At 72.0% G+C, this 112,945-nt stretch carries 103 protein-coding genes, 1 tRNA gene and 2 pseudogenes (2 of these 106 cut by a window edge); 46 read left to right on the top strand and 60 right to left on the bottom strand.

Annotation, left to right across the window (positions count from 1 at the left end; genetic code table 11):
• Both OG509_RS10730 and OG509_RS10735 read right to left on the bottom strand, forming a co-directional pair.
• A protein-coding gene (locus tag OG509_RS10730) for a DUF3068 domain-containing protein (RefSeq protein WP_406182009.1) crosses the window boundary here: on the bottom strand, positions 1-210 show its 5' portion. Its footprint begins 792 nt before the window's first position; 210 of the gene's 1,002 nt are visible here — the first part of the coding sequence; it begins with the start codon at positions 208-210; its stop codon lies off the left edge, out of view.
• A 13-nt stretch (positions 211-223) separates the two neighbouring features.
• Positions 224-364 (bottom strand): SPW_0924 family protein, encoded by a 141-nt coding sequence (locus tag OG509_RS10735; RefSeq protein ID WP_406182011.1) that lies wholly within the window; start codon positions 362-364, stop codon positions 224-226.
• A gap of 222 nt (positions 365-586) precedes the next feature.
• Between OG509_RS10735 and OG509_RS10740 the strand changes: the two genes are divergently transcribed.
• On the top strand, positions 587-1,432 hold the full coding sequence (locus OG509_RS10740) for a C1q-like domain-containing protein (protein ID WP_406182013.1): 846 nt from the start codon (positions 587-589) through the stop codon (positions 1,430-1,432).
• Positions 1,433-1,507: 75 nt separating this feature from the next.
• On the opposite strand, the gene OG509_RS10745 is transcribed toward OG509_RS10740, so the two are convergent.
• Complete coding sequence (locus OG509_RS10745; RefSeq protein ID WP_406182015.1) at positions 1,508-2,689, bottom strand: lytic transglycosylase domain-containing protein; 1,182 nt, start codon at positions 2,687-2,689, stop codon at positions 1,508-1,510.
• A 165-nt stretch (positions 2,690-2,854) separates the two neighbouring features.
• Between OG509_RS10745 and OG509_RS10750 the strand changes: the two genes are divergently transcribed.
• Positions 2,855-3,715, top strand: a complete 861-nt coding sequence (locus OG509_RS10750; protein ID WP_406182016.1) for a DUF4184 family protein — start codon at positions 2,855-2,857, stop codon at positions 3,713-3,715.
• 51 nt (positions 3,716-3,766) lie between these two features.
• Here the strand turns inward: OG509_RS10750 and polA are convergent, their stop codons facing one another.
• Complete coding sequence (polA, locus tag OG509_RS10755; RefSeq protein ID WP_406182019.1) at positions 3,767-6,487, bottom strand: DNA polymerase I; 2,721 nt, start codon at positions 6,485-6,487, stop codon at positions 3,767-3,769.
• Positions 6,488-6,620: 133 nt separating this feature from the next.
• Here polA and OG509_RS10760 point away from each other — a divergent pair, with 133 nt between their 5' ends.
• The 8 genes from OG509_RS10760 (at position 6,621) to OG509_RS10795 (ending at position 16,395) form a co-directional block, all read left to right on the top strand.
• The gene (locus tag OG509_RS10760) at positions 6,621-8,891 is read left to right on the top strand and encodes an FdhF/YdeP family oxidoreductase (RefSeq protein WP_406182021.1); all 2,271 of its coding nucleotides are present in this window, start codon (positions 6,621-6,623) and stop codon (positions 8,889-8,891) included.
• Positions 8,892-8,949: 58 nt separating this feature from the next.
• On the top strand, positions 8,950-9,420 hold the full coding sequence (locus OG509_RS10765; protein ID WP_403734582.1) for a hotdog fold thioesterase: 471 nt from the start codon (positions 8,950-8,952) through the stop codon (positions 9,418-9,420).
• A 207-nt stretch (positions 9,421-9,627) separates the two neighbouring features.
• Positions 9,628-10,038 (top strand): hypothetical protein, encoded by a 411-nt coding sequence (locus OG509_RS10770; protein ID WP_406182023.1) that lies wholly within the window; start codon positions 9,628-9,630, stop codon positions 10,036-10,038.
• Positions 10,039-10,570: 532 nt separating this feature from the next.
• Positions 10,571-11,809 (top strand): branched-chain amino acid ABC transporter substrate-binding protein, encoded by a 1,239-nt coding sequence (locus OG509_RS10775; RefSeq protein ID WP_406182025.1) that lies wholly within the window; start codon positions 10,571-10,573, stop codon positions 11,807-11,809.
• A 110-nt stretch (positions 11,810-11,919) separates the two neighbouring features.
• On the top strand, positions 11,920-12,852 hold the full coding sequence (locus OG509_RS10780) for a branched-chain amino acid ABC transporter permease (RefSeq protein WP_030155821.1): 933 nt from the start codon (positions 11,920-11,922) through the stop codon (positions 12,850-12,852).
• Positions 12,853-12,857: 5 nt separating this feature from the next.
• Positions 12,858-14,591: a branched-chain amino acid ABC transporter permease gene (locus tag OG509_RS10785; protein WP_406182028.1), complete on the top strand. Its 1,734-nt coding sequence runs from the start codon at positions 12,858-12,860 to the stop codon at positions 14,589-14,591.
• 5 nt (positions 14,592-14,596) lie between these two features.
• On the top strand, positions 14,597-15,682 hold the full coding sequence (locus OG509_RS10790; protein WP_406182030.1) for an ABC transporter ATP-binding protein: 1,086 nt from the start codon (positions 14,597-14,599) through the stop codon (positions 15,680-15,682).
• Positions 15,679-16,395, top strand: a complete 717-nt coding sequence (locus OG509_RS10795; RefSeq protein WP_385589118.1) for an ABC transporter ATP-binding protein — start codon at positions 15,679-15,681, stop codon at positions 16,393-16,395. The genes OG509_RS10790 and OG509_RS10795 overlap by 4 nt, the downstream gene beginning before the upstream one ends.
• 65 nt (positions 16,396-16,460) lie before the next feature.
• Here the strand turns inward: OG509_RS10795 and OG509_RS10800 are convergent, their stop codons facing one another.
• Positions 16,461-17,135, bottom strand: a complete 675-nt coding sequence (locus tag OG509_RS10800; RefSeq protein WP_051696134.1) for an ANTAR domain-containing response regulator — start codon at positions 17,133-17,135, stop codon at positions 16,461-16,463.
• 75 nt (positions 17,136-17,210) lie between these two features.
• Between OG509_RS10800 and OG509_RS10805 the strand changes: the two genes are divergently transcribed.
• Together OG509_RS10805 and OG509_RS10810 are read left to right on the top strand one after the other, a co-directional pair.
• Positions 17,211-17,285 (top strand) — tRNA-Leu (locus tag OG509_RS10805).
• 110 nt (positions 17,286-17,395) lie between these two features.
• Complete coding sequence (locus tag OG509_RS10810; protein WP_406182033.1) at positions 17,396-18,145, top strand: transcriptional regulator; 750 nt, start codon at positions 17,396-17,398, stop codon at positions 18,143-18,145.
• A gap of 65 nt (positions 18,146-18,210) precedes the next feature.
• Here the strand turns inward: OG509_RS10810 and pyk are convergent, their stop codons facing one another.
• From pyk to OG509_RS10830, 4 genes are all read right to left on the bottom strand, one after another.
• Positions 18,211-19,638 carry a pyruvate kinase gene (gene pyk / locus OG509_RS10815; protein ID WP_406182034.1) on the bottom strand — a complete coding sequence of 476 codons (1,428 nt, stop codon included), beginning with the start codon at positions 19,636-19,638 and terminating at the stop codon, positions 18,211-18,213.
• A gap of 150 nt (positions 19,639-19,788) precedes the next feature.
• Positions 19,789-20,304, bottom strand: coding sequence for a GNAT family N-acetyltransferase (locus OG509_RS10820; RefSeq protein WP_406182036.1), 516 nt, complete (start codon positions 20,302-20,304; stop codon positions 19,789-19,791).
• Entirely contained in the window at positions 20,301-21,005 is a 705-nt protein-coding gene (locus OG509_RS10825) for an SIMPL domain-containing protein (RefSeq protein ID WP_406182038.1), read from the bottom strand. The genes OG509_RS10820 and OG509_RS10825 overlap by 4 nt, the downstream gene beginning before the upstream one ends.
• Positions 21,002-23,797, bottom strand: coding sequence for an AAA family ATPase (locus OG509_RS10830; protein ID WP_406182039.1), 2,796 nt, complete (start codon positions 23,795-23,797; stop codon positions 21,002-21,004). The genes OG509_RS10825 and OG509_RS10830 overlap by 4 nt, the downstream gene beginning before the upstream one ends.
• A 146-nt stretch (positions 23,798-23,943) precedes the next feature.
• Here OG509_RS10830 and OG509_RS10835 point away from each other — a divergent pair, with 146 nt between their 5' ends.
• Complete coding sequence (locus OG509_RS10835; protein ID WP_406182041.1) at positions 23,944-24,636, top strand: alpha/beta fold hydrolase; 693 nt, start codon at positions 23,944-23,946, stop codon at positions 24,634-24,636.
• A gap of 62 nt (positions 24,637-24,698) precedes the next feature.
• Here the strand turns inward: OG509_RS10835 and OG509_RS10840 are convergent, their stop codons facing one another.
• Positions 24,699-25,952, bottom strand: coding sequence for a ricin-type beta-trefoil lectin domain protein (locus OG509_RS10840; protein WP_406187532.1), 1,254 nt, complete (start codon positions 25,950-25,952; stop codon positions 24,699-24,701).
• 179 nt (positions 25,953-26,131) lie between these two features.
• Between OG509_RS10840 and OG509_RS10845 the strand changes: the two genes are divergently transcribed.
• Positions 26,132-27,940 (top strand): 5'-nucleotidase C-terminal domain-containing protein, encoded by a 1,809-nt coding sequence (locus OG509_RS10845; RefSeq protein WP_406182042.1) that lies wholly within the window; start codon positions 26,132-26,134, stop codon positions 27,938-27,940.
• Positions 27,941-27,964: 24 nt separating this feature from the next.
• Here OG509_RS10845 and OG509_RS10850 read toward each other — a convergent pair whose 3' ends face one another.
• The 7 genes from OG509_RS10850 to OG509_RS10880 form a co-directional block, all read right to left on the bottom strand.
• Positions 27,965-29,374, bottom strand: a complete 1,410-nt coding sequence (locus OG509_RS10850) for a lysine N(6)-hydroxylase/L-ornithine N(5)-oxygenase family protein (protein WP_406182044.1) — start codon at positions 29,372-29,374, stop codon at positions 27,965-27,967.
• Positions 29,371-30,783 carry a pyridoxal phosphate-dependent decarboxylase family protein gene (locus OG509_RS10855; protein WP_406182045.1) on the bottom strand — a complete coding sequence of 471 codons (1,413 nt, stop codon included), beginning with the start codon at positions 30,781-30,783 and terminating at the stop codon, positions 29,371-29,373. Before OG509_RS10855 ends, OG509_RS10850 begins: the two co-directional genes overlap by 4 nt.
• A 252-nt stretch (positions 30,784-31,035) precedes the next feature.
• Positions 31,036-33,549, bottom strand: a complete 2,514-nt coding sequence (gene pepN / locus OG509_RS10860; protein WP_406182047.1) for an aminopeptidase N — start codon at positions 33,547-33,549, stop codon at positions 31,036-31,038.
• Positions 33,550-33,595: 46 nt separating this feature from the next.
• On the bottom strand, positions 33,596-33,943 hold the full coding sequence (locus OG509_RS10865) for a chorismate mutase (RefSeq protein ID WP_406182049.1): 348 nt from the start codon (positions 33,941-33,943) through the stop codon (positions 33,596-33,598).
• 70 nt (positions 33,944-34,013) lie between these two features.
• Positions 34,014-35,180, bottom strand: coding sequence for a sensor histidine kinase (locus OG509_RS10870; RefSeq protein WP_406182051.1), 1,167 nt, complete (start codon positions 35,178-35,180; stop codon positions 34,014-34,016).
• Positions 35,177-35,833, bottom strand: coding sequence for a response regulator (locus tag OG509_RS10875; RefSeq protein ID WP_406182053.1), 657 nt, complete (start codon positions 35,831-35,833; stop codon positions 35,177-35,179). Before OG509_RS10875 ends, OG509_RS10870 begins: the two co-directional genes overlap by 4 nt.
• Positions 35,834-36,065: 232 nt before the next feature.
• Positions 36,066-36,839, bottom strand: coding sequence for a serine protease (locus tag OG509_RS10880; RefSeq protein WP_406182055.1), 774 nt, complete (start codon positions 36,837-36,839; stop codon positions 36,066-36,068).
• Between the two features lie 131 nt (positions 36,840-36,970).
• Here OG509_RS10880 and OG509_RS10885 point away from each other — a divergent pair, with 131 nt between their 5' ends.
• Complete coding sequence (locus OG509_RS10885; protein ID WP_406182057.1) at positions 36,971-37,864, top strand: hypothetical protein; 894 nt, start codon at positions 36,971-36,973, stop codon at positions 37,862-37,864.
• Between the two features lie 197 nt (positions 37,865-38,061).
• Here OG509_RS10885 and OG509_RS10890 read toward each other — a convergent pair whose 3' ends face one another.
• Complete coding sequence (locus OG509_RS10890) at positions 38,062-39,498, bottom strand: MFS transporter (protein ID WP_406182059.1); 1,437 nt, start codon at positions 39,496-39,498, stop codon at positions 38,062-38,064.
• Between the two features lie 110 nt (positions 39,499-39,608).
• On the opposite strand from OG509_RS10890, the gene OG509_RS10895 reads away from it, so the two are divergent.
• A complete protein-coding gene (locus OG509_RS10895) occupies positions 39,609-40,091 on the top strand; it encodes a MarR family winged helix-turn-helix transcriptional regulator (protein WP_406182061.1) in 483 nt (160 codons plus the stop codon).
• A 76-nt stretch (positions 40,092-40,167) separates the two neighbouring features.
• Here the strand turns inward: OG509_RS10895 and OG509_RS10900 are convergent, their stop codons facing one another.
• Positions 40,168-41,076, bottom strand: coding sequence for an SDR family oxidoreductase (locus OG509_RS10900; RefSeq protein WP_406182063.1), 909 nt, complete (start codon positions 41,074-41,076; stop codon positions 40,168-40,170).
• Between the two features lies 1 nt (position 41,077).
• Entirely contained in the window at positions 41,078-41,842 is a 765-nt protein-coding gene (locus OG509_RS10905) for an SDR family oxidoreductase (protein WP_406182065.1), read from the bottom strand.
• Between the two features lie 56 nt (positions 41,843-41,898).
• Here OG509_RS10905 and OG509_RS10910 point away from each other — a divergent pair, with 56 nt between their 5' ends.
• From OG509_RS10910 to OG509_RS10930, 5 genes are read left to right on the top strand one after another with little or no spacing between them, the layout of a single operon-like run.
• Positions 41,899-42,672: an enoyl-CoA hydratase family protein gene (locus OG509_RS10910; protein ID WP_385590029.1), complete on the top strand. Its 774-nt coding sequence runs from the start codon at positions 41,899-41,901 to the stop codon at positions 42,670-42,672.
• Complete coding sequence (locus OG509_RS10915; protein WP_406182067.1) at positions 42,669-43,520, top strand: CoA transferase subunit A; 852 nt, start codon at positions 42,669-42,671, stop codon at positions 43,518-43,520. Before OG509_RS10910 ends, OG509_RS10915 begins: the two co-directional genes overlap by 4 nt.
• 5 nt (positions 43,521-43,525) lie before the next feature.
• Positions 43,526-44,281, top strand: a complete 756-nt coding sequence (locus OG509_RS10920) for a CoA-transferase subunit beta (RefSeq protein ID WP_406187533.1) — start codon at positions 43,526-43,528, stop codon at positions 44,279-44,281.
• Positions 44,282-44,303: 22 nt separating this feature from the next.
• Positions 44,304-45,371: an NAD(P)H-dependent flavin oxidoreductase gene (locus OG509_RS10925; protein WP_406187534.1), complete on the top strand. Its 1,068-nt coding sequence runs from the start codon at positions 44,304-44,306 to the stop codon at positions 45,369-45,371.
• A gap of 29 nt (positions 45,372-45,400) precedes the next feature.
• A complete protein-coding gene (locus tag OG509_RS10930) occupies positions 45,401-46,342 on the top strand; it encodes a tyrosine-protein phosphatase (RefSeq protein ID WP_406182068.1) in 942 nt (313 codons plus the stop codon).
• 104 nt (positions 46,343-46,446) lie between these two features.
• Here OG509_RS10930 and OG509_RS10935 read toward each other — a convergent pair whose 3' ends face one another.
• The 5 genes from OG509_RS10935 to OG509_RS10955 all read right to left on the bottom strand — a co-directional run bounded on the left by OG509_RS10935 (position 46,447) and on the right by OG509_RS10955 (position 51,462).
• Positions 46,447-48,099, bottom strand: a complete 1,653-nt coding sequence (locus tag OG509_RS10935; protein ID WP_385590021.1) for a DEAD/DEAH box helicase — start codon at positions 48,097-48,099, stop codon at positions 46,447-46,449.
• Positions 48,100-48,201: 102 nt separating this feature from the next.
• The gene (locus tag OG509_RS10940; RefSeq protein ID WP_030707191.1) at positions 48,202-48,408 is read right to left on the bottom strand and encodes a cold-shock protein; all 207 of its coding nucleotides are present in this window, start codon (positions 48,406-48,408) and stop codon (positions 48,202-48,204) included.
• Positions 48,409-48,633: 225 nt separating this feature from the next.
• The gene (locus OG509_RS10945) at positions 48,634-49,791 is read right to left on the bottom strand and encodes an acetyl-CoA C-acetyltransferase (RefSeq protein ID WP_385590019.1); all 1,158 of its coding nucleotides are present in this window, start codon (positions 49,789-49,791) and stop codon (positions 48,634-48,636) included.
• A gap of 20 nt (positions 49,792-49,811) precedes the next feature.
• Positions 49,812-50,399, bottom strand: a complete 588-nt coding sequence (locus OG509_RS10950) for a TetR/AcrR family transcriptional regulator (RefSeq protein ID WP_406182071.1) — start codon at positions 50,397-50,399, stop codon at positions 49,812-49,814.
• Between the two features lie 280 nt (positions 50,400-50,679).
• The gene (locus OG509_RS10955; protein WP_387284204.1) at positions 50,680-51,462 is read right to left on the bottom strand and encodes an SDR family oxidoreductase; all 783 of its coding nucleotides are present in this window, start codon (positions 51,460-51,462) and stop codon (positions 50,680-50,682) included.
• Positions 51,463-51,589: 127 nt separating this feature from the next.
• On the opposite strand from OG509_RS10955, the gene OG509_RS10960 reads away from it, so the two are divergent.
• Complete coding sequence (locus tag OG509_RS10960) at positions 51,590-52,735, top strand: acyl-CoA dehydrogenase family protein (RefSeq protein WP_406182073.1); 1,146 nt, start codon at positions 51,590-51,592, stop codon at positions 52,733-52,735.
• Positions 52,735-53,838 carry an acyl-CoA dehydrogenase family protein gene (locus OG509_RS10965; protein ID WP_406182075.1) on the top strand — a complete coding sequence of 368 codons (1,104 nt, stop codon included), beginning with the start codon at positions 52,735-52,737 and terminating at the stop codon, positions 53,836-53,838. The genes OG509_RS10960 and OG509_RS10965 overlap by 1 nt, the downstream gene beginning before the upstream one ends.
• Here OG509_RS10965 and OG509_RS10970 read toward each other — a convergent pair.
• The 3 genes from OG509_RS10970 to OG509_RS10980 all read right to left on the bottom strand — a co-directional run bounded on the left by OG509_RS10970 (position 53,820) and on the right by OG509_RS10980 (position 55,308).
• On the bottom strand, positions 53,820-54,182 hold the full coding sequence (locus OG509_RS10970) for a DUF2568 domain-containing protein (protein ID WP_406182076.1): 363 nt from the start codon (positions 54,180-54,182) through the stop codon (positions 53,820-53,822). The genes OG509_RS10965 and OG509_RS10970 overlap by 19 nt on opposite strands.
• Positions 54,179-54,913 (bottom strand): class I SAM-dependent methyltransferase, encoded by a 735-nt coding sequence (locus tag OG509_RS10975; RefSeq protein WP_406182078.1) that lies wholly within the window; start codon positions 54,911-54,913, stop codon positions 54,179-54,181. Before OG509_RS10975 ends, OG509_RS10970 begins: the two co-directional genes overlap by 4 nt.
• A 62-nt stretch (positions 54,914-54,975) precedes the next feature.
• Positions 54,976-55,308 carry a hypothetical protein gene (locus OG509_RS10980; protein WP_406182079.1) on the bottom strand — a complete coding sequence of 111 codons (333 nt, stop codon included), beginning with the start codon at positions 55,306-55,308 and terminating at the stop codon, positions 54,976-54,978.
• Between the two features lie 109 nt (positions 55,309-55,417).
• On the opposite strand from OG509_RS10980, the gene OG509_RS10985 reads away from it, so the two are divergent.
• A complete protein-coding gene (locus tag OG509_RS10985) occupies positions 55,418-55,879 on the top strand; it encodes a nuclear transport factor 2 family protein (RefSeq protein ID WP_406182081.1) in 462 nt (153 codons plus the stop codon).
• On the top strand, positions 55,879-56,760 hold the full coding sequence (locus OG509_RS10990; RefSeq protein WP_406182082.1) for an NAD(P)H-binding protein: 882 nt from the start codon (positions 55,879-55,881) through the stop codon (positions 56,758-56,760). The genes OG509_RS10985 and OG509_RS10990 overlap by 1 nt, the downstream gene beginning before the upstream one ends.
• Before the next feature lie 30 nt (positions 56,761-56,790).
• Here OG509_RS10990 and OG509_RS10995 read toward each other — a convergent pair whose 3' ends face one another.
• Positions 56,791-57,741 (bottom strand): alpha/beta hydrolase, encoded by a 951-nt coding sequence (locus OG509_RS10995; RefSeq protein ID WP_406182084.1) that lies wholly within the window; start codon positions 57,739-57,741, stop codon positions 56,791-56,793.
• Positions 57,738-58,463, bottom strand: a complete 726-nt coding sequence (locus OG509_RS11000) for an SDR family NAD(P)-dependent oxidoreductase (protein ID WP_406182086.1) — start codon at positions 58,461-58,463, stop codon at positions 57,738-57,740. The genes OG509_RS10995 and OG509_RS11000 overlap by 4 nt, the downstream gene beginning before the upstream one ends.
• Positions 58,464-58,561: 98 nt before the next feature.
• Here OG509_RS11000 and OG509_RS11005 point away from each other — a divergent pair, with 98 nt between their 5' ends.
• From OG509_RS11005 to OG509_RS11015, 3 genes are read left to right on the top strand one after another with little or no spacing between them, the layout of a single operon-like run.
• Positions 58,562-59,140 (top strand): PadR family transcriptional regulator, encoded by a 579-nt coding sequence (locus OG509_RS11005; RefSeq protein WP_406182088.1) that lies wholly within the window; start codon positions 58,562-58,564, stop codon positions 59,138-59,140.
• A gap of 14 nt (positions 59,141-59,154) precedes the next feature.
• Positions 59,155-59,883 carry a VWA domain-containing protein gene (locus OG509_RS11010; protein ID WP_406182089.1) on the top strand — a complete coding sequence of 243 codons (729 nt, stop codon included), beginning with the start codon at positions 59,155-59,157 and terminating at the stop codon, positions 59,881-59,883.
• Positions 59,884-59,919: 36 nt separating this feature from the next.
• On the top strand, positions 59,920-60,432 hold the full coding sequence (locus OG509_RS11015; RefSeq protein ID WP_406182091.1) for a pyridoxamine 5'-phosphate oxidase family protein: 513 nt from the start codon (positions 59,920-59,922) through the stop codon (positions 60,430-60,432).
• Here the strand turns inward: OG509_RS11015 and OG509_RS11020 are convergent.
• The 4 genes from OG509_RS11020 to OG509_RS11035 all read right to left on the bottom strand — a co-directional run bounded on the left by OG509_RS11020 (position 60,425) and on the right by OG509_RS11035 (position 69,234).
• Positions 60,425-61,705: a DUF1906 domain-containing protein gene (locus OG509_RS11020; protein WP_406182093.1), complete on the bottom strand. Its 1,281-nt coding sequence runs from the start codon at positions 61,703-61,705 to the stop codon at positions 60,425-60,427. The two genes, OG509_RS11015 and OG509_RS11020, sit on opposite strands and share 8 nt — an antisense overlap.
• Before the next feature lie 462 nt (positions 61,706-62,167).
• Positions 62,168-63,628 (bottom strand): glutamate synthase subunit beta, encoded by a 1,461-nt coding sequence (locus tag OG509_RS11025; protein WP_385589989.1) that lies wholly within the window; start codon positions 63,626-63,628, stop codon positions 62,168-62,170.
• Positions 63,621-68,159 (bottom strand): glutamate synthase large subunit, encoded by a 4,539-nt coding sequence (gene gltB, locus OG509_RS11030; RefSeq protein ID WP_406187535.1) that lies wholly within the window; start codon positions 68,157-68,159, stop codon positions 63,621-63,623. The genes OG509_RS11025 and gltB overlap by 8 nt, the downstream gene beginning before the upstream one ends.
• A 343-nt stretch (positions 68,160-68,502) precedes the next feature.
• Positions 68,503-69,234: a VIT1/CCC1 transporter family protein gene (locus OG509_RS11035; protein ID WP_406182095.1), complete on the bottom strand. Its 732-nt coding sequence runs from the start codon at positions 69,232-69,234 to the stop codon at positions 68,503-68,505.
• 280 nt (positions 69,235-69,514) lie between these two features.
• Here OG509_RS11035 and OG509_RS11040 point away from each other — a divergent pair, with 280 nt between their 5' ends.
• Genes OG509_RS11040 through OG509_RS11070 form a run of 7 tightly spaced genes read left to right on the top strand, consistent with a single transcriptional unit; the run spans position 69,515 to position 77,184 of the window.
• Complete coding sequence (locus OG509_RS11040) at positions 69,515-70,492, top strand: ADP-ribosylglycohydrolase family protein (protein ID WP_406182096.1); 978 nt, start codon at positions 69,515-69,517, stop codon at positions 70,490-70,492.
• On the top strand, positions 70,489-71,649 hold the full coding sequence (locus tag OG509_RS11045) for an ADP-ribosylglycohydrolase family protein (protein ID WP_406182098.1): 1,161 nt from the start codon (positions 70,489-70,491) through the stop codon (positions 71,647-71,649). Before OG509_RS11040 ends, OG509_RS11045 begins: the two co-directional genes overlap by 4 nt.
• A gap of 7 nt (positions 71,650-71,656) precedes the next feature.
• The gene (locus tag OG509_RS11050; protein ID WP_406182100.1) at positions 71,657-72,802 is read left to right on the top strand and encodes an ADP-ribosylglycohydrolase family protein; all 1,146 of its coding nucleotides are present in this window, start codon (positions 71,657-71,659) and stop codon (positions 72,800-72,802) included.
• Between the two features lie 11 nt (positions 72,803-72,813).
• Positions 72,814-74,253 carry an ADP-ribosylglycohydrolase family protein gene (locus OG509_RS11055; RefSeq protein ID WP_406182102.1) on the top strand — a complete coding sequence of 480 codons (1,440 nt, stop codon included), beginning with the start codon at positions 72,814-72,816 and terminating at the stop codon, positions 74,251-74,253.
• Entirely contained in the window at positions 74,250-75,173 is a 924-nt protein-coding gene (gene rbsK / locus OG509_RS11060) for a ribokinase (protein WP_406182103.1), read from the top strand. The genes OG509_RS11055 and rbsK overlap by 4 nt, the downstream gene beginning before the upstream one ends.
• A complete protein-coding gene (locus OG509_RS11065) occupies positions 75,170-76,366 on the top strand; it encodes a CaiB/BaiF CoA transferase family protein (protein ID WP_406182104.1) in 1,197 nt (398 codons plus the stop codon). Before rbsK ends, OG509_RS11065 begins: the two co-directional genes overlap by 4 nt.
• Positions 76,363-77,184: an HpcH/HpaI aldolase/citrate lyase family protein gene (locus OG509_RS11070; protein ID WP_406182106.1), complete on the top strand. Its 822-nt coding sequence runs from the start codon at positions 76,363-76,365 to the stop codon at positions 77,182-77,184. Before OG509_RS11065 ends, OG509_RS11070 begins: the two co-directional genes overlap by 4 nt.
• Before the next feature lie 73 nt (positions 77,185-77,257).
• On the opposite strand, the gene lgt is transcribed toward OG509_RS11070, so the two are convergent.
• The 11 genes and pseudogenes from lgt to hisI form a co-directional block, all read right to left on the bottom strand.
• Positions 77,258-78,274, bottom strand: a complete 1,017-nt coding sequence (gene lgt / locus OG509_RS11075) for a prolipoprotein diacylglyceryl transferase (protein WP_406182108.1) — start codon at positions 78,272-78,274, stop codon at positions 77,258-77,260.
• Positions 78,275-78,574: 300 nt separating this feature from the next.
• A pseudogene (locus OG509_RS11080) lies at positions 78,575-79,366 on the bottom strand (thioredoxin domain-containing protein); the annotation flags it as partial.
• A 134-nt stretch (positions 79,367-79,500) separates the two neighbouring features.
• The gene (gene trpA, locus OG509_RS11085) at positions 79,501-80,313 is read right to left on the bottom strand and encodes a tryptophan synthase subunit alpha (RefSeq protein WP_406182110.1); all 813 of its coding nucleotides are present in this window, start codon (positions 80,311-80,313) and stop codon (positions 79,501-79,503) included.
• Positions 80,310-81,563, bottom strand: a complete 1,254-nt coding sequence (gene trpB / locus OG509_RS11090) for a tryptophan synthase subunit beta (RefSeq protein WP_385591312.1) — start codon at positions 81,561-81,563, stop codon at positions 80,310-80,312. Before trpB ends, trpA begins: the two co-directional genes overlap by 4 nt.
• 223 nt (positions 81,564-81,786) lie before the next feature.
• Entirely contained in the window at positions 81,787-82,011 is a 225-nt protein-coding gene (gene trpM / locus OG509_RS11095) for a tryptophan biosynthesis modulator TrpM (RefSeq protein ID WP_389024028.1), read from the bottom strand.
• 8 nt (positions 82,012-82,019) lie between these two features.
• Positions 82,020-82,829 carry an indole-3-glycerol phosphate synthase TrpC gene (trpC, locus tag OG509_RS11100; RefSeq protein WP_134075034.1) on the bottom strand — a complete coding sequence of 270 codons (810 nt, stop codon included), beginning with the start codon at positions 82,827-82,829 and terminating at the stop codon, positions 82,020-82,022.
• Between the two features lie 172 nt (positions 82,830-83,001).
• Positions 83,002-83,502 carry a DUF2752 domain-containing protein gene (locus OG509_RS11105; protein ID WP_406182112.1) on the bottom strand — a complete coding sequence of 167 codons (501 nt, stop codon included), beginning with the start codon at positions 83,500-83,502 and terminating at the stop codon, positions 83,002-83,004.
• A 61-nt stretch (positions 83,503-83,563) separates the two neighbouring features.
• Entirely contained in the window at positions 83,564-83,815 is a 252-nt protein-coding gene (locus OG509_RS11110) for an HGxxPAAW family protein (protein WP_406182114.1), read from the bottom strand.
• Positions 83,816-83,913: 98 nt separating this feature from the next.
• Complete coding sequence (locus OG509_RS11115) at positions 83,914-84,561, bottom strand: TIGR02234 family membrane protein (RefSeq protein WP_406182116.1); 648 nt, start codon at positions 84,559-84,561, stop codon at positions 83,914-83,916.
• Between the two features lie 22 nt (positions 84,562-84,583).
• Entirely contained in the window at positions 84,584-86,074 is a 1,491-nt protein-coding gene (locus OG509_RS11120; RefSeq protein ID WP_406182118.1) for an anthranilate synthase component I, read from the bottom strand.
• 19 nt (positions 86,075-86,093) lie between these two features.
• Positions 86,094-86,456 (bottom strand): phosphoribosyl-AMP cyclohydrolase, encoded by a 363-nt coding sequence (hisI, locus tag OG509_RS11125; RefSeq protein ID WP_030155922.1) that lies wholly within the window; start codon positions 86,454-86,456, stop codon positions 86,094-86,096.
• An 84-nt stretch (positions 86,457-86,540) separates the two neighbouring features.
• On the opposite strand from hisI, the gene OG509_RS11130 reads away from it, so the two are divergent.
• Positions 86,541-87,173 (top strand): TIGR03085 family metal-binding protein, encoded by a 633-nt coding sequence (locus tag OG509_RS11130; RefSeq protein ID WP_406182120.1) that lies wholly within the window; start codon positions 86,541-86,543, stop codon positions 87,171-87,173.
• A 166-nt stretch (positions 87,174-87,339) separates the two neighbouring features.
• On the opposite strand, the gene hisF is transcribed toward OG509_RS11130, so the two are convergent.
• The 8 genes from hisF to hisD are packed head-to-tail and all read right to left on the bottom strand — an operon-like array spanning position 87,340 to position 93,050.
• Complete coding sequence (gene hisF, locus OG509_RS11135) at positions 87,340-88,095, bottom strand: imidazole glycerol phosphate synthase subunit HisF (RefSeq protein WP_406182122.1); 756 nt, start codon at positions 88,093-88,095, stop codon at positions 87,340-87,342.
• Positions 88,092-88,490, bottom strand: a complete 399-nt coding sequence (locus OG509_RS11140; protein WP_385591331.1) for a RidA family protein — start codon at positions 88,488-88,490, stop codon at positions 88,092-88,094. The genes hisF and OG509_RS11140 overlap by 4 nt, the downstream gene beginning before the upstream one ends.
• The gene (gene priA, locus OG509_RS11145) at positions 88,487-89,218 is read right to left on the bottom strand and encodes a bifunctional 1-(5-phosphoribosyl)-5-((5-phosphoribosylamino)methylideneamino)imidazole-4-carboxamide isomerase/phosphoribosylanthranilate isomerase PriA (protein WP_134075042.1); all 732 of its coding nucleotides are present in this window, start codon (positions 89,216-89,218) and stop codon (positions 88,487-88,489) included. Before priA ends, OG509_RS11140 begins: the two co-directional genes overlap by 4 nt.
• Positions 89,218-89,868: an imidazole glycerol phosphate synthase subunit HisH gene (gene hisH / locus OG509_RS11150; protein ID WP_406182124.1), complete on the bottom strand. Its 651-nt coding sequence runs from the start codon at positions 89,866-89,868 to the stop codon at positions 89,218-89,220. The genes priA and hisH overlap by 1 nt, the downstream gene beginning before the upstream one ends.
• Positions 89,865-90,032, bottom strand: coding sequence for a hypothetical protein (locus OG509_RS11155; RefSeq protein ID WP_030155934.1), 168 nt, complete (start codon positions 90,030-90,032; stop codon positions 89,865-89,867). The genes hisH and OG509_RS11155 overlap by 4 nt, the downstream gene beginning before the upstream one ends.
• A gap of 2 nt (positions 90,033-90,034) precedes the next feature.
• Positions 90,035-90,628, bottom strand: coding sequence for an imidazoleglycerol-phosphate dehydratase HisB (gene hisB / locus OG509_RS11160; protein ID WP_048480319.1), 594 nt, complete (start codon positions 90,626-90,628; stop codon positions 90,035-90,037).
• Positions 90,625-91,731: a histidinol-phosphate transaminase gene (locus tag OG509_RS11165; RefSeq protein ID WP_406182127.1), complete on the bottom strand. Its 1,107-nt coding sequence runs from the start codon at positions 91,729-91,731 to the stop codon at positions 90,625-90,627. The genes hisB and OG509_RS11165 overlap by 4 nt, the downstream gene beginning before the upstream one ends.
• Positions 91,728-93,050, bottom strand: a complete 1,323-nt coding sequence (gene hisD, locus OG509_RS11170) for a histidinol dehydrogenase (RefSeq protein WP_406182129.1) — start codon at positions 93,048-93,050, stop codon at positions 91,728-91,730. The genes OG509_RS11165 and hisD overlap by 4 nt, the downstream gene beginning before the upstream one ends.
• Before the next feature lie 124 nt (positions 93,051-93,174).
• On the opposite strand from hisD, the gene OG509_RS11175 reads away from it, so the two are divergent.
• The 3 genes from OG509_RS11175 to ybaK all read left to right on the top strand — a co-directional run bounded on the left by OG509_RS11175 (position 93,175) and on the right by ybaK (position 96,084).
• Positions 93,175-94,776, top strand: coding sequence for an oxidoreductase (locus OG509_RS11175; protein WP_406182131.1), 1,602 nt, complete (start codon positions 93,175-93,177; stop codon positions 94,774-94,776).
• Positions 94,777-94,838: 62 nt separating this feature from the next.
• Positions 94,839-95,579 carry an LON peptidase substrate-binding domain-containing protein gene (locus tag OG509_RS11180; protein WP_406182133.1) on the top strand — a complete coding sequence of 247 codons (741 nt, stop codon included), beginning with the start codon at positions 94,839-94,841 and terminating at the stop codon, positions 95,577-95,579.
• 13 nt (positions 95,580-95,592) lie between these two features.
• The gene (gene ybaK / locus OG509_RS11185; protein ID WP_406182135.1) at positions 95,593-96,084 is read left to right on the top strand and encodes a Cys-tRNA(Pro) deacylase; all 492 of its coding nucleotides are present in this window, start codon (positions 95,593-95,595) and stop codon (positions 96,082-96,084) included.
• On the opposite strand, the gene OG509_RS11190 is transcribed toward ybaK, so the two are convergent.
• From OG509_RS11190 to OG509_RS11205, 4 genes and pseudogenes are all read right to left on the bottom strand, one after another.
• The gene (locus OG509_RS11190; RefSeq protein WP_406182137.1) at positions 96,081-96,743 is read right to left on the bottom strand and encodes a DUF2567 domain-containing protein; all 663 of its coding nucleotides are present in this window, start codon (positions 96,741-96,743) and stop codon (positions 96,081-96,083) included. The genes ybaK and OG509_RS11190 overlap by 4 nt on opposite strands.
• A gap of 81 nt (positions 96,744-96,824) precedes the next feature.
• Positions 96,825-97,637 carry an ABC transporter permease gene (locus OG509_RS11195; RefSeq protein ID WP_406182139.1) on the bottom strand — a complete coding sequence of 271 codons (813 nt, stop codon included), beginning with the start codon at positions 97,635-97,637 and terminating at the stop codon, positions 96,825-96,827.
• Positions 97,634-98,635 carry an ABC transporter ATP-binding protein gene (locus OG509_RS11200; RefSeq protein WP_406187537.1) on the bottom strand — a complete coding sequence of 334 codons (1,002 nt, stop codon included), beginning with the start codon at positions 98,633-98,635 and terminating at the stop codon, positions 97,634-97,636. Before OG509_RS11200 ends, OG509_RS11195 begins: the two co-directional genes overlap by 4 nt.
• A 153-nt stretch (positions 98,636-98,788) precedes the next feature.
• Positions 98,789-100,092, bottom strand: a pseudogene (locus OG509_RS11205) (NYN domain-containing protein).
• Between the two features lie 223 nt (positions 100,093-100,315).
• Between OG509_RS11205 and OG509_RS11210 the strand changes: the two are divergent.
• Complete coding sequence (locus OG509_RS11210) at positions 100,316-100,483, top strand: hypothetical protein (protein WP_385584298.1); 168 nt, start codon at positions 100,316-100,318, stop codon at positions 100,481-100,483.
• Between the two features lie 106 nt (positions 100,484-100,589).
• Here OG509_RS11210 and dnaE read toward each other — a convergent pair whose 3' ends face one another.
• Positions 100,590-104,132, bottom strand: a complete 3,543-nt coding sequence (gene dnaE / locus OG509_RS11215) for a DNA polymerase III subunit alpha (RefSeq protein ID WP_406182141.1) — start codon at positions 104,130-104,132, stop codon at positions 100,590-100,592.
• Between the two features lie 170 nt (positions 104,133-104,302).
• On the opposite strand from dnaE, the gene OG509_RS11220 reads away from it, so the two are divergent.
• The 5 genes from OG509_RS11220 to OG509_RS11240 all read left to right on the top strand — a co-directional run bounded on the left by OG509_RS11220 (position 104,303) and on the right by OG509_RS11240 (position 110,232).
• Complete coding sequence (locus OG509_RS11220; protein WP_385581666.1) at positions 104,303-105,628, top strand: DUF2252 domain-containing protein; 1,326 nt, start codon at positions 104,303-104,305, stop codon at positions 105,626-105,628.
• A 95-nt stretch (positions 105,629-105,723) separates the two neighbouring features.
• Positions 105,724-106,413 (top strand): hypothetical protein, encoded by a 690-nt coding sequence (locus tag OG509_RS11225; protein WP_406182143.1) that lies wholly within the window; start codon positions 105,724-105,726, stop codon positions 106,411-106,413.
• 57 nt (positions 106,414-106,470) lie between these two features.
• Positions 106,471-107,265: a thioredoxin domain-containing protein gene (locus OG509_RS11230; protein ID WP_406182145.1), complete on the top strand. Its 795-nt coding sequence runs from the start codon at positions 106,471-106,473 to the stop codon at positions 107,263-107,265.
• 118 nt (positions 107,266-107,383) lie between these two features.
• Positions 107,384-109,048: an alkaline phosphatase D family protein gene (locus OG509_RS11235; protein ID WP_406182147.1), complete on the top strand. Its 1,665-nt coding sequence runs from the start codon at positions 107,384-107,386 to the stop codon at positions 109,046-109,048.
• Positions 109,049-109,281: 233 nt separating this feature from the next.
• Complete coding sequence (locus OG509_RS11240) at positions 109,282-110,232, top strand: zinc metalloprotease (protein ID WP_406187538.1); 951 nt, start codon at positions 109,282-109,284, stop codon at positions 110,230-110,232.
• Between the two features lie 67 nt (positions 110,233-110,299).
• Here the strand turns inward: OG509_RS11240 and OG509_RS11245 are convergent, their stop codons facing one another.
• Positions 110,300-110,869: a dienelactone hydrolase family protein gene (locus OG509_RS11245; protein WP_406182149.1), complete on the bottom strand. Its 570-nt coding sequence runs from the start codon at positions 110,867-110,869 to the stop codon at positions 110,300-110,302.
• Between the two features lie 50 nt (positions 110,870-110,919).
• On the opposite strand from OG509_RS11245, the gene OG509_RS11250 reads away from it, so the two are divergent.
• Positions 110,920-111,969, top strand: a complete 1,050-nt coding sequence (locus tag OG509_RS11250; protein ID WP_406182151.1) for a mechanosensitive ion channel family protein — start codon at positions 110,920-110,922, stop codon at positions 111,967-111,969.
• Positions 111,970-112,013: 44 nt separating this feature from the next.
• On the opposite strand, the gene OG509_RS11255 is transcribed toward OG509_RS11250, so the two are convergent.
• Positions 112,014-112,945 carry the 3' portion of a sensor histidine kinase gene (locus OG509_RS11255; protein ID WP_406182153.1) on the bottom strand. The gene runs 496 nt beyond the window's last position, so the window shows 932 of its 1,428 coding nt (coding positions 497-1,428); its start codon lies beyond the right edge, outside the window; its stop codon occupies positions 112,014-112,016.

The raw sequence follows: 112,945 nt of genomic DNA on the forward strand, positions 1-112,945 counted from the left end.
CTGGACGATGGTGACCTTGTCGACCTTCTTGGGCTGCATGCCGGCGGTGTAGTCGAGGAGGGTCGCGTCCTTCGCCTCCAGGACCATCTCCTGGTACTGGCTCGGCGGGATCTTGGCGAGCCTGGGGTACGCGTACCAGCGCAGCAGCGGTGCGAGGGCGGCGAGGAACACGGCGAAGGCGAGCAGGACGAGGCTGGCGGTACGTCTCAAGGCCGGGCCTCCTCTACTGTCCGGGCGCGCTGGGCGCGGTGGTGAGCAGGGGCTTGGGCGAGGTCTTGCCTTCGGGCGCCCCGAACGCCGTGATGGCGAACACGAGGGCCAGCGCGGCGGCAAGCCCGATGGCGGCGGCGACGAGTGCACGCATGCCGGGGCCTCCGGAATCTGATGGAACGTCAGGGCGGAGCCCGCACCGTAGCAACGCGGGGCGCAGATGAGAACCGTCTGGGCCCCGGATCGCAGGGCACCATTGGTCCGAATTACCTATGGTCAGGCGTGTTGTGACGTAACGTCACGTCTTCCGGGACCCCAAGGGTCAAGCTCCTCCTGGCATCTCAGTGGAGTTCCCCCGGAGTCGAGGAGCACGCAGATGAGTACCGAGAAGACGACGGGGGCGCGGCCGGATCCGCGCACCCGTCGCACCCGATGGATGGCCGGCGGCGCGGTCGCCTCGCTCGCGCTGCTCCTGGCGGCCGGGCTGACCGTACCGAACGCGCTGGCGGCCCAGGACGCGGGCGGGCGGGTGAGCGCGTACGGCCCCGCCGGCGGCGGAGAGTGCGGGAAGGACCCCCGTACCGGCAAGGAGCGGGCGGACTGCCGGAAGGACCCGCGGCAGGACCCGCGGGGCGGCCCGAAGGGTCCCCCCGGCCCCAGCGGCCCGCCCGGCGAACCCGGCGACCCCGGCCCGCCCGGCCTTCCGGGACCCAGTGGCCCGCCAGGACAACCGGGTGCGGTCGGCCCCAGCGGTCCGCCCGGCCCCACGATCGACGTCGGCGCGAGCATCCAGAGCAACAGCAATCAGACCATCCCGGACGACACCATCACGCGGATCCAGTTCAATAGCGCCGTCTACAACACCGGCATGACGTTCGACGCGATGAACTCGGCCCTGGTGGTCAACACAGCGGGGCGCTACCTGGTCACGGGACAGATCCTCCTGGGGTACACCCCTAATCCGACGGGGACTCGGGCCCTGACACTCGACGTCAACGACGTCGGACGCGCGCTCGACGAGCAGGACACTGCGGACCTCCCGGGCACCGGACACGCCTCGCAGTCCGCGTCCGCGATCCTGCAGTTGGCCGTGGGCGACCGAATCTCGCTCAGCGTCCGCCAAACCACCGGCAACCCAGCCACCTCACGGGTCGAGTTCGGAGCCCTGAGCACGGCCGTGGCTCCGCGACTCACGGCGGAGTTGCTCGTCCCGGCGCCGTAACCGGCGCCGACCGCCCACGCCCGACGGCCCGACGGTTCTCCGTCGGGCCGCTGGGCCGCTGGGTGAGCACCCTGGCTACGGAGCCTTGGTCCCGGTGGGGGACGGGGACGCGGAAGGGGAAGCGGACGGGGACGCCTTGCGCGTGGCCGTGGGGCTCGGGGTGGGCGTCGGGGTCGGCCGCGCGCTCGCCGTCGGCGTGGGAGTCGGCGTGGGCGTGGGCGTCGGCGTCGGGCTCGGCGTCGGTGTGGGCTTCGGAGTCGGAGTCGGGGTGGGCTTCGGGTCCGGGGTGGGCTTCGGGTCCGGGGTGGGCGTCGGCGTCGGCGTGGGCACCGGGGTCGGCGTCGGGCTCGGGGACGGCTTCGGGGTCGGCGTCGGCTTGGGCGTCGGCTTCGGCGACGCCGGGGGCTGGTCCGCGCCCGCGTTCGGGACCTCGTGCGTGCCCTGGAGGTAGTACGTGAACCAGGACTTCACCGTGCGCAGGTACTCCGCGGACTGGTTGTACGAGAGCACCGCGCGGTCCAGATCGGCGGGTACGCGCAGGTCGCGGGTGCCCGCGCAGAGGTAGCGGCCGGCCGCCAGGGCGGCGTCGTACACGTTGTTCGGGTTGCGGCGGCCGTCGCCGTCCGCGTCCTGGCCCCAGGCCGCCCAGGTGGACGGGATGAACTGCATCGGGCCGACCGCCCGGTCGTGGGAGGCGTCCCCGTCGTACTGCCCGCCGTCCGTGTCCCGGATGTTCGCGAAGCCGTTGCCGTCGAGTACGGGGCCCAGGATCGGCCGCAGCGTGGTGCCGGCGCTGTCCACGCGGCCGCCGCGGGCCTGCCCGGACTCGACCTTGCCGATCGCCGCGAGGAGTTGCCAGCGCAGTCCGCAGCCGGGGTCGCTCTCCCCCACCCTCTTCTCCGCCAGCCGGTACGCCGCCAGGACCGTCGCCGGGATTCCCTGTGCGCCCTCCCCGCCGCCCATGGCCACGGGTTCGTTGTGCGGCGCCACCGCCTCGGTGACCGGCTGGGACGGCTGCGCGACCGGGACCTGCTGCGGCGGCTCGGCGGCCAGGGGCGGGAGTTCGGTGAGGTAGTCGGAGTCCCCGCCGGAATCGGAGGGCCGAGGCGGCTGTACGGGCGGGGCGTTCTCGGTGTCCGCCGCGGATATTCGCTCCTCAGCGGGGCCTTGGGATGCCGTGAGCGCCGCTGCGACGAGTGCGCAGACCACGACCGCGGCCCCTCCCCTGCGCAGCCTGCTTCCGATCCGAGCCGACATGAGCCGGGTCCCCTCCCCCTCGACGTCGGCGTGACCTTACGTCAACTCCCTTCATCCTGCACCGATCGATGCCCGGAATTCACCACTTCCCCACCTGCCGGGCAGCTCGCGCATACTGACCCGGACCGTTCGGGGCGCATTGGCCCGAAGTAAGGAAGAGATGTCATGCCGTTCACCCTCAGCCATGCCGCCGCCGTCCTGCCGGCCGTCCGCCGGACGGGCCGCGCCCGCGGACCGCTGGTCGCGTCGGCGCTCGTCCTCGGGTCGTTCGCGCCCGACACGTTCTACTTCGCGGACGCCGTCGTCCCGGGCGTCTGGCCGTACGGCGCGTTCGCGCACTCGCTGCCCGGGGTGTTCACCGCGGACGCCGTGCTGACGGCCGCGCTCACGGCCTGCTGGCTCCTGCTGCGCGAACCGCTGATCGCGCTCCTGCCGCTCCGCCGCCAGGGCCGGATACACGCCTTCGTACGCGGCGATGACTGGCGGGGCGGCGGCCGCGGGCGGCCCGCGCTCGCGCTCTGGTTCTACCTCTCGGCGGCCGCCGGCTCGCTCACGCACGTGGTCTGGGACAGCTTCACGCATCCGCACCGGTGGGGGACGGACGCGCTGCCCGTGCTCGGCGAGCCGTTCGCGAACGGGCTCCCCCTCTATACGTACGTGCAGTACGGGACTTCGGCGGTCGCCGCCTGCGCCCTGCTCTGGTTCACGGTGACCGCCGTGCGCCGCCTGCCCGACCGCGCCACCCCCGCAGCCGTGCCGGTGCTCGGCCGGGCTGAACTGCTGGGCGCGGTCGCGCTGGTCGCGGTGTGCGTGGCCGTCGGGGTGACGATGCGCGTGCTGCGCTTCTTCACGTTCTTCGACCGGATCCGCACCCCGCTCGACATCATCCCGACCGTCTGCTTCGGCGCGGGCGGCGGGCTCGCCGTGGGCCTGCTGCTGTACGGGGTCCTCGTACGGCTCCTCCCCCATCGGCGCGAGCCGTCCCGTACGGACGAGGACGCGCGGACGCCCGTCCCCACCGCATAGCGGCCTGCGGGGACGGGCGTCCGGCGAACGTGCTCTCAGTACCTCAGTGCCTCAGTGCGCCGCCGACTCCCAGTCGGCGCCGACGCCCACCGACACGTCCAGCGGGGCGCGGAGCTCCACGGCGGCGCCCATTTCGCGGCGCACCAGCTCCTCCACCTTCTTCCGCTCGCCCGGGGCGATCTCCAGCACGATTTCGTCGTGGACCTGGAGCAGCATCCGCGACTTCAGGCCGGCCTCGGTGATCGCCTTGTCCACGCGCAGCATGGCGACCTTGACGATGTCGGCCGCGGTGCCCTGGATCGGGGCGTTCAGCGCCATCCGCTCGGCGGCCTCACGGCGCTGGCGGTTGTCGCTGTTGAGGTCGGGCAGGTAGCGGCGGCGGCCGAAGACCGTTGCCGTGTACCCGGTGGCCCGGGCCTCCTCGACCACGCGGCCCAGGTAGTCCCGCACGCCGCCGAACCGCTCGAAGAACGTCTCCATCAGGCCGCGCGCCTCGGCCGGCTCGATGTTCAGCTGCTGGGCCAGACCGAAGGCGGAGAGCCCGTACGCGAGCCCGTACGACATCGCCTTGATCTTGCGCCGCATCTCGGCGTCGACCTCGGAGCGCTCCACTCCGAACACCTGGGAGGCGACGGTGGTGTGCAGGTCCTCGCCGGACAGGAACGCCTCGATCAGGCCCTCGTCCTCGGAGAGGTGCGCCATGACGCGCAGCTCGATCTGGCTGTAGTCGGCGGTCATGAGGGATTCGAAGCCCTCGCCGACGACGAAGCCGCGGCGGATGGCCCGGCCCTCGTCGGTGCGCACCGGCACGTTCTGCAGGTTGGGGTCGGTGGAGGACAGGCGTCCGGTCGCGGCGACGGTCTGGCTGAAGCTGGTGTGCACCCGGCCGTCGGCGGCGATCGTCTTGACGAGGCCCTCGACGGTGACGCGCAGCTTGGCCTGCTCCCGGTGGCGCAGCATGATCACCGGCAGTTCGTGGTCGGTCTGCGTGGCCAGCCAGGCCAGCGCGTCCGCGTCCGTGGTGTAGCCGGTCTTGGTCTTCTTCGTCTTCGGCAGGTCCAGCTCGCCGAAGAACACCTCCTGGAGCTGCTTGGGCGAGCCGAGGTTGAACTCGTGCCCGACCGCCGCGTGCGCCTCCTTCACCGCCTGCTGCACGGCTCCGGCGAACTGCTGCTCCATGGCCTCCAGGTGGTCGCGGTCGGCGGCGATGCCCGCCCGCTCCATCCGGGCCAGCAGCTCCGAGGTGGGCAGCTCCATGTCGTGGAGCAGCTCGGCGGCGCCGACCTCGGCGAGCTTGCCGGTGAAGGCCTCGCCGAGGTCGAGGACGGCGCGGGCCTGCGCCATCAGCGCCTCCGCCTCGGCGGTCTCGTCGGCGCCGAAGGCGAGCTGGCCGTCGGCCGCGGCGGGCTGGAGCTCGCGGTGCAGGTATTCGTTGGACAGCACGTCCAGCGCGAAGGAGCGGCGGCCCGGCTTGACCAGGTACGCGGCGAGCGCGGTGTCCATGGTGACGCCGGCCAGGCTCCAGCCGTGCTCGGGGAAGACCCGCATCAGGCCCTTGGCGTTGTGCACCACCTTGGGGCGCGCCGGGTCGGCGGCCCAGGCCGCGAAGGCCTGCTCGTCGGCCTCGTCCAGCGCGGACGGCTCGAACCAGGCGGCGGCCCCGCCGGCCGCGGCCAGCGCGATCTCGCTGACATTGCCCTGGCCCAGCGCCCAGCTGTCCACGGTGGAGATGCCGAGCGGCTCGCCCCCGCGGGCCGCCAGCCACGGCGCCAGCTCACCCGCGCCCAGCACGCTCGCGTCCAGCTCCACACCGGCGGCCGGAGCCGGGGCCGGCTCCTCGGCGGCGCCCGGGTCCACCGCCAGCAGCCGCTCGCGCAGCGAGGCGTTGCGGATCTCCAGAACGTCCAGCACGCCCGTGACGGCGGAGCGGTCGTACGGCAGGCGGGCCAGATCGCCCGCGGCCTTGGGCAGCTCGACGTCCTTGACCATCTCGGTCAGGATCCGGTTGAGCTTCACGGCCTCCAGGTGGTCCCGGAAGTTCTGCCCGGCCTTGCCCTTGACCTCCTCGGCGCGCTCGACCAGCTCCGCGAACGACCCGAACTGGGTGATCCACTTGGCGGCGGTCTTCTCGCCGACGCCCGGAATGCCGGGCAGGTTGTCCGACGGGTCGCCGCGCAGCGCCGCGAAGTCCGGGTACTGCTGCGGGGTCAGACCGTACTTCTCCTCCACCTTCTCCGGGGTGAACCGGGTCAGCTCGGAGACGCCCTTGGTCGGGTACAGCACGGTGGTGTGCTCGGAGACGAGCTGGAAGGAGTCCCGGTCGCCCGTGACGATCAGGACCTCGAAGCCGAGGGCCTCCGCCTGCGTCGCCAGCGTGGCGATCACGTCGTCGGCCTCGAAGCCGTCGACCGCGAACCGCGGCACCTTCATCGCGTCCAGGAGCTCGCCGATCAGCTCGACCTGCCCCTTGAACTCGTCGGGGGTCTTGGAGCGGTTCGCCTTGTACTCGGGGAACTCCGTCGAGCGCCACGTCTTGCGCGAGACGTCGAACGCCACCGCGAAGTGCGTGGGCGCCTCGTCGCGCAGCGTGTTCGCCAGCATCGACGCGAAGCCGTAGATGGCGTTCGTCGGCTGCCCGGTCGCCGTCGTGAAGTTCTCCGCGGGCAGCGCGAAGAACGCCCGGTACGCCAGGGAGTGCCCGTCCATGAGCATCAGGCGGGGGCGGTCCGCTGCGGTCGTCTGGTCGGTCTTCTTCGATGCGTTCTCTGCCACGCCCCCGATCCTAGGCGGCCCCGCTGACAATTCCGGCGTCGGAGATGTCCGCAGGGCGTGACAGGATCGGACGTCTACGCGAATACCCACAGCGGCCGACGCCGCGATGCTCGACTGCTCAAAGGGGAGCGACATGGCCGCCAAGCCGCCCGCAGGTGATCCCGTACAGCACGCGCCGCAGGTGGCGCCCCCCAAGCGTGCCGCCGCCGGCCTGCCCGCGATCGGGCACACCCTGCGGATCGCGCAGCAGCAGATGGGCGTCGCCCGTACCGCGCGCACCCTGCTCAAGGTCAACCAGAAGGACGGCTTCGACTGCCCGGGCTGCGCCTGGCCCGAGGGAGACAAGCGGCACACCGCCGAGTTCTGCGAGAACGGCGCCAAGGCCGTCGCCGAGGAGGCCACGCTGCGCCGGGTCACCCCGGAGTTCTTCGCCGAGCACTCCCTGGCCGACCTCGCCGGCCGCTCCGGGTACTGGCTGGGCCAGCAGGGCCGCATCACCGAGCCGATGTACCTGCCCGAAGGTGCCGACCGGTACCAGGCCGTCCCCTGGGAGCGGGCCTTCGAGATCATCGCCGAGGAGCTGACCGCCCTCGGCTCCCCCGACGAGGCCCTCTTCTACACCTCGGGCCGCACCAGCAACGAGGCCGCGTTCCTCTTCCAGCTCTTCGCCCGCGAGTTCGGCACCAACAACCTGCCCGACTGCTCCAACATGTGCCACGAGTCCTCGGGCTCCGCGCTGAACGAGACCATCGGCATCGGCAAGGGCAGCGTCAACCTCGAAGACCTCCACCAGGCCGACCTGATCATCGTCGCCGGACAGAACCCGGGCACCAACCACCCGCGCATGCTCTCCGCCCTGGAGAAGGCCAAGTCCGCCGGCGCGAGGATCATCTCGGTGAACCCGCTGCCCGAGGCCGGCCTGGAGCGTTTCAAGAACCCCCAGACCCCGATCGGCATGTTCAAGGGCACCGCCCTCAACGACCTCTTCCTCCAGATCCGCATCGGCGGCGACCAGGCCCTCTTCCGCCTCCTCAACAAGCTCGTCATCGAGACCGAGGGCGCCACCGACGAGGCCTTCATCCGCGAGCACACCCACGGCTACGAGGAGCTCGCGGCCGCCGCCGGGGAAGCCGACTGGGCCGAGACCCTCACCGCCACCGGCCTCACCCGCCCCGAGATCGAGCGGGCGCTGGCCATGGTCCTGGCCTCGAAGCGCACCATCATCTGCTGGGCCATGGGCCTCACCCAGCACAAGCACTCCGTCGCCACCATCCGCGAGGTCGTCAACCTGCTCCTGCTGCGCGGCAACATCGGCCGCCCCGGCGCCGGCGTCTGCCCCGTCCGCGGCCACTCCAACGTCCAGGGCGACCGCACCATGGGGATCTTCGAACGGCCCGCGCCCGCCTTCCTCGACTCACTCGACAAGGAATTCGGCATCACCTCGCCGCGCGGCCACGGCTACGACGTCGTCCGCTCCATCGAGGCCCTGCGCGACGGCAAGGCCAAGGTCCTCTTCGCCATGGGCGGCAACTTCGTCGGCGCCACCCCCGACACCGACGTCACCGAGGCCGCGATCCGCCGCGCCTCCCTGACCGTCCACGTCTCCACCAAGCTCAACCGCTCCCACGCGGTCACCGGCCGGCGCGCCCTGATCCTGCCCACCCTCGGCCGTACCGACAAGGACGTCCAGGCGAGCGGCAGGCAGTTCGTCACCGTCGAGGACTCCATGGGCATGGTCCACGCCTCCCGCGGCAACCTCCCCCCGGCCTCCCCGCACCTGCTCTCCGAGCCGGCCATCGTGGCCCGCATGGCCCGCGCCGTCCTCGGCGCCGCCTCCGCCACCCCGTGGGAGGAGTTCGAGCGCGACTACGCGGCCGTCCGCGACCGGATCTCCCGGGTGATCCCCGGCTTCGAGGACTTCAACGCCCGCGCGGCCCGCCCCGAGGGCTTCCGCCTCCCGCACGCCCCGCGCGACGAGCGCCGCTTCCCCACCAAGACCGGCAAGGCGAACTTCACCGCCGCCCCCGTCGAGTACCCGAAGATCCCCGAGGGCCGGCTCCTGCTGCAGACCCTGCGCAGCCACGACCAGTACAACACCACCATCTACGGCCTCGACGACCGCTACCGCGGGATCACCGGCGGCCGCCGCGTCGTCATGGTCAACCCCGAGGACGCGGCGGAGCTGGGGCTCGCGGACGGCTCGTACCAGGACCTGGTCAGCGAGTGGAAGGACGGCGTCGAGCGGCGCGCCCCCGGCTTCCGCGTCGTGCACTACCCGACCGCCCGCGGCTGCGCGGCCGCGTACTACCCCGAGACCAACGTGCTGGTCCCGCTCGACTCCACCGCGGACACCAGCAACACCCCCGCGAGCAAGTCCGTCGTCGTGCGCTTCGAACCGGCCTGATAGAACGACCTCAGGACAAGACGGTTAACGAGCGTTGACACACGAACGGAGCCTGCCCATGGGCGAGCAGCACGCTGTGAAGTTCCCGCAGGAGGTACTCGACGAGTACACGGCCCTGGGCATCGACCTGCCCGCGCTGTTCTCGGCGGGCGATCTCGGCGAGCGGATGGACATCCGCATCCTCGAAGCCTCGGCCGAGCGGGTCGTCGGCACCATGCCGGTCAAGGGCAACACCCAGCCGTACGGGCTGCTGCACGGCGGCGCCTCGGCCGTACTCGCCGAGACCCTCGGCTCGGTCGGCGCCATGATGCACGGCGGCATCACCAAGATCGCCGTCGGCGTGGACCTGAACTGCACCCACCACCGCGGCGCGCGCTCCGGCCTGGTCACCGGCGTCGCCAGCCCCGTACACCGCGGCCGCTCCACCGCCACGTACGAGATCGTCATCAGCGACGAGCAGGACCGTCGGGTGTGCACCGCCCGCCTGACCTGCCTGCTGCGCGACGCGGACCCCGCCGCCGGGGCCTGACCCGCCCGCGACGAGCCCCCGCAGGCCCGGATCCCGCCCCTCCGAGGGGCCGGACCCGGGCCTGCGGCGCGTACGGGCCAGGCCCGAGGGCGCTTACGAGCCGGGCCCCGGCCCGTACCGACCCGGCAACCGCCCGGAACCCGCCAGTCCGCGCCCGGCCCCGCAACGACTGTTGTGTCACCGAAGGTGACGGCCTACCTTCCCATCATGGGGACCACTCCACGCACCGCGGCCCGCTGCGGTGCCGCCGCACTCCTGGCGGCACTCGCCCTGTCCGGATGCTCCACATCCGCCCCACCCGCCCCGCGGACCACACCAACGCCCGTTTCCAGCCCCTCCTCGCCCGCCCAGATCTGCACAAGTCTGGTGTCCTACTGGGCGAAGGAGACCCTCAAGGGCAGCAAATGGGCCGGGCTCGACTGGGAGCAGAAGGGCCTGTCGAACGACCAGTACACGATCCACGAGGAAGCCGTCGCCGCAGGCCGCGCCGAGGAGCGAACTGCCGGTCTGGACAAGGCACTTGAGCTCGTCGACCGGTTCACGGCGCAGCGCTGCGCCGAACAGAACGGGGCAACCTGGAGCTCCGAGAACTGGCGGCCCCCCAGTCCGCCCGGGTGACCGGAATCCCGTGCGCGCTGTCCGACTTCCGGGCGCACGGGGGCGCGGACCCGATCCGCAGGTCGGAGGCCCTTCGCATCCCGGAGCAAGATCGATCCGCCCGAAGTGGATCAAGGGGAGAAATTACCCTCAGTAATGTCGACGCCCTACTGAATCCCGCTTTTCCCCTGCGGAATGCCACCCGCCGGATTCTTCCGGGCACAGCCAGCGACATTCGGGCCCTTTTGATCAATGACAGGAGCATGAACCCCTCAAGCCCCTTAGGGAAACAGGGAATTCTCACCATGCGGACATTCCCCGAAGTGGCTAAACGTCCGAATTGTCCGCACTCCCGCCACACATTCTTGGCCTCGGCATAACAAGACAGTCACATCATCCTTTCCCTGCTCCCCGCACTCGCCACCTCGGCCTAGAGTCACGGCCAGTCACCGCGCCGCAGGGCGCAACCCAGCACGGCCGTGGACATCCCAGTGCGGCCCGGCGACCAAACGGCACCTCATCTGAGGGGGCCGCGCCAGGGAAAGGAAGAATCGTGCGACACCGTTCTTTGCTCGTCCTCACCACCGTGATCACCACGGGAGCACTGACCCTCACCGCCTGCGGCTCGCGCGATGAGGCCAAGACCGGCGGGGACAAGGCCGACGGCGCCAAGACCGTCGTCGTCATCGGCGTGGACGCCCCCCTCACCGGCTCGCTCTCCGCGCTCGGCCAGGGCATCAAGAACTCGGTCGACCTCGCGGCCAAGACGGCCAACAAGAACAACGAGGTCCCCGGCATCGAGTTCAAGGTCGAAGCCCTCGACGACCAGGCGGTCCCCGCCTCCGGCCAGGCCAACGCCACCAAGCTCGTCGGCAACAAGGACGTCGTCGGCGTCGTCGGCCCGCTGAACTCCGGCGTCGCCCAGCAGATGCAGGGCGTCTTCGCCTCCGCCAACCTGGCGCAGGTCTCCCCCGCCAACACCAACCCCGCGCTCAGCCAGGGCGACAACTGGGGCAAGGGCGAGTTCAAGCGCCCCTTCAAGACCTACTTCCGCACCGCCGCCACCGACGTGGTCCAGGGCAAGTTCGCCGCCCAGTACCTCTTCAAGGACGCCGGCAAGAAGAAGGTCTTCGTCGTCGACGACAAGCAGACCTACGGCGCCGGCCTCGCCGCGATCTTCTCCGACGAGTTCAAGAAGCTCGGCGGCGAGGTCGTCGGCACCGACCACGTCACCGTGAAGGAGACCGACTTCTCCTCCACCGCCGACAAGGTCAAGACCTCCGGCGCCGACTCCGTCTACTTCGGCGGCCAGTACCCCGAGGGCGGCCTCCTCGCCGACCAGGTCAAGAAGACCGGAGCCAACATCCCGCTCATGGGCGGCGACGGCATCCAGGACCCCGCCTTCATCTCCGCCTCCGGCGAGGCCAACGAGGGCGACCTCTCCACCTCGATCGGCTACCCGGTCGAGAAGCTGCCCACCGCCAAGACCTTCATCGCCGACTACCAGGCCGGCGGCTACAAGGACCCGTACGCGGCCTACGGCGGCTACTCCTACGACGCCGGCTGGGCCGTCGTCCAGGCCGTCAAGAACGTCGTCGCCGCCAACGGTGGCAAGCTGCCCACCGACGCCCGCGCCAAGGTCGTCGAGGCCCTCGGCAAGGTGTCCTTCGAAGGCGTGACCGGCAAGGTCGCCTTCGACGAGTACGGCGACACCACCAACAAGCAGCTCACGGTCTACAAGGTCGAGGGCGGCAAGTGGATCGACGTCAAGAGCGACACGTTCAACCAGTAATCCCGTAGGACCCCGCACCACCAGCAGTACCTGAACCACACCCACCGCGCGAGGGCGCAACAGCGCCCTCGCGCGGAGTCTTATCCGACACGCTCATCGGAGGCCCTGCGGTGCACGAACTGCCGCAACAGCTGGCCAACGGCCTTGCCCTCGGTGCCCTTTATGGCCTCATAGCCATCGGGTACACCATGGTCTACGGCATCGTCCAGCTCATCAACTTCGCCCACGGCGAGATCTTCATGATCGGCGGCTTCGGCGCGCTCACCGCCTACGCCGCACTCCCGACCGGCACCTCCCTGCTGATCGCGATTCCCGTCATGATCGTCGGAGGCGCACTCGCCTCCGTCGCCGTAGCCACCGCAGCCGAACGCTTCGCGTACCGTCCCCTGCGCAGCGCTCCCCGGCTCGCCCCCCTCATCACCGCAATCGGCCTCTCGATCGCGCTCCAGCAGCTCGTCTGGCAGTTCTACCCGGATGCCAAGAAGGCCGTCAGCTTCCCCGAGTTCAAGGGCGAAGCCTTCAAGATCACCGACAGCCTCGCCATCCAGCGCGCGGACCTCTTCGTCCTCATCCTCGCCCCGCTCTGCATGCTCGCCCTCGGCATCTTCGTCCAGAAGAGCCGCAGCGGCCGCGCCATGCAGGCCACCGCGCAGGACCCCGACACCGCGAAGCTGATGGGCATCAACACCGACCGCATCATCGTCATGGCCTTCGCCATCGGTGCCGCGTTCGCCGCCGTCGCAGCCGTCGCCTACGGCCTCGACAAGGGCCAGATCAACTTCGAGATGGGCTTCATCCTCGGCCTCAAGGCCTTCACCGCAGCCGTCCTCGGCGGCATCGGCAACATCTACGGAGCCATGGTCGGCGGCGTCGTCCTCGGCCTCGCCGAAGCCCTGTCGATCGCCTACATCGAAGACATCCCCGGCATGTCGCAGCTCGGCGGTGGAGCCTGGTCCAACGTCTGGGCGTTCGTACTCCTCATCGTCGTCCTCCTCGTGCGGCCACAAGGCCTGCTCGGTGAGCGCGTCGCGGATCGGGCGTGAGAACCATGACCAACGAAGCAACCCTCCCGCTCGAAGCCGAGGCCGAGAGCACCGGTGCCGTCTCCCGGACCGCACTGCTCTACACGGTCATCGGCGGAAGCCTGCTGACCGTCGTCAGCGCCTTCCTCGCCTGGACCTGGACCGCCGAGTTCCCCGGTGACCTCACCTACTACGGCAGCCCGGCCCCCATCCAGTACCTGAGCCTCCTCGGCGCCCTCCTCACCACCGCCCACGCGCTCTCCGCGCTCGGCGTCAAGGGCCTGCGCTGGCTCACCCCCACCGGCGCCCGCAAGCCCGTGTGGATCCTCTCGCTCGGCACCCTCGCCGGCACCTGGTTCACCGTCATCGCCATCGCAGTGGTCCTCGGCGGTTTCGTCCACCTGGAGCCCGGCGCCTACGTCGCCCTCATCGGCTCGCTCATCCCGGCCCTCGCCGCGTACAAGCTCGCCGACGACAGCCACAAGGCGGCCCCCGCCAAGAAGCTGCCCTCCTGGGCCGAGATCGTGATCATCGCCGTCGCCTTCGCCGTCGGCCTCTACCTGGTCACCTTCGGCATCGACACCGATGACAAGGAGCCGCAGCTCTTCGTCACGTACCTGATCATCGTCGGCTTCGCGGCCTTCGCCCTGCTCAAGTCCGGCCTCTTCGACCGGCTCGGCCTCCTCACCGCGAAGAACCGCCAGGTCACCCTCATCGGGACCGCGGCCGCCGCGATCACCTTCCCGTTCATCCAGCAGAGCGGCGACACGTACACGCTCATCGCGGTGAACATCCTGATCTTCGCGACCGTCGCCCTCGGCCTCAACGTGGTCGTCGGCCTCGCGGGCCTGCTCGACCTCGGTTACGTCGCCTTCCTCGGCGTCGGCGCCTACGCCGCGGCCCTGGTCTCCGGAAGCACCGCCTCCGCCTTCGGCTTCCAGCTCCCCTTCTGGGCAGCGGTCATCGTCGGCGCCCTCGCCTCGCTGATCTTCGGCGTGGTCATCGGAGCCCCGACCCTGCGCCTGCGCGGCGACTACCTCGCCATCGTCACCCTCGGCTTCGGAGAAATCTTCCGCATCGCCATGGGCAACCTCGACGGCACCTCGGGCCCGGACATCACCAACGGCCCCAACGGCATCCCCAACATCCCCCACCTCGAACTCTTCGGGTGGAACTTCGGGGAGTCGCACAACGTCGGCGGCATCGTCCTCGGTGCCTACGCCAACTACTACTTCCTGATGCTGCTCGTGATGGCCGTGGTCATCCTGGTCTTCGCCCGAGCCGGCAACAGCCGCATCGGCCGCGCCTGGGTCGCCATCCGCGAGGACGAGACCGCCGCCGAAGCCATGGGCATCAACGGCTTCAAGGTCAAGCTCATCGCCTTCGCCCTCGGCGCCACCCTCGCCGGCCTCGCCGGCACCGTCCAGGCGCACGTCAACAGCACGGTCGTCCCCGAGAACTACGTCTTCGCCGGGCCCGTCCCGCCGAACTCCGCGTTCCTCCTCGCCGCCGTCATCCTCGGCGGCATGGGCACCATCCGCGGCCCCATCCTCGGCGCCGCACTGCTCTTCCTGATCCCGGCGAAGCTGGCCTTCCTCCAGGACTACCAGCTCCTCGCGTTCGGCATCGCCCTCATCCTGCTCATGCGCTTCCGCCCCGAAGGCCTCATCGCCAACAAGCGCGCGCAGCTCGAGTACCACGACGAAGAGACGATTGACCAGGCCCCCGCGGACCTGGCCACCGCCAAGGCGGGTGCGTGAACACCATGACCACCACAGACACCACCACCACGGCGACGACCACCGTCCTCGAAGCCAGCGGCGTCACCATGCGCTTCGGCGGCCTCACCGCCGTCAAGGGCGTGGACCTCAAGGTCAACGCGGGCGAGATCGTCGGTCTCATCGGCCCCAACGGCGCCGGCAAGACCACCTTCTTCAACTGCCTGACCGGGCTGTACGTCCCCACCGAGGGAACCGTCAGCTACAAGGGCACGGTCCTGCCGCCCAAGCCGCACCTGGTCACCAGCGCCGGCATCGCCCGCACCTTCCAGAACATCCGGCTCTTCCACAACATGACGGTGATGGAGAACGTCCTCGTCGGACGCCACACCCGCACCAAGGAAGGCCTCTGGTCCGCCCTCCTGCGCGGCCCCGGCTTCAAGAAGGCCGAAGCCGCCAGCGAGGCACGGGCGATGGAGCTCCTGGAGTTCATCGGCCTGGAGAAGAAGGCCCAGCACCTCGCCAAGAACCTCCCCTACGGCGAGCAGCGCAAGCTCGAAATCGCCCGCGCCCTCGCCAGCGACCCCGGCCTCATCCTCCTGGACGAGCCGACCGCCGGCATGAACCCGCAGGAGACCCGCGCGGCCGAAGAACTCATCTTCGCCATCCGGGACATGGGCATCGCCGTACTCGTCATCGAGCACGACATGCGCTTCATCTTCAACCTCTGCGACCGCGTCGCCTGCCTCGTCCAGGGCGAAAAGCTCATCGAGGGCACCGCGGCCGAAGTCCAGGGCGACGAGCGCGTCATCGCCGCCTACCTCGGAGAGCCCTTCGAGGGCGACCCGGGCGCGGCCGAGGCCGAGGTCGAGGTCGCGGCCGAGGTCGCCGAGGTCGAAGCCGCCGAGGAGCAGGCGGCGGCCGAGGCACCGGCGGAAGCCGAGGCACCGGCCGAGGCCGAGGCACCGGCCGAGGCCGAGGCACCGGCCGAGGCCGAGGCACCGGCGGAAGCCGAGGCCGACGCGGACGCTGAAGCCGAACCGGCCTCCGAGCCGGACACCGAGCCGGCCGCGGACGCCGAACCGGCCGCGGACCCGGACAGCACCACCAGCACGGACGGAGAAGCCAAGTGACCGCACTGCTCGAGGTCAACGACCTCAAGGTCGCCTACGGCAAGATCGAAGCCGTCAAGGGCATCTCCTTCCAGGTCAACGAGGGCGAGATCGTCTGCCTCGTCGGCACCAACGGCGCCGGCAAGACCACCACCCTGCGCACCCTCTCGGGCCTCCTCAAGCCCGCCGGCGGCACCGTCACCTTCGACGGCAAGCCGCTCGCACAGGTCCCCGCCCACAAGATCGTCTCCCTGGGCCTCGCCCACTCCCCCGAGGGACGCCACATCTTCCCCCGGCTGACGATCGCCGAAAACCTCCAGCTCGGCGCCTTCCTGCGCACCGACAAGGAGGGCATCGAGAAGGACGTCGAGCGCGCCTACGAGATGTTCCCCATCCTGGGCGAACGCCGAAAGCAGGCCGCCGGCACCCTCTCGGGCGGTGAGCAGCAGATGCTCGCCATGGGCCGGGCCCTCATGTCCCGACCCAAGCTGCTCATGCTGGACGAGCCCTCCATGGGCCTCTCCCCGCTGATGATGCAGAAGATCATGGCGACCATCGCCGAACTCAAGGCCACCGGCACCACCATCCTGCTCGTCGAGCAGAACGCCCAGGCCGCCCTCTCGCTGGCCGACCAGGCCCACGTGATGGAGATCGGCAAGATCGTGCTCAGCGGCTCCGGCCAGGAGCTCCTGCACAACGAGGACGTCCGCAAGGCCTACCTCGGCGAGGACTGATCCCCTCGCTGCACACGTGAGGCCCGCCACCTTCCCCCGGTGGCGGGCCTCACGCATACCCGGTACTACTTCGCGGCGTTCTTCTTCTCCTCGGCGTCCTCGATGACCGCCTCGGCAACCTGCTGCATGGACATACGACGGTCCATGGACGTCTTCTGGATCCACCGGAACGCGGCCGGCTCGGTCAGCCCGTACTGCGTCTGCAGAATGCTCTTCGCCCGGTCCACGAGCTTGCGGGTCTCCAGCCGGAGCGAGAGGTCCGCGACCTCCTTCTCCAACGCCTTCAGCTCCGCGAACCGCGACACCGCCATCTCGATGGCCGGCACCACGTCGCTCTTGCTGAACGGCTTCACCAGGTACGCCATGGCCCCGGCGTCCCGCGCCCGCTCGACGAGGTCGCGCTGCGAGAACGCGGTGAGCATCAGTACGGGGGCGATGGACTCCTCCGCGATCTTCTCGGCCGCGGAGATCCCGTCCAGGACGGGCATCTTCACATCGAGGATGACCAGGTCGGGCCGGTGCTCGCGAGCCAGCTCGACGGCCGTCTGCCCGTCCCCGGCCTCGCCGACGACGGAGTAGCCCTCCTCCTCCAGCATCTCTTTCAGATCGAGACGGATGAGCGCCTCGTCCTCGGCGATGACGACGCGGGTCGTCAGCGGCGGAACGTGCGACTGGTCGGCGTCGGGCGTGGGCGTCGACTCGTGCTCGGCGGTCACGGATGGCTCCTCGTTGCGGGGCATACAAGCTCCCCCGAGCCTACCTAGCTACGGTAAGGTGGACTCGCAGCGGGTCGGAGGCAACCTTCGATTCACTGGGCCCCGGTAGCCCAATTGGCAGCAGGCGATGGATTCAAAACCCATTCAGTGTCGGTTCGAGTCCGACCCGGGGCACTTTTCCTCATTTTCCAAGGTCACGCGATTATCGCGTGACCTTCACTCGTTTCAGCGAAGCTCGCCAAAATGCGCCACGTGAGCGAATTGCGCACGGCAGCGTCGACCGCATGTACGACATCGCCACCCGCAAGCACACGCTGGACCTGCTCGCCGACGGGCGCAGCATGAACTCCGTCAGCAAGGAAACCGGGATATCGCGGGCCGCGATCCGAGCGTGGAAGTCCCGCCTGGAACCCCTTCCACGCCTGCTCCCCAACGCCCTCCCGTGCGCGGCACCTACCGACAAGGCCTCGTATGCGTATCTACTGGGCCTCTACCTCGGTGACGGCTGCATCAGCCCGCACCCCCGCGGAGGGCACCACCTCCGGATTGCCTGCGCCGACGCATGGCCGGGGCTCATCGAACTGTGCCGCGTGGCGATCAAGGCCGTCCGGCCTGACGACAAGGTCTACCTGCTGCAGAAGCAGGGCTGCGTGGCCGTCACCAGCTACGGACGACACTGGACGTGCATGTTCCCGCAGCACGGGCCCGGCAAGAAGCACGAGCGGCGGATCGTGCTCGAAGGGTGGCAGCAGGAGATCGTCGATGCCCACCCATGGGAGTTCCTGCGCGGGCTCATCCACTCCGACGGGTGCCGGGTCACGAACTGGACCGTTCGGAACGGCAAGCGGTACGAGTACCCGCGGTACTTCTTCACCAATAAGTCCGACGACATCCGGAAGCTGTGTACGGACACGCTCACCAAGGTCGGGGTCCAGTGGACGATCCTGGCGCGCGGGAGCGATCCCTTCAACGTCTCCGTCGCGCGGAAGGGCTCCGTCGCGCTCATGGATGCGCACATCGGGCCCAAGTACTAGCCGACGGGTGGCCGTGGCCGCGTCGGGCGGGACGGGGCCCGACGCGGGGGTGCTGCCGGGCGGCGTCAGCGGACGGGGTCGCCGATGTGGTGGACGCGGACCAGGTTGGTGGAGCCGGTGACTCCGGGGGGCGAGCCGGCGGTGATGACGACGACGTCGCCGCGTACGCAGCGGCCGATGCGCAGGAGTTCTTCCTCGACCTGGGCGACCATGGCGTCGGTGGAGTCGACGTGGGGGCCGAGGAAGGTTTCGACGCCCCAGGTGAGGTTGAGCTGGGAGCGGGTGGCGGGGTCGGGGGTGAAGGCGAGGAGGGGGATGGGCGAGCGGTAGCGGGAGAGGCGGCGGACGGTGTCGCCGCTCTGGGTGAAGGCGATCAGGAACTTGGCGCCGAGGAAGTCGCCCATTTCGGCGGCTGCGCGGGCGACGGCTCCGCCTTGGGTGCGGGGCTTGCTGCGTTCGGTGAGCGGGGGCAGGCCCTTGGCGAGGATGTCCTCTTCGGCGGCTTCGACGATGCGGGACATCGTCTTGACCGTCTCGACTGGGTACTTGCCGACGCTGGTCTCGCCGCTGAGCATGACCGCGTCCGTGCCGTCGATGATGGCGTTGGCGACGTCGGAGGCTTCGGCGCGGGTGGGCCGGGAGTTGTCGATCATCGAGTCGAGCATCTGGGTCGCGACGATGACGGGCTTGGCGTTGCGCTTGGCGAGTTTGACGGCGCGCTTCTGGACGATCGGGACCTGTTCGAGGGGCATTTCGACGCCGAGGTCGCCGCGGGCGACCATGATGCCGTCGAAGGCGGCGACGATGTCGTCGATGTTTTCGACGGCCTGGGGCTTTTCGATCTTTGCGATGACGGGGAGGCGGCGGCCTTCCTCGTCCATGATGCGGTGGACGTCTTCGATGTCGCGGCCGCTGCGGACGAAGGAGAGGGCGATGACGTCGGCGCCGGTGCGCAGGGCCCAGCGGAGGTCGTCGATGTCCTTGTCGGAGAGGGCGGGGACGGAGACGGCGACGCCGGGGAGGTTGAGTCCCTTGTGGTCGGAGACCATGCCGCCTTCGATGACGAGGGTCTGGACGCGGGGGCCGTCGACGCCGGTGACTTCGAGGGTGACGCGGCCGTCGTCTACGAGGATGCGTTCGCCGGTGGTGACGTCGGCGGCGAGGCCCTTGTAGGTGGTGCCGCAGGTGTGGCGGTCGCCTTCGAGGTCTTCGACGGTGATGGTGAATTCGTCGCCGCGTTCAAGGAGTACGGGGCCTTCGGCGAATCGGCCGAGGCGGATCTTCGGGCCTTGAAGGTCTGCGAGGATGCCGACGCTGCGGCCGGTTTCGTCGGAGGCTTTGCGTACGCGCTGGTAGCGCTCCTCGTGGTCGGCGTAGGTGCCGTGGCTGAGGTTGAGGCGGGCGATGTCCATTCCGGCTTCGACCAGGGCTTTGATCTGGTCGTATGAGTCGGTGGCGGGGCCCAGGGTACATACGATTTTTGCTCGGCGCATGGGGCGAGCGTATGCCCCTACCAGACAGTAGGAAATTGGTTCCGGGTGTCCACTCAACAACCTTTGGGCGAAAGCTTGTTGACAACTGTTGAATGTGCATGGGGGTGCTCTGATGAGCACCCCCGAGGGTCTGCCGATACGCGTTTTCGATCAGTTCGCGGGGGCGAGCGGGCGTTCGTGGCGGACGCCCGGCCGGCCGTCGATGGTCACCGTCTCCACCTGGGTGAATCCGTTGCGCTGGAGCACGGTCATGGAGCCCGGGTTGTCCAGGGTGGTGACGGCGGTGAGCCGGGAGAGCCCGTACGTGCCCTGCGCCATGCGGCAGATTTCGGCGACGGCGGCGGTGGCCATGCCCCGGCCGGCGGCGTGTTCGCCGATGCGGTAGCCGAGTTCGGCGCTGCCGTCCTCGATGTCGACGAGGTTGACGCGGCCGGCCACGGCGCCCTGGCGGGTGATGAGGACGTGGAACCGGGAGAGGCCGGTGTCCTGCTCGGCGAGGAGGGCGCGGTGGCGGTCGGCGAACTCGGTGAAGTAGGCGTCGCCCCGGTCGGGGACGGTGCGGGTGAAGTAGGCCCGGTTCTGCCGTTCGAAGTCGAGGAGGGCGGGGGCGTGGTCGGCGCGCAGGCTCTCCAGGGTCCACGCGCCTGCCGGGGCGGGGGCGTTCACAGCTGGGGCGGGGTCATGGTGAAGCGGGCGTTCACCTGGGCGTGGACGGTTTGGCGCTGGGGTTCGAGGTCGAGTGGCGGGGCGGTGTCCTCGGAGGCGCTGAAGGCCATGGTGCGCATGCCGCCGCCGGGGGTGGCCTGCGGGTAGGCCGGGAGGGCGTTCTCGGCGCCGAGGTCGGCGAGTTCGACGAGGGCGGCGAGGTCGGCGCCGAGGGCGGCGGCGTATTCGCGGGCGCGCTGGACGGCTTCGAGTACGGCTTGGCGGCGGGCTTCGCCGTGGGCGGGGGAGGTGGGGCGCAGGGCCCACCAGGGGCCGTCGACGCTGGTGAGTTCGAGGTCGGCGAGGCGGGTGGTGAGTTCGCCGAGGGCGGTGAAGTCGCTGAGTTCGGCGGTGACGTGGACGCGGCCGTGGTAGGCGCGGATGCGTTCGGCGCGGCCGTGGCGGGTGAGTTCGGGGTTGATGGAGAAGGCGCCGGTTTCGAGTTTCTCGACGGCGTCGCCGTAGCTCTTGACGAGTTCGAGGATGGTGTTGTTGCGGCGGGTGAGGTCTTCGAGTGCGGTGCGCCGGTCGGTGCCGCGGGCGGTGACGGTGATGCCGATGCGGGCGATTTCGGGGTCGACTTCGAGGCGGGCTTCGCCGCGGACGGCGACGCGGGGGACTTCGGGGGTTCCGTAGGGCTGGGGTGCGGAGTCCTGGGTCATGGTTTCACTGTCGCATTGTCGTCGGGGGTGTGGCGTGTGGGCTTCGCCAGCGCGTCGCGGAGGGCGGCTCGGGAGGTGATGCCGAGTTTGGGGAAGAGTTGGTGGAGGTGGCTGGAGACGGTGCGCGGGGAGAGGTGGAGTCGTTCGCCGATCTGTTTGTTGGTGAGGCCGGCGGCGGCGAGGTGGGCGATTTCGCGCTGTTGCGGGGTGAGTGTGGCGGGTCCGGTGGTGTCGGCGTGGCCTGCGGTCTGTCCTGTCGCCCGGAGTTCGGCCGCGGCGCGGGCGGCCCAGGGGCGGGCGCCGAGGCGTTGGAAGGTGTCGTGTGCGTCGGCGAGGTGGGTGCGGGCTTCGGTGGTGGCTCGTGTCCGTCGGAGGTGTTCTCCGTAGGCGAGCTGGACGCGGGCGCGGTCGAAGGGCCAGCGGTCGGCGGCGGGGGTGGAGAGCGCTCTGCGGAACAGTTCGGCTGCCTGGGGGGCGCGGGCGGTGAGTGCGGCCGATGCTTCGACGGTCATCGTGAGCCGTGCCGAGATGGTGGCGATGCCTGCTTCCCGGGCGGCGGTGACGTGGGCTGCGGCTTCGGTCTGTCGGCCGGTCCTGCTGGCGGCTTCGACGAGGTCCATGACGAGGAAGAGGGCCGTGGGGACGTGGGAGGCCAGTTCTCCGGCGGGGCTGACCGCGGTCGCGTGGCGGTAGGCCTCTTCGTAGCGGCCTTGGCCGAGTGCGGCGAGGGCTTGCGCGTGGTGGGCGCCGCAGAGGGCGGAGCCGACGCGGCGGGGCGCGGCCCAGCGGGTCATCTCGTCGGTGAGGGTTTGGGTGGTGGCGGTGTCTCCGCGTGCGGCGGCGACGAGTGCCCGCTGGTAGAGGTAGTCGGTGGTGAGCAGTTGGTAGCTGTGGGCGGCGCTGAGGCGTCGTCCTTGCTCGGTCTGCTCGTCGAGCTGGTCCCATTCGCCGGAGGCGAAGCAGTCGCGGCTGAGGAAGACGAGGCCTTGGAGTTCGAGGGTGACGGCGCTGGTGTCGCGGCCGTCGCGCAGGATGCGCCGTAGTGCCGTTCTGCAGTCGGCGAGCCGGTCGACGTATACGGCGGCCATGGCGGTCCGGATGATGCGGACGGGGTCGGTTTCCTGGTCGAGGGTGGCGATGGTGTCGTCCAGGAGGCGCAGTGCGGTGGGTGCGGTGCGGGCGGGGTCGGCGATGGTGGCGAGGGTCAGGGCCAGCCGGTCGGGGACGTGGGGTGTCAGGAGGGCGACTGCCCGGTGGAGCGGTTTCCACAGTTCGGGGCGCCCGGCGCCGTGGCAGACCCAGGCGAGGGTGTAGAGCGCGTCGATCATGGTGGTGTCGGTGGCGTCGTAGGGCTGGTGCTGCATGTCGATGGCGCCGGTGAGGAGGCGGTGGGCCGTGTCGAGGTCGCCTTCGCCGCTGAGGAGGAGGTGGTGTGCGGCGGCGACGGCTGCGACGAGGGGGCCGGTGCGGCCGCCGTCGGCGCGGCGGGCGTCTTCGAGGAGTTTGGGTACGTCGCGCAGGTCGCCGGTGAGGTCGGCGCCGAGGTAGGCGGCTTCGGCGGTGCGGCGGCTGCGTTCGTGGCCGCGGGGGCTGAGGTCGGCGGCGCGCAGGAGTGCGGCGATGGCGCCGTTCGCGTCGCCGCGTCGCAGGACCGCGTGTGCGGTCTGTTCGAGGAGGGATGCGACGTGTTCGTCGGGGTCGACGGTGGCTTGGGCGAGTTGCCAGGCGCGGCGTTCCGGCCGGTCCGCGGTGTGTTCGGCGAGGGCGCGGTGGATGCGGCGGCGCTGGTCGCTGGTGGAGAGTTCCACGACGGCGGAGCGGGTGAGGGGGTGGCGGAAGGTGAGCCGGCCGGTGGTGTCGTCGACGTGGACGAGTCCTGCGCGTTCGGCGTGGGCCAGGTCTTCGATGCCGGTGGTTCCGGTGGCGGCTTGGAGGGTGTGGAGGTCGCCTGTGCCGTCGAGGACGGCGCACAGGAGCAGGAGCCGGGTCGTGGGTGGGAGTGCTTCGATGCGGGCTGCGAAGAGTGCCTGGAGGCGGCGGCCGAGGGGCAGTACGTCGGGGATGGCGGGGTTGGCGCGCGGGGTTCCGGCGAGGGCGATGGGCAGTTCCAGCAGGGCGAGGGGGTTGCCTTGGGCTTCTGACAGGAGGCGTGTGCGTACGCGGGGGGTGAGGGCGGGGAAGCGGTTTTTCACGAGTTCTTCCGCCGCGGCGGGGTCGAGGGGGCTGAGGTGGTGGGTGGTGACGCCTCCGCGGTCGAAGAAGCTGCCGTCGTCGGACCGGTAGGCGCCGAGGAAGCCGACGCGGCTGCCGCTGCCGGTGCCGCCGGCGGCGGCGCCGAGGCGGCGGGCGACGAGGCCCATCACCACGGCGCTGGCTCGGTCCAGCCAGGGCAGGTCGTCGACGATGACGAGCAGCGGGTGTGCGGCCGCGGCGTGGGCGAGCAGGGCCGATACGGCGTTCGACACGATCAGTTGCCGGGGAGGCGCGCCGTGTTCGAGGCCGAGGGCCACGCTGAGCGCGCTGCGGTAGGGGGTGTTCAGTTCTTCGAGTGCGCCGAGCAGCGGGTTCAGGATCTGGTGGAGTCCGGCGTAGCTGACGGCGCTTTCGAACTCGACGCCGGCCGCTCGTACGAGCCGTGTGTCGGCGGCGTGGGCGTGTGCGGCGGCGGCGTCGAGGAGCTCGGTCTTCCCGACCCCGGCCTCTCCCGACAGCAGGAGGGCGCCGCCGGAGGCTCTGGCCCGGTCGATGAAGCGGCGGATCAGTTCGAGGTCGTCGTCGCGTCCGATGAGCATGGGTGCTCCTCCCCCAAGGCTCTGTCACTTTATGTCGCTCGGGTGTCCCTCTACGTCATTTGACAGAAGCGGCTGGGATGCGGGCGCCCCTAGCCTCGACCCGCTTGGGACAACGGCCACGACATGCAAAGGCGAAGGTGAAGGAAATGAGCGCAGATGCGCCGATCCGAAACGTCGTGCTCGTCCACGGCGGGTTCGTGGACGGTTCGGGCTGGCAGGCGGTGTACGACCGCCTGGTGGGCGAGGGCTACCGGGTGAGCGTGGTGCAGCACGCGACGCTGGGGCTGGCGGGGGATGTGGCGGCCACCCGGCAGGTCATCGACGCGCAGGACGGTCCGGTGGTTCTCGTCGGCCACTCCTACGGCGGTGTGATCATCAGTGAGGCGGGCCGGCATGATGCGGTCGCCCGCCTGGTCTATGTCGCCGCCTTCGCTCCGGACAAGGGCGAGTCGGTGAACAGTCTGATCGCCGATCCGCCGCCGGGTGCTCCGGTGCCGCCGATCCTGCCTCCCCGGGACGGTTTCCTGTTGTTGGACCGGGAGCGGTTCGCGGAGTCGTTCGCGGGTGATCTGCCGCCCGAGCAGGCCCGGTTCATGGCCGATGCGCAGCTTCCGTGGGGCATGGAGGCGCTCACGGGGGCGGTCTCGGAGCCGGCGTGGCGGTCGAAGCCGAGCTGGTACCTGGTGTCCACGGAGGACCGGATGATCCCGCCGCCGGCGCAGCGGGCGATGGCCGAGCGGATCGGGGCGACGGTGGTGGAGGTTCCGGCGAGCCATTCCGTGTACGTGTCCCGGCCTGACGCGGTCGCCGGCCTGATCCGGGAGGCGGCAGGCGCGTAGCCTCGGCCGCCGGGCCCACACCGACCTGCGTGGGCCCGGCGGCAACGGCTCGGGGGTGCCCGCTAGCCCGGTGGGAGGTTCCATTTCTGGTTGGGGGCGCCGCCGCAGGTCCAGATCTGGAGGCGGGTTCCGTTGGCGGCGTTGTTGCCGGTGACGTCGAGGCATTTGTCGGCTTGCGGGTTGACGATGTCGCGGGCCGCCGGCAGGGCCCAGCGTTGTGCGGGGCTGCCGTTGCAGTCGTAGAGCTGGACGGGGGTGCCGTCGGCGGTGGCGCCGCCGGTCACGTCGAGGCATTTGCCGAGGGCGCGCAGGGTGCCGTCGGCGGCGAGGGTCCACTGCTGGGCGGGGGTGCCGTTGCAGTCGTAGAGCTGGACGGGGGTGCCGTTGGCGGGGTTGGCGCCGGCGACGTCGACGCATTTGCCCGCGAGGCCGGTGATCGGGCCGGTGCGGCCGGCGGGGGTGTCGGAGGTGGTGACCCGTACGTGGTCGACGACGAGCTGCTGGGGGAAGGCTGTGGAGGCGTCGGGGTCGCCCGGCCAGTAGCCGCCGACGGCGAGGTTGAGGATCAGGAAGAACGGCTTGTTGAAGGCCCAGGTGCGGCCGCCGAGGTCGGCGGGGGTGCGGCGCTGGTAGACGGCTCCGTCGACGGACCAGCTGATGGAGTCGGGGGCCCAGTCGACGGCGAAGGTGTGGAAGGCGTCGGCGAAGGCCTGGCCGCCGGGGAGGGTGTAGGCGGCACCGATGCCTCCGGAGCCGGAGTATCCGGGTCCGTGGATCGTTCCGTGGATGGTGGAGGGTTCGAATCCGACGTTCTCCATGACGTCGATCTCGCCGGAGTTCGGCCAGCCGACCTGGCCGATGTCGTTGCCGAGCATCCAGAACGCGGGCCACATCCCCTGGCCGCGCGGGACTTTGAGTCTGGCTTCGACGTGTCCGTACGCCTGGGTGAAGCGGCCGGCGGTGTTGAGCCGGGCTGAGGTGTACTCGCACCTCCCGTACCAGCAGTTGTAGTTGCCGGGGTTCTCGCGGCGGGCGGTGATGACGAGGTGGCCCTGGCCGTCGAGGGCGGCGTTCCGATTGCCCGCCGTGTAGTACTGCCGTTCGTGGTTGTTGACGTTGTCGCCGGTCTCGGTCTGCCATTTGCCGGGGTCGGCGGCGGCACCGGCCGGCCCGTCGAATTCGTCGGCGAAGGTGGCTGCCGCGGCGGCTGCGGCCGTGGGGGTTTCCGCGGCGCCGGTGGGCGGGGCGGCGAGGCCGCTCCAGCAGAGCAGGGCGAGGGCGCCGAGCGCGGTGCGGTGGCGCCAGGTGGTGCGCATGACCATGACATCACATCACTTCAGGTGGGGGGACTCACCTCAACTGCCTTAGTTCAATGCTTGATTCAAGGCTCATGACCGTGCCACGTCAAGATATCCGCACCCGGCAGGGGTGTTGCTCCTCGTTGCCCATCGGTCAGAATCTACGCGCGTTGTTCACGCTTATCAGGGGAGATGGCATGGCGTTCGACCGTAGGACGTTTCTGGGTACTTCGGCCGCCACCGGTGCGGCCGTCGCGCTGACGGGGGCCGCGGGCTCTCCGGCCGCCGCAGCCGAGGCGACCGCAGCCGAGGCGACCGCACGGCAGCGGACGTACTCGTTCACGGTGATGGGTACGACCGACCTGCACGGAAACGTGTTCAACTGGGACTACTTCACCGACAAGGAGTTCGACGACAAGGCGCACAACGACGTCGGCCTCGCGAAGATCTCGACGCTCGTGAACCAGGTGCGGGAGCAGAAGGGGCGCCGCAACACCCTGCTGATAGACGCCGGCGACACGATCCAGGGCACGCAGTTGTCGTACTACTACGCGAAGGTGGACCCGATCACCGCGCGGCGCGGGCCGGTCCACCCGATGGCGCAGGCGATGAACGCGATCGGCTACGACGCGGCGGCGCTCGGGAACCACGAGTTCAACTACGGCATTCCGGTGCTCCGCAAGTTCGAGGAGCAGTGCGACTTCCCGCTGCTGGGGGCGAACGCGCTGGACGCGAAGACGCTGCGCCCGGCGTTCGCGCCGTACAGCATGCACCGGCTGCGCACCCCGCACGGGCGGGACGTGAAGGTGGCGGTGCTGGGGCTGACGAACCCGGGCATCGCGATCTGGGACAAGGCCAACGTGCAGGGGAAGATGACGTTCCCCGGCCTGGAGGAGCAGGCGGCGAAGTACGTGCCCAAGCTCCGCTCGATGGGCGCGGACGTGGTGATCGTGTCCGCGCACTCCGGTTCGAGCGGCACGTCCTCGTACGGTGACCAGCTGCCGTACATCGAGAACGCGGCGGGTCTGGTGGCCGAGCAGGTGCCGGGGATCGACGCGATCCTGGTGGGCCACGCGCACACGGAGATCCCGGAGTACCGGGTGAAGAACAAGGCGACCGGCAAGGACGTGATCCTGTCGGAGCCGCTGAAGTGGGGGCAGCGCCTGACGCTGTTCGACTTCGAGCTGACCTGGTCGAAGGGCTGCTGGTCGGTGGCGAAGGTGTCGGCGCAGGTGCTGAATTCCAACACGGCCGCCGAGGACCCGAAGATCACCCGGCTGCTGTCCGACGAGCACCACAAGGTGGTGGCGTACGTGAACCAGGTGATCGGTACGTCGACGCAGGCGATGTCCTCGGCGGACGGGCCGGTCAAGGACGTCGCGATCATCGACCTGATCAGCCACGTACAGGCGGAGACGGTGAAGGGTGCGCTGGCCGGTACGGAGTGGGCTGCGCTGCCGGTGCTGTCGCAGGCGTCGTGCTTCTCCCGGACCGCGGCGATCCCGGCCGGGCAGGTGACGATCAAGGACGCGGCGGGCCTGTACCCGTTCGAGAACACCCTTGAGGCAAGGCTGCTGACGGGTGCGCAGCTGAAGGACTACCTGGAGTTCTCGGCGCGGTACTACGTGCAGACGGCCGCGGGCGCTCCGGTGGACCCGGCGAAGCTGACGAACGCCGAGAACATCCCGGACTACAACTACGACGCCGTGTACGGGCTGACGTACGACATCGACGTCGCGCAGCCGGCGGGTTCGCGGATCTCGGGGCTGTCCTTCCAGGGCAAGCCGGTGGATCCGGCGGCGCGGTTCGTGCTGGCGGTGAACAACTACCGGGCGTCGGGCGGCGGGAACTTCCCGCACGTGCCGCAGTCCAAGCAGCTGTGGGCGAATTCCGAGGAGATCCGTAACACGATCATCCAGTGGGTGAAGGCGAAGGGCACGATCGACCCGGCCCGGTTCGCGTCCGTGGACTGGCGGCTGACCCGTGCCGGGGTTCCGGTGTTCTAGCCGGTCCGACCGGTTTCCGTACGCCTACGGGTGTTCGACCAGCGGGAGCAGCTCGACCGTGGGAGCGGGCCGGGTGTGCTCCCGCTGTTCGAGGCCGAAGGTGGTGAAGGCCGTGCGGGCGGGCTGCGGGTAGGGCTCCTTGCCGGTGAGGGTGTTCAGGATGGCGGCGCTGCGCCAGGCGGCGAGTCCGAGGTCCGGGGCTCCGACGCCGTGGCTGTGGCGTTCGCCGTTCTGGACGAAGATGCTGCCGGTGACGCCGGGGTCGAGGATCATGCGGTGGTGTTCGTCGATCCGGGGCCGGCCGGAGGAGTCCTTGCGCAGGTACGGGTCGAGGCCGGCGAGGAGGCCGGTGAGCGGGCGCTCGCGGTAGCCGGTGGCGAGGACGACCGCGTTGGTGGTGATGCGGGAGCGGGTGCCCTGCTGGGCGTGGTCGAGGTGGAGTTCGACCTTGGTGGTGGCGACGCGGCCGGCGGTACGGACGCTGACTCCCGGGGTCAGGACCACGTCGGGCCAGCCTCCGTGGAGGGTGCGCCGGTAGAGCTCCTCGTGGATGGCGGCGATGGTGCCGGCGTCGATGCCCTTGTGGAGCTGCCATTGCGCGGGGACGAGCTGGTCGCGTACGGGCTCGGGCAGGGCGTGGAAGTAGCGGGTGTAGTCGGGCGTGAAGTGTTCGAGGCCGAGCTTCGAGTACTCCATGGGGGCGAAGGACGGCGTACGGGCGAGCCAGGTGAGGCGTTCGCGGCCGGCGGGGCGGGAGCGGAGCAGGTCGAGGAAGACCTCGGCTCCGGACTGCCCGGATCCGATCACCGTCACGTGCTCGGCGCCGAGGACGCGCCGGCGGTTGTCGAGGTACTCGGCGGAGTGGATGACGGGGACGGTCGGCGCCTCGGCGAGCGGGCGCAGCGGTTCGGGGACGTAGGGGGCGGTGCCGATGCCGAGGGCGAGGTTGCGGGTGTAGGTGCGGCCGAGGGCTTCGGCTTCGCCGTCGGTGTCGAGCTGGGTGAAGTCGACTTCGAAGAGGTCGCGTTCAGGGTTCCAGCGGACGGCGTCGACCTGGTGGCCGAAGTGGAGTCCGGGCAGGCGTCCGGCGACCCAGCGGCAGTAGGCGTCGTACTCGGCGCGCTGGATGTGGAACTGCTCGGCGAAGTAGAAGGGGAAGAGCCGTTCCTTGTGCTTGAGGTAGTTGAGGAAGGTCCAGGGGCTGGAGGGGTCGGCGAGGGTGACGAGGTCGGCGAGGAAGGGGACTTGGAGGGTGGTGCCGTCGATGAGCAGCCCGGGGTGCCAGCGGAAGTCGTGGCGCTGGTCGTAGAAGGCGGTGGCGAGTTCGCCGGCTCCTTGGTGGGGGAGGCCGTGGGCGAGGGCGGCGAGGGACAGGTTGGCGGGGCCGACGCCGATTCCGACGAGGTCGTGGGGTGCATCGAGCTGGGCGGTCATCGGTGGGTGCTGCCTTCCAGGAGGGCGACGAGGGTGGTCAGGTCCCGTTCGGTGGTGTGGGGGTTGAGCAGGGTGGCTTTGAGCCAGAGGCGGCCGTCTGCGGTGGCGCGGCCGAGTACGGCGCGGCCGCCGAGGAGGAGGGTGCGGCGCAGGGCGGCGAGGTCGGTGTCGTCGGTGTGGGTGGGGCGGAAGAGGACGGTGCTGATGGTGGGGGGTGCGTGGAGTTCGAAGCGGGGGTGCGCGTCGAGGAGGCGGGCGAGGTGGTGGGCGAGTTCGCAGGTGCGGTCGATGAGGTGGGCGAGGCCGTCGCGGCCGAGTGAGCGCAGGGTGGCGGCGATCTTGAGGGCGTCGGGGCGGCGGGTGGTGCGCAGGGAGCGGCCGAGGAGGTCGGGGAGGCCGGCTTCGGTGTCGTCGGTGGCGTTGAGGTAGTCGGCCTGGTGGGCGAGGGGGGCCAGCAGGGCGGTGTCGGGGACGGCGAGGAGGCCTGCGGCGACGGGCTGCCAGCCGAGCTTGTGCAGGTCGATGGTGAGGGAGTGGGCGCGGGCCAGGCCTGCGACGCGGGGGCGGTGGCGGGGGCTGAGGGCGAGGAGGCCGCCGTACGCGGCGTCGATGTGGAGGTCGGCGCCGTACTGCTCGCACAGGTCGGCGATGGGTTCGAGGGGGTCGATGAGGCCGGCGTCGGTGGTGCCGGCGGTGGCGGTGACGAGGACGGGCCCGCGGGCGGCGGCGAGGGCTTCGGCGAGGCGGGCGGGGTCGAGGGTGCCGGCGGGGGTGGGCAGGGAGGTGGCGGGGGGCAGGCCGAGGAGCCAGGCGGCGCGGGGGACGGAGTGGTGGGCGTTCGCGCCGTGCAGGACGGTCAGGTCCGGTCCGTGGCGTTCGCGGGCGAGGAGCAGGGCGAGTTGGTTGGCTTCGGTGCCGCCGGTGGTGACGAGGGCGTCGGGGTGGGGGGTGTCGTAGAACTCGGCGGCGAGGGTGCGGGTGAGGAGGGCTTCGATCGCGGAGGCGGCGGGGGCCTGGTCCCAGGAGTCGAGGGAGGGGTTGAGGGCCGAGGCGGCGAGGTCGGCGGCGGCCGCGACGGCGAGGGGCGGGCCGTGGAGGTGGGCGGCGCACAGGGGGTCGGCGGGGTCGGCGGCGCCCGCGGCGAGGGTGTGCACGAGGGTCCGCAGCGCCTCGTGGTCGCCGTGGCCCTTTTCGGGGAGTACGTCGCCCAGTGCGGCGGCGACGCGGGCCGCGAGGGCGTCGGGGCCGCCGGCCGGAATCGGCCCGCCGCGCTCCTCGGCTCCGGTGTGCAGGGCTTCGAGGACGGTGTCGAGGAGGGGCCGCAGGGCTTCGGCGCCGAGGCGGCCGCCGGCGAGCGGGTGCGAGGGGGGTGCGGGCTGCGGGGGCGGGGTGCCGGGCGGCGCGGTCATGCGGTGTCCTCACGGGAACGGGTCTGCGGCAGGGGGCCGGCCCTGTCGTGGGGTGCCTGGCGGGGCGCTGCTGCGGTGACAGCCTGGGGGCCCGACGGGTACAACGATCAGACCCGAATGGGGTAACCGTCGGGGTTTGTCCGCTTGTTGTTTTTCGTGTGGCGGCCGGTGGTCCCCCGGAACGCGGCCGGCCGCCGCTCCCGCCGGTGAGGGCGGGGGCGGCGGCCGGGGGGACGCGGCGCGGGAGCGGCGTCAGGAGGCGCGGACGCGGAGGGCTCGGGCCAGGTCGTCGAGCTGGTCGACGAGCTTGCGGCGCAGGGCGGGGACGATGGCGGGGTCGTCGATGCCGGCGTGGCCGGCCCGCAGGTTGTCCTCGTCGACGGCGTGGCCGGGGAAGGCGTAGCGGCCCGCGGCTTCGGCGATCGCGGGGCCGCGGCGGGCGCCGAGGGCGATGGCTTCGGTGTAGAAGCGCGGTACGTACTCCCGTACGAGCTCGGCCTGTTCGGGCTGCCAGAAGCCTTGGGCGGTGGCGCTGAAGAGGTAGTTGGAGAGGGAGTCGTCGTGGAAGAGGCGCTCCCAGGCGGCGGCCTTGGCCTCGGCGGTCGGCAGGGCGGCGCGGCAGCGGGCGGCGCCTTCCTCGCCGGTGGCGCTGGGGTCGGCGGCGAGTGCCGCGTCGATCTCGCGTTCGCCGACGGCGCCGAGGACGGACAGCCTGGCGAGGATGCGCCAGCGCAGCTCGGGGTCGAGTTCGGGGCCGCCGGGCACGGTGTCGTCCTCGATCCAGGCGGCGAGGGTGTCGGGCTGGGTGGCGGCGTCGATGAGGGCGCGTACGGCGGCGAGCCGCAGCCCGGGGTCGGAGCCGTCCTCGGTGCGCCGCAGCAGGGTGCGGGCGATGGAGGTGAGGGTGGCGAGGGCCTCGGCGCGGTCCTCGGGGGCGAGGTAGCGGTCGGCGATGTGCTGGCGGGAGAAGGCGAGGACGCCCTGGACGATGGCCAGGTCGGCCTCGGCGGGCAGGTGGGCGTCGGCGGTGGCCAGGTAGGCGGCGGGTTCGAGTTCGCCGTCGCGGACCATGTCGCGCAGGGAGTTCCAGACGACGGCCCGGGTGAGGGGGCCGGGGATGGCGGACAGCTCGCGCAGGGCGGTCTCGACGGAGGTCTCGTCGAGGCGGACCTTGGCGTAGCCGAAGTCGCCGTCGTTGAGGAGGAGGAGGGCCGGGCGGGCACCGCTGACGGAGACGATCTCGTCGGAGGGGACGTCGAGGGTGAGGAGTTCGCGGGGTACGAGGGTGTTGTCGGGGTCGCGGTCGTAGAGGCCGACGCCGATGTGGTGGGGGCGGGTGCCCTGGCGGTCGACGGTGAGGGTCCAGCCGCCGTGGCTCTCCTCGATGCGCGGGGTGAGGGTGTCGATGCCGGTGGTGCGCAGCCAGATCTCGGCCCAGGCGTGGACGTCGCGGTCGGTGTGCGCGGCGAGGGAGTCGACGAAGTCGGCGAGTGAGGCGTTGGCGAACTTGTGGCGGGTGAAGTGGGTGTTGATGCCGGCGAGGAAGTCCTTCTCGCCGAGCCAGGCGACGAGTTGGCGCAGCGCGGAGGCGCCCTTGGCGTAGGAGATGCCGTCGAAGTTGAGGAGGGCGCTGGCGGTGTCGGGTACGGCGTCGGGGTCGGGGGCGACGGGGTGGGTGGTGGGCCGCTGGTCGGCGTCGTAGCCCCAGGACTTGCGGGTGACGCCGAATTCGGTCCAGGTGCCGGTGAAGCGGGTGGCTTCGGTGAGGGTCTGGTAGCCCATGTACTCGGCGAAGGACTCGTTCAGCCAGATGTCGTCCCACCAGCGCAGGGTGACGAGGTCGCCGAACCACATGTGGGCCATCTCGTGGGCGATGACCATGGCGCGTGTCTGGCGTTCGGTGTCGGTGACGGCGGAGCGGAAGACGAATTCGTCGCGGAAGGTGACGAGGCCCGGGTTCTCCATGGCGCCGGCGTTGAACTCGGGGACGAAGGCCTGGTCGTAGGAGTCGAAGGGGTAGGGCTCGGAGAACTTCTCGTGGTAACGGTCGTAGCAGTCGGTGGTGATGGAGAGGATTTCCTCGGCGTCGGCGTCGAGGTGGGGGGCGAGGGACTGGCGGCAGTGGATGCCGAAGGGCAGTCCGGCGTGCTCGGTGCGGATGCTGTGCCAGGGGCCGGCGGCGACGGCGGCGAGGTAGGTGGAGATGACGGGGGTGGGGGCGGACTTCCAGATGCCGGCGCCGTCGCCGGAGGGATCTCCCGTGCGGTCGCCGACGCGTTCGGTGATGCCGTTGGCGAGGACGGTCCAGTGGGCGGGGGCGGTGACGGTGAACTCGAAGACGGCCTTGAGGTCGGGCTGGTCGAAGGCCGGGAAGACGCGCTGGATGTCGTCCATGAACATCTGGCTGTATACGTACGCCTCGCCGTCCGCGGGGTCGGTGAAGCGGTGCAGGCCTTCGCCGGTGCGGGAGTAGCGCATGCGGGCGGCGATGCGCAGTTCGTGGGGGCCTTCGCCGAGGCCGGTGAGGGGGAGGCGGTTGTCGGCGAGGGCGGCGGGGTCGAGGGGGCTGCCGTCGAGTTCCGCGGAGTGCAGTTCGTCCGGTTTCAGCTCCACGAAGGTGTCCCCGGCACTGCGGGCGGTGAAGCGGATGACGGTCGTGGACTCGAAGGTGTCTTCGCCGCCGGTGAGGTCGAGGGTGACGGCGTAGTGCTGGACGTCGAGGAACTGGGCTCGGAGCTGCGCTTCGTTGCGCGTCAGTGCGGACATGGGGCCCATGCTGCCCGAAGGCCGGGCCCCGGTCGTCCGCTCCGGTCTAGTCTTCGCCCGCGGCGATCGTCTCGTGGTGGCGGATGACCTCGGCGATGATGAAGTTGAGGAGCTTCTCGGCGAACGCGGGGTCGAGTTTGGCGTTCTCGGCGAGCTGGCGGAGCCGGGCGATCTGGTTGGCCTCGCGGGTCGGGTCGGCCGGGGGCAGCTGGTGCTTGGCCTTGAGGTGGCCGACCTGCTGGGTGCACTTGAAGCGCTCGGCGAGCATGTGGACCACGGCCGCGTCGATGTTGTCGATGCTGTCGCGCAGGCGGGCCAGTTCGGCGGCGACGGTCTCGTCGCCGGGGGTGGCGGTGGCTGCGGTGGCGGCTTCGTCGGGGGCGCTGTTGTTCATGGTTCCCGAGAATACGTGGCGGGCGCGTGTGGTTCCTCGACGAGCCGATCCGTGAGACGGGGAGCCCGTCTCAGAGCGGGAGGACGGCGGTGACCAGCCAGCCTCCCTCCGGGGCGGGTCCGGCGGTGAGGGAGCCGCCGAGGGCCTCGGCGCGTTCGGCCATGCCAACGAGGCCGTAGCCGCCGCCCCGGGCGGTCTCGGAGAGGCGGGCCGGGCGGCCTCCGTCGTCGGCGATACGGACCTCCAGCCCGGCGGGGACGGTCCGCAGGCCGACGCGGACGGCGGTGGCGGTCGCGGCGTGCTTACCGATGTTGGTGAGGGCTTCGAGGACAATGCGGTGGGCGGTGGCGGCGACGTCGCCGGGGAGCCGGTCCGCCAGCCCTTCCTCTACGTACAGGGCGACGGGCGGGCCGGCGGCGGAGAACCGCTGGGTGAGCGTGCGGATGTCGGCGAGGCCGGCGACGGGCGCGGTGCCGGGGCGGCCGCCACCGCCGGGTGGCTGCTCCTCGCTCTCGCGGAGGATCTTGACGAGTCGGCGCATGGAGCCCAGGGCCTCGTCCCCGGCGGTCTCGATGCGGCCGAAGATCTCGGCTGCCCGTTCGGCGGAGACCTGGGTGAAGCGGGCGGCGCGGGCCTCCACGACGATGCCGGTGACGTGGTGGGCGACGAGGTCGTGGAGCTCGCGGGCGAGTTCCAGGCGTTCCGCGGTGCGTACGGCGCGCAGCTCGCGCACGCGCTGGACGGACTGGAGGCGCAGCAGGAGCGAGTACGCGCCGACGACGACGGCCAGGACGGAGAACAGGAGCGTGAACCGGCCGGGGTCGGTGTCGCGGACGGGCACGGCCATGCAGCCGAGGCCGAGGAGGGGGCCGAGGACGGCGGCGGTGCGGGCGGGGGCGTGGAGCAGGACCTGGGAGAGGAGGACGAGGAGGGCGATGGCCTCGCCGCCGCCCCAGACGACGAGGGGGTGGTTGCCGAAGATGAGCAGGAGGGTGACGGTCCAGGTGACGGCGGCGGCGAACCAGGCGCGGGCGAGGAGGGGGATGGCGGGCCAGGGCGCCGCGCTGAGGCAGACGAGGATGCCGGAGATCCACACGGCCGCGTGCGGGAGGCTGGGCTGACGGGCGAGGACGACGCCCTCGAAGGTGACGAGGGCGAGCAGGACGAGGGAGAGGGTGAGCCGGACCCCGTCGGCGGCGTGGGGGTGGCGCCGGGCCCAGGAGGCGAGCGGACTCACGTCGGGGGCGCGGCCAGGCCGGATTCCCAGGCCCAGGCGGCGATTTCCACGCGGTTGCGGGCGTCGAGTTTGGTCTGGACGTTGGCCAGGTGGGTTTTGACCGTGGACAGGGAGACGTAGAGCTCTGCCGCGATCTCGGCGTTCGTACGGCCGCGGGCGACGCACCGTACGACGTCCTGTTCGCGTTCCGTGAGGGGCTCGGAGGGGCGGCGGGCGGCGTGGGCGCCGGTGGCCCGGGGCGCCATCTCGCGCAGCAGCCGTACCGTGATGGCGGGTGAGACGAGGGAGTCGCCCACGGCTGCCGCGCGGACCGCCTCAACCAGCATCGCGGGGCTGGCGTCTTTCAGGAGGAAGCCCGATGCTCCTCCGTGGAGCGCGGCGTGGACGTACTCGTCGAGGTCGAAGGTGGTGACGATCACGATGCGCGGACCGTCCCGGTCGGCGAGTCTCCGGGTGACTTCGAGGCCGTCGAGCTTCGGCATGCGGATGTCGAGGAGGAGGACGTCCGGCCGGTGTGCGGCGACGGCCGCGAGCGCGGCCTCGCCGTCGGCGGCGTCGGCGACGACCTCGATGTCCGGCTGGCTTTCGAGGATCATCCGGAATCCGGTCCTGACCATCTCCTGGTCGTCGGCGATGACCACTCTGATCGCCATGCGTTGCCTGCCCCACTGTCGACCGCTGCTCGTGCCCTCCCATGGGACCGGCGGGCGCGTCGGCCCGCAACCGGGCGGGGCGGGGCCGGCGGAGTGCCGGCCGTGTGCCACTGGGGCCGACGTTACGCACGTACGGCGGCCCGCGCCTCGTCCTTCCGGCCCGGGTGCATTGGGCCGGAAGGACGAGGCGGAAGGGGCGCAGGGGGTGCCGGGGGTACTGGGGGCGCTGGGCTCAGAGGGTCGCGGCCGCGTTCTTGATGGCGGTGGCGAAGGTGGAGACCTCGGTGTAGACGCCGGGGAAGTTGGGCCGGGCGCAGCCCTCGCCCCAGCTGACGATGCCGACCTGGATCCAGGCGTTGGTGTCGTCGCGGCGGAACATCGGGCCGCCGGAGTCGCCCTGGCAGGTGTCCACGCCGCCCTGGGGCAGCCCGGCGCAGATCTCGTCGCCGGGGACGAGGTCGCTGCCGTACGAGCTCTGACAGCTGGCGTCGGAGACGAACGGCACGGTGGCCTTCATCAGGTACCGCTGCTGGCCGCCGCCCTCGCGGGTGGCGCCCCAGCCGGCGACGGTGAAGGTGCCGTTGTCGAAGGCCTTGGTGTCGGCGATCTTGAGGGTGGGCAGGTTGATCGGCTTGGCGAGCTTGATGAGGGCCCAGTCCTTGCCCTTGCCGTTGTAGCCGGGGGCCTGGAGGACCTTGGTGGACTTGACCTTGATGGCGCTGGAGCTGTTGAGGTCGACGACTCCGGCGGTGGCGGTGATGGAGGTGTTGTTCCCGGAGCCGCTGACGCAGTGGGCGGCGGTGAGGACGATCTGCTGGGTGTAGAGGGCGCCGCCGCAGCCCATGGAGAGGCGGACCATGAAGGGGAACTCGCCCTGGGCGGCGCGGGTGCCGCCGACGACGGGGGCCTGGGAGGCGTTGGCCGCGCCGGGCTGGAGGCTGACGGCGGCGAGCGCCACCGCACCGACGGCGAGGGTGCGCTTGAGGAACGTGGCAAGGGTGGACATGGTCAACACACTGCCTTTCGTGGGGGGTTGGGCCGTGCGCGTCATCGGGTGAATGACACGTACATGTCACACCCCTCTCTCGCCGGACATCAAGAACGCGTTTTCGGACAATCAGCGGCGCGGGGGACGGCATGACGCGCAGCGGCCGGCGCACCAGCCCCGTCGAGCACGGATTTCCGCATCTCGACACCGTCCGCACCGCGGTCACCGCCCTGTTCCGGCGGCTGTCGTACGAGGGGATCCGGACCTACGACACGAGCTTCTCCCCCGCCGACGCCGCCTTCGCCGCCGACGAGGACCTCCACCTCGGCGCGCACCGCGTGGCCTCCGCGATCGTGGGCGCGCTGCGGCTGCCCGACGCCCGGATGGTGGTCTGCTTCCGGGCGATGGAGCAGGCGGCCACTGTCGAACTGACCGCGGGGCCCGAGTACTTCATCGAGGTCAACGACCGTTTCCGCACCCACCGCCGCGATCTGGCGGCCGCCCTGGCGCACGAGGTCACGCACGTCCTGCTGCACCGGCTGGACCTGCGCTTCCCGGCCACCGCCGACAACGAGATCCTCACCGACACCGCCGCCGCCTACCTCGGAACGGGCTGGCTGCTCCTCGACGCCTACCGCGAGGACGAGCTCACCCACCAGAAGCTCGGCTACCTCACCCCCGAGGAGTTCGGCTACGTCCTCGCCCGGCGCGCCCTGCTGCTCGGCGAGGACCTCTCCGCGTGGTTCACCAGCCCGCAGGCGTACGAGGCGTACGTGCGCGGCCGCGCGCTCGCCGAGCGGGAGCTGCGCCGGGCCCCGATGGCAGCCGCGGACCGTGCCGAGCGGCGCCGCTACGCCCGGGACCGGCGGGCCGGCGCCGCCGCGCCGGGGGCCTCGTACCGCTTCGAACCGGACCCGGCGGGGGCGGGGACGCGGGTGAGCTTCCCGTGCCCGGTGTGCGGGCAGCGGCTGCGGCTGCCCGTGCGCGGGCCGGTGCGCGCACGGTGCGGACTGTGCCGCACCGTGCTGGAGTGCGACACCTGACCGGGACCGGGGTCCGGGCCGGGGCGGGGCTTGGCGAACGCGGCGCGGACGAGGGACAAGTTGTGGGGCTGAGAGCGGTTCAAAGCACGATCGGCGTGGGTAGTCATATCCCATCGCACGAGTGAAGGATCCGGCCCCGACCCCCCCGCCAGGGGGCCGGGGCCGGTCCTGCGTCACGGCCCCTCGCCGAGGACCCCTTACGCCGTCACCGGCTCGGCGGCCGGGGCCGGTTCGGGGGAGACCGCCGTGCGCGGCAGGGCCAGGCAGAGCATCGCGCTGAGCAGGAACCCGGCGCACACCCAGGGCATCGCGGTGGTCAGGGCGTGCGTGGGGCTGCCGTCCGCGAGGGCGCCGAAGAAGACGCTGCCGATGAGGGCCGCGCCCAGCGCTCCGCCGAACTGCTGGGCGGTGGAGAAGATCCCGGAGGCCCCGCCCGCGATGTCGGCGGGGACGGCGGACAGCACGACGTTCACCAGCGGTACGACCAGGAAGCCGAGCCCGGCGCCCGCGACGAGCAGGCCCGGGACGAGCGGCCATGCCGCGGTGTGCGCGGGGCCGGCCGCGCAGACGGCGTACCAGACCCCGGCGAACCCGCCCGCCATCAGCAGCGCGCCGGCGGCGAGGACGAGGCGGCCGAAGCGGACGGCGAGGGAATCGGCGGCGGGGGCGGTGAGGAAGCCGCCGACGGAGAAGGCGACGGTGAGCACTCCGGCCTGCATGGGGGTGTAGCCCTCGCCGCCCTGGAGCCAGATCGCGAAGACCAGGAAGAAGCCCTGCATGCCGACGGCGAAGAGCAGTTGGACGGCGAGGCCGACGGAGAAGGCCGGCAGCCGGAAGGCACGGGCGGGCAGCAGCGGTACGGTCGCCGTCCCGCCGCGGCCGGCTTCGAGGAGGCCGAGGCCGATGACGGCGAGGACCCCGGCGGCCAGGCACAGCCAGCCCCACAGCGGCCAGCCGTTGGCCTCGCCCTGTACCAGCGGCAGCACGATGGCGCTCAGGGCGGCGGCCAGGACGAGGCTGCCGGTCAGGTCGGGCCGGCCGGCGCCGCGCTCGCGGGTGGCGGGGACGAGGACGGCTCCGGCCAGGCAGACGGCCGCGGCGACCGGCACGTTGACGAGGAAGATGGACCGCCAGCCCCAGCCGAACAGGTCGGCGTCGGTGAGCAGGCCGCCGAGCAGCAGTCCGACGGCGGCGGCGAAGCCGCCGACGGCCCCGTACACCCCGAAGACGGCGCCGCGCTCCTTGCCCTGGAACAGGGTGCGGAACGAGCCGAGCACCTGGGGCATCAGCAGGGCGGCCATGACGCCTTGCACGGCGCGGGCGGCGATCAGCTGGCCGGGGCTCTGGGCGAGGCCGCAGCCGAGGCTGGCGAGGCCGAAGCCGGCGGTGCCGGCGAGGAAGAGGGCCTTGCGGCCGTACCGGTCGCCGAGGTGCCCGGAGACGATCAGGGTGGCGGCGAAGCCGAGGAGGTAGGCGGAGACGAGCCACTGGAGGGCGCTCTGCGAGGCGTGCAGGTCCCGGCCTATGGAGGGGATGGCGACGTTGACGACGGTCGCGTCGAGCAGGTCCATGAGCGCGGCGACCATCATGACGACGGCGGCGGCCCAGCGGCGCGGATAGGGGGTCGGAGTCACAGCGGGGCCTCCATATATATTTCGTTCGGACGAACGAAAGACTTGCACGGAGGCATGCCCCGTCGCAAGTCTTTCGTTCGGGCGAACTAAATACTTGGTACGGTGGGTGCATGACCGACGTGACCGACGAGAAGGACCCCCGCCGGGCAGCGGTGCTGGCGGAGCTGAACCGCACGGGCCGGGAGACGAGCGCGGCGACCGTCGTGTTCCACGAGGCGGCGGCCGCGAAGCAGGGCCTCAGCGCGACCGAGACGAAGACCCTGGACCTGCTCATGCGGCGCGGGCCGCTCACGGCGAAGGAGCTGTCCCAGCACTCGGGGCTGGCCCCGGCCTCGGTGACGGGCCTGGTCGACCGGCTGGAGCGCAAGGGCTGCGTCCGCCGGGTCAAGCACCCGACGGACAAGCGGCGGGTCCTGGTGGAGGCCGTGCCGGAGCGGCTGGAGCAGATCCGGCCGCTGTTCGACGACTGGGCCCGCGAGGTGGCGGAGCTGTGCGAGGAGTTCACGACGGCGGAACTGGAAACGGTGATCCGCTTCCTCCAGGGCTCCAACGCCCGCCAACTGCGCGCGGCGGCCCGCCTGTCGGAGTCCTGACCCCCCGGCCCCGACCCGGCCGCGCGCCCGGCCCCGACCCCGACCCCGCCCCGACTCCGACCCCGGCCCGGCCCGGCTACTCCGCCCCGTACACCGGGTGCGGGGGTTCGGATTCCGCGAGGAGCTTCGTGGCCGCCTCGCCCGCCTCCGTCGGGGTCCAGCGGGCTCCGCGGTCCGCCGTCGGGCCCGGACGCCAGCCCTCCATCACCGTGATCCGGCCGCCCTCCGCCTCGAAGACCCTGCCCGTGACCCCCGCCGAGGCGTCCGAGCCCAGCCACACCACCAGCGGCGACACGTTCTCCGGGGCCATCGCGTCGAAGGCCCCCTCCCCCGGCTCCCCCATCGTCTCGGCGAACGTCCGCTCCGTCATCCGCGTCCGCGCCGCCGGGGCGATCGCGTTGACCTGGACCCCGTACCGGGCCATCTCCGCCGCCGCGACCAGCGTCATGCCGAGGATGCCGGCCTTCGCCGCGCTGTAGTTGCCCTGCCCGACCGAGCCCAGCAGGCCCGCCCCCGAGGAGGTGTTGACCACCCGCGCCGCCACCGCCCGGCCCGCCTTCGCCTCCGCCCGCCAGTGCGCCGCCGCGTACTTCAGCGGCAGGAAGTGCCCCTTCAGGTGCACCCGCATCACCGCGTCCCAGTCCGCCTCCTCCAGGTTCACCAGCATCCGGTCCCGCAGGAACCCGGCGTTGTTGACCAGCGTGTCCAGTCGGCCGAACGCCGACAGGGCCGCCCCGACCAGCGAGGACGCGCCCTCCGGGGACGCGATGTCCTTGCCGTGCGCCACCGCCTGGCCGCCCAGCGCCCGGATCTCCGCGACCACCTGCCCGGCAGGGCTGTCCTCCCCCGGCTGCCCGTCCAGGCCCACCCCCAGGTCGTTGACCACGACCTTGGCCCCCTCGGCCGCGAAGGCCAGCGCGTGGGCCCTGCCCAGCCCCCGCCCCGCACCCGTCACGATGACCACTCGACCCTCGGCAAGTCCCATCTCAGCTCTCCTTGTTGACCGTTGCCGCATCCAGAAACGCCGGGCGCTCCCCGCCCCCGTGCACGAGCAGGCTCGCCCCGCTGACATACCCCGCCCGGCCGGAGGCCAGAAACACCGCCGCCGCCCCGACGTCCGAGGGCTCCGCCAGCCTGCCCAGCGGAACCGTCGCCCCGACGGCCGCGATCCCCGCCTCGTCCCCGTAGTGCAGGTGCGCCAGCTCGGTCCGCACCATGCCCAGGACCAGCGAGTTCACCCGTACCTCGGGCGCCCACTCCACGGCCATGGACCGGGCCAGGTTCTCCAGCCCGGCCTTCGCCGCCCCGTACGCCGCCGTCCCGGGCGATGGCCGGGTTCCGCTGACGCTGCCGATCATCACCACCGAGCCCCGCGTCTCGCGCAACCGCGGGTACGCCGCCAGCGAGGCCGTCAGCGGGGCGAGCAGGTTCAGCTCGACGACCCGTGCGTGCCGCTGCGCCTCGCCCTCCCCCAGCAGCCGGTACGGGGTCCCGCCCGCGTTGTTGACCAGGCAGTCGAGCCGCCCGTACCGGCGCTCGACCGCCCCGAAGAACTCTTCGACGGCGGCGGGATCGCGCAGGTCCAGCGCGGCGAACGAGGCCGTGCGCCCGTCCGCGGACACCGGTTCGCGCGGCGGGCGGCGGGCGCAGACGACGACCTCCGCGCCCGCTTCGAGGAACGACCGGGCGATGCCGGCGCCGACGCCGCGGGTTCCGCCGGTGACGACGACAACCCTCCCGTCGAGCTCCATAGGCTGCTACCTTCCTCACCTAACAAATGTTTGGTGGAAAGGTAGCTGATCCTCTCATGGGTGTCTCCACCTCAAGCCCCGACAAGGGCGTCGCACTGGTCACGGTCGACTTCCCGCCCGTCAACGCCCTTCCCGTACAGGGCTGGTACGAGCTCGCCGACGCCCTGCGCGCCGCCGGCCGCGACCCCGGGACCCGGTGCGTCGTCCTGGCCGCCGAGGGCCGCGGCTTCAACGCCGGCGTCGACATCAAGGAGATGCAGCGCGACACCGGCCACGGCGCCCTCATCGGTGCCAACCGCGGCTGCTACGAGGCCTTCGCCGCCGTGTACGAGTGCGAGGTGCCCGTCGTCGCGGCCGTGCACGGGTTCTGCCTGGGCGGCGGCATCGGCCTCGTCGGCAACGCCGACGCGATCGTGGCCAGCGAGGACGCGACCTTCGGGCTCCCCGAGCTCGACCGGGGCGCGCTCGGCGCCGCCACCCACCTTGCCCGCCTGGTTCCGCAGCACCTGATGCGCGCCCTCTACTACACCTCCCGCACCGCGACCGCCGCCGAACTGCACGCGCACGGCTCGGTGTGGAAGGTGGTCCCGCGCGCGGAGCTGCGGGACGCGGCCCTGGAGCTGGCCGCCGAGATCGCGCGGAAGGACGGCTACCTGATCCGGCTGGCCAAGGCGGCCATCAACGGCATCGACCCCGTCGACGTACGACGCAGCTACCGCTTCGAGCAGGGGTTCACCTTCGAGGCCAACCTCAGCGGGGTCGCCGACCGGGTCCGCGACACCTTCGGAGAGTCCGCGGCGGGAGCGACCGCGGGGAAGGAACGCTCATGACCGACAAGACGATGACCCCCGAAGAGGTGGTCGGGCAGCTGCGCAGCGGGATGACCCTCGGCATCGGCGGCTGGGGATCGCGGCGCAAGCCCATGGCCCTGGTGCGGGCACTGCTCCGGTCCGAGATCACCGATCTCACCGTGGTCTCCTACGGTGGCCCCGACGTCGGCGTGCTCGCGGCAGCCGGGCGGATCCGCCGGCTCATCGCCCCCTTCGCCACGCTCGACTCGATCCCGCTGGAGCCGCACTTCCGGGCCGCCCGCGAGGGCGGCGCCCTCACCCTCACCGAGTACGACGAGGCCATGTTCATGTGGGGCCTGCACGCCGCCGCCAACCGGCTGCCCTTCCTCCCCGTCCGCGCCGGCCTCGGCTCCGACGTCATGCGGGTCAATCCCGAGCTGCGGACCGTCACCTCCCCCTACGCCGACGGCGAGGAGCTCGTCGCCGTCCCCGCCCTGCGGATGGACGCCGCCCTCGTCCACCTCAACCGCGCCGACCGCCTCGGCAATGCCCAGTACCTGGGCCCGGACCCGTACTTCGACGACCTGTTCTGCGAGGCCGCCGACGCCGCGTACGTCTCCTGCGAGCAGCTCGTGGAGACCGCCGAGCTCTCCAAGGCCGGGCCCCCGCAGTCCCTGCTGGTCAGCCGGCACTCCGTCACGGGCGTCGTCGAGACCCCGAACGGTGCGCACTTCACCTCCTGCGCCCCCGACTACGGGCGCGACGAGGCCTTCCAGAAGCTGTACACGGCCACCTCCTGGCCGGAGTTCTCCGCCCGCTTCCTCTCCGGTGGCAGCGAGCACGCCTACCAGTCGGCCGTCCGGGCCTGGCACGAGGAGCAGCGGTGAACGCGGTGGACGCAGCGGGTGCGGTGGGTACGGCGGCGGACGTCTCCCGGGCGGAGTACTGCGTGATCGCCTGCGCCGAGGCCTGGCGCGACAACGGGGAGGTGCTCGCCAGCCCGATGGGCCTGATCCCGTCCTTCGGGGCCCGGCTGGCGAAGCGGACCTTCTCCCCCGACCTCCTGCTGACCGACGGCGAAGCCCTGCTCGTCGGTCTCGACGGGGAGACGGAGGGCTGGCTCCCGTACCGGCGCCACCTCACGATGGTCACCGGCGGGCGGCGGCACGTGATGATGGGCGCCAGCCAGATCGACCGGTTCGGCAACCAGAACATCTCCTGCATCGGCGACTGGGCCCGGCCGGCCCGCCAGCTCCTCGGGGTGCGCGGTGCTCCCGTCAACACGCTGAACAATCCGGTGAGTTACTGGATCCCGAGGCATTCACCGCGGGTGTTCGTCGAGCGTGTCGACATGGTGAGCGGGGTGGGCTACGACCGGGCCGAGGCGGCCGGGGTGACCCGTTTCCACCGGCTCCCGCGGGTGGTCAGCGATCTCGGCGTCTTCGATTTCGCCGGCCCGGACCACTCGATGCGGCTGGCCTCCGTGCACCCGGGCGTCACCGTCGAACAGGTCCGGGCGGCCACCGGGTTCGAGCCGGCGGTCACCGGCGAGGTCCCGTACACGCGGGAGCCCACCGCCGAGGAACTGCGGCTGATCCGCGAGGTGATCGACCCGAAGGGGCTGCGCGACCGGGAAGTGCGGGCCTGAGGGGATGGCGACGGCGATGGCGATACGGACGGCATTCACCGAACTGGTCGGTGTCGAGCACCCGATCGTGCAGACGGGCATGGGCTGGGTGGCCGGCCCGCGGCTGGTCTCGGCCGCCGCGGGCGCGGGCGCCCTGGGCATCCTGGCCTCGGCGACGATGACCGTGGACGAGCTGCGCGCGGCGGTCCGCGAGGTCCGGTCCCGTACGGACGCCCCGTTCGGGGTGAACCTGCGCGCGGACGCGGGGGACGCCGCCGAACGGGTCCGGCTGATCATCGACGAGGGCGTACGGGTGGCCTCGTTCGCGCTCGCCCCGTCGAAGGAGCTGATCTCCCGGCTCAAGGACGCGGGTGTGGTGGTGATCCCCTCGATCGGGGCCCGCCGGCACGCCGAGAAGGTCGCGGCCTGGGGGGCCGACGCGGTGATCGTGCAGGGCGGCGAGGGCGGCGGCCACACCGGGGACGTGGCCACGACGGTGCTGCTGCCCCAGGTGGTCGACGCGGTGGACATCCCGGTGATCGCGGCGGGCGGCTTCCACGACGGCCGCGGCCTGGTCGCCGCCCTGTCGTACGGGGCCGCGGGCATCGCCATGGGTACCCGCTTCCTGCTGACCTCGGACTCCACCGTCCCGGACGCGGTCAAGGCCCGGTACCTGGCGGCCGGGGTCAAGGACGTCACGGTCACGACGGCCGTGGACGGGCTGCCGCACCGGATGCTCCGCACCGAGCTCGTCGCGTCCCTGGAACGGGCCGGCCGTACGCGGGCGCTGGCCAGGGCGGTCCGCCACGCGGCCGCTTTCCGCAAGCTGTCGGGCCTGTCCTGGCCGCAGATGGTGCGCGACGGCCTCGCGATGAAACACGGCAAGGACCTGTCCTGGAGCCAGGTCCTGCTCGCCGCGAACACCCCCATGCTCCTCAAGGCGTCCATGGTCGATGGCCGTACGGACCTCGGGGTCATGGCATCGGGCCAGGTCGCGGGGGTGATCGAGGATCTGCCTTCGTGTGCGGAGCTCGTCGCCCGCGTCATGGCCGAGGCACACGGTGTGCTCGCACACCTGCAGTCGCTCGACGCCCTGCCACCACCAGGGTGACCCTCCTTCTCCGTTGCAGGAGCAGCCAGATGAGCCGTGCCCGAATCCGCCTGGCGATCGCGGTGCTCGCGTCCGCCCTCGCCATCGGGACTCTGCCCGCCGCCGCGCACGCCGCGCCGGCCCACAGCACCACAGCCCCCACCGCCATGTCCGCCGGCCGGTACCACCAGCAGGCGGAAACGATTCGCCAGATCCCGCTCCAGGGCGCGGTCAACGTCCGCGACCTGGGCGGCTACCGGACCTGGACCGGCGGCCAGGTCCGCCAGGGGCTGGTCTACCGCTCCGACGCGCTCGGCAAGCTGACCCCGGCGGACACCACCGCCCTCTCCGGTCTGGGCCTGGCGAAGGTCGTCGACTTCCGCATCCCCATGGAGGTCCACTACGACGGCGCCGACCGGCTGCCCGCCGGACTCACCGCCACCTCGCGCCCCGTCAGCGACCTCGGCCTGTACGGAACCCTGCTCGGCGCGATATCCAGCGGCGACCCCGCCGCGCAGGAGCAGATGCTCGGCGGCGGCCGCGCCGAGGCCTACATGCGCGACATCTACCGCACCTTCGTGACCAGCCCCGAGAACCGGGCGCAGTTCGCGACGACGCTGCGGGAGATCGCGGACGGCAGCCAGGGCCCGCTCCTGTTCCACTGCACCTCGGGCAAGGACCGGACCGGCTGGATGAGTTACGTCCTGCTGCTCGCCCTGGCCGTCCCCGAGGACGCGGCCACGCGCGACTACCTCGCGTCGAACACCTTCCGCGCCGCGTACGACGCCCAGGTGCGGGCGGGCTTGAAGCAGTCGGGGCGGATGCAGAACCCGGACCTGCTGATCCCGCTCCAGGAGGTCCGCCAGGACTACCTGGACGCGGCGACCGCGCAAATGGCCGCGGACTACGGCAGCTTCTACGGCTACCTCACGGACGGCCTCGGCCTGGACCTGCGGACGCTCGCGAAGCTCCGGACGAAGCTGGTCCGCTAGCGCGGCGGCCCGAACGACAGCCGGACGGGCTCCGGACAGCAGAACGCCGGGCAGCGCACCTCGCGCCGCCCGGCGTACCGGAATGCCTGTCAGAGCCTCAGGAGCTAGGAGCTCGTACGCCCCGCCGCGGGACGCCCGCCACCGGAGCGACGGCGCGCCGCGCCCTGGCCGCCGGCGCCCTGACCGCGGGCACCGCCCTGGCCGCCCTGGCCGCGCGCACCGGTCTGGGCGCCACCGCCCTGACCCGCACCGGAGCGGGCCCGACGCGGACGGCTCTCGCCCGCACCGGCCGGCGTACCGCCGCCCTGCGCGGCGGAGGAGCCGCCGGAGCGACGGCGCGGGTTCGCGGAACGGCCGCTGCCGCCGCCCTGGCCGCCGGAACGACGGCCGGCGGGAGCCGGCTGCTGCGGCACCTCCAGCACCACGGGGATGCCCGAGGGCTCCTTGGCGCCGGTGAGCCGGGACAGCTCCGCGTCGGAGGACTTGATCTGCGCGGTGCGCGGGGAGATCCCGGCGTCCGACATCAGACGGGACATGTCCCGCTTCTGGTCGGGGAGCACCAGGGTGACCACGCTGCCGGACTCGCCGGCGCGCGCGGTACGGCCGCCGCGGTGCAGGTAGTCCTTGTGGTCGGTGGGCGGGTCGATGTTGACGACCAGGTCGAGGTCGTCGATGTGGATGCCGCGGGCGGCCACGTTGGTGGCGATCAGCGCGGTGACCTCGCCCGTCTTGAACCAGTCCAGGGTCCGGTTGCGCTGCGGCTGCGAGCGGCCGCCGTGCAGGCCGGAGGCGCGGACGCCGTCGGCCAGGAGCTTCTTGACCATGCGGTCGACACCGCGCTTGGTGTCCACGAACATGATCACCCGGCCGTCGCGAGCGGCTATGCGCGTCGCCACGGCCTTCTTGTCGGTCTCGTCCATGACGTACAGGACGTGGTGCTCCATCGTGCTGACCGCACCGGCGGACGGGTCGACGGAGAAGGCGACCGGGTCGTGCAGGAACATCTTGACGAGCTTGTCGATGTTCTTGTCGAGGGTCGCCGAGAACAGCATGGTCTGGCCCTCGGGCTGGACCTGCTTGAGCAGCGCGGTGACCTGCGGCATGAAGCCCATGTCGGTCATCTGGTCGGCCTCGTCGAGGACCGTGATCGCGACCTGGGAGAGGTCGGCGTCACCGCGGTCGATGAGGTCCTTCAGGCGGCCGGGGGTGGCGACGAGCACCTCGGCGCCGCGGCGGAGAGCCCCGGACTGCCGGTTGATCGACATGCCGCCGACGACGGTCGTGATCCGCAGGTTGACGGACGTGGCGTACGGCGCCATCGCGTCGGTCACCTGCTGCGCGAGCTCACGGGTCGGTACGAGGACCAGCGCGAGCGGCTGCTTCGGCTGGGCGCGGCGGCCGGCGGTGCGGGCCAGCAGCGCCAGGCCGAAGGCCAGCGTCTTGCCGGAGCCGGTACGGCCGCGGCCGAGCAGGTCACGGCCGGCGAGCGAGTTCGGCAGCGTCGCGGCCTGGATCGGGAACGGCTCGGTGACGCCCTGGGCGGCGAGGGTCTTCAGCAGCGCCTCGGGCATGCCCATGTCCTCGAACGCGGCGACCGGCTCCAGGGCCGGGGTCAGCGGTTCGGGCATGGTGAATTCTTGGGGCCTGGCGACGGGGGCGGACTTCTGCCGTCCCGCGCCAGCCTTCGGACGTCCCTGTGCCGCACCTCGGCCCCGGGTGGGGCGGCGGCTGGGTCGTGCGGAGCTGGAGCTGGTCATGCGAGAAAGCCCTCCTGAAACCGGCAAGGTAAAGCAAAGGTTGAAACAGCAGACAAGCCGGGGCCCGCACCTCGCGGTGCGGACCCCGGCAAGCTGAACTACTTAGTTGGCGGGGAGGATGTTCTCCGCCTGGGGGCCCTTCTGGCCCTGGGTGACGTCGAAGGACACGCGCTGGCCCTCCTGGAGCTCACGGAAGCCCTGGGTGGCGATGTTCGAGTAGTGGGCGAAGACGTCCGGGCCGCCACCGTCCTGCTCGATGAAGCCGAAGCCCTTTTCCGAGTTGAACCACTTCACGGTGCCAAGTGCCATTTTAAATCTCCTGAATAGGCGGCAAAGGGCCCCATCCGGAGATTCCGGCAAAACAATAAAAGCGCCTGAGGAACATTCCCGTCAGGCGCACATAAAGTTCATGGGTACCACAACTGCAACGCTCTCCAAGCTAGCACACCTCGGCGTGGACACCCAGCCCCGCCTGCACCTGGGGCGGAAAGATCCGGGGGCATTGCCCCCGGCGCTCCCCCGGCCGGCTTCCGGTCACAGCCGCTCGATGATGGTGACGTTGGCCTGGCCGCCGCCCTCGCACATGGTCTGGAGGCCGAACCGGCCGCCCGTGCGCTCCAGTTCGTGGAGCAGGGTGGTCATCAGCTTCACCCCCGTGGCGCCCAGCGGATGGCCCAATGCGATGGCTCCGCCGTTGACGTTCACCCGTTCGGGATCGGCGCCCGTTTCCTTCAGCCAGGCCAGGACGACCGGGGCGAAGGCCTCGTTGATCTCCACCAGGTCGATGTCGTCCAGCGACATGCCGGTCTTCTTCAGGGCGTGCGCCGTGGCCGGGATCGGGGCCGAGAGCATCCGGATCGGGTCCTCGCCCCGTACGGACAGGTGGTGGATGCGGGCCCGCGGCCGCAGGCCGTGTTCCGCCACCGCCCGCTCGGAGGCGATCAGCATCGCCGCCGCGCCGTCGGAGACCTGCGAGGAGACGGCCGCGGTGATCGTGCCGCCCTCGACCACCGGCTTCAGGCCCGCCATCTTCTCCAGGGTGGTGTCCCGGCGCGGGCCCTCGTCGACGCGTACGTCCCCGTAGGCCACCGTCTCGCGCGCGAAACGGCCCTCGTCGACGGCCCGGATCGCCCGCCGGTGCGAGCGGAGCGCGAATTCCTCCATGTCGCGGCGGGTGATCCCCCACTTCTGCGCGATCAGCTGCGCGCCGTGGAACTGGTTCACCGGCGCGTCCCCGTACCGGGCCCGCCAGCCCTCGCTGCCCGCGTACGGGCCCTCCGTCAGGCCGAGCGGCTCCGCCGCCTGCCGCGAGGCGAAGGCGATCGGGATCATCGACATGTTCTGGGTCCCGCCCGCGACGACCAGGTCCTGGGTCCCGGAGAGCACGCCCTGCGCCGCGAAGTGGACGGCCTGCTGCGAGGAGCCGCACTGGCGGTCCACCGTGACCCCCGGCACCTCCTGCGGCAGCCCCGCCGCCAGCCACGCCGTCCGCGCGATGTCCCCGGCCTGCGGGCCCACCGTGTCCAGGCAGCCGAAGACCACGTCCTCGACGGCGGCCGGGTCCACCCCGGAGCGCTCCACCAGCGCCTTCAGGACGTGCGCGCCCAGGTCGGCCGGGTGGACGCCCGACAGGCCCCCTCCGCGCCGGCCCACGGGGGTGCGTACGGCTTCGACTATGTAGGCCTCGGGCATGACGGGTGCTCCTTCGGGGGTCAGCTGCGTACGGCGATCCCGTCCAGCACCATCGACAGGTACTGGCGGGCGATCTCCTCGGGGCTGTGCTGTCCTCCCGGCCGGTACCAGGACGCCGCCACCCACACCGTGTCGCGGACGAAGCGGTAGGTGAGGCGGATGTCGAGGTCGGCCCGGAAGACCTTGGCGGCGACCCCGCGCTCCAGCGTCCCCAGCCAGGCCTTCTCGAACTTCTGCTGCGAGTCGGAGAGGTAGTGGAAGCGGGGCTGCGCGGACAGGTGCCGGGATTCCTTCTGGTAGATCGCGACGGCGGCGCGGTGCCGGTCGATCTCCCGGAAGGACTCGGTGACGAGGGCCTCGATGGTCTCCCGGGGGCCGAGGCCTGCGGCGAGGACGGTGTCGTAGCCCTGCCACAGCTCGTTCAGGAAGGTCGAGAGGATCTCGTCGAGCATCGATTCCTTGGAATCGAAGTGGTAGTAGAGGCTGCCGGCGAGCATGCCGGCGGCGTCGGCGATCTTGCGGACGGTGGTGGCGTTGTAGCCCTGCGCGGCGAAGACCTCGGCTGCGGTGTCGAGGAGCTCGCGGCGGCGCTCGGGCGAGGCGCTCACCTGGGGCTTCTTCTTGGCCGTCGGTTCGGCTGTCGGTTGGACTGTCGGCTCGGCTGTCGGCTTGTTCGTTGGCACGGGCCCATTCTGGGGCTAGGGGGCGTCTTGTCGATCAGGCCGGATCGGGGAGCGGCGGCCGGTGCCGTGCATCGCAAGGCCGAGGAGGGAGTCGACGCGGTGGGGGCACCTCCCAGCGGTAGCTGGGGGACGTCGGCGACCGACGAGAACGCGGCGAGGCGCGGCACCGGCCGCCGCGAGCCCGGCATGATCCACAAGACGCCCCCTAGGCGCGCTGGCTGCTGACCGAGACGGTCTCGCCCGTCATGTACGACGAGTAGCCGCTGGCCAGGAAGACGATGACGTTGGCGACCTCCCAGGGCTCGGCGTACCGGCCGAAGGCCTCGCGGGCCGTCAGCTCGGTCAGCAGTTCCTCGCTGGTGACCTTCACCAGGTGCGGGTGCATGGCCAGGCTCGGGGCGACCGCGTTGACCCGTACGCCGAACTCGGCCGCCTCCAGCGCGGCGCAGCGGGTCAGCGCCATCACCCCGGCCTTGGCCGCGGCGTAGTGGGCCTGGCCGGTCTGGGCGCGCCAGCCGACGACGGAGGCGTTGTTGACGACGACCCCGCCCCGGCCGGAGGCCTTCAGCGAGCGCAGGGCGGCGCGGGTGCAGCGGAAGGTGCCGTTCAGGGTGACGTCGAGGACCTTGCCCCACTGTTCGTCGGTCATGTCGACGAGGGCGGCGGTGCCGCCGAGGCCGGCGTTGTTGACGACGACGTCCAAGCCGCCGTGGGTCTGCTCGGCGAGCGCGAACAGGGCCCTGACCTGGTCCTCGTCGGTGACGTCGCAGGGCAGGGAGGTGACGCGGCCGGCGCCGAACTCGGCGCCGAGGGCCTGTTCGGTCTCCTTCAGGCGGCGGGCATGCGCGTCGCCGATGACGATGCGGGCGCCCTCCTCCAGGAAGCGGCGGGCGGTGGCCCCGCCGATCCCGGCTCCGGCGGCGGCGGTGATGACGGCCGTGCGGCCTTGGAGCAGCCCGTGACCCGGCACGTAGTCGGGGGTGTTCATGCTCATGGCCGTACGTTAACCTACCAAACACTTGTTAGGGAACACTTGCCGAGGGAACTCGACGTGTCGAGGGAACGCGCACGAAAGCCCCTGCGACGAAAGCCCCTGCGACGGAGGCGGACAGCTGATGGACCTGACCCACGCACCGGAGGTGACGGCCTTCCGGGCCGAGGCCCGCGCCTGGCTCGCCGAGCACGTCCCGGACTCCCCCCTCCCCTCCCTGGAGACGGCGGAGGGCTTCGCCGCGCACCGCGCGTGGGAGGCCCGGCTGCACGCGGACCGCTGGTCCGCGGTGTCCTGGCCCGCCGAGTACGGGGGGCGGGGCGTGGACATCGAGCGGTGGCTGGTCTTCGAGGAGGAGTACTGGGCGGCGGGCGCGCCCGGCCGGGTCTCGCAGAACGGCATCAGCCTCCTCGCGCCGACCCTCTTCGACCACGGGAGCGCCGAGCAGCGGGCCCGGGTGCTGCCTCCGATGGCCAGCGGCGAGGTGATCTGGGCGCAGGCCTGGTCGGAGCCGGAGTCGGGCTCGGACCTGGCCTCCCTGAAGTCGCGGGCGGTGCGCACCGGGGGCGGCTGGCTGCTGTCGGGGCAGAAGACCTGGTCCTCTCGGGCGGCCTTCGCGGACCGGGCGTTCGGCATCTTCCGTACGGATCCGGGGGCCGGGAAGCCGCACCGGGGGCTGACGTACCTGATGTTCGACCTGCGCGCGCCGGGGGTGACGGTGCGGCCCATCGGCCGTCTGGACGGGAAGCCCGCCTTCGCGGAGCTCTTCCTGGACGAGGTCTTCGTACCGGACGCGGACGTGATCGGTGAGCCGGGGCAGGGCTGGCGGATCGCGATGTCGACGACGGGCAACGAGCGCGGGCTGACGCTGCGCTCGCCGGGGCGGTTCCTCGCAGCGGCCGACCGGCTGCTCACGCTGTGGCGGGCGCGGGCGGATCCGGCGGACACCGCGCTGCGCGGCCGGGTGGCGGACGCGGTGGTCGGGGCGCGCGCGTACGAGCTGTTCACCTGGGCGGCCGCCTCCCGGTTCGCGGCGGGGGTACGGATCGGCGCCGAGTCCAGCCTGAACAAGGTGTTCTGGTCGGAGTACGACATCGCCCTGCACGAGACGGCGCTGGACCTGCTGGGCCCGGACGCGGAGCTGGCGGAGGGGGCGTGGGCGGAGCCCTGGATCTTCTCGCTGGCCGGGCCGATCTACGCGGGCACGAACGAGATCCAGCGCGACATCATCGCCGAGCGGCTGCTCGGCCTCCCGAAGGGCCGCCGCTGATGCGCTTCCTGCCGACCGGCGAACAGTCGGACTTCGCCCGTACGCTGCACGGCCTGCTCGGCGCCTCGCAGGTCCCGGCGGCCGTACGGGCCTGGGGCGCCGGGGAGCACGGACCGGGGCGGGCGCTGTGGTCGCGGCTCGCGGGGACGGGCCTGTTCGCGCTCGCGGCGGACGAGGCCTACGACGGGGCGGGGCTGCTGCCGGTGGAACTGGCGCTCGGCTTCGTGGAGCTGGGGCGGGCGGGGGTGCCGGGGCCGGTGGTGGAGACGGCGGCGGCGGCCGTGCTGCTGTCGGAGCTCGCGCGGCTCGGGGAGGAGGGGGACGACGGGCCGGCGAAACGTTTCCTGCCGGGGCTGGTGGCGGGCGAGGCCCTGGCCACGCTGACCCTGCCGGGCGGGAGTCCGTACGCCCTGGACGCGGACGCGGCGGCGTACTGCTTCACGGTGTCGGCGGCGGGCGAGCTCCGGCTGGCGCGTGGCGCGGGCGCGGGCGTCGGGGCCGGGGCCGGGGCCGGTGCCGGTACCGGGGCCGGTGCCGGTACCGGGGCCGGTGCCGGTACCGGGGCCGGTGCCGGTACCGGGGCCGGTGAATCGCTGAGGTCCACGGACCCGGCGCGCCGGCTGTCCCGTCCCGCGGCGGACGGGGAGCTGCTGGCCGCCGGCCCCCGGGTCCTGGCGGCGGCGGGGACGGCCCTGGGCTGGGCGCGGCTGCTGACGGCGGCCCAGTGCCTGGGGGTGGGCGAGGCCCTGCTGGCGAGCACGGTGCAGTACGTGAAGCAGCGCACGCAGTTCGGCACGCCGATCGGCGGCTTCCAGGCCGTGAAGCACCGGCTGGCGGACACGCTCCTGGCCCTGGAGTTCGCGCGGCCGCTGGTGTGGGCGGCGGCGCTGGACCTGGCGCCGTGGGAGGTCGCGGCGGCGAAGCTGGCGGCGGGCGAGGCGGCGTACGCGGCGGCCATGACGGCGCTGCAGCTCCACGGGGCCGTCGGCTACACGGAGGAGCTCGACCTCTCCTTGTGGCTGCGCAAGGCGCGGCCGCTGCGCGACGCGTGGGGCTCGCCGGCGGCGTGCCGGGCGGCGGTGCTTCAGGAACGAGAGCGGTAGCGAGAGCGGTGGTACGTCGCGAGAGCGGTGTTCACGAGGACGGTCCCGGCGAACCAGAAGCCGACGGCCCGCTGCCCGAGCGCGAGGAGCGCGAAGGCGGCGGCGCCGAACACCAGCGCCTTCACCGCGAGCTGTGCGGCGAGCGGGACGGCGAACCGGGCCTTGGGCGCGGCGAACGCCCCCCACAGCACGGCGGCGGCGAGCGGCGCGGCCACGGCGAGCCAGAGGCCGACGGTGGAGCCCCACCAGGCGAGGACGCCGAGCGCCACGACCTCCAGTACGAAGGCGAGGCCCTCGTTGACGAGGAAGAACGACCGCGCGCCGGGCCGCGTCACACCGCTCATACGACGGCCACGCCGAGGGTGACGACGTAGCGCTCCTCGACCGTCCCTCCGGGGAACAGGGCGCTCAGCCGGGCCCGCTCCGCGTCGAGGAACTCCCGCGTGCCGGCCGGGCCGAGCATCAGGAAGGCGGAATGACTGGCGTGGTTGGCGAGGTGGACGTCGAGCGGGATCCGGCGCGACCAGCGGACCTCGCGCGTGGCGAACTCCAACCCGGGAGGCAGGGTGCGATAGCCGAGCCCGCCGGCGTCGAACAGGGTCCGGATCCGCTCGTCCTGCTCGGCGATCCAGGGGACGGCGGGGTCCATGTCGTTCCACCAGAGCGCCAGCGCGCCGCCGGGCCGCAGCACGCGGCGGGCCTCGGGGACCGAGCGGGCGGGGTCGGTCCAGTGCCAGGCCTGGGCGTACGTGAGGAAGTCGAACCCGGCGGTGACGAGCGGCAGCCGGTCACCGTCCCCGCGCACGAGCGGGATCCCGGGGTTCGCCCGCCGGAACTCGGCGGCCATGCCGTCGCCGGGTTCGACGGCGACCACGTCCGCCCCGCGGGCGCGCAGCAGCCCGGTGGCGATCCCGGTCCCGGCCCCCACGTCGGCCACCCTGGCCCCGCGCAGCCCCCGACCGGCGAGCGCCTCCAGGGCCTCGAACAGTTCGCCGGGATACCCGGGCCGGTTCGCCGAGTACAGCGCGGCGGCGGCGTCGAAGGACCGGGCACGGATGTGGGGCGTGGACGTCATACCGCCATTGTTTTCGATCACGGCCCCCCGGACCAGACCCCGGCGGATCTTGCGGATTCGGGTCAGGCGGGGCGGCGGCCGGGGCGAGGGCGGCGGAGGGAGTAGCGGATCAGGAGCAGCGTCTGGACGGCCAGCAGGATCGCGGCTCCGGTTCCGGCCGTCGGGAGGGCGTCGGGCGAGGCCCAGGCCCGGCTGCCCAGTTCGGCGGCGCCGACCGCGGTCAGCGCGACCAGGAAGCGGGGTACGAACTCGGCCTCGGTGCCGTGCAGGACGCCCGAGCCGACGACGAAGACGGCCAGCAGCACCGGGATCCACGGCGCGTCCGGCTCGCGCAGCAGCAGCGCGGCGCCGAACTCCACCGCCAGGACAAGCACGTTGCGGAGCAACATCGACATGAGCACATCATGCCCGCGGCGCCCCCGGTTGCAATGCGGACCGGCGGTCCGTATCTTCGATCAGGAGAAACGGACCATCGGTCCGTATCGCGCCGAACGGAGAACCGCCATGCCCGCGAGCACCTCCCCTGCATCACCCGCACCCTCCTCCCCCGCGGATCTCTACCGCCACAGCCTGCGTCTGCTCCTCGACAAGGACATCGCCTCCTGGGTCGGCCTGTGGTCCGAGCACGGCTCCATGGAGTTCCCGTTCGCTCCCGCCGGCTGGCCCGGGCGGCTGGAGGGGCGGGCGGCCATCGCCGACTACATGCGCGACTACCCTGACCACATCGACGTGCACGACTTCCCCGACCTGCGCATCCACGAGACGACCGACCCGACGACGATCGTGGTCGAGATGCGCGGCGTGGGCCGCATCGTCGCGACCGGGAGCCCCTTCGACATGACGTACATCGCCGTCGTGACCGTCCAGGACGGGCGGTTCACCTCGTACCGCGACTTCTGGAACCCGCTCGCCGTCCGCGAGCCGGGGCTGGACTTCCCCTCGGACGACACCCGGAGCGCCGCCTGATGACCGCCACCGCCACCACCCTGGTCATCGGCGCCACCGGAACCACCGGCAGCCGGACCGTCGCGCAGCTGATCGCCGCCGGCCGGCGCGTCAAGGCGGCCGGCCGCTCGGCCACCCCGCTCCCGGGCGCCGAGCCGGTCCGCTTCGACTGGTACGACCCCGCCACGTACGGCGATGCGCTCGGCGGAGCCGACGGCGTCTACCTCGTCCCGCCCATCGGCGACCCGGACCCGGCCGCGGTCATGCTGCCCTTCCTGGAACGGGCCCGCGCCGCCGGCGTACGCCGTGCCGTACTCCTCAGCTCCTCGGCCATCCCCGCGGGCGGCCCGGCGGTGGGGGCGGTGCACCAGGCCCTGCCCGGCCTGTTCGACGACTGGGCGGTCCTGCGCCCCTCCTGGTTCATGCAGAACTTCACCGGCACGCACGCCCACGCCGACAGCATCCGCGCCGACGGAGCCATCCTGACCGCGGCCGGGACGGGCCGGGTCGGCTTCGTCGACGCCGAGGACATCGCCGCCGTCGCCGTACGGGCCCTCACCGATGACCTCGCGCCCAACGCCGACCTGGTCCTCACCGGGCCGGAGGCGCTCAGCCACGACGACATCGCCGCGATCGTCGCGGAGGTCACCGGCCGCCCGGTGGTCCACCACCACCTGACCCACGAAGCCATGCGGGAACGGCTGGCCGCGGTCATCCCGCCGGAGTTCGCCGCGATGCTGGCCGACATGGACCGCGCCATCGCCGGAGGAGCGGAGGACCGTACGACCGACACCGTCGAGCGCCTCACCGGCCGCCCGCCCCGCAGCTTCCGGGAGGTCGCCGAACGGGAGCTGCCCGTACGGAAGCCGGCCGCTCAGGCGGGGCCGGAGACCTCGCGGTAGGTAGCCCGTCACGGCGGGCCGCCCCGCCCCCTACCCCGTGGCCCGCAGCCAGGCCGCGGCGGCCGTCAGGGCCGCCCGCCCGGCCGGGAGCGGCAGGCCCAGGAATCCGTGGAAGACCCCCGGGTACAGGTGCACCGCACAGTCCACCCCGGCCGCGCCCAGCCGGCGCGCGTACGCCAGGCCCTCGTCCCGCAGCAGATCGCAGTCCGCCAGCACCAGCAGCGTGCGCGGGAGGCCCGACAGGTCGGGGGCGCGCAGCGGCGAGACGTACGGGTGCGCGGGGTCGCCGCCGTACTGCTCCCAGTACCAGGCCATGTGGGCCGTGGTGTGGAAGTGGCCCTCGCCGTACGCGGCCGTGGACGAGGCCGCCGTAGCCGTAGCCGTAGCCGTCGTCATCATGGCCGCATCAAGCGGCGGGTACACCAGCAGTTGCCCCGCCACCAGCTCCGGCGCCCGCAGCGCGGTCACCGCCGCCAGGTTGCCCCCGCTGGAGTCCCCCGCCACCACCACCCGGCCCGGATCGCAGCCCAGCGCGACCGCCTGCGCCCTCGCCCACAGCAGTACGGTCAGCGCGTCGTCCGGCGCCGCCGGCCAGGGGTGCTCGGGGGCCAGGCGGTAGTCGGCGGAGACCACCACCGCGCCCGACCCGGCGGCCAGCGACCGGCACGTCGCGTCGTGCGTTCCGACCCCGCACATCACCCAGCCCCCGCCGTGGAAGAACACCACCAGCGGCCGGCCCGCCCCGCCCGGCGCGGGATCGTAGACCCGGACCGGGACGCCCGAGGCCTCGGCGTCCCGGACCGAGGCCACCTCCGGTCCCGCCGACCGGCCGCCCACGGCCGCCGCCCGCAGGGCCGTCACGTCCCCCGGGCCCGGGAAGGCCGCCGCCATCGCATCGCACAGCGCCCGGGCCGCGGGGGCCAGGCAGTCGCTCACCCCGCCCTCGCTCACCCCACCCTCGCCGACCACGCCCCCGCTCATCGCGCCGTCATCCCCCCGTCCACCGCGAACTCCGCGCCCGTCACGTACGAGGACGCGTCCGAGCAGAGGAACAGCACCAGCTCCCCGACCTCCTCCGGCCGCCCCATCCGCCCCAGCGGCACGTGCGACCAGTCCTGCCCGGCGACCGCCGACACCATCGGCGTGTCGATCGCCCCCGGATGCACCGAGTTGACCCGGATCCGGTCCCCCGCCAGATCCAGCGCCGCCGAGCGGGTCAGCCCGCGCAGCCCGAACTTGGTGGACCCGTACGCCGCGTGGCCGGGGATGCCGACCAGTCCGGCCGTGGAGGAGATGTTCACGATCGAGCCGCCCCCGGCCGCCCGCAGCACCGGCGCCACCGCCTGGATGCCGAGGAACGGCCCCAGCAGGTTCACCCGCAGCAGCGCCTCGAACTCCTCGGGCCGCTGCCGCTCCACGTGGGCCGTGCGCCACACCGCCGCGTTGTTGACCAGCGCCGATATCGTGCCGAAGGCCCGTACGGCCTCCCGCACGACCGCCGCCCAGCCGTCCGCCTCGGCCACGTCGTGCCGCACGTACAGCCCCTGGTCCCCCAGCGAGGACGCGACCGCCCGGCCCTCCTCCTCCCGTACGTCCGTGACGACCACGCGCGCACCGGCCTCCGCGCACAACCGGGCCTCGGCCGCGCCCTGCCCGCGGCCGGCGCCCGTGATGACGACGACCTTTCCGTCCAGCGAGACCATCCGCGCACCCCTCCCGACAGACCTAATAGAAATACTTCTAGCAGTCACACATAAACGAAGGAAGGGATGGCACGGACACCGGTCGTAGACTGCGCTGCGTGGCGGCAGACGAGAAGGACAGGCGCACGCTCCCGGCGACCGGCTGGGCGGTGCTCGGACTGCTCTCCTTCGGGGAGGAACTCTCCGGCTACGACCTGAAGAAGTGGTCGGACCGGTCCCTGCGCCTCTTCTACTGGAGCCCGTCCTTCAGCCAGATCTACAGCGAGCTCAAGCGCCTGGAGAAGGCCCGTTACGCCTCCTCCCGACTGGTCGCCCAGGAGACGGGCACCCGCGACAAGCGGGTGTACCGGATCACCGACGAGGGCATGGCGGCCGTACGGGAATGGGCCCGCGAGACCCCGGTCGACCCGCCCGTCCTCAAGCACGGGCCGATGCTGCGGCTGTGGCTGGGCCACCTGCTGGAGCCGGGCCAGATGCGTGAAGTCCTGCTCCGGCACCAGGAGTTCGCCCAGGAGATGCGCCTGCGCGCGGTCGCCGACGCGGAGGCCGCCCTGGACGAGCCCGCCTGGGCCTACCCCACGCTCACCCTCAAATGGGCGGAGCGCTACTACGCCTCCGAGGGCGCCCTCGCGGCCGCGATGCTCGACGACATCACGGCCCTGGAGAGCGGCGGCTGACGTACCCTCGGGCCATGACGGGCAGCGCGATCGACCTCCGCACGATGGAATCGACCGCTCCCGCGCTCGTGAACCTCTACAAGAGCGCCGGGATCTCGCTCCGCAAGCACGGCCTGGAGGGCGTGCGCGCCGCGGTGTACCTGGTCCTGGACCACTCGGGATCGATGCGCCCGTACTACCGGGACGGCACCGTGCAGGCCTTCGCCGACCGGGTGCTCGGCCTGTCGGCGCACCTCGACGACGACGGGCGCGTGCCGGCGGTGTTCTTCTCGACCGACGTCGACGCGGTGGAGGAGATAGCGCTCGCCGGGCACCAGGGGCGGATCGCCGCGATCGCCTCCCGCCTGGGCCACATGGGCAAGACGGCGTACGACGCGGCGATGGACGCGGTGATCGACCACCACCTGGATTCGGGGTCGGCCGATCCGGCGTTCGTCGTCTTCCAGACGGACGGCGGTCCGATGAACAAGCCGGCGGCGGAGCGGTACCTGTGCAAGGCGGCCCGGCTCCCGCTGTTCTGGCAGTTCGTCGGCTTCGGACAGACCCACAGCTCGCAGTTCGACTTCCTGCGGCGGCTGGACGAACTGCCCGTGCCGGCCCGGCGGGTGGTGGACAACGCGGGTTACTTCCACGCGGGCCGGGACCCGCGGGAGGTCCCGGACCCGGTGCTGTTCGACCGCCTGGTCATGGAGTTCCCGTCCTGGCTGGCGTCGGCCCGCACGGCCGGAATCGTGCGCGCCTGAGTGGGGACTGTCGGTGCCACGCGCTTTGATGGACGTATGACGACCACAAACAACTGGGCAGCGTTCGAGAAACAGGAACCGGAATTCGCGGCGGCCGTCCAGGCCCGCTTCGCTCAGTACCCGCACCACGTCCTCGGCACGCTCCGCAAGGACGGCTCCCCACGGCTGGCCGGACTGAATGTCGACATCCGCGGCGGCGAGCTGTGGCTCGGGATGATGCCGGGCTCGATGAAGGCCAAGGACCTCCAGCGCGACCCCCGCTTCGCCCTGCACACCAACCCCGGCGACGGCGAGGCGATGCCGGACGGGGACGTACGGATCTCCGGGCGCGCGATCGAGCTGCTGGACCCGCCCGAGCTGCACCGGTACGCGGAGGAGACGGAGACCCCGCACCCCTTCCACCTCTTCCACGCGGACCTGACGGAGGTGGTCCACATCGGCATCGACGGCGACGACCTGCTGGTACGCACATGGACCCCGACCCACGGCCTGCGCACCATCCGCCGAGGCAACGACGACGAACCCCCGCGCGAGGACCCGGCTAGCTGAAGAGGGACCGGCCCCGGGCGGGGCCGGTCAGCGCCACGGGGTCGATGTCGATCCAGCTCCGGTCGATGTTGATGGTGACCCCGGCGTACGTGTCGTCGTGGTCGCCGCGGTACTGGTGGGCGCGGCGGCGGCCTGCCCACTGGTGCGTGCGGGCGGGCAGGCCCGTGTCGGCGTCGGAGACCGACGCCCGGCCGTTCCAGACGGCGACCCACAGCACGTCGGGCATGGCCTCCGGGGCCTGGTCGTGGTGGTCGCTCAGGGCCTTTGCGCCGGAGCTCGCCGCGACGTAGGCGCCGGCGCGGTAGCCGAGCTCGTGCAGCCGGACCGTCCAGGCGGTGAGGTACGCGACGACGGGCGGGTCCCAGGTGGTGCGGTCGGTGTAGTTCTCCAGGTCGTTGTAGAGCACCGTGCCCTCGGCCAGGCCCAGGGACCGGGCCACCGTGACGGCGCCTTCGGCGGCCTCCATGCCCTCCTGGTTCGCCTGGGAGGGGTCGGTGGACAGGCCGGTGGCCGGGTCGTTCCAGGGCTGTGGGCCGACCCAGAGCGGCATGAGGTGCCAGCCCGCCTCGGCCTGCCGCCGGACCCAGCCGGCGGTGAGCCGCGGCTGGGCGCAGGCCCGGGCGCGGCCGCCGATGTAGATGCCGACGGCGCCGAACGGGGAGGCGGCCCGCCAGCTGTCCATGGCGCTCTGGGTCGGGGCGGTGCAGGCGTCGAAACCGGCGCCGGTGAAGGGCTCCTGGGCACGGACGGGCTTCGGGCCGGTGACGGCCGACACGGGATCAGCGGGGGCGCCGGGGGCCCCGGGAGCCCCGGATTCCCTGGTACGGGCGCCCGCCAAGAGGCCACGTACGGCGTCGGGGGTGGTCCCGTACGAGAGGGTGGCCATCACCCCGGACCGGCGCAGCGCGTACCGCACCTCGTTGCTGTCACTCTGCGGCTCCGGAATCCCGCCGGGGGCCTCGACGCGCACGGTCGGGATGTCGGCCCGCTGCGGGGCGCCGTCGAGCGGCTCCAAGTGCAGGGTGTCGGCGCGCTGCCGCACGGCCCGCCCGGCGCACTCGCCCTGCGTACCGGCGTGCCCGAGGTACAGGGTCGGCAGGTCCAACCGCAGGCAGGCACCGGGATTCCGGTCGAGGTCGACGACCCGCCAGTCCCCCGGGACGGTGAGGCGCAGCCCGTGGTAATCGACGGTCCGCCCGTCGGCGTCGGCGGGCGAGGCGGGCGAGAGCAGAGCGGCTCCGAGCAGGCAGGACAACATCATCTTGGAGGGCATGCGCCCCACAGTTACCAGACCGCGGAGCCCCCCAACTGGACCCGGGAACCCCGCAGATGGTCCATCCGGCCCACGCCCCCGCGGCAGGGCTCATCCGACCCGCCACCATGCGTCACCCACACGAGCGACCACCCCCGGCCCCGTCACCCCCGAGGCCTGACCGCGAACGCCACAGCGCCCGCCATCCCTGGTCGGGGACATGGCGGGCGCGGTGTCAGAGTTCCGTACACCGTTGTACGGACCGTATGAGGGGTCTCCCCGAAGGGAGGGGTGCTGCTGGTGGCGCGGGCCCCGCACCGACGGCCGGAGGCCGGCGCAGCCGGGCGAAGCCCGGGAGGCCGCCTGCGGCCGAGCGGTGCGAGCACGGCGTCCAGAAGGAGCCATGGCGGGCGCGGTGTCAGAGTTCCGTACACCGTTGTACGGACCGTATGAGGGGTCTCCCCGAAGGGAGGGGTGACGTGGTTACACCATCAGCGAGCGGTCCGTCGGCTTGACCGGGTACGGGAGGGCGCTGGTGCCGGTCAGGTAGCGGTCCACGCCTCGGGCCGCCGAGCGGCCCTCCGCGATCGCCCAGACGATGAGCGACTGGCCGCGGCCCGCGTCGCCGGCCACGAAGACGCCGTCCACGTTGGTCGCGTACGACGCGTCGCGCTCGATGTTGCCGCGGGCGTCCAGCTCCAGGCCGAACTGGGCCACCAGGCCGTTGGCCTGGTCCGTGCCGGTGAAGCCCATCGCCAGGGTGACCAGCTGGGCCGGGAGGACCCGCTCGGTGCCCGGCTTCTGCTCCAGCTTGCCGTCGACGAACTCCACCTCGACCAGGTGCAGTGCCTGGACGTTGCCGTCCTCGTCGCCCTCGAAGTGGGTGGTGGAGACGGAGTAGATCCGCTCGCCGCCCTCCTCGTGCGCCGAGGTGACCTTGTACAGCATCGGGAACGTCGGCCAGGGCTGGCCCGTGGGCCGGTCCTCGGACGGCTTCGGCATGATCTCCAGCTGCGTCACCGAGGCCGCGCCCTGGCGGTGGGCCGTGCCCACGCAGTCCGCGCCGGTGTCGCCGCCGCCGATGACGACCACGTGCTTGCCCTCGGCCGTGATGGGGGGCGCCATGAAGTCGCCCTCCTGCACCTTGTTCGCGAGCGGCAGGTACTCCATCGCGAAGTGGATGCCGTTCAGCTCGCGGCCCGGGACCGGCAGGTCGCGGGAGACCGTGGCGCCCGCCGCGACGACCACCGCGTCGAACCGCTTGCGCAGGTCGGTGGCGGTGATGTCGCGGCCGATCTCCACACCCGTGCGGAACTTGGTGCCCTCCGCGCGCATCTGCTCGATGCGGCGGTTGATGTGCACCTTCTCCATCTTGAACTCGGGGATGCCGTAGCGCAGCAGCCCGCCGACGCGGTCGGCGCGCTCGTACACCACCACGGTGTGGCCGGCCCGGGTCAGCTGCTGGGCCGCGGCCAGACCGGCCGGGCCCGAACCGATGACGGCTGCCGTCTTGCCCGACAGCCGCTCCGGCGGCTGCGGGGTGACGTTGCCGTTGTCCCAGGCCTTGTCGATGATCGAGACTTCGACGTTCTTGATCGTGACGGCCGGCTGGTTGATGCCGAGCACGCACGCCGACTCGCACGGGGCCGGGCAGAGGCGCCCGGTGAACTCGGGGAAGTTGTTCGTGGCGTGCAGGCGCTCGCTCGCCCCCGACCAGTCCTCGCGGTACGCGAAGTCGTTCCACTCCGGGATCAGGTTCCCGAGCGGGCAGCCGTTGTGGCAGAACGGGATGCCGCAGTCCATGCAGCGGCCGGCCTGCTTGCTGATGATCGGGAGCAGCGAGCCCGGGACGTAGACCTCGTTCCAGTCCTTCAGCCGGTCGGCTACCGGACGGGAACAGGCGGTCTCGCGCGGGGTGGTGAGGAAGCCCTTCGGGTCAGCCATGGGTCGCCGCCTCCATCATCTTCTCCGTGGTCTCGGACTCCGAGAGTCCGGCCAGCTCAGCGGCGTCCTTGGCGGCGAGCACTGCCTTGTACGTGGTCGGGATGATCTTGCTGAAGCGGGCCGCCGCGGCGTCCCAGTCAGCCAGGAGCTTCGCGGCCACGGTCGAGCCGGTCTCCTCCTCGTGGCGGCGCACCACATCGTGCAGCCACTGCTTGTCGGTGTCGGAGAGGACCTCCACGGCGCCCGCGTTGCCGGCGTTGACGTTGTTCGGGTCGAGGTCGACGACGTACGCGACGCCGCCCGACATGCCGGCCGCGAAGTTGCGGCCCGTCTCGCCGATGACGACGGCGTGCCCGCCGGTCATGTACTCGCAGCCGTGGTCGCCCACGCCCTCCGAGACGACCAGGGCACCGGAGTTGCGGACGCAGAAGCGCTCGCCGGTGCGGCCGCGCAGGAACATCTCGCCGCCGGTGGCGCCGTAGCCGATGGTGTTGCCGGCGATGGTCGAGTACTCGGCGAGGTGGTCGGCGCCGCGGTCCGGGCGGACCACGACCCGGCCGCCCGACAGGCCCTTGCCGACGTAGTCGTTGGCGTCGCCCTCCAGGCGCAGCGTCACACCGCGCGGCAGGAAGGCGCCGAAGGACTGGCCCGCGCTGCCCGTGAAGGTCAGGTCGATGGTGTTGTCGGGCAGGCCCGCACCGCCGAACTTCTTGGTGACCTCGTGGCCGAGCATGGTGCCGACGGTCCGGTTGATGTTCCGTATGGCGACCTGCGCGCGGACCGGCTGGGCGGCTTCGGCGGTCTCGGCGTTCAGCGCGTCGGCCGCGAGCTTGATCAGCTCGTTGTCGAGGGCCTTCTCCAGACCGTGGTCCTGCTCGATCAGGGCGTGGCGGACCGCGCCCTCGGGCAGCGCCGGCACGTGGAAGAGGGGCTCCAGGTCGAGGCCCTGCGCCTTCCAGTGCGTGACGGCCTTGCTGGTGTCGAGGAGCTCGGCGTGGCCGACGGCCTCCTCGATCGTACGGAAGCCCAGCTCGGCCAGCAGCTCGCGCACCTCCTCGGCGATGAACTCGAAGAAGTTCACGACGAACTCGGGCTTGCCGGCGAAGCGGTCGCGCAGGACCGGGTTCTGCGTGGCGATGCCGACCGGGCAGGTGTCCAGGTGGCAGACGCGCATCATGACACAGCCGGAGACGACGAGCGGCGCGGTCGCGAAACCGAACTCCTCGGCGCCGAGCAGCGCGGCGATGACCACGTCGCGGCCGGTCTTGAGCTGGCCGTCCGTCTGGACCACGATGCGGTCGCGCAGCCCGTTGAGCAGCAGGGTCTGCTGGGTCTCGGCGAGGCCGAGCTCCCAGGGGCCGCCCGCGTGCTTGAGCGAGGTCAGCGGGGAGGCGCCCGTACCGCCGTCGTGGCCGGAGATGAGGACGACGTCCGCGTGGGCCTTGGAGACACCCGCGGCGACGGTGCCGACACCGACCTCCGACACCAGCTTCACGTGGATGCGCGCGGCCGGGTTGGCGTTCTTGAGGTCGTGGATCAGCTGAGCCAGGTCCTCGATGGAGTAGATGTCGTGGTGCGGCGGCGGGGAGATCAGGCCGACACCCGGGGTGGAGTGCCGGGTCTTGGCGACCCACGGGTAGACCTTGTGGCCGGGCAGCTGGCCGCCCTCGCCGGGCTTGGCGCCCTGCGCCATCTTGATCTGGATGTCGTCCGCGTTGACCAGGTACTCGCTCGTCACGCCGAAGCGGCCGGAGGCGACCTGCTTGATCGACGAACGCCGCGCCGGGTCGTACAGGCGGTCCGGGTCCTCGCCGCCCTCACCCGTGTTGGACTTGCCGCCCAGCTGGTTCATGGCGATGGCGAGGGTCTCGTGCGCCTCGCGCGAGATGGAGCCGTACGACATGGCGCCGGTGGAGAAGCGCTTGACGATGTCGGCGACCGACTCGACCTCGTCGATGGAGATGGCTTCGCGGTCCGACCTGAAGCCGAAGAGCCCGCGGAGCGTCATGAGGCGCTCGGACTGCTCGTTCACCCGGTCCGTGTACTTCTTGAAGATGTCGTACCGGCGGTTGCGGGTGGCGTGCTGGAGGCGGAAGACCGTCTCCGGGTCGAACAGGTGCGGCTCGCCCTCGCGGCGCCACTGGTACTCGCCGCCGATCTCCAGCGCGCGGTGCGTGGCCGCGATGCCGGAGGCCGGGTACGCCTTGGCGTGGCGGGCGGCCACCTCCTTGGCGATGACGTCCAGGCCGGCGCCGCCGATCTTGGTGGCGGTGCCCTGGAAGTACGCCCCGACGAACTCCTCGTTCAGGCCGACGGCCTCGAAGACCTGGGCGCCGCGGTAGGAGGCGACGGTGGAGATGCCCATCTTGGACATGACCTTCAGGACGCCCTTGCCGAGCGCGTAGATCAGGTTCTTGATGGCCTGCTCCGGCTCCAGGCCGGACAGGAACGTACCGGCGCGCAGCAGGTCCTCGACGGACTCCATGGCGAGGTACGGGTTCACGGCGGCGGCGCCGTAGCCGATGAGCAGTGCGACGTGGTGGACCTCGCGGACGTCACCGGCCTCGACCAGCAGGCCCACCTGGGTGCGCTGCTTGGTGGCGATGAGGTGGTGGTGCACGGCGGAGGTGAGCAGCAGCGAGGGGATCGGCGCGTGCTCGGCGTCCGAGTGGCGGTCCGAGAGGACGATCAGGTGGGCGCCGTTGGCGATGGCCGCGTCGACCTCGCCGCGGATCTCCTCCAGGCGGGCGGCCAGCGACTCGCCGCCGCCGGAGACCCGGTAGAGGCCCGAGAGGGTGGCGGCCTTCATGCCCGGCATGTCGCCGTCGGCGTTGACGTGGATGAGCTTGGCGAGCTCGTCGTTGTCGATCACCGGGAAGGGCAGGGTGACGCTGCGGCAGGACGCGGCGGTCGGGTCCAGCAGGTTGCCCTGTGGGCCCAGCGAGGACAGCAGCGAGGTGACGAGCTCCTCGCGGATGGCGTCCAGCGGCGGGTTGGTGACCTGCGCGAAGAGCTGCGTGAAGTAGTCGAAGAGCAGCCGGGGGCGCTCGGAGAGGGCCGCGATCGGGGAGTCCGTGCCCATGGAGCCGAGCGGCTCGCCGCCGGTGCGGGCCATCGGCGCGAGGATGACGCGCAGCTCCTCCTCGGTGTAGCCGAACGTCTGCTGGCGGCGGGTGACCGAGGCGTGGGTGTGGACGATGTGCTCGCGCTCGGGCAGGTCCGTCAGCTCGATCTCGCCGGACTCCAGCCAGTCCGCGTACGGCGCGGCGGCGGCCAGACCGGCCTTGATCTCGTCGTCCTCGATGATCCGCTTCTGGGCGGTGTCGACGAGGAACATCTTGCCGGGCTGGAGGCGGCCCTTGCGGACGACCTTGGCCGGGTCTATGTCGAGGACGCCGACCTCGGAGGAGAGGACGACGAGGCCGTCGTCGGTGACCCAGTAGCGGCCGGGGCGCAGACCGTTGCGGTCGAGGACCGCGCCGACCTGGGTGCCGTCGGTGAAGGTGACGCAGGCCGGGCCGTCCCAGGGCTCCATCAGCGTGGAGTGGTACTGGTAGAACGCGCGGCGGGCCGGGTCCATGGAGGTGTGGTTCTCCCAGGCCTCCGGGATCATCATCAGCACCGCGTGGGGCAGCGAGCGGCCGCCGAGGTGCAGGAGCTCCAGGACCTCGTCGAAGGAGGCCGAGTCGGAGGCGTCCGGGGTGCAGATCGGGAAGATCCGCTCCAGGGCGCCGTCGCCGAAGACCCCGGAGGCCAGCTGGGACTCGCGGGCCTTCATCCAGTTGCGGTTGCCCTTGACCGTGTTGATCTCGCCGTTGTGCGCGACGAAGCGGTACGGGTGGGCCAGCGGCCAGGACGGGAAGGTGTTGGTCGAGAACCGCGAGTGGACCAGGGCCAGCGTCGAGGCGAAGCGGCGGTCGGAGAGGTCCGGGAAGAAGGGCTCCAGCTGGCCGGTGGTCAGCATGCCCTTGTAGACGATGGTGCGGGCGGAGAGCGACGGGAAGTAGACCCCGGCCTCGCGCTCGGCGCGCTTGCGCAGCACGAACGCCTTGCGGTCCAGCTCGATGCCGCTCGTCCCGTTGCTCACGAACAGCTGGGAGAAGGCCGGCATGGTGGCGCGGGCGCCGTTGCCGAGCAGGTCGGGGGTGACCGGGACCTCGCGCCAGCCGAGAACCGTCAGGTTCTCCTCGGCGGCGATGGCCTCGATCTGCTCCACGGCGACGGCCTGTGCGGTGCCGTCGGCGGGGAGGAAGGCGATGCCGACGGCGTACGCGCCGGCCTCGGGGAGCTCGAAACCGGCCACCTCGCGCAGGAACGCGTCCGGGACCTGGGACAGGATTCCGGCGCCGTCGCCCGAGTCGGGCTCGGATCCGGTGGCGCCTCGGTGCTCGAGGTTCCGCAATACGGTCAGCGCCTGCTCGACCAGCGTGTGGCTGGCCTCGCCGCTGAGGTTGGCCACAAAGCCGACGCCACAGGCGTCGTGCTCGTTGCGCGGGTCGTACATGCCCTGCTGGGCGGGGCGACCGTCCATGGGCGACCAGGCGGTGGTGCTGAGGCCGGTCGCGGAGTGCGTGGATGCGGAACGCATCGGCTCTCCCGTCGTCGTAGCGGCATATGTGTCATAGCCGAGGGACGACGTTGGCCCTCTGCGAAATTTCGTGCAGGTTACATGATGACGGCAATCCCGAGAAGCGGATACGGCGTTTCACCATGCGGACACTGCACGCAACAGAAATGGAGACTTCCGCAGCGGGGCGGGCATCATTGCCCGGCGCGCGGCGCCCTGGTCTGATGCCCGGCGGACACGGGATCGAAACCGCCGAGTAACGGACTACTTATGTCACAGGCTGCATAGTGTCTCACTGCCCGCGCGGTCAGCCTACGGCTCCGCCGATCCAGGTTCCCAGGACGTACGTCACACCCGCGGCCGCGCCGCCCAGCAGCAGCTGCCGCAGGCCGCTGTACCACCAGCTCCGCGCGGTGACCCGGGAGACGACCGCGCCGCAGGCGAAGAGCCCGGCCAGCGCGAGCAGCACCGCCGGCCACAGGGACGTGGCGCCGAGCAGGTACGGCAGTACGGGAAGCAGCGCGCCCAGCGCGAAGGAGCCGAAGGACGAGACCGCGGCGACCATCGGCGACGGCAGGTCGTCGGGGTCGATCCCGAGCTCCTCGCGGGCGTGGATCTCCAGCGCCTGCTCCGGGTCCCGGGACAGCTGCATGGCGACTTCGCGGGCGAGCGAAGGCTCGACGCCGCGCGATACGTACAGCTCGGCCAGCTCCTCCATCTCGTCGACGGGGTGCCCCAGCAACTGCTGTCGTTCTATGTCAAGTTCGGCGAGGACCAGCTCGCGCTGCGAGGCGACGGAGGTGTACTCGCCGGCCGCCATCGAGAAGGCTCCGGCCGCGAGGCCCGCCAGTCCGGTGATCACGATGGTCTGCGGGGCGACGGCGCCGCCGGCCACGCCGGTCATCAGCGCGAGGTTGGAGACGAGCCCGTCCATCGCACCGAACACCGCAGGTCGCAGCCATCCGCCGTTGACATCGCGGTGGGTGTGGTTGTCTCGGTGCGCGGTGTGCAGCGGTGCTTCGATGTCGATGATGGACATGACGGATTCCTCCCCTTTTGTACGAGCGGGTACGCGGAACCACGCCCTGCGCGACGCGCGGGCAGCCACTCCCCCGGAACACCTCGAAACTACGCACGATTTCCGCCGCCCGCCAGCAAGGAAGGCCGTACTTACCTGGGGTTTCGCGGGTCGGCGACCGGGTGACGGGGGCCTGGGCGGGGTGTTTCGCGGCGAGCGACAAACCACATGACATGGCACAAATCCCCCAAGGGCTCATGATGAGCCCCATCCACAGTGGGAGAGGCGCGCCATGGAGCCGATGAAGCTGATTGCATGCAATCCGCAGGTCCTCCTCGAACGGGCCAGGGGCGCTCTTCTCGGCCTCGCGACGGGAGACGCGCTCGGCGCCCCCGCCGAGAACATGAAGCCCTCGGAGATCCGCGCGAAATGGGGCCGCATCGAGGGCTTCGTGTCGGACGATCCGGCGGGCACCGACGACACCGAGTACGCGATCTTCTCGGGGCTGCTGCTGGCCCGCCACGGGTCGGCGCTGACCGTCTCGCACGTCGAGCGGGCCTGGCACCACTGGATCGCCGACCTCGACGAGGGGCCGTTCCGGGGCGCGGGCTTCAGCGAGCGCGGCACGCTGGAGAACCTCCGCCGGGGCCTCGCCGCCCCCATCTCCGCCCAGCACCGCCACGCCTGGTCGGACGGCCTGGCCATGCGGGCGGCCCCCTTCGGCGTCTTCGCGGCCGGCCGCCCGGCGGAAGCGGCCCGGCTCGTCGCCATCGACGGCTCGGTCAGCCACGACGGGGAGGGCATCTACGGCGGCCAGGCGGTCGCGGCCGGTGTCGCGGCGGCCATGGCGGGCGGCTCGCCCGCCTCCGTCATCTCCGCCGCCCTGTCCGTGATCCCGTCCGACTCCTGGACGGCCCGCTCCCTGCGCCGGGCGGTGACGGCGGCCCCGCGCGGCGAGCGGGCCGTGCGCTCCGCCGTGGTGATCGGCGGCTACCCCTGGACGGACCTGGCCCCGGAGGCGGTGGGCCTGGCGTTCGGCGCCTTCGCCACCTGCGGCGGCGACTTCGCCTCCTCGGTCCTCACGGCCGTGAACATGGGCCGGGACGCGGACACCACGGCGGCGGTGGCGGGCGCCCTCTCCGGCGCCCTGTCGGGCGTCGCCGCGATCCCGGAGGAGTGGGCCAAGGCCATCGGCCCGGTCCGCGGCTCCTGCCTCCCCTCGATGCGCGGCTACCACGTCCTGGACATCGCGGACCTCCTCACCCCGGAATCCCGATGACCCCCCTCCCCCCGGGCCAGAACCCCCGGCCGGCCGCAGAGGTGCGGCGGATCGAGGGGTTGCTGCTCGGGCTCGCCGCGGGAGACGCCGCCGGGTGGCCCGCCGCCCGGCACCGCGCCAGCCGCATGCCCGAGTGGACCCGCCGCCTCACCCGCGAGCTCGACACCTTCGCCGAGCACAACCAGACCACCACCCTCCCCGTCCCCATCGCCCTCAACCAGCCCCCGGAACCCCTGCGCCTCGGCCCCTCCGACGACGCCGAATGGGCCGCCTTCGCCGCCGAATCCGTGCTCACCGCGGCCGGCGTGCTGCTCAGCGACCTCAGCCGGTCCCGCCGCATGCGGGCCGCCATCGACCTGGCCTGGAACGCCCTGGCCAGCGAGATCGCCGCGGCGGCGGAGCGCGCCCCCGAGGTGGAGTCCGCCGTCCTGCCCCTACGCGCCCGCATCTCCGTCCGGGCCGGCCTCGGCAACCTCGCCGCCGGCCTGCGCCCGCCCGCCACCGGCCACGACAACCCGCACTACTTCGACGACGCCGCCTGCGTCCGCGCCTGCGTCCTCGCCGTCGTCCACCCCGGCGACCCGGCCGCGGCCGCGGACCTCGCCGAGTTCGACGCCCGCTACACCCAGGACGGCGACGGGGTCCACGGCGCCCGCGCCATGGCCGCCGCCATCGCGGCCGCCCTCGCCGGCGCCGACACCGACACCGCCGTCGACGCCGCCCTCGGCCAGCTCCCCGAGGCCACCGAGATCGGCCGCAACGCCCGCCACGCCGTCAAGCTCGCCCGCGTCCACGCCGAGGGCGGCGCCTTCGCCATCGTCCCCACCCTCGAACACGAGATCGTGGACCACGTCTACAGCTACGGCATCGCCGCCGCCGAGACCGTCCCCGTCGCCCTCGCCCTGGCCACCGCCGCCCGCGGCCGCGCCGCCGAGGCCGTACCGGCCGCCGCCTGCCTGTCCCGCGTCGCGGACTCCGCACCCGCCCTCGCCGGCGCGCTCACCGGCGCCCTCGGCGGCGGCGACTCGATCCCGGCCGCCTGGCGCGAGGCCTGCCGCACCCTGTCCGGCTGCTCCCTCCCCCGCCTCGCCGGTACCGATCTCGTCGAACTCGCCGCGCTGCTCGCTCGTACGGAACTCACCTCACCCAAGGGATGATTCGGACATGACGCTCACTCTCGAAGACCGGGCGGCCGGCTGCCTCGTCGGAGCCGCCGTCGGCGACGCGCTCGGCGGCCCGGTGGAGGGCTGGTCCCCGGACCAGATCGTGGAACGGCACGGCGGCCGCGTCCACGGCATCGTCGGCCCGTGGCACGAGGACTGGCGTACGGCCCGCCCCATCGCCCCTTACCACAAGGGCGACGGCCACGTCACCGACGACACCCTCATGACGCACGCCCTGGTACGGGTCTACGAGACCGTACGGGACCACCTGGACGCGTACGCCATCGCCGAACACCTGGTCCCGGACCTGATGACGAACCCGCGCTGGATCCCCGAACTGGAGGCGGAGGCCCTGCCCTTGCAGCGGATCTTCCTCGCGGAGAAGTGGATCGTGAGCCGCCTGCACTACGGGCACGTCGACCCCCGCGAGGCGGGCAGCGGCAACATCGTCAACTGCGGGGCGGCGATGTACATGGCGCCGGTCGGCATCGTCAACGCGGGGAATCCGGCGGGCGCGTACGCGGAGGCGCTGGACATCGCCGGGGCGCACCAGTCCTCGTACGGGCGGGAGGCGGCGGGCGTCTTCGCGGCGGCGGTGGCGGCGGCATGCGTACCGGGGGCGACGGCCTCCTCGGTGGTGGACACGGCCCTCGCGCTGGCCAAGGACGGCACGCGGGCCGCGATCGCGGCGGTGTGCGAAGCGGCCTCGCGCCACCGGGACTTCGAATCGGCCCTGGCCCCGCTCCGCGCGGCGGTGGCCCCGTACGACTCGGTGGGCCCGGACTACCGCGCCCCCTCGCTCGGCGCCCGCCGCCCCTCCCGCCTCCACGCGATCGAGGAACTGCCGATCGCGCTCGGCATGCTGGTGGTCTGCGACGGGGTGTACGAGGGCTCGGTGCTCGGCGCCGTCAACTACGGCCGGGACTGCGACTCCATCGCCACGATGGCGGGGGCGATCGCAGGAGCCCTGTCGGGCGTCTCGGCGGTCCCGCCGGCCTGGGCCAAGGAGGTGGCCGAGGCCAGCCGTCTCGACCTGCACGCCCCGGCGACGGCCTTGGCGGCGGTGACCCGCGAGGTCTTCACGCAGGACCGGGCCCGCCGCCGGGCCCACGAATCGGCCTTCGCCTCGATCGCCACCCCCCGATGAGCGGCGCCCCCATGAGCCCCGCCCCGGCCGTACGGCTCACCTGGGTCCAGCCGGAGGACCTGGTCGGGCACGAGCTGCGCCAGGCCTCCGAGGACGGGCGGGAGGCGGGTCCGCTGCTGCGCGTCTGGCGCGCGGCCGGCGGGCCCCCGGCGCCCGACCGGGCCGGCGCCTCCCCCGCCCCGGCCCCGCCGGAGCTGCGCGCGCTGGCCTCCCGCCTGCTGGACGAGCTCGCGGAGCTCCGGTCCCCCCTGTCCCCGGACGAACCCACCCTCTGGCCCGACATCCGGGCGACCTGGCCCGGGCCCACCACGCAGCCGCCGGACACGGTCCCCGGCCACGCCGGACCCCGCCGCCCGGACCACCCGGCCCCGGAGCGCACGGCGGAACGCCGGCCGACCGCCGCACTGCGGGGCCGGCTGGAAGCCGCCTGGACGGGTCGGGCCGTCGGCTGCCTGCTCGGGAAGCCCGTCGAGAAGCTGCCGCTGCACGCGATCCGGGCCCTCGCCCGCGCCGCGGGCAACTGGCCGCTGGACGACTGGTTCACCGCGCGCGGCGTGCCCGCGGAGCTGCTGGCCGCCCATCCCTGGAACCGGCGTTCCGCGGCCACCTCGCTCGCTGAGAACATCGACGGCATGCCCGAGGACGACGACCTCGACCACCCCCTCCTCGGGCTCCGGCTGCTCCAGCGCCACGGCAAGCGCTTCACCACCGCCGACCTCGGCCGGCTCTGGCTCGACGAGCTGCCCGCCGGGCGGACCTTCACCGCCGAGCGCCTCGCGTACCGCAACCTCCTCCAAGGGCTGGAGCCCCCGGCCACCGCCACCCACCACAACCCCTTCCGCGAGTGGATCGGCGCCCTCATCCGGGCCGACGTCCACGGCTGGACCAACCCCGGCGACCCGGCCGCCGCCGCGGCCCAGGCGTACCGGGACGCCGCCCTCACCCACACCGGCAACGGCCTGTACGCCGCCCTGTTCGCCGCCGCCGCCATCGCCGAGGCCGCCGGCGGCCGGGCCGACGTCCACACCGCGCTCCGGGCCGGGCTGGCCGTCGTACCGCCCCGCTCGCGCCTCGCCGAGGCCGTCCGCCACGCCGTCGACACCGCGCACCGGTACGCCGATTTCGACCGCGTCGTCGACCACCTCCACGAGCGGTACGGCCGCTACCACTGGGTCCACGCCGTCCCCAACACCGCCCTCGTCGCCGCCGCCCTCACCCATGCCGACGGGGACTTCACCCACTCCGTCTGCCGCGCCGTGTCCGGTGGTTGGGACACCGACTCCAACGGCGCCACCGCCGGCTCCCTCGCCGCGCTCGTCGACCCGGACGGCGTCCCGCACCGCTGGTCCGCCCCCCTCAAGAACCGCCTCGCCACCACCGTCCCCGGCTTCGACGGCATCGGCTTCGACACCCTCGCCCACCTCACCGCACAGGAGGCAGCCCGCCCATGACGGCCATCGCCGTGCTCGGCAGTACCAACATGGACCTCGTCGCCTACGTCCCCAAGGCTCCCCGGCTCGGGGAGACCGTCACCGGCCGCGAGTTCCGCACCGTCCCCGGCGGCAAAGGCGCCAACCAGGCCGTCGCCGCCGCCCGCAGCGGCGGGGAGGTGGTGATGATCGGCGCGGTCGGCGCCGACGGGTTCGGCGTACGGCTGCGCTCCGCGCTCACCGCGGCCGGGGTCGAGACGGCGGCCCTGCGCACCGTCGAGGGCGCCAGCGGCACCGCGCACATCACCGTCGACGACGAGGGCGGCAACAGCATCATCGTCATCCCCGGCGCCAACGCCCACGTCACCGGCCTGGAGGCCGGCGACGACTCCCGCATCGGCGCCGCCGACTCCCTCCTCCTCCAGCTCGAACTCCCGCTGTCCGCCGTCCTCGCCGGCGCGCTCGCCGCCCGCGCCCACGGCGTCCGTACGGTCCTCACCCCGGCCCCCGCCCAGCCGCTGCCCGCGCAGCTCCTCGCCGCCACCGACCTGCTGGTCCCCAACGAGCACGAGGCCGCCGCCCTGACCGGGCTCACCGACCCGTACCAGGCCGCCGAGGCCCTGCTCCACCAGGTCCCGGAGGTCGTCATCACCCTCGGCGCGGCCGGTTCCCTCTACGCCGCCCGCGGGCGGGAGCCGCTGACCGTGCCCGCGCCCCGCGTCCGGGCCGTGGACACCACCTCCGCCGGGGACACCTTCGTCGGCGCGCTGGCGGTGGCCCTCGGGGAGCGGCGCCCGATGCCGGAGGCGCTGCGCTGGGCCTCGGCGGCGGCCGCGCTCTCCGTCCAGCGCCCGGGAGCCCAGGACTCGATGCCGACCCGCGCCGAGACGGACGCTTTCGCCGCGGCCGACCCCGCGGCCGCCCCCGGAGCCTCCTCGTGAACCCCGTCCAGGGGCCCCTGCGGGGCGTGCGGGTGCTGGACCTCGCCACCCTCTTCGCCGGCCCCCTCGCCGCCACCCTGCTCGGCGACTTCGGCGCCGACGTCGTCAAGGTCGAGCACCCCGTGCGCCCCGACCCCTCGCGCGGCCACGGCCCCGCCAAGGACGGCATCGGCCTGTGGTGGAAGCTGCTCGGCCGGAACAAGCGGACGATGACCCTCGACCTGTCCACCCCCGGCGGGCGCGAGACCCTGCTGCGGCTGGCCGCCACCGCCGACGTGGTCATCGAGAACTTCCGCCCGGGCACCCTGGAGAAGTGGGGCCTGGGCTGGCCCGAGCTGTCCGCCGCCAACCCGCGGCTGGTCCTGGCCCGCGTCACCGCCTTCGGCCAGCAGGGCCCGTACGCCCACCGCCCCGGCTTCGGCACCCTCGCGGAGGCGATGAGCGGCTTCGCCGCGATCACCGGGGAGCCCGACGGGCCGCCGACCCTGCCGCCCTTCGGCCTCGCCGACTCGATCGCCGCGCTGACCACCGCGTACGCCGTGATGACCGCGCTCGCCGGGCGCGAGCACACCGGACACGGCCAGGTGGTGGACCTGGCCATCATCGAGCCGATCCTGACCGTGCTGGGCCCGCACCCGCTCTGGTACGACCAGCTCGGCTACGTCCAGCCGCGCACCGGCAACCGCTCCACCAACAACGCCCCCCGGAACACCTACCGCAGCGCCGACGGCCGCTGGCTTGCGGTCTCCACCTCCGCGCAGTCCATCGCGGAGCGCGTCATGCGGCTCGTCGGCCGGCCCGAGCTGATCGCCGAGCCGTGGTTCGCGACCGGCTCCGGCCGGGCCGCTCACGCGCCCGTGCTCGACGAGGCGGTCGGCGGCTGGATCGGCCGCCACAAGGCCGACGACGTGGTCGCCGCCTTCGAGGAGGCCGAGGCCGCCGTGGCCCTGGTCTACGACGTACGGGACGTCATGGCCGATCCGCAGTTCGCGGCCCTGGACAGCGTCACCGAGGTCGAGGACCCCGAACTCGGCCCGCTCCGGATGCAGAACGTCCTGTTCCGGCTGTCCGAGACCCCCGGCGGGATCCGCTGGGCCGGCCGCCCGCACGGCGCGGACACCGACGCCGTACTCACCGAACTCGGCCTGTCCGAGGCCGAGATCAGCGCACTCCGGATGGAGGGGGCCCTGTGATCCTGACCTGGCTCTACGTACCCGGCGACCGCCCGGAGGTGGTCGCCAAGGCCCTGCACTCCGGGGCCGACGCCGTCATCGTCGACCTGGAGGACGCGGTGTCGGCCTCCCGCAAGGAGTACGCCCGCGCCGCCACCGCGGAACGGCTGGCCGAGCGGCCCCCGGTCCCGGTGTTCGTCCGCGTCAACGCCCTGGACTCCCCCTGGGCCGGCGCCGACCTCACCGCCCTGACCGGGCTGCACGGCCTGGCGGGGCTGCGGCTGCCGAAGATCACGGCCCCGGAGCAGATCGCCGCGGTCGCCGACCGCACCGGCGGGGTGGCGCTCCACGCCATGCTGGAGTCGGCACTGGGCGTGGAGCGCGCGTACGAGATCGCCCGCGCGCACCCCGTCCTGCGCGGGCTCTCCCTCGGCGAGGCCGACCTCGGGGCCGATCTGGGCATCAGTGCCGAGTCGGGGCTGGACTGGCCGCGCTCCCGGGTGGTGATCGCGGCCCGGGCGGCGGGGCTGGCCCCGCCCGCGCAGTCGGTCTTCCCCGACATCCGGGACCTGGAGGCGCTGGCCGTCTCCTGCGTGCGCGGGCGGGCGCTGGGTCTCCTGGGCCGGGCGGCGATCCACCCGCGCCAGCTGCCGGTGATCGAGCGGGCCTACCTGCCCGGACCCGCGGAGGTCACCGCCGCCGAGGAGATCGTCGCGGCCGCCCGCCGCACCCCGGGGGCGGTGGCCCTGCCGGACGGCCGCTTCGTCGACCCGGCGGTGCTGGCGGGCGCGGAACGGGTCGTCGCCCTCGCGCGCCGGGAATCGCCCGTCCTTTCCTGACCCCGGACGCACGAACGGGAGGGGCGCCGCGCGGTGTGCGCGGCGCCCCTCCCATGTGGTCCGGGAGACCCGGTCAGAGCTTCTTGGCGGCCTTCGGAGCCTCGGCGTCCGCCGCGCCGGCGTCTGCGGTCGCCTCGGCGGAAGCGGCCTCGGCGTCCGTCTTCGGCTCGGACTCCCCGTCCGCGGAGTCCTTCGCCTCGGCGGCGCCGTCCTTCGCCTCGTCCTTCGTCTCGCCCTTCGCCTCGTCCTTGGTCGCGGGGTCGGATGCCGCAGGCCCGCGGTCCGGCTCCACGATCTCCTCGCGGCCCGGCCGCAGCTTCGCCGACAGCACGAGGTAGATCACGGCCAGGATGAAGACCACGATCGAGGTCCACACGTTCAGCCGGACGCCGAGGATGTGGTGGGCCTCGTCGACCCGCATGTACTCGATCCAGCCGCGGCCCACGCAGTACGCGGCGACGTACAGGGCGAAGGCGCGGCCGTGGCCGAGCTTGAAGCGGCGGTCGGCCCAGATCACGAGCGCGGCGACGCCGAGGCACCACAGCGACTCGTACAGGAAGGTCGGGTGGTAGGTGCCGGCGACCCGGTTGGGGCCGTCGCTGATCTCGACGGCCCAGGGCAGGTCGGTGGCCCGCCCGTACAGCTCCTGGTTGAACCAGTTGCCCCAGCGGCCGCAGGCCTGCGCCAGCGCGATACCGGGGGCCAGGGCGTCGGCCCAGGCCGGCAGCGGGATGCCGCGCAGGCGGCAGCCGATCCAGGCGCCCACCGCGCCCAGCGCGATCGCGCCCCAGATGCCGAGGCCGCCCTCCCAGATCTTGAAGGCGTCGACCCAGTTGCGGCCCTCGCCGAAGTACAGCTGGTAGTCGGTGATCACGTGGTAGAGGCGACCGCCGACCAGGCCGAACGGCACCGCCCACACGGCGATGTCCGCGACGGTGCCCGGCTTTCCGCCGCGCGCGATCCACCGCTTGTTGCCGAGCCAGACGGCGACGAAGACGCCGATGATGATGCAGAACGCGTAGCCGCGCAGCGGGATCGGTCCGAGATGGATCACGCCGGTCGACGGGCTGGGGATATAGGCAAGGTTCATGGCAGAGCCGACGCTACCCTGCCGGGCGGTACGGACCGCAACCCGCCCGGCAACCTGGCGCCAAATCGAGACGGGAGGGGATCAGTCCTCGCCGGCCCCCTTCGCGGCCCCGGCCGAGCCGGCCCGCGAGCCCGTCCCGGTGGTGGAGGACTTCGCCACGGCCGAGGAAGAGGCCGACGGCGATCCGGATCCCGCGGTCTTCGTCCCCTTCGCGGAGGCGCTCGGCGAGGCGGAGTGCGGGGACGAGAGCGACGGAGACGGGGACGGAGACGGCGAGGACGAGGCGTTCCCGCCCCCGGTGCCCTTGGCGGCGGCCTCCACCTGCTCCTTGAGCTTCTGCGGGGTCACCGGGTTGGCCTGGTCGGCGAAGATGTCCTTGCCGTTCAGCAGCACGCTCGGGGTGCCCCGGAACTTCCCGGCGCGGAAGGCCTCGTAGGACTTGTTCACCCAGCTGTTGTGCGTCCCGTCCTCGACGCACTTGCGGAACTCCGGGGTGACCAGCCCGTCCACCTTGCCGGCCAGCTCCAGCAGCTTGGCGTTGTTCCCGTACGCGTCGTCCGTCTCCTGCGGCTGGTTCTCGAACAGGACGTCGTGGTACGCGGGGAACTTCCCGGCGTCCTGCGCGCAGGCGGCCGCGTTGGCGCCCTTCAGCGAGCCGCTGCCGCCCATGTTCCCGTCGATCAGGGTGACCAGGTGGTAGTCGACCTTGAGCAGGCCCTTGGCCTCCAGCTCGTGGATCGTGTCCCGGTAGTTGATCTCGAAGGACTTGCATGCCGGGCAGCGGAAGTCCTCCCACACCGTCAGTGTGGACTTGGCCTCGGGCTTGCCGGCCTGGATGGCGAGCGCGTCCTTGCCGGTGGCCCCGGAGGGGGCGGTCACCGGGCCCCCGGCCGCGGACTTGTCGCCCTTGCCGGTGTTGGCCGCGATCAGGCCGACGACGGCCGCCAGGCCGAGGACGCCGACCACGGCCGAGGCCACGACGATGGTCCGCCGCCGCTTCTCCCTCTTCTTCTCGCGCTCGCGCTCCACCTGGAGCCGCTCGCGGGCCGATCGTTTCGCATCGCGGTTCGCACCGTCGTTCTTCTCGCTCACGTTCGGCCAAACGAAGCGGGGAGGCACTCGCGTGCCTCCCCGCTCCCACTTCCACCCGATCGGGCTACAGAACCCGCTCAGGGGTTCGCGCCGCCGATCGAACGCGCAAGGCGCCCGACGGGCTCGTCAGCCCGTCAGCCCCTGCGGACGCCTTCCGCGAGCTCGCCCGCCAGCGCCCGTACGGCGGCCAGCCCGGCCGGCAGGTCCGGCGCGTCCAGCAGCAGCTTCACGAAGGCCGAGCCGACGATCACCCCGTCCGCGAAGCCCGCGACCTCCTTGGCCTGCACGGCGTTGGAGACGCCGAGGCCGACACAGACCGGGATCTCGGTGGTGGCACGCGTACGGCGGACCAGCTCCTGGGCCTCGTTGCCGACCGATTCGCGGGTGCCGGTGACGCCCATCAGCGAGGCGGCGTAGACGAACCCGGAACCGGCGGCCGTGATGGTCGCCAGGCGCTCGTTCTTGCTGCTCGGGGCGACGACGAAGACGGTCGCCAGACCGTGCTTGTCGGCGTGCTCGCGCCACAGCGCGGACTCCTGGACCGGCAGGTCGGGCAGGATGCAGCCGGCGCCGCCCGCCGCGGCCAGCTCGGTGGCGAACCGCTCCACGCCGTAGCGGTCGATCGGGTTCCAGTACGTCATCACCAGGACCGGCGCCCCGGTCGCCGCATGGGCCTCGCGCACGGTGCGCAGCACGTCGGCGATCTTGACCCCGCCGCGCAGGGCGATGTCGTCGGCGGTCTGGATGACCGCGCCGTCCAGGACCGGGTCGCTGTGCGGGAGGCCGACCTCGACCACGTCCGCGCCGCCCGCGATGACCGCCTTGACGGCCTCGATGCCGCCGTCGACGGTCGGGAAGCCGGCCGGCAGGTAGGCGACGAGGGCCGCCCGGTCCTCGGACTTCGCCTTGGCGAGGGTGGCCGAGAGGAGTTCGATGTTGCCGCTCACTTGGTCTCCCCCTCGGAGGCGTCGGCGTCGTACAGGTTGAAGTAGCGGGCCGCCGTGTCCATGTCCTTGTCGCCGCGGCCGGACAGGTTGACCACGATCAGCCCGTCCTTGCCGAGCTCCTTGCCCAGGTCGAGGGCGCCCGCCAGCGCGTGCGCCGACTCGATCGCCGGGATGATGCCCTCCGTACGGGAGAGCAGGCGCAGGGCCTGCATCGCGGCGTCGTCGGTGACCGCGCGGTACTCGCCGCGCCCGCTGTCCTTGAGGTAGGAGTGCTCCGGGCCGATGCCCGGGTAGTCCAGGCCGGCCGAGATCGAGTACGGCTCGGTGATCTGGCCCTCCTCGTCCTGGAGGACGTAGGAGCGGGAGCCGTGCAGGATCCCGGGCTCGCCGGCGGTCAGCGTGGCCGCGTGCTCGCCGGTCTCGACGCCGTGCCCGGCGGGCTCGAAGCCGACCAGGCGGACCCCGGCGTCCGGGATGAAGGCGTGGAAGAGGCCGATGGCGTTGGAGCCGCCGCCGACGCAGGCCGCGACGGCGTCGGGCAGCCGGCCGGCGCGCTCCAGGATCTGGCGGCGGGCCTCGACACCGATGACCCGGTGGAAATCGCGGACCATGGCCGGGAAGGGGTGCGGGCCCGCGACGGTGCCGAAGAGGTAGTGGGTGCGGTCCACGTTGGCGACCCAGTCGCGGAACGCCTCGTTGATGGCGTCCTTGAGGGTCCGGGAGCCGGACTTCACCGCGATGACCTCGGCGCCCAGCATCCGCATCCGGGCCACGTTCAGGGCCTGGCGCTGGGTGTCGATCTCGCCCATGTAGACGGTGCACTCAAGGCCGAAGAGGGCGCAGGCGGTGGCGGTGGCCACGCCGTGCTGGCCGGCTCCGGTCTCGGCGATGACTCGGGTCTTGCCCATGCGCTTGGTGAGCAGCGCCTGGCCCAGCACGTTGTTGATCTTGTGCGAGCCGGTGTGGTTGAGGTCCTCGCGCTTGAGGAAGATCCGGGCGCCGCCGGCGTGCTCGGCGAACCGCGGCACCTCGGTGAGGGCGCTGGGCCGGCCGGTGTAGTTGACCATCAGGTCGTTGAGCTCGGCCGCGAAGGCCGGGTCGCCCTTGGCCTTCTCGTACTCTACGGCGACCTCGTCCACGGCGGCGACGAGGGCCTCCGGGATGAACTTGCCGCCGAAGTCGCCGAAGTAACCCTCGGCGTTCGGGACGTGACCCTCCGGGTCCGGAATGAAGAACGAGCTGCTGGACATGGCCAGTACTCCTACGGGTGCGATGGGATGGGTGCACCGTATTGCGCCGCGGGCCCGCCGCACGCGCACCCCGCTGCGGGGGTGGGGATGCGTACGGGCTCGGCGGCCCGCGCCCGGAGCCGGCGGCACCGGGGCGACGGACCGTGAGCGAGCACCACGCGGGGCGTTACGCCGGCACCGTCGAAACGGTGGCGTCAGGCGTACCGGGCCCGGGCGGCCCTCGTTACAGCGCGCCTGCGGTGCGCCATCGCATGCCGTTGACCTGACCGGGCTCGGAGCCGATCACGTACCGGACCCGCCGCCCGTGCACCCGCCGGGCCGGGGCGCGGCAGCCGCGGGGGCGGCAGCCGCGCGCCAGGGGCGCGTACGCCGTCGGCACGCCGACCGGGCCGCGGCGAGCTGCCTGCGGCACGTGCGGCGTGCGGACGGAGGGGCGGTCGGGAGCCATGGGACGGGTCAGCTCCGTCCGTGGCGCAGGGCGGGGTGGGCGCCGGCGGCGACGAGGTCGGCCACGGCCGCCTTCGGGTCGCGTCCGGTGACCAGGGACTCCCCGACGAGGACGGCGTCGGCGCCCTCGTTGGCGTAGGCGATCAGGTCGTGCGGCCCGCGGATGCCGGACTCGGCAACCTTGACGATGTGGGCCGGGATCTCGCCGACGACGCGCTCGAAGGTGGAGCGGTCGACCTTGAGGTCCTTGAGGTTGCGGGCGTTGACGCCGATGATCTTGGCGCCGGCCGCAACCGCGCGCTCGACCTCGTCCTCGTCGTGGACCTCGACGAGCGGGGTGAGGCCGATGGACTCGGCCCGCTCGATCAGGGAGACGAGGGCCTCCTGCTCCAGGGCCGCGACGATCAGCAGCACGAGGTCGGCGCCGTAGGCGCGGGCCTCCCACAGCTGGTACGCCGTGACGATGAAGTCCTTGCGCAGGATCGGGATGTCCACGCGGGCGCGGACGGCCTCCAGGTCGGCCAGCGAGCCGCCGAAACGACGCTGCTCGGTGAGGACGGAGATGACCGCCGCACCGCCCGCCTCGTAGTCGGCGGCGAGTCCGGCCGGATCCGCGATCGCGGCCAGCGCGCCCTTGGAGGGGCTGGAGCGCTTGACCTCGCAGATCACCTTGACGCCGTCGCCGCGCAGGGCCGCGACGCCGTCCTTGGCCTGGGGCGCCTTGGCGGCACGCTCCTTGAGCTCGTCGAGGCTCACGCGGGCCTGCCGTTCGGCAAGGTCTTCGCGGACCCCTTCGATGATCTCGTCGAGCACACTCACGCGAGCGGCCCCCTTCCGGGTCGATGACGGTCGGCCGCCTTGCAGACACGTACAACTGCAAGGTCAGCAATCAAATGGTATCCGCAGGAGGCCTTGCCCTCCGCACGCGGTTGACGGCGTCCCATGGAATGGACATTCGGAATCCGGGATTCATAAGGGAATCTCCCGGTCCTCACGGGGCCAGTGCGGCTCCGAACGGCAGGTTTCGGACCACTACGAAGACCAGGGCCAGCACCCCGATGGCCCACCAGTACGGCCGCCGCAGGGCAAAACGCGGGGTCGGACCGCCGCGACAGGCGCGAACCAGCCACAGGATCATGAATCCGGCGAAGACGAAGTAGCCGACGACGGCCAGGGCATTTGCCCCCAAAGCGGCGATCAGGTCGCCGTGGGCGAACGCGTGCGCACTGCGCAGACCACCGCATCCGGGGCACAGGATTCCGGTCAGGCGAAATAGCGGGCAGACCGGATAGTGGCCGGGTTCATTGGGATCCACGGTGCCCACGTACGCAAACGCCAGGGCCGCAGCGGCCAGCGTGAGCCCCGGCGAGGCCAGCCGCCGGACGCGGCTCTGCACGGGCGCGGGCGGTACCGGCACGGGCGGTACCGGCGGCTGCGCGGGCACGGCGTAGGGGCTGCGAGGGGCGTCCACGCGCTGATTCTCTCCGCTCATGACAAAAGGCGCAGCCCAACGGGGCCGCGCCTTTCGAAACCGTTCACCGCCGCCGGTCCGGTCAGACCTTGGCGGCGGCCTTGTTGGCGGCAATGACCACGGCCAGGTCATCGTGGGCGGCCTTCGGCGCACCCATGCCCGCGGCCTTCATCGCCATGCCGACCACACCGCCGAGCGCGACGACGACGAGACCGGCCCAGAACCCGATCGGGTTGGCGATCACCATGAAGGCGCCGGAGATGCAGAAACCGATGAAGGCGATGATGACACCGGTCCAGGCGGCCGGGGTGTGTCCGTGGTTAGTGCCCGCCATGAGTTGCTCCTCGTTTGCTCTGTCTCAGTGCTGATCAGAAATCGCGGTCTGTGTCGAATGCTCGGTGCTCATTGTCCCGCACCGGGGGCGGTGCATGGTCAGCGGGTCGGGTCCTCGCCGCGGTCCAGGGCCTTCCACAGGTCCTCGGGCCGGTCGGGGTCCACCGCAGCCGGTTTGCGGGTACGGGGACTGCCGTCCCGCTCGTAGCGGCCGCCCATCGCGGGCCAGCCGCTGCCGAACCGCAGCGCCAGCAGTCCGGCGACCAGGATCAGGGCCGCACCGGCGGCGGTGACGTACGGCCATGCCGTATGGGTCAGCGCCCCCACCTGCGCCGCGGTGTCCGCCGTCGTACGGGCGGCCTGCGCGTCCAGCGCCTGCCGGTCGTCGGCGGCCAGTACGGCGACCAGGGCCGCGCCCAGGCCGCTCAGCGCGAGCAGCCCGGAGACCAGCAGCCGGCTCCTGCCGCGTACGGCGAACACGGCCACCAGGGCCGCCAGGCCCACGATGGCCAGCGCCGCCGGCAGCCCGGTGACGGCCCGCCCGTCCGCGGTGAGCGGCAGCGAGCCGCCCCCGACGGCGGCGGTGCCCCGCGCCCAGACGCGGCCGGAGGCGAGCAGGACGACGGTGGCGCCGAGCGCGCCGAGCAGCAGGGCGACGGCCACGCTGCGGCGGCCGCCGCGACCGTCCGGGGCCTCGGGAGCGGCGGAGGCGTCGGCGTCGGTTCGGGGTGGGGGTACGGCACTCACGTACCCACTATCCCCTACCGGGTCACGCGCCGTTCAGCCGGTTCGCCGCTCCCACCGCGCGCAGCACGGCGGCCGCCTTGTTGCGGCACTCCCGGTCCTCCAGCTCGGGCACCGAATCCGCCACGACTCCGGCCCCCGCCTGCACGTACGCCGTGCCGTCGCGCAGCAGCGCCGTGCGGATGGCGATGGCCGTGTCGGAGTCCCCGGCGAAGTCGAGGTAGCCCACGCAGCCGCCGTACAGGCCGCGCCGGGAGGGCTCCAGCTCCTCGATGATCTGCATGGCGCGCGGCTTGGGCGCGCCCGAGAGGGTGCCCGCCGGGAAGCAGGCGGTCAGCACGTCGAAGGCGGTCCGGCCCTCGGCGACCCGGCCGGTGACGGTGGAGACGATGTGCATGACGTGCGAGTACCGCTCGATCGACATGAAGTCGACGACCTCGACCGATCCCGGCTCGCAGACCCGGCCCAGGTCGTTGCGGCCGAGGTCGACGAGCATCAGGTGCTCGGCGCGCTCCTTGGGGTCGGCCAGCAGCTCCTCGGCGAGCTCGTGGTCCTCCTGCGGGGTGGCGCCGCGGTGGCGGGTGCCGGCGATCGGGTGGACCATGGCCCGCCCGTCCTCGACCTTGACCAGGGCCTCGGGGCTGGACCCGACGACGTCGAAGCCGTTCTCGAAGCGGAACAGGTACATGTACGGGGACGGGTTGGTGGCCCGCAGCACCCGGTAGACGTCCAGCGCGGAGGCGGCGCAGGGGGTCTCGAACCGCTGCGAGGGCACCACCTGGAAGGCCTCGCCGGCCCGGATCCGCTCCTTGATGTCCTCGACGGCCTCCTGGTACTTCTCCCCGCCCCACAGCGCCGAGAACTGCGGGAGCTCGGAGGCGGGCAGCGGCGTGGGGACGTACGGGGCGGGCCGCGCGAGATCGGCCTCCATCGCGTCGAGCCGGGCCACCGCGTCCGCGTACGCCTCGTCCACGCCGGTGTCGAGGTCGTTGTGGTTGATGGCGTTGGCGATGAGCTGGACCGTGCCGTCCCAGTGGTCCATGACCGCCAGGTCGGAGGTGAGCAGCATGGTCAGCTCGGGCAGCTGCAGATCGTCGGTGGTGTGCTCGCCGATGCGCTCCAGGCGGCGCACGATGTCGTAGCCGAGGTAGCCGACCATGCCGCCGGTGAAGGGCGGCATCCCGGCGGCGAGGTCACGCGGGGTGTGCAGGGCCTGGACGGTGGCGCGCAGGGCGTCGAGCGGGTCGCCGTCGGTGGGGACGCCGACGGGCGGGGTCCCGATCCAGTGCGCGCGGCCGTCGCGCACGGTCAGCGTGGAGGCGCTGCGGACGCCGACGAAGGAGTAGCGGGACCAGGAGCGGCCGTTCTCTGCGGACTCCAGGAGGAAGGTGCCCGGGCGTTCGGCGGCCAGCTTGCGGTAGAGCCCGACGGGGGTGTCACCGTCGGCCAGCAGCTTGCGGCTCACGGGGATGACGCGGCGGTCCGCCGCGAGCTTGCGGAACGTCTCAAGATCCATGGGGTGGGACCCTACCTACCTATTCGGCCAGCGGAAGGACATCGGCGTCGAAGCACGTACGGGCGCCCGTGTGGCAGGCGGCACCGACCTGGTCGACCTTGACGAGGAGGGTGTCGGCGTCGCAGTCGAGGGCTACGGACTTCACGTGCTGGAAGTGGCCGGACGTATCCCCCTTCACCCAGTACTCCTGGCGGCTGCGCGACCAGTACGTGCAGCGGCCGGTGGTCAGGGTGCGGTGCAAGGCCTCGTCGTCCATCCAGCCGAGCATGAGCACCTCACCGGTGTCGTACTGCTGGGCGATGGCCGGGACCAGACCGTCGGCGGAGCGCTTGAGCCGGGCGGCGATGGCGGGATCGAGGGAGGACGTACTCATGGGGGACATTGTGCCGCGCCGGGGCGGCCGTGACCGATCACCGTCCGCCTGATGAGCGGGCAAAGCACGGCTCGCGGTCGTAGGGTGGCCCCCATGTCTACCCATGCGAAGCGCGAACGCCTGCTGCTGGCGGACCTGTTGGAGGCGGCGGGGCCGGAGGCGCCGACGCTGTGCGACGGCTGGCGGGCCCGGGAACTGGCGGCGCACGTGGTGGTGCGGGAGCGCCGCCCGGACGCGGCGGGCGGCCTGCTCCTGAACGTCCTGAAGGACCGGCTGGCCAAGGCGATGGCCGAGTACACGGCCAAGCCGTACGAGGAACTGATCCAGCTGATCCGGACCGGCCCGCCGAAGATGTCCCTCTACTCGGTGAAGCAGATCGACGAGGCGGCGAACGCGGTGGAGTTCTACGTCCACGCCGAGGACGTACGCCGCGCCCAGCCGGACTGGTCGCCGCGCACGCTCGACCCGGTGTTCTCGGACGCACTGTGGGCGCGCCTGGAGAAGCTGGCCCGGCTGACGGGCCGCCGCTCACCGGTGGGCCTGGTGCTGCGCCGCCCGAACGGTCAGACGGCGGTGGCGCACAAGGGCACCCCGGTGGTGACGGTCACCGGCGAGCCGGGCGAGCTGACCCTCTTCTGCTTCGGCCGCCAGGACGCGGCCGCGGTGGAACTGGACGGCCCGAAGGAGGCCGTCGCCAAACTGACGACGGCCAAGCTCGGCATTTAGGGGGTGTCTTACGGATCAGGCCGGGCTCGCGGCGTCTGGTGCCGCGCCTCGCCGCGTTGTCCTCACTCGCCGACGCTCCGCGTCGACTCCCTCGTCCGCCTTGCGATGCACGGCACCAGACGCCGCTCCCTGATCCGGCCTGATCCGTAAGACACCCCCTAGGCCGTCAGCGGACCGGGTGGCCCGCCTCGCGCAGGGCGCCCTTGACCTGGCCGATCCGCAGGTCGCCGAAGTGGAACACCGAGGCGGCGAGCACCGCGTCGGCGCCGGCCGTGATCGCCGGGGCGAAGTGCTCCAGCCGCCCGGCGCCGCCCGAGGCGATCACGGGGACGGTCACGTGCTTCCGGACGGCCGCGATCATCTCGGTGTCGTAGCCGTCCTTCGTGCCGTCCGCGTCCATCGAGTTCAGCAGGATCTCCCCGGCGCCCAGCTCGGCCGCCCGGTGCGCCCACTCGATCGCGTCCATGCCGGTGCCCTGGCGGCCGCCGTGCGTGGTGACCTCGAAGGAGCCGGTGGCGGTGCGCCGGGCGTCCACGGACAGCACGAGCACCTGCCGCCCGAAACGCTCCGCGATCTCCCGGATCAGCTCGGGCCGGGCGATGGCGGCGGTGTTCACGCCGACCTTGTCCGCACCCGCCCGCAGCAGCTTGTCCACGTCCTCCGCGGTGCGGACGCCACCGCCCACGGTCAGCGGGATGAACACCTGCTCGGCGGTCCGCCGCACCACGTCGTACGTGGTCTCGCGGTTCCCGGACGACGCGGTGATGTCGAGGAAGGTCAGCTCGTCGGCGCCCTCGGCGTCGTACAGCTTGGCCATCTCCACCGGGTCGCCGGCGTCGCGCAGGTTCTGGAAGTTGACGCCCTTGACGACGCGGCCGTTGTCCACGTCGAGGCAGGGGATCACTCGTACGGCGAGGGTCATGCGGACGCCTCCTGGACCGGGCCGTACGCCTCGACCTCGACCTCGACGACCATGCTGGGGTCGACGAAGCCGGAGACGATGATCATCGATGCGGCGGGGCGGACGGCGTCGAACAGCTCCTTGTGGGCGCGGCCCACGTCCTCCACGTCCCGGGCGTGCGTGAGGTACATCCGGGTGCGGACCACGTGCTCGGGGCCGAGACCGGCCTGGGCCAGGGCCTTGAAGGCGACGCCGAAGGCGCCGATGGCCTGGTCGTACGGGCCGTTGGCGTCGGCGGCGGTGCAGCCGGAGACCAGGACGAGGCCGTTCGGGAGCTGCACGGCGCGCGAGTAGCCGATGACGTCCTCGTAGGCGCCGCCGGAGGAGATGCGGCGTACGTCGGAGGAGTTGCTCATGCGGAGACCACCTTCAGGGCTTCTTCCAGGGTGAAGGCCTTCGCGTACAGGGCCTTCCCGACGATCGCGCCCTCGACGCCCAGCGGCACCAGCCCGGCCAGCGCCCGCAGGTCGTCCAGCGAGGAGATGCCGCCGGAGGCCACGACCGGCCGGTCGGTGGCGGCGCAGACGTTCTTCAGCAGCTCCAGGTTGGGCCCGGTCAGCGTGCCGTCCTTGCCGATGTCGGTGACGACGTAGCGGGCGCAGCCCTCGGAGTCCAGGCGCGCGAGGGTCTCGTAGAGGTCCCCGCCCTCGCTGGTCCAGCCGCGGCCCTTGAGCGTCGTACCGCGTACGTCGAGCCCGACCGCGATCTTGTCTCCGTGCTCGGCGATGGCCTTGGCGGCCCACTCGGGGGTCTCCAGGGCGGCGGTGCCGAGGTTGACGCGGGTGCAGCCGGTGGCGAGGGCGGCGGCGAGCGAGGCGTCGTCGCGGATGCCGCCGGACAGCTCGACCTTGATGTCCATGGCGCCGGTGATCTCGGCGACGAGCGCGCGGTTGTCGCCGGTGCCGAAGGCGGCGTCGAGGTCGACGAGGTGGAGCCACTCGGCGCCGGAGGCCTGCCAGGCGAGGGCGGCCTGGAGCGGGGACCCGTAGGAGGTCTCGCTGCCGGACACGCCGTGCACGAGGCGGACGGCCTGGCCGTCACGGACGTCGACGGCAGGCAGCAGTTCGAGCTTGCTGGCGGTCATCAGAGGGTCTCGATCCAGTTGGTGAGGAGCTGGGCGCCGGCGTCGCCGGACTTCTCGGGGTGGAACTGGGTCGCCCACAGGGCCCGGTTCTCCACCGCCGCGACGAAGGGCTCGCCGTGGGTGGCCCAGGTGACCTTGGGGGCGCGGATCGCGGGGTTGGTGACCTCCAGGCTCCAGTCGCGCACCGCGTACGAGTGCACGAAGTAGAAGCGGGCCTCGTCGTCCAGGCCCTTGAAGGCCTGGCTGTCGGCGGGGGCGTCCACGGTGTTCCAGCCCATGTGGGGCACGATCGGGGCGCGCAGCGGCTCGACGGTGCCGGGCCACTCGTCGAGGCCCTCCGTCTCCACGCCGTGCTCGATGCCGCGCTCGAAGAGGATCTGCATGCCGACGCAGATGCCCATGACGGGCCGCCCGCCGGAGAGCCGGCGGCCGATGATCCAGTCGCCGCGGGCGTCCTTGAGCCCCTGCATGCAGGCCGAGAAGGCCCCGACACCGGGCACGAGCAGCCCGTCGGCGTCCATGGCCTTGTCGTAGTCGCGGGTGATCTCGACGTCCGCCCCGACCCGCGCCAGCGCGCGCTCGGCGGAACGTACGTTTCCGAAGCCGTAGTCGAAGACCACGACCGTCTTGGTCGGACGGGCTGCGCTCATTCCCAAATCCCCTGGATCCGCAGGACTCCGGCGGCGAGGCACATCGCGGAGCCGATGGCGAGCAGGATGACGACCGATGCGGGCATCTTCTGCTTCTGGAAGGAGTAGACGCCGCCGGCCAGGAAGAGGCCGACGACGATCAGGATGGTGTTCAGGCCGTTCACGACTAGAGGGCGCCCTTCGTGGAGGGCAGGATTCCGGCGGCGCGCGGGTCGAACTCGGCGGCGTAGCGCAGGGCGCGGGCCAGGGCCTTGAACTGGCACTCCACGATGTGGTGGGCGTTGCGGCCGTACGGGACGTGGATGTGCAGGGCGATCTGGGCCTGCGCGACGAAGGACTCGAAGATGTGCCGGGTCATCGTCGTGTCGTACTCGCCGATCATCGGCGCCATGTTCTCGGGCTCGGTGTGCACGAGGTACGGGCGGCCGGACAGGTCGACGGTCACCTGGGCGAGGGACTCGTCGAGCGGCACGGTGCAGTTGCCGAAGCGGTAGATGCCGACCTTGTCGCCGAGGGCCTGCCTGAAGGCGGCGCCGAGCGCGAGCGCGGTGTCCTCGATGGTGTGGTGGCTGTCGATGTGCAGGTCACCGTCCGTCTTGACCGTGAGGTCGAAGAGGCCGTGGCGGCCGAGCTGGTCGAGCATGTGGTCGTAGAAGCCCACGCCCGTCGAGACGTCGACCTTGCCGGTGCCGTCGAGGTTTATCTCGACGAGGACCGAGGTCTCCTTCGTGGTCCGTTCGACCCGTCCGATGCGGCTCATGCGTGCTGCTCCTTCTTCAGTGCGCGAACCGCTTCCAGGAACGCGTCGTTCTCGGCCGGGGTGCCGGCGGTGACCCGCAGCCAGCCCGGTACGCCGTTGTCCCTGACCAGGACACCCTGGTCGAGGATCTTCTGCCAGGCGGTGTGCGAGTCCTCGAACTTCCCGAACTGGATGAAGTTCGCGTCGGACTCGGTGACCTCGTAGCCGATGGCCCGCAGCTCGGTCACCAGGCGGTCCCGCTCGGCCTTGAGCTGTTCGACGTAGCCGAGCAGGGTGTCGGTGTGCTCCAGGGCGGCCAGCGCGGTCGCCTGGGTGACGGCCGACAAGTGGTACGGCAGGCGTACGAGCTGGACGGCGTCGACCACGGCCGGGTGCGCGGCCAGGTAGCCCAGGCGCAGCCCGGCGGCGCCGAAGGCCTTGGACATGGTCCGGGAGACCACCAGGTTCGGCCGGCCCTCGATCAGCGGCAGGAGCGAGTCCCGGTGGCTGAACTCCACGTACGCCTCGTCCACGACGACGAGGGAGGGCTTGGCCGCCTGCGCGGCCTCGTAGAGCGCGAGGACGGTCTCCGCCTCGACCGCAGTACCCGTGGGGTTGTTGGGCGAGGTGATGAAGACGACGTCGGGTGCGTTCTCGGCGATGGCCTGCTCGGCCGCCTCCACGTCGATCGTGAAGTCCTCGCGGCGCGGGCCGGAGATCCAGCCCGTGCCGGTGCCGCGCGCGATCAGCGCGTGCATGGAGTACGAGGGCTCGAAGCCGATGGCCGTGCGCCCGGGCCCGCCGAAGGTCTGCAGCAGCTGCTGGATGACCTCGTTGGAGCCGTTGGCGGCCCATACGTTCTCCCGCGCGACCGGGTGCTTGCCGGTGCGGGTGAGGTAGGCGGCCAGCTCGGTCCGCAGCTCGACCGCGTCCCGGTCGGGGTAACGGTTGAGGGTGCGGGCGGCCGCGGCGACGCGTTCGGCGATGCGCCGGACCAGCTCCTCGGGGAGCTCGTACGGGTTCTCGTTGGTGTTCAGCTGGACGGGCACGTCCAGCTGCGGGGCGCCGTACGGGGTCTTGCCGCGCAGCTCGTCCCGGATGGGAAGGTCGTCGATGCCCGTCATGCCTGCGGGACCTTCCAGCCGAAGCGCGCCTTGAGGGCCGCGCCGTGCGCCGGCAGGTCCTCGGCCTCGGCCAGGGTCACCACGTGGTGGGTGACCTCGGCGAGGGCGTCGCGCGTGTAGTCGACGATGTGGATGCCGCGCAGGAAGGACTGCACGGACAGGCCCGAGGAGTGGCAGGCGCAGCCGCCGGTGGGCAGCACGTGGTTCGACCCGGCGCAGTAGTCGCCGAGCGAGACGGGGGCCCAGGGGCCGACGAAGATCGCGCCGGCGTTCCGTACGCGGGCGGCCCAGGCCGCGGCGTCGGCGGTCTGGATCTCCAGGTGCTCGGCGCCGTACGCGTCGACGACCTTGAGGCCGTCCTCCAGGCTGTCGACCAGGACGATCGCGGACTGCTTGCCGGCGAGGGCGGGCTTGATCCGGTCCTCTACGTGCTTGGTGGCCGCGACCTGCGGCTCCAGCTCCTTCTCGACGGCGTCCGCGAGCTCCGCGGAGTCCGTGACGAGCACGGCGGCGGCCAGCGGGTCGTGCTCGGCCTGGCTGATCAGGTCGGCGGCGACGTGCACCGGGTCCGCGGTGGAGTCCGCGAGGACGGCGATCTCGGTCGGGCCGGCCTCGGTGTCGATGCCGATCCTGCCGGTGAAGTAGCGCTTGGCGGCGGCGACCCAGATGTTGCCGGGGCCGGTCACCATGTTCGCGGGGGCGCACTCCTCGGTGCCGTACGCGAACATCGCGACGGCCTGGGCGCCGCCGGCCGCGTACACCTCGTCCACGCCGAGCAGCGCGCACGCGGCGAGGATCGTCGGGTGCGGCAGCCCCCCGAACTCCTTCTGCGGCGGGGAGGCCAGCGCGATCGACTCGACGCCCGCCTCCTGCGCCGGTACGACGTTCATGACGACGGAGGAGGGGTACACGGAGCGGCCGCCCGGGGCGTACAGGCCCACGCGCTCGACCGGAACCCACTTCTCGGTCACGGTTCCGCCGGGGACCACCTGGGTGGTGTGCTCGCTGCGGCGCTGCTCGCGGTGGACGATCCGGGCACGCCGGATCGACTCCTCCAGCGCGGCGCGGACGGCCGGGTCGAGCTCGGCGAGGGCGGTCTTGAGGGCCTCGGCGGGGACCCTGACCTGCTCCAGCGTGACGCCGTCGAACTTCTGCGCGTACTCGATCAACGCCGCCGTGCCGCGATGATGGACGTCCTCGCAGATGGGCCGCACCTTCTCCAGGGCAGCTTCTACGTCGAACTCGGCACGGGGCAGCAGATCGCGCAGGGCGCCACCCTCGGGGAGGGCGTCACCGCGCAGGTCGATACGAGAGATCACCTCCCAATTCTCTCAGACCGTCTCCCGCCACCGTTCGCCCGTATCACTGGCTGATACACGCCCCGGATGTCACTGCCGCCCACTAGCGTTCCCCTACACGTATCCACAGCGGAGGGGGACCGCCATGGCGGAGCCACGGGCGGGCGAGGAGCCCGCGGATCTCACCGATCCCGAACGCCGCATGTGGCAGGCGTACCGGACGGGCAGCGTCTGCGATCTCAGCGCCCGCGCCGCCAATGAGGACGATCCGCACGACAGCGGGCGGACCTGGGGCTCCGGGCGCAGCGTCCGCGCCCAGGTGGTGGCGCTGCTGCTGCTCCACGGGCCGCCGCCGGTCCCGGGCCGGGTGGCCTCCCTGAAGCTGCGCGGCGTACGGATCACGGGGCGGCTCGACCTGTCCGGCGGGACCGTACAGCCGTACGTCGAACTCCAGTCCTGTCGCTTCGACAGTGAGATCCAGCTGTCCGAGACCCGGTTCATCACCCTGCGCATGATCAACTGCGCGATACCGCGGCTGGACGCCTCCCGGCTGCACACCGAGGGCGATCTGCACCTGCCGCGCTGCCGCGTGGCCCGCGGGATCCGGCTGACCGACGCCCAGATCGGCACCGACCTGCTGATCAGCCAGGCCGTGGTGCGGCGGGACAACAAGGGCCGGGCCATCGCCGCGGACGGGATGTCGGTCGCGCAGGACTTCCAGGGCGAGCTGCTGGAGACGGACGGGGAGGTGAGCCTGCGCGGCGCGAAGGTCGGCGTGTCGATGAACCTGCGCGGGGCCCGGCTGCGCAACCCGCACGGACGGCGCGCGCTGAACGCCCCGCAGCTGACCGTCGAGCGGACCCTGTACCTGACCTCGATCGCCCTCGACTACGTCCTCGGCGACTCCGGCTCCTCCACTCCCCCGTACGGGCTCGGCCAGACGCCCACGCGCGGGCAGCGGGCCCAGCGCTTCGAGTGCCGGGGCGGGCTGCGCCTGGACGACGGCCGCTTCGGCGACGCGGTCGACTTCTACGGCGCCCGGTTCGTCCTCGCCGAGGCGCAGGAGGTCTCGCTGCGCCGGATCCAGACGCCGGAGCTGCGGTTCGTCGGGGAGCGGCCGGAGCGGGGGCGGGTGGTGCTGTCGGGGGCGAAGGTGGTCAAGCTGGTCGACACCTCCACCAGCTGGCCCGGCCCCGGCGGGGTGTCGATGGAGGGGTTCGCGTACGAGAACCTCGCGCCCCGCGGCCACTTCCCGCTGGCCCGCCGGCTGGACTGGGTGGCCGCGGCCACCCCCGAGTACTCGCCGGAGCCGTACGAGCGCCTGGCCTCCGTACTGCGCGCCAGCGGTGAGGACGCGGACGCCCGCGAGGTGCTGCTGGCCAAGCAGCGGCGGCGCCGGGCCACCCTGCCGCCGGCGCTCAAGGCCTGGGGGTACCTCCAGGACTGGACGGTGGCCTACGGGTACCGCCCCGGCCGGGCCGCGCTGTGGATGGCGGTGTTGTGGGCGGCGGGCGCCCTGCTCTTCTCCCGGCACCAGCCGCCGCCGATCAAGGCGGACGAGCACCCGCACTGGGACGCGTCGCTCTACGCGCTGGACCTGCTGCTCCCGGTGATCGATCTCGGCCAGGACGGCCAGTGGAAGGTGGAGGGCGGCTGGCAGTGGGGCTCGGCGGCGCTGGTCCTGCTGGGCTGGACCCTCGCGACGACGGTGGCGGCGGGAGCCTCGCGGCTGCTGCGGCGGGGGTGACCGGCAAGAGCGGGAACAACGGAGGTGACAGGCCCTGGCCCCCGGCCACTACCCTGTGCCTCGTGACCTCCGTTCGCCTGCCCCTCTTCCCGCTGAACTCGGTGCTGTTCCCGGGACTCGTCCTCCCGCTGAACGTCTTCGAGGAGCGTTATCGCGCCATGATGCGCGAGCTGCTGAAGACGGGCGAGGACGAGCCGCGCCGCTTCGCGGTCGTCGCGATCCGCGACGGCCGGGAGGTGGCGCCGACCGCGCCGGGCCTGCCGGACCAGACGGCGCTGCCCGAGCGGGGCCCGACGGCGGGCTTCGGCCCGGACCCCGTCCAGGCCTTCCACCGGGTGGGCTGCATCGCGGACGCGGCGACGATCCGGGAGCGGGAGGACGGCAGCTTCGAGGTCCTGGCCACCGGTACGGCGCGGGTGCGCCTGCTGTCGGTCGACACCTCGGGCCCGTACCTGGTCGCGGAGCTGGAGGAGCTCCCGGAGGACTCGGGCGACGGGGCGGGCGCGCTGGCGGAGGGGGTCCTGCGGGCCTTCCGGAACTACCAGAAGCGGCTGGCCGGAGCCCGGGAGCGGTCCCTGACCTCGGGCGCGGACCTGCCGGACGAGCCGTCGGTGGTCTCGTACCTGGTGGCGGCGGCGGCCGTACTGGACATCCCGGCGAAGCAGCGGCTGCTCCAGGCGCCGGACACCGCGACGCGGCTCGCGGAGGAACTGAAACTGCTGCGCGCGGAGACGGCGGTCATCCGCCACCTGCCTTCGCTGCCGGCGGTGGACCTGACGCGCGCGCCGACGAGCCCGAACTGACGGCGAAGGACCGATGGCGAAGAAGAAGGCCCCGGCGGGGACGCCGGCGATCGCGGCCCTGACCTCCGCGCAGGCGGAGTTCACGGTGCACGCGTACGAGCACGACCCGGCGCACCCCTCGTACGGCGAGGAGGCGGCGCAGGCCATGGGGGTCTCCCCGGACCGGGTCTTCAAGACGCTGGTCGCGGAGGTGGACGGCGTGCTGACGGTGGCGGTGGTCCCGGTGTCGGGAAGCCTGGACCTGAAGGCGCTGGCGACCGCGGTCGCCGGGAAGCGGGCGGCGATGGCCGACCCGGCGCTGGCGGAACGCACGACGGGCTACGTACGGGGCGGGATCTCCCCGCTGGGCCAGCGCAAGCGGCTCCGCACGGTGGTGGACGAGTCGGCGACGGCGCACACCACGATCTGCGTCTCGGCCGGCCGCCGGGGCCTGGAGGTGGAGCTTGCACCCGCCACCCTGACGGCTTTGACGGCAGCCACCCTGGCCCCCATCGGCCGCACCTAATCTCGCGGGCGCTCCGGCGCGGACGGGTCGTCCGACGCGGTCGCGTGGACGTGGGGCGGAGGGTAGGGCGCCCAGTCCGAATCAGCGGACGGGTCCGGGTCGTGCGGGGTCCACAGGGCCGTCAGGCCGAGGTGGACGGCCACGGCGACCATCGGCCACACCAGCAGCACCCCCTGCGCCAGCAACTGCAGCGGCGCGTCGAACGGCACCCCCTTGCCCGCCTTCACCGCGGCGGCGGCCACGTCCGAGGACGGCCCCAGCCACAGCCCCACCCGCCATCCCACCAGCGCGGCGAAGCAGGATCCGAGCGCCAGAGCGACGACCAGCGGGACACCGCCCCGGCGCCGCCACAGGAACACGAGCACCGCGCTCAGCACGCCGAATCCCAGCGACAGCAGGAAGAACGTCCCGTCGGCCCCTATCCGGGCCTCGCTCTCGGAGTTCCGCAGGAACACGGCCTCGCCGTTCGAGACGTACTGCGCCTTCGGCGCCAGCCACGCCCACAGCACTCCGAGCAGCACGCCGGCCACCCCGATCAGCAGGGCAGCTGCGGCCCCGTCGCGGATGTCCGCCGGGGTGATGCCCCCGGCGGAGCCGCTCCGCTTCTCGGGCGGCAGCGGCGGTTCGTGCGGGGAGGGCGTGGTCACGGCTTCGGTCACCCCCACATCGTGCCAGGTGCCGACGGCGTCGGCGTCAGCGGACCGTCCCTTCGGCCGACCGCCGCATCGGCGGCCGCCGCTTCAGCGAACGGCCGCCCGCCGGTACGCCCACGTGGCCGCGGCCAGCGAGAGCACCCCGACCACCCCGCACACCCCGAGGTCCAGCCCGACCGCCGCCCAGTCCGGATGCGGGGCGAAGGTCCGCGCGAACGCCTCCACCCCGTACGTGGACGGCAGCAGGTCCCGCGCCCACACGATCACCTCCGGCATCCGCTCCGGCGGCAGCACGCCCAGCAGCAGCGCCGCCGACATGCCGAGCTGCCCGGCCAGCGTGGCCAGCTCCTGCCGCGGCGCCAGCAGCCCGAGCGCCGCCCCCAGCCCGGCCAGCGCGGCGCCGGCCAGCGGCACCACGGCGGCCAGGATCCACAGCCCGCCCATCGGCAACCCGAACAGCAGGCATCCGAACACCGCCGTGACCAGCGTGCCCGGCAGCGTGAAGGAGGCGTACGCGGCGGCCGCGCCGAGCACCACCGAGGCGGGCGGCACGGGCAGCGTGGCGTAGTGGTCGAGCCCGCCGCCGGCCCGCAGCTGCCCGAAGTACTGGGCGAGCAGGTTCAGCGCGACGAAGGCGACGACCAGCACGGACGAGCCCGCGACGACGGCCCGCGCCTCCGAGCCCCCGTCCACCACGCCCCGCATCAGGATCATGATCCCGACGGACTGGAAGGTGGCCACGAACAGCAGCGGGATGCGCGAGACCCGGGCCCGGGACAGCTGCGCCCGGTACACGGCGGCCAGCGCGGGCAACAGCCGCGCCCGCGGTGCGAGCACCCCCACGGCAGTGGTACCGGCAGCAGAGGTGCCGGCAGCGGTGCCGACGGCAGTCGTGCTCACGACTTCACCAGACCCTTCGAGGCACGCCCGCCCAGCGCGAGGTAGACGTCCTCCAGGCTCGGGGTCGCCAGCGCGAAGTCGTCGAGGGCGGCGAAGGCCGGCCCGCCGGTCACCGCCGCCACCGCCGCGCGCGCTTCGTCGGGCGCCAGCCGCAGCACCCAGCGGCGCCCGGCCTCGGCGGCCGCCGGCGCGAGCGCCGCGACCTCCGGTACCTCCAGCGGCGGCGCGGTGCGCCACACCAGCTCCAGCCGGACCTCACCGGAGACGCGGGCCTTCAGCCCGGCCGGGGAGTCGCAGGCGATGACCCGGCCCTGGTCGATGACGGCGACCCGGTCCAGGACGGTCTCGGCCTCGATGACGTTGTGCGTGACGAGCAGGACGGTGGCCCCGTGCCGGGCGCGCCGCCGGTCCACGGCCGCCCAGACGGCCCGCCGGGCCACGGGGTCCATGCCGGTGGTGGGCTCGTCGAGGACCAGCACCGGCCGCTCCCCGACCAGCGCGGCGGCGAAGCAGGCGAGGCGCCGCTGCCCGCCGGAGAGCTTCTTCAGGGGCCGCCCGGCGATCGCGGTCAGCCCCAGTTCCTCCAGTACGGCGTCCCGCTCGGCCCGCGCCGCCCGTACGTCGAGCCCGCGCAGCCGTCCCGTGGTCTCGGCGGCCAGCGCCACCGTGAGCTCGTCGAGGGCGGTGGACTCCTGCCCCAGGTAGGCGAGCAGCCGGGCCGCCCGCTCGGGGTGGCGTACGAGGTCGTGGCCGAGCAGGGTCACGGAGCCGGAGTCGGGCCGCATCAGGCCGGTGAGCTGGCGGACCAGGGTGGACTTGCCGGCGCCGTTGGGGCCGAGCAGGCCGAAGATCTCGCCGCGCCGGACGTCCAGGCAGACCCCGTCGGTGGCCCGGGTCTCGGGCAGGGCGGGAGCCCCGCGCCGGCCCCGTACCGCGGGATAGGTCTTGACCAGGTCACGCACCGCGCAGACCACGTCCGAGGCCGCGTCCGCGGCCACTGCCGTGTTCGGTTGTGCTGATGCTGTGCCCGTACTCACGAGGGAGCAGCCTACGCGGCTTTGGTCCGGCCACCGCCGGGAGGTGCCCCCGACGCCCCGGTCGGCGTGGATGCGCGCGTCCCGCCCGTGCCCTGCCCTTGCCCTGCTCGCGCCCTACTCGGCCGTCGGCCCCGTCGGTCCCGCGGGCACGGCGGAGGGGGCTGCGGCGACGTGTTCGGCGGCCGCGCGGACGTCGATCTCCCGCCAGAACCCGGCCCGGATGGCGTAGCGGTCGTGCTCGTCGATCTGGTCGTCCTTGTGCGCGAGCAGCCCGAACCGGGCGGCGTAGCGCAGCAGCTCCCCGTCGATGCGGTGCGGGATCCGCGGGTACATCGTGGCGAGTTTCTGCAGGTGGACGGTTTCCGGGAGGCGTTCCATCCAGCGCCGGGCGAATACCTGGCCGACCTCGAAGGGGTCGCCGCCGACGGTGGTGATGTCCTCCTCGCGGTCCGCCCAGCGCTGCTCCGCGCTGGTGAGCTGGGCGAGGGTGGGCAGCGAGGCGGTCTCGGCGGGCTCGCCCAGCGGTCCTGCCCGGTCGATCCAGCCCTTGTCGGAGGACCAGCGCAGGGCGCTGCCGGCCGGGGGCTGGGTGCTGCCGTGGCCGCCCGCGGGGCCGGGCTGCTGGCCGGGCGCGCGCAGCGAGCCGGCGAGGTCCTTGGGCGTGGGTACGGTCTTGCCGCCGGCGGCGGGGGCGGGCACGGGGGCGCCACCGCCGGCGGGCTCGGCGGGGGCGGGGCCGCGGCTCCGTTGGAGCCGGCGCTGCGGGCGGCCTCGGCGAGGGCCGCCTCGGGCAGCGGGGCGGAGAGGATGGCGGCGATCTCGGGGCGCGGCGCGGGCGGCGGCGCGCACAGTCCGGCGAGGTCCTTGGCGCGAACGGCCCGGGTGATCCAGGTCCGGTCCAGGACGCGGCGCTCGTCGGCCTCGGCGACGAGGTCCTCGGACTGGTTGTAGTCGCCGTCGGCGGCCTGGACGGCCCACAGGTGGACGGCGACCCCGTGTTCCTTGGCGGACATCAGGCCGGGCAGCAGGTCCCCGTCGCCCGTGACCAGTACGACGTCGGAGCAGGCGCGGTTGCGGGCCAGCTCGGTGAGCTCGGCGTGCATGGCGGCGTCCACGCCCTTCTGCGCCCAGCGGCCGTCGCTACGGGTCAGAGCGCCGAGGCGGACGGTGACGCGGGGCATGACGCGCAGCCGCCGGTGCTCGGGCTGGGGCACCCGGTCGGGTGCGCCGTCGAACCAGTAGATGCGCAGCAGGGGCTGCTCGGTGTCGGCCTCGGCGCGCTCGCGCAGGCCCTGGATGAGGGCCGCATGGTCGACGGTGATGCGGGAGCGGGAAGGCTCCCCGGCGAGAAGACTGGCGGCGGCGCCCAGCAGATAGCCGGCGTCCACCAGGACGACGCAGCGGTCCACGCGTACCACCCTCTTCCCTGGGGATCCTCTGTGTGTGTCGCGGGTTCCCCGAGTCTGCCCGACCGCAAGGGTGTTGACGGCCGGAACTCGATCATCGGCGTGGCGGATCTTTCACCCGCGCCGAGGGGAGGGCCGGCCGACTACACGGAGTAAAGATCCAAAATGCGCGGTTTGTGGCGCCGTGTGAGGGTGAAGGCGGTCCTGGCCCCTAGACCCTCACGGAGGCTCCACCATGGCCAAGAACAAGAACCGCCAGCACGAACAGAAGCAGCAGCCCCGCTCGTCGGCGCAGGATCCGTCGAAGAGCTCGACGGAATCGGTGTCCGAGCCCTCCAGCGGCTCCCCGAGTCCGATGGACATGGCTCGCAAGGGCAAGCAGAAGAAGTTCGGCCACAACTGACGCCTCCGCGAGCACCATGCACGAGGGCGCGCCCAGAGCTCTGGGCGCGCCCCTCTTCACATCCGGCTGCGGGCGGGGGCCGGTACGAGGGCCCCCGCGACCGGCGTCATCCGGCCAGGCAGGACGGCCCGAGGAGCACCTTGAGGTCGCCGAAGAGCGCCGGGTCGGGCTGCACCCGGTGCTTGTCGAGGCGCAGCACTGTGGTGGACCGCGGCCCCTGGAGCTTGATCCGGACCTCGGTGTTGCCCTTGTGGTGCCGAAGGATCTCGCCCAACCGGGTGACCATCGGAGGAGTGACCTTGACCGTCGGGATGGTGAGGACGACGGGTGCGTTCGTCCCGGCCGAGGAGAGGTCGGGAACCATCATCTCCATGGCGACGAGCCGGGGGACGTCCTCGCGCTTGTCGAGGCGGCCCTTGACGAAGACGACGGTGTCCTCGACCAGCTGGGTGGAGACGAGCTGGTACGTCGCGGGGAAGAACATGCACTCGATGGATCCGGCGAGGTCCTCGACGGTGGCGATGGCCCAGGCGTTGCCCTGCTTGGTCATCTTGCGCTGGAGGCCCGAGATGATGCCGCCGATGGTGACGACGGCGCCGTCGGAGTGCTCGCCGCCGGTCAGCTGGGAGATGCCGGCGTCCGTCTTGTCGGAGAGGACGTGCTCCAGACCGAAGAGCGGGTGGTCGGAGACGTACAGGCCGAGCATCTCGCGCTCCTGGGCGAGCAGGTAGGACTTCTCCCACTCCACGTCGGAGAACTCGACGTCGAGGCCGAAGCCGGGCTCGTCGCTCGCGCCCTCGTCACCCATTCCGCCGAAGAGGTCGAACTGGCCCTCGGCCTCCTTGCGCTTGACCGCGACCACGTTGTCGATCATCGGCTCGTGGTGGGCGACCAGGCCCTTGCGGGTGTGGCCCATCTCGTCGAAGGCGCCGGCCTTGATCAGCGACTCGACGGTGCGCTTGTTGCAAACGACGGCCTCGACCTTGTCCAGGAAGTCGGGGAAGGTGGAGTACTTCCCCTTCGCCTTCCTGGTCTTGATGATCGACTCGACGACGTTCTGGCCGACGTTGCGCACCGCGGTCAGCCCGAAGAGGATCACGTCGTCGCCCTGGGCCGCGAAGTTCGGCTCGGACTCGTTGACGTTCGGCGGGAGCACCTTGATGCCCATGCGCCGGCACTCGTTCAGGTAGATCGCGGACTTGTCCTTGTCGTCCTTGACCGAGGTGAGGAGGCCGGCCATGTACTCGGCCGGGAAGTTCGCCTTGAGGTAGGCGGTCCAGTAGGAGACCAGGCCGTACGCGGCCGAGTGGGCCTTGTTGAAGGCGTATCCGGCGAAGGGGACCAGGACGTCCCAGAGGGCCTTGATCGCCTGGTCGCTGAAGCCCTTGCTCCTGGCGCCCTCCTCGAAGATGACGAAGTTCTTCGCCAGCTCCTCGGGCTTCTTCTTGCCCATCACGCGGCGCAGGATGTCGGCCTCGCCGAGCGAGTAGCCGGCGATGATCTGGGCGGCCTTCTGCACCTGCTCCTGGTAGACGATGAGGCCGTAGGTGACCGCGAGCACCTCTTCGAGCGGCCCCTCCAGCTCCGGGTGGATCGGGGTGATCTCCTGCTGCTTGTTCTTGCGCAGGGCGTAGTTCGTGTGCGAGTTCATGCCCATCGGGCCCGGCCGGTACAGGGCCGAGACGGCGGAGATGTCCTCGAAGTTGTCGGGCTTCATCAGGCGCAGCAGGGAGCGCATGGGCCCGCCGTCGAACTGGAAGACGCCGAGGGTGTCACCGCGGCCGAGCAGTTCGAAGGTCTTGGGGTCGTCGAGCGGGAGGGCCAGGAGATCGATGTCGATCCCCTTGTTGGCCTTCACCATCTTGACGGCGTCGTCCATGATCGTGAGGTTGCGCAGGCCCAGGAAGTCCATCTTCAGCAGGCCGAGCGATTCACAGCTCGGGTAGTCCCACTGGGTGATGGTGACGCCGTCGGTGTGCCGCACCCAGACGGGTACGTGGTCGGTGATCGTCTCGCTGGACATGATCACGCCGGCCGCGTGCACGCCCATCTGGCGGACCAGGCCCTCCACACCGCGCGCGGTGTCGATGACCTTCTTGACGTCCGGCTCGTTCTCGTACATCCCGCGGATCTCGCCGGCCTCGCCGTAGCGGGGGTGCTGCGGGTCGAGGATGCCGGAGAGCGGGATGCCCTTGCCGAGGACGTCGGCGGGCATGGCCTTGGTGAGCCGGTCGCCCATGGCGTACGGGTAGCCCAGGACGCGCGCGGAGTCCTTGATCGCGTTCTTGGCCTTGATGGTGCCGTACGTGCCGATCATGGCGACCTTGTCGGCGCCGTACTTCTCGGTCACGTACCTGATCACCTCGACGCGCCGACGCTCGTCGAAGTCGATGTCGACATCGGGCATGGAGACGCGCTCGGGGTTCAGGAACCGCTCGAAGATCAGGCCGTGGGTGATCGGGTCGAGGTCGGTGATGCCCATGGCGTACGCGACGATCGAGCCGGCCGCGGAGCCTCGGCCCGGGCCCACCGCGATGCCCTGGTTCTTGGCCCACATGATGAAGTCGGCGACCACGAGGAAGTAGCCCGGGAAGCCCATCGAGATGATGGTGTCCATCTCGTACTCGGCCTGCTGCATCCGGTCCTCCGGGATGCCCCCGGGGTAGCGGCGGTGCATGCCGCGCATGGTCTCCTCGCGGAACCAGCTGACCTCGGTGTGACCCTCCGGGATGTCGAACTTCGGCATCAGGTTCCGGAACTTGAACATGCCCTCGGTGTCGATCTGGTCCGCGACCAGCTTCGTGTTGGCGCAGCCCTCCTGCCAGGCGTCCGAGGAGTCGATGGCGTACATCTCGTCCGTGGACTTCAGGTAGTAGCCGGTGCCGTCGAAACGGAAGCGGTCCGGGTCCGAGAGGTTCTTGCCGGTCTGGATGCAGAGCAGGGCGTCGTGGGCGCCGGCCTCGCTGGCGTACGTGTAGTGCGAGTCGTTGGTGACCAGCGGCGGGATGCCGAGCTTCTTGCCGATCTCCAGCAGCCCGTCGCGCACCCGGCGCTCGATCTCGATGCCGTGGTCCATCAGCTCCAGGAAGTACCGGTCCTTGCCGAAGATGTCCTGGTATTCGGCGGCCGACTTCAGGGCCTCCTCCTTCTGGCCCAGACGAAGGCGCGTCTGCAGCTCGCCGGAGGGGCAGCCGGTGGAGGCGATGAGCCCCTCGGACCACTTGGAGATGGTCTCCTTGTCCATGCGGGGCCACTTCGTGAGCCAGCCCTCGGCGTAGGCGTCGGAGGACAGCCGGAAGAGGTTGTTCAGCCCGGTGGCGTTCGCCGCCCAGATCGTCTTGTGGGTGTAGCCACCGGAACCGGACACGTCGTCGCGCTTCTGGTGGGGCTGGCCCCACTGGATGCGCCGCTTGTTGCGCCGGGACTCGGGAGCCACGTACGCCTCGATGCCGATGATCGGCGTGACCCCGGCCTTCTGGGCGGTGTGGAAGAAGTCGTACGCACCGTGCAGGTTGCCGTGGTCGGACATGGCGATGTGCGTCATGCCCATCTCATTGCACGCGTTGAACATGTCCTTCAGCCGCGCGGCACCGTCCAGCAGCGAGTACTGGGTGTGAACGTGCAGGTGCGTGAACGGCGGCTTGGTCACGGCGGGAGGCTCCTGACGGTGGGGGCGGCGGCAGCTATGAATCCTACGTCCCGGGAATGACAGATCACGGGCACTGCGGGGTACGGTCGGGCGTTGCAGAACCAGGACGACCCACCCGGCGTCCAGTCGGTCAGAACCTGTACCACCCCGTGCACCAGGAGGCACCCGCCATGGCGGTCCCCGAGACGACGAACGAGCAGCGCGCCGAGCAGATACTCGATGTGTTCGACACCGCATTCGGTGAGCTGCTCGCCGCCGACCCCGCGGCCTTCCAGGTCAAGTTCCGCAAGATGGCGGCCTCGGCCTTCGCCTTCTACCGCGGCACGGCCTGCCTCTTCTACGCCGACCTGGAGCGGGACCGGCACGGCGGCCCCTACCTGGACGAGCGGACCGGCCGGGTCTGGATCCACGGCGATCTGCACGCCGAGAACTTCGGCACGTACATGGACGCCAACGGCCGCCTGATCTTCAACGTCAACGACTTCGACGAGGCGTACGTCGGCCCCTTCACCTGGGACCTCAAGCGGTTCGCGGCCTCCGTCGCACTGATCGGCTACACCAAGGCGCTCAGCGACGAGCAGATCAGCGAGCTGGTGCGGACCTACGCGGGCGCCTACCGGGAGCGGATCCACCGCCTGGCCACCGGCGCCAAGAACGAAGAGGTCCCCTCCTTCACGCTGGACACCGCCGAGGGGCCGCTGCTGGGCGCCCTGCGCTCGGCCCGCTCCCGTACCCGCTTCTCCCTGCTGGACTCGATGACCGAGATCCGGGACTACGAGCGGCGCTTCACCTCCGGCGGCGGCTCGATCGAGCTGGACGCGGCCACCCGCTACAAGGTGCTCGCCGCCTTCGACGGGTACCTGGAGACCCTCCCCGACGAGTCCCTGGTCCGGCCCGACTCCTACCGGGTCAAGGACGTGGTGGGCCGCCGCGGCGTCGGGATCGGCTCGGCCGGCCTGCCCTCGTACAACATCCTGCTGGAGGGGCACAGCGACGCCCTGGAGAACGACGTCGTGATCTACCTCAAGCAGGCGCAGACCCCCGCGGTGTCCCGGCACATCACCGACCGGGCCGTACGGGACTACTTCCAGCACGAGGGCCACCGCACGGTGATCTCCCAGCGCGCCCTGCAGGCGCACGCCGACCCGTGGCTGGGCTGGACCGAGCTGGACGGCTCCGGCCAGCTGGTGGCCGAGGTCTCGCCGTACGCGGTGGACCTGGACTGGTCGGACCTGGACGACCCGGAGGAGATCGCGGCCGTCGTCGCGGACCTGGGCCGGGCGACGGCGACCATGCACGCGTCGGCCGACGAGGCCGAGAGCGGGCACTCCCTGGTGCCGTTCTCCACCGAGCGGGCCATCGACGCGGCGATCGCCGCCGACGAGGAGGGCTTCTCGGAGCTCCTGGTCGACTTCGCGCACGCGTACGGGGCCCGGGCGCGCGCGGACCACCAGATCTTCGTGGACCTGTTCCGCAACGGCCGCATCATGCACTGAGTGCACCGAGTGGTGCGAGGGGGCGGGGGCCCAGGAACCGGCCGTTCCGGGGCCTGGGCCCCGTATTCACAGGGACTCGTGGCAGACTCGCGGCGATGGACATATCAGGAGCAGGGCTGAGAGGGCTGCGGGCCGCGCTGTTCAGCGCACTCGTCGTGCTGCTCTCGGCCGGCTCGCACGTCCTGATGTCCCGCGTCCCGCTGCCCCCCGCCCTCGTGGCCGGGGCCTTCGCCGGCGTGTTCCTGCTCACGTACGCGCTGGCCGGCCGCGAGCGGGGCTTCGGCCCCATCGCCGCTCTGCTGGTTCCCCTGGAACTGGCCGCCGACACGGTCTTCACCGCCGGGCAGCACGTCTGCTACGGCCCGGCCGGCGGGCCCGTCGCCGGGCCGCTGCGGGCACTGGGCCTCGACGCGCTGTGCGGCGGCCCGCCGCTGGGCGGGCCGCTGGCCGAGGTGCCCGGAGCCGTCCCCGAGGCGGCGGCCCTGCTGGCCGCGCCCGGACCCTGGACCCCGTGGCTCCTGCTCGGCGCCCACGTCTCGGTCGGGCTGCTCGCCGCGGCCTGGCTGCGGCACGGGGAGCGGGCGCTGGGCCAGCTGCTGCGCGCGGTGGCCGCCTTCGCCTTCCGGCCGCTGCTGCTGGCCGCGGCCTCGGCGGCGGCCGCTTTCGGCCCGGTGCGGCGGATGCCGCGCCCGGCCCTTGCGGGCGCGGGGGCCCGTACCCGCTTCCCCGCCCATTCCGTGGGACGCCGGGGACCTCCCGTACGCGGCGCGCTCGTCTGCGCCTGACCCACCCCGCGTACGGCAGTCCCCCCTTTCCTTGAGTCACACCCCACGGAGATCACCATGAGTTCACGCAACAGCCAGGCGAACAAGGCGGCGGCCCGCGAGCGGCTGCGCGCCGAGCGCGAGAAGCAGGCCAAGAAGGACAAGGCGCGCCGCCAGGTGCTGGTGGCCGGCGCCGTCGTCGCCGCCCTGGCGCTGGTCGGCGGCGTCGGCTACGCGGTCGTGCAGGCCAACCAGCCGGGCGAGTGGGACAAGGCCGCCGACGCGACGCTGGTCGCCCCGAAGAACACCACGGGCGACAACGGCACCACGGTCGTCATAGGCAAGGCCGACGCCAAGAAGACCCTCGAACTGTACGAGGACGCGCGCTGCCCGATCTGCTCCCAGTTCGAGCAGGCCGTGGGCCCGCAGATCAAGAAGGACATCGACGGCGGCAAGTACAAGATCCAGTACGTCGGCGCCACCTTCCTCGACAAGGGCTTCGGCGGCAGCGGTTCGAAGAACGCGCTGAGCGCGCTGGGCGCGGCCCTGAACGTGAGCCCCGAGGCTTTCCTGGAGTACAAGAGCGCCCTGTACACCAAGGAGAACCACCCGGAGGAGCGCGACGACAAGTTCGGCAAGGACGACTACCTGCTGAAGATCGCGGACCAGGTGCCGGCGCTCAAGGGCAACGCCGAGTTCAAGAAGGCCGTCGAGGACGGCACGTACAACCGCTGGGCGATCGAGATGTCGAAGGTCTTCGACAAGAGCGGCGTGCAGGGCACCCCGTCGCTGAAGATGGACGGCAAGAAGATCGAGATCAAGATGACGCCGGAGGAGTTCACGGCCGAGGTCGACAAGGCCATCGCGGGCTGATCGACCCAACCTGGACATACCGGCCAGGGCAACGGGCGGGCGAACTCCGAGAGTTCGCCCGCCCGTTGCCTTTCCAGGGGTGTACCAGCGGTAGTACCCGTCAGTAATATGCCGGTCCGTGACCAGTCATCTCCCCTCCCCCACTGCGGCAACTCCGCGCCGCCGCACGGTCGTCAAGGCCGCCGCGGCCACCGCCGCCCTCGCGCCCTTCGCGACGGCCGCTCTGGGCATCTCCCCCGCGTCCGCGGCCTCGAACGGGCCCGCCTTCCTGCACGGTGTCGCCTCCGGCGACCCGCTGCCCGACGGGATCCTGCTGTGGACCCGCGTCACCCCGACCCCCGAGGCCGTGCCCGGCTCCGGCGCCGGCCCGGCCACCCAGGTGACCTGGGAGGTCGCCGAGGACAAGACCTTCTCCCGGATCGTGCTGAGCGGCTCCGTCACGGCGAGCGCCGCCACCGACCACACGGTCAAGGCGGACGTCCGCGGACTGCGGCCGCAGACCCCGTACTTCTACCGGTTCACCGCCGGCGGCGCCGTCTCCCCGGTCGGGCGCACCCTGACCGCCCCGGGCCACGACGCGACGACCCCCGGGGTCCGTTTCGGCGTCGTCTCCTGCGCCAACTGGGAGGCCGGCTACTTCTCGGCCTACCGCCACCTGGCCGCCCGCAGCGACCTGCACGCGATCCTGCACCTCGGCGACTACATCTACGAGTACGCGAACGGCGCCTACCCCGAGCCGAAGTACGTCGTACGCGCGCACGAGCCGCGGCACGAGATCCTCACCCTCGCCGACTACCGGACCCGGCACGGCAAGTACAAGACCGACGCCGACCTCCAGGCGCTGCACGCCGCGCACGCGATCGTCGCGATATGGGACGACCACGAGTTCGCCAACGACGCCTGGTCGGGCGGCGCGGAGAACCACACCCCGGGCGCCGAGGGCGACTGGGCGGCCCGCGCGGCCGCCGCCAAGCAGGCGTACTTCGAGTGGATGCCGGTGCGCACCTCCACGGCCGGCACCGTCTACCGGCGGCTGCGCTTCGGCAACCTCGCCGACCTGCACCTGCTGGACCTGCGCACCTTCCGCTCCCAGCAGGCCAAGGTAGGCAGCGGCGCGGTCGACGACCCCGAGCGCACGATCACCGGGCGGGCCCAGCTGGACTGGCTCAAGTCGGGCCTCGCGAACTCGAACGCGACCTGGAAGCTGGTCGGGACCTCGGTGATGATCTCGCCGGTGGCCTTCGGCTCGCTGCCCGCGCACCTGCTGGAGCCGCTGACGAAGCTGCTGGGCCTGCCCGAGGGCGGCCTGGCCATCAACGTGGACCAGTGGGACGGCTACACGGACGACCGCAAGGAGCTGCTGACCCACCTCAAGGACCAGAAGATCAAGAACACGGTCTTCCTCACGGGCGACATCCACATGGCGTGGGCGAACGAGGTGCCGATGAACATGGCGACGTACCCGGGCTCGGGTACGGCCGCCACCGAGTTCGTCGTGACGTCGGTGACCTCCGACAACATCGACGACCTCCTGCACGTGCCGGCGGACACCGCGTCCCTCGTAGCGGAAGCGGCGATCAAGGCGGCCAACTGGCACGTGAAGTGGCTGGACATGGACGCGCACGGCTACGGGGTGCTGGACGTGACGGCCGAGCGTTCGCAGATGGACTACTACGTGGTCTCCGACAAGCGGAATCCGGCCGCCACCACCGCGTGGGCCCGTTCGTACCGCACGCCGAACGGCACGCAGAAGGTGGAGCGGGCGTACCAGCCGGTGGGCTGATCATCTTCTGACTGTCTGTCAATTCTGCTGTTCCGAGGGGCGTCTGGTGCAGACCAGGCGCCCCTCCGGCATCAGAAGCAACAAATCTTTTACGTAAAGGGCTTGCTCAGTGCATGACATGGACACATAAGATTCGCGCCAGCGTGAGGAAAACCCTCACCCCCCACCACGCTTCGCGAGGAGTCAACGTGCGCGCTTCCGCCCGCATATCCCCCATGCTCCGCCGCCGCCTCATGGGTACGGCCGTTCTGGCCGGAACCCTGGCGTTCGCCCCGCTCACGGCCCCCACGACCGTGGCCGCGGCGCCCAAGACCGGCGCCGAGGCCTGTGCCGACGCCGGCACCGCCTCCGCCTCCGCCAACGCCCGTGTCGCCCGCCCGAAGGACCAGCACGCGGCGGACCCCAACGAGGTGACGGACGCCCAGGTCAAGGCCATGGACGCCGACCTGGCCAAGAAGAGCGCCGAGCTCGGCCCTCAGCGCCAGATGCGCGCCGCCGAGGTCACCGCCGCGACGACCATCCCGGTGTACGTCCACGTCATCACGTCCGGCTCCGCCGGCAAGCTGACCGCCACGGACGTCAACAACCAGATCGCGGTCCTCAACGCCGCCTACAGCGGCAAGGGCACCGGCAACGTCGACTCGGGCTACCAGTTCTCGCTGGTCTCCACCGACTACACCGACAACGCCGCCTGGTACAACGTCTCGGACGGCACCCAGGCCGAGAAGGACATGAAGAACGCCCTGCGCAAGGGCGGCGCGAACGCGCTCAACCTCTACACCGCCAACCTCGGCGGCGGCCTGCTCGGCTGGGCGACCTTCCCGAGCTCCTACGCCTCGCAGCCCAAGATGGACGGCGTGGTCATCCTCAACACCTCGCTGCCGGGCGGCTCCGCCGCCAACTACAACGAGGGCGACACCGGCACCCACGAGGTCGGCCACTGGATGGGCCTGTACCACACCTTCCAGGGCGGCTGCTCGGGCAGCGGCGACTCCGTCTCCGACACCCCCGCCGAAAAGAGCGCCGCGTTCGAGTGCCCGACCGGCCGTGACAGCTGCACCAACAAGACGGGCGTCGACCCGATCCACAACTTCATGGACTACACGTACGACTCCTGCATGTACCAGTTCACCGCGGGCCAGGTGTCCCGCATGAAGAGCATGTGGAGCGCGTACCGCGGCTAGTCAGGACCTAGCGAAAGAGGGGCAGGGCACGCATCGGTGCCCTGCCCCTCATTCATTTCCCCTGCTCCTACAGACTGTCGAGGAAGGCGAGCGCGACCCGCCAGGTCTGCTCCGCGGCCTCCGCGTCGTAGTCGTCGAGCCCCGGGTCCGTGAACAGGTGCCCGGCACCCGGGTAGCGGTGCACCTCCACGTCCGCACCCACGCGCTGCATCCGCAGGTACCAGGCGGTCAGCCAGTCGTGCGTCTCGAACGGGTCCGGATCCGCGATGTGCAGCTGCACCGGCAGCTCGTCGACCGCGGTGTCCTCCTCCAGGTCCGCCGTCCCGTGCAGGAGCAGCAGCCCGCGCGCCTTCTCGTCGGCCAGCGCCAAGTGCTGGGCGACGGAACCGCCGAAGGAGAAGCCGGCGTATACCAGGCCCTGGTCGGAGTAGGGGGCGGAGGCCAGGACCGCGCGCTTGAGCAGCTCGTCACGGCCGATCTCGTCCCGGTGTCCCATGCCCTCTTCGACGGTCTCGAAGGTGCGCCCCTCGAAGAGATCCGGCACCTGGACCTGATGACCGGCCGCGCGCAGCCGGTCGGCCGCCTCGTGCACCGCGGGCCGCAGCCCGTACGTCGAATGGAAAAGCATGATGTTCATGCCCCCATCGTGCCAGTTTGCGCGGACCGCTTCCGGTTACGTTCCTACCCATGGAAATGGAGACCGTCCTGCGCCCCCTCACGGTCCTCGGCGGCACGCTGGTCATCACCCTGATCGCCGGATGGGTGCTGGACCTGCTGCTGCGCCGGGCCGACGCCCTGCACTCGGAGACCCCCCTGTGGGGTCTGCTGCGCCGCTGCCGACTGCCGTTCCAGGTGGTGCTCTGCACCTCTCTGCTCAGAGCGGCCTACCGCAGCGCCGGAATCCTGCCCGATCACGCCTTCGCCGTCGGCCGGACTCTCACCCTGGTACTGATCGCCTCCGTGTCCTGGCTGGCGGTGCGCGTCGCGACCGCCGCCGTCGACTCCACGTACACGCGCTACGCCGCGGTGACCCAGGACGACGCCCGGGTCCGCCGGGTCCGCACCCAGGTCACTCTGATCCACCGGGCGGTCACCGCGATCGTCGTCTTGGTCGCGGGGGCGGCCATGCTCCTGACCTTCCCGCCGATGCGTACGCTCGGCGCCTCGATGATGGCGTCCGCGGGTGTGCTCGGCATCGTCGTGGGCATCGGCGCCCAGTCCTCGCTGAGCAACCTCTTCGCCGGCCTCCAGATCGCCTTCGGCGACACCGTCCGCATCGGCGACACGGTGGTGGTCGACAAGGAGTGGGGCAAGGTCGAGGAGATCACCCTGACGTCCCTGACCGTCCGCACCTGGGACGAGCGGCGCATCACCATGCCTGTGTCGTACTTCACAAGCAGGCCGTACGAGAACTGGTCGCGCGGCGGCGCGCAGATGACCGGCACGGTCTTCTGGCACCTGGACCACAGCGCCCCCGTCGACCTGATGCGGGAGCAGCTCCAGCACATCCTCAAGGACATCCCGCAGTGGGACGCCCGCGGCTCCGGCCTGGCCGTGACGGACACCACACCGCACACGGTCCAGGTCCGCGCGGTGGTCACGGCCAAGGACGCGGACGACCTGTGGACGGTCCGCTGCGCGGTCCGCGAACGCCTGATCGCCTGGCTGGTGACCCACCACCCGTACGCCCTGCCCCGCATCGCGGCCTCCGAGGCCACCCCCCGCCCGGCGACCTGAGGCGCGGTCGGGGGCGGAGCCCCGGGAGAAGTCGGGTCGGCCGGTCACGCACCGAAGGTCAGCCGGAACAGGGCACCGCCCCCGGGAGCGGCCTCCGCCGTCAGCTCCGCCCCGTGCGCCCGTGCGATCTGCCGCGCCATGGCCAGCCCCAGCCCGGACCCGGGCAGCGCGCGGGCCGCCCCGGCCCGGTAGAACCGGTCGAAGACGTGCGGCAGGTCCTGCTCCGAGATCCCCGGACCGTGGTCCCGGACCGTCACTTCCGGCCCGTAGGCCCCGCCGACCCCGCCCGCCCCGGCCGGAGCCGTCAGCTCCACCTCCACCCCCCGCCCGGCCGGGCTGAACTTGGCCGCGTTGTCCAGCAGGTTGGACAGCAGCCGGCTCAGCCGCGCCGGCACCCCCGGCACCACCGCCGGCGCCGCCGCCCCCTCCGGAACCCGTACCCGGAACGGAACCGCCGGCCAGTGCGCCCGCGCCACCTGGGCGCAGTGCTCCACCAGCGGCCCCAGCCGGACCTGTTCCACCAGCGGCTGCGGCTCCTCGTCCCGCGCCAGTTCGATCAGGTCGTTCACCAGCCCCGTCACCTCCCGCAGCTGCCGCCCCAGCGCGGCGGACGCCCGCTCCCGCTGCTCCACCGTCAGCCGCTCGCCGCGCGCCAGCAGCTCGGCGTTGGTCCGCAGGGCCGTCAGCGGGGTCCGCAGCTCGTGCGAGGCGTCGGCGACCAGCCGCCGCTGCGCCGTCACCGACTGCTCCAGCTCGCCCAGCATGGTGTTGAAGCTCCCGGCCAGCCGCGTGATCTCGTCCTCCCTCCCGGGCGGCGGCAGTTCGATCCGGTGCCGCGGATCCCGCGTCGCCGCGATCCGCTCGGCGGTGGCCGTGAGCCGGGTCACCGGGGCCAGACCGGTCCGCGACACCCAGTACCCGAGCCCGGCCGCGACCAGTACCCCGGCCCCGCCGATCAGCGCCAGCCACCACGCCG

The organism is Streptomyces sp. NBC_01006 (genome assembly GCF_045162725.1).
Taxonomy (GTDB): Bacteria; Actinomycetota; Actinomycetes; order Streptomycetales; family Streptomycetaceae; genus Streptomyces.

Excerpts from the sequence above, each read along its gene's own strand:
- OG509_RS10740 (WP_406182013.1), top strand. The coding sequence starts at position 587 with ATGAGTACCGAGAAGACGACGGGGGCGCGGCCGGATCCGCGCACCCGT.
- rbsK (WP_406182103.1), top strand. The coding sequence starts at position 74,250 with ATGACGGCCATCGCCGTGCTCGGCAGTACCAACATGGACCTCGTCGCC.
- pyk (WP_406182034.1), bottom strand. The coding sequence starts at position 19,638 with ATGCGCCGAGCAAAAATCGTATGTACCCTGGGCCCCGCCACCGACTCA.
- OG509_RS10885 (WP_406182057.1), top strand. The coding sequence starts at position 36,971 with ATGACGCGCAGCGGCCGGCGCACCAGCCCCGTCGAGCACGGATTTCCG.
- OG509_RS10790 (WP_406182030.1), top strand. The coding sequence starts at position 14,597 with ATGACCACCACAGACACCACCACCACGGCGACGACCACCGTCCTCGAA.
- OG509_RS11050 (WP_406182100.1), top strand. The coding sequence starts at position 71,657 with ATGACGCTCACTCTCGAAGACCGGGCGGCCGGCTGCCTCGTCGGAGCC.
- OG509_RS10880 (WP_406182055.1), bottom strand. The coding sequence starts at position 36,839 with ATGTCCACCCTTGCCACGTTCCTCAAGCGCACCCTCGCCGTCGGTGCG.
- OG509_RS10910 (WP_385590029.1), top strand. The coding sequence starts at position 41,899 with ATGGGTGTCTCCACCTCAAGCCCCGACAAGGGCGTCGCACTGGTCACG.
- OG509_RS10845 (WP_406182042.1), top strand. The coding sequence starts at position 26,132 with ATGGCGTTCGACCGTAGGACGTTTCTGGGTACTTCGGCCGCCACCGGT.
- OG509_RS10980 (WP_406182079.1), bottom strand. The coding sequence starts at position 55,308 with ATGTCGATGTTGCTCCGCAACGTGCTTGTCCTGGCGGTGGAGTTCGGC.
- OG509_RS10905 (WP_406182065.1), bottom strand. The coding sequence starts at position 41,842 with ATGGAGCTCGACGGGAGGGTTGTCGTCGTCACCGGCGGAACCCGCGGC.
- OG509_RS10930 (WP_406182068.1), top strand. The coding sequence starts at position 45,401 with ATGAGCCGTGCCCGAATCCGCCTGGCGATCGCGGTGCTCGCGTCCGCC.
- OG509_RS11240 (WP_406187538.1), top strand. The coding sequence starts at position 109,282 with ATGGGTACGGCCGTTCTGGCCGGAACCCTGGCGTTCGCCCCGCTCACG.
- OG509_RS11250 (WP_406182151.1), top strand. The coding sequence starts at position 110,920 with ATGGAAATGGAGACCGTCCTGCGCCCCCTCACGGTCCTCGGCGGCACG.
- OG509_RS10835 (WP_406182041.1), top strand. The coding sequence starts at position 23,944 with ATGAGCGCAGATGCGCCGATCCGAAACGTCGTGCTCGTCCACGGCGGG.
- OG509_RS10935 (WP_385590021.1), bottom strand. The coding sequence starts at position 48,099 with ATGACCAGCTCCAGCTCCGCACGACCCAGCCGCCGCCCCACCCGGGGC.
- OG509_RS11220 (WP_385581666.1), top strand. The coding sequence starts at position 104,303 with ATGGCGGTCCCCGAGACGACGAACGAGCAGCGCGCCGAGCAGATACTC.
- OG509_RS10955 (WP_387284204.1), bottom strand. The coding sequence starts at position 51,462 with ATGAACACCCCCGACTACGTGCCGGGTCACGGGCTGCTCCAAGGCCGC.
- OG509_RS10975 (WP_406182078.1), bottom strand. The coding sequence starts at position 54,913 with ATGACGTCCACGCCCCACATCCGTGCCCGGTCCTTCGACGCCGCCGCC.
- OG509_RS11010 (WP_406182089.1), top strand. The coding sequence starts at position 59,155 with ATGACGGGCAGCGCGATCGACCTCCGCACGATGGAATCGACCGCTCCC.
- OG509_RS11140 (WP_385591331.1), bottom strand. The coding sequence starts at position 88,490 with ATGAGCAACTCCTCCGACGTACGCCGCATCTCCTCCGGCGGCGCCTAC.
- OG509_RS10970 (WP_406182076.1), bottom strand. The coding sequence starts at position 54,182 with ATGAGCGGTGTGACGCGGCCCGGCGCGCGGTCGTTCTTCCTCGTCAAC.
- OG509_RS11045 (WP_406182098.1), top strand. The coding sequence starts at position 70,489 with ATGACCCCCCTCCCCCCGGGCCAGAACCCCCGGCCGGCCGCAGAGGTG.
- OG509_RS10940 (WP_030707191.1), bottom strand. The coding sequence starts at position 48,408 with ATGGCACTTGGCACCGTGAAGTGGTTCAACTCGGAAAAGGGCTTCGGC.
- OG509_RS10990 (WP_406182082.1), top strand. The coding sequence starts at position 55,879 with ATGACCGCCACCGCCACCACCCTGGTCATCGGCGCCACCGGAACCACC.
- lgt (WP_406182108.1), bottom strand. The coding sequence starts at position 78,274 with ATGAACCTTGCCTATATCCCCAGCCCGTCGACCGGCGTGATCCATCTC.
- OG509_RS10945 (WP_385590019.1), bottom strand. The coding sequence starts at position 49,791 with ATGCCCGAGGCCTACATAGTCGAAGCCGTACGCACCCCCGTGGGCCGG.
- OG509_RS10855 (WP_406182045.1), bottom strand. The coding sequence starts at position 30,783 with ATGACCGCGCCGCCCGGCACCCCGCCCCCGCAGCCCGCACCCCCCTCG.
- OG509_RS10830 (WP_406182039.1), bottom strand. The coding sequence starts at position 23,797 with ATGCTCATCGGACGCGACGACGACCTCGAACTGATCCGCCGCTTCATC.
- OG509_RS11245 (WP_406182149.1), bottom strand. The coding sequence starts at position 110,869 with ATGAACATCATGCTTTTCCATTCGACGTACGGGCTGCGGCCCGCGGTG.
- OG509_RS10865 (WP_406182049.1), bottom strand. The coding sequence starts at position 33,943 with ATGAACAACAGCGCCCCCGACGAAGCCGCCACCGCAGCCACCGCCACC.
- OG509_RS11000 (WP_406182086.1), bottom strand. The coding sequence starts at position 58,463 with ATGGTCTCGCTGGACGGAAAGGTCGTCGTCATCACGGGCGCCGGCCGC.
- OG509_RS11165 (WP_406182127.1), bottom strand. The coding sequence starts at position 91,731 with ATGACGGGCATCGACGACCTTCCCATCCGGGACGAGCTGCGCGGCAAG.
- OG509_RS10745 (WP_406182015.1), bottom strand. The coding sequence starts at position 2,689 with ATGTCGGCTCGGATCGGAAGCAGGCTGCGCAGGGGAGGGGCCGCGGTC.
- OG509_RS11015 (WP_406182091.1), top strand. The coding sequence starts at position 59,920 with ATGACGACCACAAACAACTGGGCAGCGTTCGAGAAACAGGAACCGGAA.
- OG509_RS10810 (WP_406182033.1), top strand. The coding sequence starts at position 17,396 with ATGTACGACATCGCCACCCGCAAGCACACGCTGGACCTGCTCGCCGAC.
- OG509_RS10765 (WP_403734582.1), top strand. The coding sequence starts at position 8,950 with ATGGGCGAGCAGCACGCTGTGAAGTTCCCGCAGGAGGTACTCGACGAG.
- OG509_RS10750 (WP_406182016.1), top strand. The coding sequence starts at position 2,855 with ATGCCGTTCACCCTCAGCCATGCCGCCGCCGTCCTGCCGGCCGTCCGC.
- OG509_RS10965 (WP_406182075.1), top strand. The coding sequence starts at position 52,735 with ATGCGCTTCCTGCCGACCGGCGAACAGTCGGACTTCGCCCGTACGCTG.
- OG509_RS10840 (WP_406187532.1), bottom strand. The coding sequence starts at position 25,952 with ATGCGCACCACCTGGCGCCACCGCACCGCGCTCGGCGCCCTCGCCCTG.
- OG509_RS11055 (WP_406182102.1), top strand. The coding sequence starts at position 72,814 with ATGAGCCCCGCCCCGGCCGTACGGCTCACCTGGGTCCAGCCGGAGGAC.
- OG509_RS11175 (WP_406182131.1), top strand. The coding sequence starts at position 93,175 with ATGGCGGAGCCACGGGCGGGCGAGGAGCCCGCGGATCTCACCGATCCC.
- gltB (WP_406187535.1), bottom strand. The coding sequence starts at position 68,159 with ATGGACGGTCGCCCCGCCCAGCAGGGCATGTACGACCCGCGCAACGAG.
- OG509_RS10735 (WP_406182011.1), bottom strand. The coding sequence starts at position 364 with ATGCGTGCACTCGTCGCCGCCGCCATCGGGCTTGCCGCCGCGCTGGCC.
- OG509_RS11025 (WP_385589989.1), bottom strand. The coding sequence starts at position 63,628 with ATGGCTGACCCGAAGGGCTTCCTCACCACCCCGCGCGAGACCGCCTGT.
- OG509_RS11040 (WP_406182096.1), top strand. The coding sequence starts at position 69,515 with ATGAAGCTGATTGCATGCAATCCGCAGGTCCTCCTCGAACGGGCCAGG.
- hisF (WP_406182122.1), bottom strand. The coding sequence starts at position 88,095 with ATGACCCTCGCCGTACGAGTGATCCCCTGCCTCGACGTGGACAACGGC.
- OG509_RS11035 (WP_406182095.1), bottom strand. The coding sequence starts at position 69,234 with ATGTCCATCATCGACATCGAAGCACCGCTGCACACCGCGCACCGAGAC.
- OG509_RS10875 (WP_406182053.1), bottom strand. The coding sequence starts at position 35,833 with ATGGCGATCAGAGTGGTCATCGCCGACGACCAGGAGATGGTCAGGACC.
- OG509_RS10985 (WP_406182081.1), top strand. The coding sequence starts at position 55,418 with ATGCCCGCGAGCACCTCCCCTGCATCACCCGCACCCTCCTCCCCCGCG.
- OG509_RS11225 (WP_406182143.1), top strand. The coding sequence starts at position 105,724 with ATGGACATATCAGGAGCAGGGCTGAGAGGGCTGCGGGCCGCGCTGTTC.
- OG509_RS10785 (WP_406182028.1), top strand. The coding sequence starts at position 12,858 with ATGACCAACGAAGCAACCCTCCCGCTCGAAGCCGAGGCCGAGAGCACC.
- OG509_RS10825 (WP_406182038.1), bottom strand. The coding sequence starts at position 21,005 with ATGACCCAGGACTCCGCACCCCAGCCCTACGGAACCCCCGAAGTCCCC.
- OG509_RS10995 (WP_406182084.1), bottom strand. The coding sequence starts at position 57,741 with ATGAGCGGGGGCGTGGTCGGCGAGGGTGGGGTGAGCGAGGGCGGGGTG.
- OG509_RS11120 (WP_406182118.1), bottom strand. The coding sequence starts at position 86,074 with ATGGATCTTGAGACGTTCCGCAAGCTCGCGGCGGACCGCCGCGTCATC.
- OG509_RS10900 (WP_406182063.1), bottom strand. The coding sequence starts at position 41,076 with ATGGGACTTGCCGAGGGTCGAGTGGTCATCGTGACGGGTGCGGGGCGG.
- trpB (WP_385591312.1), bottom strand. The coding sequence starts at position 81,563 with ATGTCCAGCAGCTCGTTCTTCATTCCGGACCCGGAGGGTCACGTCCCG.
- OG509_RS11105 (WP_406182112.1), bottom strand. The coding sequence starts at position 83,502 with ATGAGCGGAGAGAATCAGCGCGTGGACGCCCCTCGCAGCCCCTACGCC.
- priA (WP_134075042.1), bottom strand. The coding sequence starts at position 89,218 with ATGACCGCCAGCAAGCTCGAACTGCTGCCTGCCGTCGACGTCCGTGAC.
- OG509_RS10760 (WP_406182021.1), top strand. The coding sequence starts at position 6,621 with ATGGCCGCCAAGCCGCCCGCAGGTGATCCCGTACAGCACGCGCCGCAG.
- OG509_RS11210 (WP_385584298.1), top strand. The coding sequence starts at position 100,316 with ATGGCCAAGAACAAGAACCGCCAGCACGAACAGAAGCAGCAGCCCCGC.
- OG509_RS10770 (WP_406182023.1), top strand. The coding sequence starts at position 9,628 with ATGGGGACCACTCCACGCACCGCGGCCCGCTGCGGTGCCGCCGCACTC.
- OG509_RS10960 (WP_406182073.1), top strand. The coding sequence starts at position 51,590 with ATGGACCTGACCCACGCACCGGAGGTGACGGCCTTCCGGGCCGAGGCC.
- OG509_RS11130 (WP_406182120.1), top strand. The coding sequence starts at position 86,541 with ATGTCTACCCATGCGAAGCGCGAACGCCTGCTGCTGGCGGACCTGTTG.
- OG509_RS10915 (WP_406182067.1), top strand. The coding sequence starts at position 42,669 with ATGACCGACAAGACGATGACCCCCGAAGAGGTGGTCGGGCAGCTGCGC.
- OG509_RS10800 (WP_051696134.1), bottom strand. The coding sequence starts at position 17,135 with ATGCCCCGCAACGAGGAGCCATCCGTGACCGCCGAGCACGAGTCGACG.
- OG509_RS10850 (WP_406182044.1), bottom strand. The coding sequence starts at position 29,374 with ATGACCGCCCAGCTCGATGCACCCCACGACCTCGTCGGAATCGGCGTC.
- hisB (WP_048480319.1), bottom strand. The coding sequence starts at position 90,628 with ATGAGCCGCATCGGACGGGTCGAACGGACCACGAAGGAGACCTCGGTC.
- OG509_RS11020 (WP_406182093.1), bottom strand. The coding sequence starts at position 61,705 with ATGCCCTCCAAGATGATGTTGTCCTGCCTGCTCGGAGCCGCTCTGCTC.
- ybaK (WP_406182135.1), top strand. The coding sequence starts at position 95,593 with ATGGCGAAGAAGAAGGCCCCGGCGGGGACGCCGGCGATCGCGGCCCTG.
- hisI (WP_030155922.1), bottom strand. The coding sequence starts at position 86,456 with ATGTCCCCCATGAGTACGTCCTCCCTCGATCCCGCCATCGCCGCCCGG.
- OG509_RS10895 (WP_406182061.1), top strand. The coding sequence starts at position 39,609 with ATGACCGACGTGACCGACGAGAAGGACCCCCGCCGGGCAGCGGTGCTG.
- hisH (WP_406182124.1), bottom strand. The coding sequence starts at position 89,868 with ATGAGCGCAGCCCGTCCGACCAAGACGGTCGTGGTCTTCGACTACGGC.
- OG509_RS11110 (WP_406182114.1), bottom strand. The coding sequence starts at position 83,815 with ATGGCGGGCACTAACCACGGACACACCCCGGCCGCCTGGACCGGTGTC.
- trpM (WP_389024028.1), bottom strand. The coding sequence starts at position 82,011 with ATGGCTCCCGACCGCCCCTCCGTCCGCACGCCGCACGTGCCGCAGGCA.
- OG509_RS11230 (WP_406182145.1), top strand. The coding sequence starts at position 106,471 with ATGAGTTCACGCAACAGCCAGGCGAACAAGGCGGCGGCCCGCGAGCGG.
- pepN (WP_406182047.1), bottom strand. The coding sequence starts at position 33,549 with ATGTCCGCACTGACGCGCAACGAAGCGCAGCTCCGAGCCCAGTTCCTC.